We start from the raw sequence: 114,095 nt of genomic DNA on the forward strand, positions 1-114,095 counted from the left end.
CTGAGTACTGCGCTTGCGGGCAAACTTGGCCAGCATCCGCCTGTTCTTGGTTTTGTACGCAAATGGCGCGCCCTGCAGGAGTCGAACCTGCGACCTCAAGATTAGAAGTCTCGCGCTCTATCCAGCTGAGCTAAGGGCGCGCGCTGGTTGCGCAATAACCGCTTTGCGCGGTGCTGCAAAGCGGGATATGGCAGCGGCATGACCAATCCCAAGATCGAAGCGCACAGCGCCGCGGAAATGACCGGCCGGCATTTCCGCTATTATGATTTCGTCATGGCGGCCTTTGTCGCCGTTTTGCTGCTTTCCAACGTGATCGGCGCGGCAAAACCCGCAGCTATCGAAATTGGCGGGGAGCCGTGGGTCTTCGGTGCGGGGATATTGTTCTTCCCGCTCGGTTATGTGATCGGTGACGTGCTGACCGAAGTTTACGGCTATGCGCGCGCACGCCGGGTGATCTGGGCGGGCTTTGCCGGATTGATCTTCATGGCATTCATGAGCTGGGTCGTGGTCAGCCTGCCGCCGGCCGAAGGCTGGGAAGGGCAGGCAGCCTATGAAAGCGTGTTTGGGCAGGTACCGCGCATTGTGCTTGCTTCGATCGTCGCATTCTGGGCCGGCGAGTTCGTCAACAGCTATGTCATGGCGCGGATGAAGATCTGGACGCAGGGCAAGCATTTATGGTCGCGCACCATCGGTTCCACGGTGGTGGGGCAGGGCGTCGACAGCCTGATTTTCTATCCCTTGGCTTTTTGGGGCGTGTGGGAAAATGAAGCCGTGATCACCGTGATGGTCACCAATTGGGGCCTCAAGGTCCTTTGGGAGGTTGTCCTTACCCCTGTAACCTATGCGGTCGTGGGCTGGCTAAAGCGCAAGGAAGGTGTCGACCTGTTCGACGAGGGAACCGATTTCAGCCCGTTCAAGACCCAGGTCTGAAGCCTGTGCTGTTTGGGTATTCGCCGCTGGATTTCCAGCAATTCAAAGTCGTGATGCTGGGCTTTACCGGCCTCGGCAAGGATGCCTTGCACATCTATGCAGGGATGGGGCTGTTCCTGTTTGTTCGCCTTATCTGGCGCTGGCGCGGCGGTTGGATATTGGCCTGGCTCGCCGTGCTGGCCATGGCTTGCACAGTTGAATGGATCGACATGAAGGCCGAGGCAGCGAACAGCGCCTTGCAGCCTGATGCGGCGCATTGGCACGATATCTGGAACACGATGTTCTGGCCGACGATATTGCTGTTGGTTGGCCGCTGGCTGCAGCCAAAACCGAAAGCGTCAGGCGATCTCGCGGATCAGTCCTTCGAAGAGCCGCCGTCCGTCTGATCCGCCCTGTACCGCTTCGATCATGCGTTCGGGGTGCGGCATCATGCCAAGGACATTGCCCGCATCGTTGAGGATGCCCGCGATATTGCGCGCCGATCCATTGACCGCTTCGGCATAGCGAAAGGCCACGCGGCCTTCGCCTTCGAGCCGGTCGAGCGTTGCATCGTCTGCAAAATAATTGCCGTCATGGTGCGCGACGGGGATGATGATTTCTTCGCCTGCGGCATAGCGGCTGGTGAAGATCGACTGGCTGTTCTCGACGGTCAGCTTCACTTCGCGGCATACAAAGCGGATGCCCGCATTGCGCATCAGTGCGCCGGGCAACAGGCCGGCTTCGGTCAAAATCTGGAAGCCATTGCACACGCCAAGAACGGGAACTCCGCGATTTGCCGCTGAAACAACCGCCTGCATAACCGGCGAACGCGCCGCCATCGCGCCAGAGCGCAGATAGTCGCCATAGGAAAAGCCGCCGGGGACCGCGATCAGATCGAGGTTGGCGGGCAATTCGGTTTCGCGGTGCCAGACCATCGACGTTTCGGCGCCGGTCACTTCGCGAATGGCGACTGCCATGTCGCGGTCGCAATTTGAACCGGGGAACTGGATCACGGCAGCGCGCATGACGGATCAGCCTTTCTGTTCGATCTCGAAATTCTCGATCACCATATTGGCGAGCAGTTTGCGGCACATGTCTTCCAACTGCTCGGTTGTCAGGCCCGGCTCATGGTCGATTTCGATCAACCGGCCGGCGCGGACATCATTGATGCCATCAAAGCCCAAGCCTTCAAGCGCATGGTGGATCGCCTTGCCTTGCGGATCAAGCACGCCATTTTTGAGCGTAACGAAAATGCGGGTTTTCATGGCGCAGCCTCAATTTGGGGATTTGCGCTCCCTATAGCTTTGCCTGTGGGGGAAACAAGGGGGGCAACAGGGTTAATTTGGGCTAACCGGGTCTGCGAACCATTGTTTGACCACAAACGCTATATGCCAGTTCACTGAAACAGGTGAAGGCGGACAAAGAGCCGCGGAGGTGAAAATATGGTCGGGCTTGCAGCGGCGCTTTTCCTTGGCGTCTTCGGATATGGGAACGAGATTTTTGGCTGGAGCCAATACACGCTCCACGAGGTGCAGCTTGCGCTGTTCCTGTCGTTCATCCTCGGAATACTTTGCGGTTACAAAACCAAAGGCTGAGTTTAGTCGGCAGTCGCCTTGGGTTTCGGCAGAACCCGGAACGTATAGCTTTTCGCAGGATCGAGATATCGCTTCGCCGCTTCCCAAACCTGTTGCGGCGTGATCGATCGATATTGGTCTTCGCTGATCCGGAAACGCTGCAACCTTTCGGGTGCTGACTGGGCTTCATCGACAATATCAATCCAGGTCGCGTTCCGCCGCTTCCAGTCTGTATAGCTTTCGAGCGTCGGCTTGCGCGCGCGCTCAAACAGGTCGCCATCCACGGGCCCGGCGAGCAATTCGCTCACAACCTTGTCGACAGCGGCTTCGATCTTTTCAAGGTCTTTGGGATCGCCGCTGGTTGATATCGAAAAGGTGCCGCGGCCGGGATAGACATCTGACATCTCCGAAGCAGCACCGGCGCCATAAGTTGCACCAAGGCCTTCGCGAAGCTCGTCGATCAGGCGAATACGCGCAATATCGGCGAGAAGCGACATCGTCTGCTCTTCGCGGAAGTCGCTGTCATCATTGGTGGTCCACACGCGCCGCCAGCTTAGCTGGTTTGCTTCGCCCCGGTGGTACAGCGTGTGGGTGCCATATTTGCCGCTGAACTGGCTGGCCTTTGCATCGCCCAGATTAAAGGGCTGGTTCGAACGTGCGGGCAATGCGCCAAAAGTTCGGGCTACGGTCTCGATAGCCCGGGCTTCATCGATATCGCCAACCAATCCGATCTCGATCGCGCCGCTCTGCAATTGGCCGCCGATAACCGATTTCAGCTTTTCGAAATCGGCAGACATCAGTTTTTCCAGCGGCGGCAATGTGAAGCGCGGATCATCGCCGTTCATGATGCGGGCCTGGCCAATGGATAGTGCAGATCCAGGTGTCGCATCGAGGCGGGCATAAAATTCGGGCAGCGGGCGACGGAACAGGCGGACGGCAGCTTCGCGATAGCCAGGGTCGGTCACAAATGCTGCCAGCAACTGCATCTGCCGTTCGAGATCTTTCGACACCACCGATCCGCCGCCGCCAAAAAAGGTTGGTCCGGATGCGAAACCAGCACTCGCTGTGGAGCCAGCGAGCACAGCGCGCAGATCATCGATATCATATTTGCCCAAGCCACCAGCGGCAAAGGCACCATCCATGAACATGCCGAGATGCTGATCCGCCAAAGGTATCGACAGCTTTCCGCCATCGATGCGCAAGGTCCAGCGGACCCGGTCCTTTTCGAAACCGGTCTGCTTCAGGTTTAGCCGCACACCGTTGGCGAACCGCACGGTCCGGATGCCCAGATCTTCGATCCGCTCGTCTTTTGCTACTTCGCCACGCGCTCCGAAATCGGTGTAGCTCCATTCCAGCGCGGCACGCTCGCTTGGTGCGGCAACCGGTTTGCTGCGGCTTTCTGCAAAGGCTGCCAGGATTACCTCGGGCGTGGCGGCATTGGGTTGCTTGCTTGAAAGGAAGATGCGGGGGCGATCAAGCTGGCCATACCATTTGGCGAACTCCTCGCTTACCGCGGTCGGCGTCAGGAAGGGGCGAAGCTGCCTCCAAAGTCGCTGCCGATATTCGGCGCTGGTGACAATATCCTCATCCAGATTAGTCAATTCATTGGCAAAGACGCCGCTTTGGGTGGTTGCTTCGCTTTTGACAGCATTTTCGAATGCTGCATCATAGCGCTTCACCTGTTCGGCAACCTCCTGGGCAGAAAAGCCGTAAATGACAGCCTGCCGTACCATCTGTTCAACGATGGGGAGCACGGTATTCCAGCTGCCATCTTTGCCGCTGATCGTCATTCCGATGCGCGCATGCTGATCGCAGAAGCCTGCCGCAAAAGAGAGACCGCTGTTGAGCAGGGGAATGTCTTCGTTGCGGCTTTTGCGTGAAATCCGATCGCTGACGATCGCGGCGGCCATGCCCATCTTCATGTCCATTAGCGCGCGCTCGAAAGTGTCGGGCCTTTTGCGGTCGGCCACAATCTGTTCGATGTTGATCGCCTCTCCGACTTCGGGATGGCTGAAAAAGGCAGCTTTTGCAGGCCGGCTATTGTCGAAACTGCATCGGTCGATTTCACCGAGTGCTGCGCCAGAGCCTTTCCAGTCGGAGAATTTGCGGATGATTTCGCGTTCAATCTCGACCGGATCGACCGGGCCAACAATCACCAGCCGTGCGCGGTCGGGCACATACCATTTGCGATACAATGCCTGCATCTTCTCTGCCGAAGCGTTTTGCAGAACGTCCAGCTTTCCGATCGGATAGCGGGTGGAAAAATAGCTGTCGGGATAGAGCAATTCGCTCGCGGCGCGGTTGCGCTGGAAACCGAAATTCTCCCTGTCGCGCATTTCGGCGATGACGACGCCGCGTTCGCGGTCAACCGCACCCGGATTGAAGGAGACCTCGCTTGCCGTTTCGCGCATCAGGAAGAGCGCGCGTTCGATCAGTGCGGGGTCTGCCTTTGGAAGATCCAACTTGTATTGCGTCCGCACAAAGCCGGTGGAGGCGTTGGTATCTGCCCCGAACGATAGGCCGAGCCGTTCGAGAATGCGGACCATTTCGCCCTCAGGCACATTGGTCGATCCGTTGAACGCCATATGTTCGATGAAGTGGGCGAGACCTTGTTCGTCGTCGGCTTCCGCAGCAGACCCGAATTCGAAAACCAGCCGGACTAATACCTGGTTGTCGGGGCGTTGATTGCGGCGGATGGCATAGCGCAGGCCATTGGGGAGTTGCCCATAAACGATACGGCTATCAGCTTCGAGATCGGTGGTCTCGCTGTTCCACGGCGCGGTGCGTGTCGTTCCCGGCGGTGGCGAAGGGTTCGCCGAGACCGGTGTGGCAACGATCAGTGCGCCCGAAAGCAGCACCAAAGCTATGGAAGCAAAGGATTTCCCCATGCTTCTGTTTATTCGCTGGTTTCGTACCAATGGCAACTGCCATTGGTCGAATTCATTTGCCCTTTCGCAGACGGTGGGTGACCATGTCGAGCACGGCACCTTCACCTTCTTCGGGCATCAAACCAAGGCGACGCGCAACTTCCTGATAAGCTTCAGCTTCTCCACCCAGATCGCGGCGGAAACGGTCCTTGTCGAGCTTTTCACCGGTTTCGATATCCCAAAGGCGGCAACCATCGGGGCTGATTTCGTCGGCAAGGATGATGCGGCTGAAATCGCCATCATAAAGGCGACCGAATTCGAGTTTGAAATCAATGAGGCGGATGCCGATGGCGGCGAACATGCCGCACATGAAATCGTTGATGCGGATCGCCATCGACGAGATGTCCTGCATCTCTTCCTGGCTCGCCCAGCCAAAGCAGGCGATATGCTCTTCCGCCACCAGCGGATCGCCAAGGCTGTCATCCTTGTAGCAATATTCGAGCAGCGTGTGGGGTAAGGGAGTGCCTTCTTCGATGCCAAGGCGCTTGGAAAGCGTGCCTGCCGCCACATTGCGGACGATGACCTCGATTGGCACGATCTCCACCTGGCGGATCAGCTGTTCGCGCATGTTGAGGCGGCGGATGAAGTGTGTCGGGATGCCGATATGCGCAAGGCGGCTGAACACATGTTCGGATACACGGTTGTTGATCACGCCTTTGCCGGTAATCGTGCCTTTTTTCTGCGCGTTGAAAGCCGTCGCATCGTCCTTGAAATATTGGATCAGTGTGCCGGGTTCGGGGCCTTCATAAAGAATCTTGGCCTTGCCTTCATAGATTTTGCGGCGGCGTGTCATTGGCATATCCCGTCAAAAACAATTCACCCCGGTGCCAGCTTGGTTTGCGAAAAAGCGGCTTGCCGGGGTATGTCCGCGCCCTTAGCGGAAACTGGCATTCGGCGCAATTGATGTTACTGTGAAGCCGTGCCGATTGATATCGACTTGCTTTTAAACGCATATGCCCACGGCATATTCCCGATGGCAGACTCGCGTGAGGACAAGGAGTCCTTTTGGGTAGAACCGCAACACAGGGCCATTTTGCCGCTCGACCAGTTTCATGTCTCCAAATCATTGGCGAAGACGATCCGGCAGGATCGTTTTGAAGTTACGACCGACCGCGATTTCGCCGCTGTCATCCGCTGTTGCGCCGAAAGCGTCGAGAACCGTCAGGAAACGTGGATCAACAACGATATTGAAAACGCCTTCATCGAATTGCACCGCATGGGTTTGGCGCACAGCGTTGAATGTTGGCGCGAAGGCAAGCTGGTCGGCGGGCTGTATGGACTTGCAATAGGCAAGGCATATTTCGGTGAAAGCATGTTTTCGCGCGTCACCGATGCATCGAAGGTGGCGATGGCGTGGCTGGTCGCGCGAATGCGGGTTGGCGGCTACGCACTGCTCGATTGCCAGTTCATGACCGAGCATCTGCAGTCACTGGGTGCCATAGAGATCAGCCAGAAACGCTATCTGGAACTGTTGAGCGTCGCGCTTGCCGAGGTGCGCAATCAGGTTTCGACGGTTGCTTCGCCTTCGCCACTGCCCTCAGTGTCCGCGGCTGGCGCAGCGGGTGCGGTTTCGGCCTTGTCGGCAGGTTCGGATTGGGGTGCGCTCGACCGGTTGCTCGCCGAATCGTCCTTGGGTTCCTCAAGCGGAGCTTCTTCGCCCGGGAAGCTCATCCTGCATTCCTTGACCCACACGTCGTAAATCGGATGCTCGACGATGTTGGCAGCCGGGTTGTCCTTGAATAGCCAACCAGAAAACACCTGCGCCCAGCGCTCGGCATCGTTCGTGCCTGCAGGCCTTTGCCGCACGATCAACTGAACGAAAGCGCCCTGATCCTGATAATTTTCCCACGGTGCGGTCTTTTCACACGCGCGTACGCGGATGACGACCTTGCCGAAACGGACTGCCTCTCCGGGCTTGATTTCAAAATCGCGGGTTTGGCCGTTGCGCTTGTTGAGCAGTCCAATCACTGCGACCCGTTCGGCCATTGGCGTGCCGATTTGCGTGCCATCGCCGGCAACAGGCTTGTCAGCGCTCGCCGTGGTCTTGGCTTTGGTTTTGGGCTGTGTTTCCGGTTCGCCGCTGTTGCAGCCGGCGAGAAGCAATGTTGCCGATAAGAGCAGGGCTGGAAAAAGCCGGCTCATGCGGCATCCGGGCTCCATGCTTCATAATCGCCAGTGGAGGCTTGACGGCGGCCACCCTTGTCGAGCGCGCCGCTCGGCTTGTACGCCGCATCGGTCCCGGTAAGGTTGGCGGATTGCGGCAATTCGAAATTGCGTTTCGGCGGCAAATAGCTGTCAGGTTCACCTTCAAAGGTGCCATGCAGCCAGCCATGCCATTCGGGGGAAACGCGGCTGGCATCGTTGGGGCCGTTGTAAATCACCCAGCGACGGGCGCCATCCTTGGAGCGATAGTAGCGGTTGCCCTGTTCATCTTCACCGACGAGCACGCCCTTGCGCGCGCTGTAAAGTGCTGTGCCAATGGTGGCACCGTCCCACCAGGTGAAGATTTTCGCCAAGATTCCCATGCGCGCCGATTAGGCGGAAGCGCCTTCCCTTGCAATCAAAAAGGCGCTTATTTTGCGGTCCAGCGAACCTTGTCGCCAGCCTTGATTCCCAGTTCCGCAGTCAACCCGCCGCGCAGTTCAAGTACGGCAGCCACAGGCGCGGTCGATTCGACCGGATCGGTCGAATAGGGAATGGTGTTCATGGCGATGTTTTCGATACTGCCGTCTGCACGAACAAAGATGATGTCGAGCGGGATGAAGGTGTTTTTCATCCAGAAACTTGCCATCCGCGTTTCAGTAAAAGGAAAGACCATGCCCTTGTCGTCGGCAACGGCATTGCGGAACATCAATCCGCGCGCCTGCTGCTGCGAAGTGCGTGCGATCTCGACCGTGAAGGCGTGAACCTTTTTCCCGCTGGTAATGCATAGGCGGACTTGGTCGAGACCGGCGTCGCTTTGCGATAGCGCTTCACCGGGATTGCAACCGGCCGCATTCGCTTTGCCACCGCCTGCGCTGACACCGCTGCAACTCGCCAGCAAGGCGGCAGCAAAGGCGGCAGTTATCCAAAAGCGAGAGGTCATTGGGCAGTCTTTCCACAGACGATTTTTGCCGATCCGGGCTGACGTACAAAGCAGGTAGCAGGCCCATCAACCTGTATCGAACCCGACCCGCTGTTGGTGATCTCAATCTTTTCGTTGACCGACAAATGGGTCGAAGCATTGCCCTGTTGGAAAAGGTTTGCCTGCATCAAGGCAAGTTTTGACGCATCCATCTTGCCGCTGCCGCTTACCGAGAGCCGCGCGGCCCTTATCTTTCCGCCCTGAATATTGATGCCGCCGGTGCCGGCAAGGCCGACATCGATGCGGTCACTTTCGATCTTGCCGACATTGATCTGACCGGCCCCCGCCATTTTCAACGTAACGACAAGCCCCGGTGCGCGCATCTGGTTGATGTCCACCTGCGCATTGCCGTCAACGCTGACCTTGCGCACGCCGCGTCCGCCCAAAGTGACCACCAGTGGCGCGCCAATCTTGGCCGCCTGCGTTGTACCCTCATAATCCTGGATGCGAACGCGCACCGTCAAACCGTTCCGCTCGATTTTCAGGGCTTCAACAAGGCTGTGGTCGCCGCTCGCGCGTGCAGACGGCGCTTTCAGATTATCCAGTTTGACGATGATATCGCCTTCGATGATCAATTCGTCATAGCTGCCAACAAGGAAGGATTTGGTCGCCGCATCGGCGGGGGTTGGCGCTGTCGCAAAGGCCAACGCGGCCAGAACCGGAAGCGATGCATAAACTGTCGGTCGCGTCATGGCTGTTCCTTGGATGCATCGGCTGCCTGTTCGCAGCAGAATGGCCAACTTATGCAATCTGCACCGTGCGCGGTCAAACGCGTTTGGACCAGTCGGGAAAGCAAATACAAAAAAGGCCTCGCAAGGGAGGCCTTTTCGTGGATTTTATGATCCGGGCTTATTCAGCCTTTTCATACCATTGCGGAGCCGCAACCTTGAGCACGTCGAGGATTTTCTTCAGTGCAGCAGGTTCGTCAGTCTTTTCCATGGCTGCAAGCTCGCGGGCAAGGCGGCTTGAAGCAGCTTCGAAAATCTGGCGCTCCGAATAGCTCTGCTCAGGCTGGTCGTCAGGACGGAACAGGTCACGGGTCACTTCGGCGATCGACACGAGGTCGCCCGAATTGATCTTGGCTTCATATTCCTGCGCACGGCGCGACCACATGGTACGCTTCACCTTGGGCTTGCCCTTGAGCGTTTCCATGGCTTCCTTGAGCGTCTTGTCTGAAGACAGCTTGCGCATGCCAACGCTTTCCGCCTTGTTGACGGGAACGCGCAGCGTCATCTTTTCCTTTTCGAAACGCAGGACATACAGCTCAAGCTGCATGCCGGCGATTTCCTGGTTTTGCAGCTCGATCACACGGCCAACGCCGTGCTTGGGGTAAACTACATAATCGCCAACGTCGAAGGATACAGCGGAAGTCGCCATAAATGGACCCTTTCTGATTGTGTTTTGGGTATCTGGCCAAGCCGATCAGAAATGCTGAACGCGCTTTCGTGCCGATTCCGATTGTTTTGAAACTCTCTATTCTGATTGCCGGTCGTGCAGCAAAATCCAATGTTCGAGGGTGCCCTTAACAGATTCGCAACAAAATTTCAATGTTGCGTTGCAACAGCCGGATTCGGTGTCAACCAGAGCCGAGTTGCCGAACGTTGGCGCGGTCTTCATCGTCGATGGATTCGGATCCCGTTTTGACTTCCGAGGCGTCAATCCAGCACAGGTCCATATGTGACAATATGCGATCATCATGGCCGCGCAGCGTCACAGGCAGGATCGGGCGATGATCGCGAACGTCACACAATACCGGGTTTGACGGTACGCCTGTCGCCCACCTTTCGCCCCATTGGCGCAATGCAATCATCGTTGTCAGGAAATCGAGGCCCTTGGGAGTTAGCCGATATTCCACTCGGCGGCGGTCGTCGGGGCAGGGGCTGCGGTGCAAAATGCCCGCTTCGGTGAGACGTGTCAGGCGGTTGGCGAGGATGTTCCGAGCGATTCCGATTTCCGAGAGGAACTCTTCAAAATGGCGCACACCGTTGAATGCGGCCCGCAGGATCATGAATGACCAGCGCTCTCCAATCGCTTCCAGCGCGGCAGGCAATCCGCAGTTGGCGACTTCACTCAGCGGTTCTCTCAATTTCCCCATGGGTCTGTCCTAATGAGCCTGCAAATTTTTGCCAGATGAATATCAGTTTTCAGTTGCAACTTAAAACCTAGTGGAATAGATGGCGATTCGCAACTGGTTTTCCAGAGGCCCGGATTCAGACAATACCCAAAATGGGATGCCCGTTTCCGGATAACAAGGTCCAGATAAAAGGATTATGAAATGAACCTCTCCCAAACGTCTTCGCGCTTCGGCGCGCTCGTCGGCGCTGTCGCAACCAGCGCTGTTCTCCTTTTCGCAGCTCCGCAGGCACATGCTGCCGCTGGTGGCTATTCGGTTGAGCTCGCTCAGCCTGCCCCCACTTCGAAGGCAGTTGTTCGCGGCGTAGTCTTCCAGTGCGAAGGCACCACCTGCCGTGCAGCGCTTTCGAGCTCGGCTCCGCGCAATGTCTGCGCAAGCGTTGCCAAGGAATTTGGCGAAGTAACCAGCTTCAAGGCTGGTGACCGCGTTCTTGCTGCTGATGATATCGCAAGCTGCAACAGCAAGAAGAAGGTCGTCCTCGCCAAGGATTGATCCAAGTTAAGAGAGGGATTCGGCCGCTCTCGCACACCGCAGTCGGATGATTGGCCACCCCATCATCCGATAGCCCAGGCCGAAACAAACTGCGCCGGATTGCGCTTGCTGCCTCCTCTCCCCCTTTGTGCAGCGGGTGCGACCGGCGCTTTTTGTTGCCTAATTCCGGCACAAAGCAATTTTTGTGTTGCAACGCAGCAGGAAAGGCACATTTTGAAGGGCGATGATGCGCCAATATGAACTGGTTGAACGGGTCCGCGCTTACGACCCGGAAGTCGATGAAGATCGGCTCAACCGCGCTTATGTATTCACTGTCCAAATGCATGGCACGCAAAAGCGGGCCAGCGGCGATCCCTATTTCAGCCATCCCGTGGAAGTCGCCGGTCTGATGACCGAGCTGAAGATGGACGAAGACACTATCATCACCGCGCTTTTGCACGATACCGTGGAAGACACGCTGACCTCGATCGAGGACGTTGAAAATCGGTTCGGGCCCGAGGTCGCGCGGTTGGTCGATGGTGTCACCAAGCTTTCGAAAATCGAGGCGCAGACCGAGGATGAGCGGGCGGCCGAAAACCTGCGGAAATTCCTGCTGGCGATTTCCGACGATATCCGTGTGTTGTTGGTCAAACTCGCCGACCGGCTGCACAATATGCGCACGCTGCACTTCATCAAAAGCCCTGAGAAGCGCCGCCGCATCGCCCGCGAAACGATGGATATCTATGCCCCGCTCGCAGAGCGGATCGGGATGTACGAATATATGCACGAGATGCAGCTGCTCGCATTCGAGCAGTTGGAACCCGATGCGTACCAGACGATCACTGCGCGGCTCGCACAAATCCGCGAAAATGGGGACAAGCTGATCGAGGAGATCAGCCAATCGATCGCCAGCGCGATGGATCGATCAGGCATCAAGGCCAAGGTTTCCGGGCGCGAAAAGCACCCATATTCAATCTGGAAGAAGATGCAGGAACGCCATGTCGCGTTCGAGCAATTGTCTGACATCAACGCGTTCCGCATCATCGTACCCGACACGGAAAGTTGCTACCGCGCATTGGGCGTGTTGCATCGCCGCTGGCAGATGGTGCCGGGGCGTTTCAAGGATTTCATTTCCACTCCCAAACGCAATGGCTACCGCTCGATCCACACCACCATCATGTTTGCACAGAATATGCGGATCGAGGTGCAAATCCGCAGCCAGGAAATGCACCGCGCTGCGGAATATGGCCTCGCCGCGCACTGGGCCTATAAACAGGATGACGCACCCGACGGACAAGCGGGGTGGCTACGCGATCTTATTGAAATCCTCGAGACCAGTCAGGATCCGGAAGAGCTTCTCGAAAACACCCGAATGGCGATGTATCAGGATCGCATCTTCGCCTTCACGCCTAAAGGCGCTTTGCACCAGTTGCCAAAGGGCTCGACCCCGGTCGATTTTGCCTACGCCGTGCATACCGATCTCGGCGACCGTGCAGTCGGCGCAAAAGTGAACGGCCGCCATGTGCCGCTGCGTACTTTGCTCAACAATGGCGACATGGTCGAAATTCTGTCCAGCAAGGCACACCAGCCCGAACCGGCTTGGCTCAACTTTGTCGCGACCGGCAAGGCACGTGCTGCCATCCGCCGCCATGTGCGCCATCGGGAACGTGACGAACTCATCCAGCTCGGCCGCCAGGTGTTTGAAGACATTTGTTCGCGCCTGCCCGGAAAAATCGGTGCGAAGGCAATCAAGGCAGGACTGGGACGGCTGCAGCTCGACAGCGAAGACGAACTGATGCTGGCTATCGGTTCGGGCAAGCTCAGCGACCGCCGCGTGATGGAAGCGCTCGTCCCCGGTTTCGATCCGGGCGGTGACGAGAAAGACTGGCCGTCTCAGGAACGCGCGATCTCGATCCGCGGGTTGACACCCGGTGTTTCGTTCGAGCTGGGTGAATGCTGCCATCCGGTTCCCGGCGATCGCATCGTCGGCCTTCGCCGCGAGGGGCGGCCCGTTGAAGTGCACACCATCCATTGCGAACGCCTCAGCGGCGATACCGAGGGTGATTGGCTCGACTTGAGCTGGGGGCAGGGCAGCGATGGCGGTTCAGCACGGTTGCGTGTGATCATCCATAACCGCCCGGGCATGCTGGCCGAGATGGCCGGAATATTCGGCTTCCACAAGGCGAACATCATCAACCTGCGGATGACAGCGCGCGATGCGAGCTTTCATACCTTTGAAGTCGATCTTGAGGTGCACGACCTGCCGCATCTGATGCGCATACTCTCTGCGTTGCGTGCATCCGATGCGGTGGCGCAGGCCGATCGCGTTTTCGGCTAAACGCCACGCTGCATTTACGTTTTGAAGTAACTGACCAATCCGTCCTGCTGCGTCGCCTGCGGATCAGCGGCGGCTTCACGGGTTACAAAGAGCATTGCCGCCAGCGCAACGAATAATAGCGGGATGGCCATCGCGGCGCGTTTCTTCCAAGGGCTTGGCGGTGGACCCAAACGTAGCGGTTCCCTGCGACGCGGACGGGGCCGATTATGCCCCTCGCGAAAAACTCCTGTCATGTGCGACCTCCACGGCCCCCGGCATCGAATCCCCACCCGTTGTCGCTGTCAGTGACGCGTGCAGCTTTCTGCCAGATGAATGAACGGTGTTGCAGTGCGACAGGGGGAGGTTGTTGTTCGTCGAAACGTTTCACCGCATCGCATTGACTCACGCTGCAACGCATTCAATAGCGCTGGGCAAGGAGAAATTTACATGAAATCATATCTCGCTTCGGTGTCGCGTTTCGCGGTTGCAGGCCTAGTCGCAGGCGCCTTCGCGGCCACACCCGCATTCGCGCAAGACAAGAAGGAAGAGGCGAAGTGGGATGTGAATGCACCTCCCGGGCTGACGATTAGGGAAATCCCGATCTCGGTGGACGAGGGCACATGGATGAACGTCGATATCAGCCCCGATGGGCGTACGATCGCGTTCGACCTGCTCGGCGATATCTATACCATGCCGATTGCTGGCGGCACACCGCAACGTATCGCAGAGGGGCTTGCGTACGAGACCCAACCGCGCTTCTCACCCGATGGAAAGCGCTTGTCTTTCACATCCGATCGCGGCGGTGGCGACAATATCTGGATCATGAATCTCGACGGTTCGGACAAGCGGCAATTGACCAAGGAAGATTTCCGCTTGCTAAATCAGGCAAGCTGGAGCCCGAACGGCCAGTTCATTGCCGCGAAGAAGCATTTCACCACCCAGCGTTCGCTCGGCACGGGTGAGGTGTGGTTGTACCATGTATCGGGCGGGGCAGGCGTACCGCTGGTCAAGAAACCGAATGATGTTCACCAGAAGGAATTGGGCGAACCCATTTTTGCGCCCGATGGCAAGCATATCTATTTCACCCGCAACACCACGCCCGGCCCGATTTTCGAATATGCGCAGGATTCGAATAACCAGCTGTTCGCGATCGAACGCTATGCCATCGAAACCGGCGAGACCGAGTCCATCGTTGGCGGAGAGGGGGGTGCTGTGCGACCAACGCCATCGCCCGATGGCAAGAAACTGGCCTATGTCCGCCGCGAAAAGACCCGGTCGAAACTCTATTTGAGGGATCTTGAAACTGGTGCAGACCGTAAGGTCTATGACAGCCTCGATCAGGATGTTCAGGAAACCTGGGCAGTCACTGGCGTGTATCCCAATATGGCGTGGACGCCCGACAGCTCCGCTCTGGTCTTTTGGGCTGGCGGCAAGTTGCGCAAGTTGAATGTTGGTTCCGGTGCCAGCGAAATCATCCCATTCCGCATAGAGGATAGCCGTGGCGTCATCGATCCGCCGCGTCCGCCGGTTGAGGTCGCGCCCGATAGCTTTGAAACCAAAATCCCGCGCGGCACGGTGGTTTCACCCGATGGCAGCAAGGTGCTGTTCGAAACGCTTGGCAAAATGTGGGTGAAATCGATGGCGGGCGGGGAACCGCGTCGCTTGACCAATGATGACGAAGCGATGGAAGCTTATCCCACATGGTCCCCCGACGGCAAAAGCATCGCCTTTGTCCGCTGGACCGATGCCGGTCTGGCGTCGATCCATACCGTTTCGGCAAATGGCGGTGCCAGCAAGGCCGTGACCAAAGCCCCCGGCCATTATGCCCGCCCGCGCTTCTCGCCCGATGGCAAGACCATCGTGTTCGAGAAAGGCAATGGCGGATATCTGGTGAACCCCCGCGCTTCCGCCGAACCCGGTGTATATCGAATTTCTGCCAGCGGAGGTGCAGCGACCCGCATTACGCGCGACGGCGAAGCGCCGCACTTTGGTGCATCTAACGATCGGGTGTATTTCACCACCAGCGACGCCAAAGGCCCAAAGCTGGTCAGTACCGACCTGAATGGAGAAGCCCGGCGGACCCATGCCGAAGGCGAAATGGTCAACGCCTATAGCGTATCGCCCGATGGCACCCATTTTGCCTTCCGCCAGAATTACCAAGCCTTTGTCATGCCGTTGATGCCGGGCACACAGGCGGTAACGGCTTCGCCCAATGGCGGTCCGATGCCGGTTACCAAGGCCAGCGGAGACGGTGCAGACTGGATCCATTGGTCGAATGGCGGCGCGAAGCTGCACTGGTCGATGGGGCCAGTGGTTTACAGCGCTGATCGCAGCGCGCTTTTCGCCAGTGCCCCGCTGGCCAAGGACGCGAAGCCGGCAAAGTTTGAACCGCCCAAAACGGGCGTCTCGCTTTCGATGCGCGTAAATGCGGAAAAGCCGAGCGGAAAAGTGGCGCTGGTCGGTGCACGGATCGTGACAATGGCGGGCGCCAATGGCGGCATTATCGAGAATGGCGTGGTGCTTGTTGAAGGCAACCGTATCGCCATGGTGGGTGATCAGGCCTCGACATCGATCCCTGCCGGCATCCCGACCGTGGATGTCAGCGGAAAGACCATCATACCCGGCCTGATCGATGCCCATGCCCATGGTCCCTACGGCGTCGATGAAATGACCCCGCAGGCCAACTGGGTGGAAATGGTCAACCTCGCTCTCGGTGTCACGACGCGTCACGATCCCTCCAGCCGTTCGGCCTTGGTCTTCCCTGCGCTGGAAATGGTGCGCGCCGGCAAGATTATCGGGCCGCGCAGCTTTTCGACTGGTGAGATCGTCTATGGCGCGAAGAACCCGCACGTCTATGCGCAGATTGACAGCAAGGCCGATGCGCTGGCGCACATCCGCCGCCTGAAGGCACAGGGCGCCCATAGCATCAAGAATTATAACCAGCCGCGCCGCGACCAGCGCCAGCAGGTTGTGGCCGCCGCAATCGATGAGAATATGCGCTCGGTTGCGGAAGGCGGTTCGCTCTTCGGTCTCGACATGACCTTGATTGCCGATGGCAACACCACGGTCGAGCACAACATCCCGGTCGAAACCTTCTACCAGGATGTGCTGCAATTCTTCTCACGTTCGAAGGTTGCGTACACGCCGACACTGGTCGTCACTTATGGCGGCCCGGCGGCAGACCCTTATTGGCGCGCACAAACCGAGGTGTGGAAACAGCCTTTGCTGCAAAAGCATGTGCCGGAAACAGTGCTGGTGGCCAATAATGCCCGCCGGACGATCGCACCCGAAGACAATTATGTCGACGATGAAAGCGCGCGCGAAGCGGCCAAGCTGGCACGGCTGGGTGTTCCCGTATCGATAGGTGCGCACGGGCAGGAACCCGGTATCGCTGCGCATTGGGAGCTGTGGTCTTTCGTGCGTGGCGGCATGACGCCGATCGAGGCGCTGCGTGCAGGCACGATCGAATCCGCCCGTTCGCTGGGCTATGACAAGGATATCGGTTCACTCGAAGCCGGAAAATTGGCTGACCTTGTCGTGCTGGATGCCGATCCGACTGCCGACATCCGCAATTCGGAAAAGGTAGCCAAGGTGATGATCAACGGCCGCCTTTATGATGCTGCTTCGTTGAACGAAGAGGTGACTGGTAACCGCAAGCGCCCTGCCTATTGGTGGGAAGGCGCACAAGGCGGTTCCAGTAGCACGTCAGGCGTTGCCGAAGCAGCGGGGCACCAGGACGGCGATTGAGGTTTTGAAGGCCCGAGCCGCTGGCCTGGGCCTTCAAGCGAAGGCCAGGCCTTCGAACTTCCCGTTATTGCGCCATTCGTCGATATATTTGAAATAGGCGACCGCGCCGGCAGGGTAGCCCATGCTGAGCGCGCCGGGAGTGCCCTCCCAGCCATGGCCCTCATTATTGTAATAGCCGGGCGTGCATTCGGTGCCGCCTATGATCATGCCCATTCCGGTTGAGAGCAAGGCGAGCCAGTCATCCTCGGCCTGTTTCGTAACCTCATTGGTGGTGTGGCCCGATTGCAGCGTGTGGCTGACGATTGCCGTAATCGTCTTCGCAGAATCGACCAGATTGTGCGGCACGTTCGAAATCAGGTTCGCCCCCTGCGCCGGGTGGACGATATACATGTTCGGGAAGCCATGGACATGAATGCCGTGCAGGCTGCGCATGCCATCGGCCCAATAGTCGGACAGTTTCAATCCGTCGCGGCCGACTGCGTCAAATCCTGAGCGCCGTTGATAGCTGGTCCCGACCTCAAAGCCCGATGCATAGATGATGCAGTCGACTTCATATTCCTTGCCGGCGACGACCAGGCCTTTTTCGGTAATCCGTTCCACGCCTTTGCCATCGGTATCGATCAGATGCGTGTTGGGATTGTTGAATGACTGCAGATATTCGTCATGGAAGCACGGGCGCTTGCAGAGCTGGCGATACCAGGCCTTCAGCCTTTCCGCGGTTTCCTTGTCGTTGACGATCGCTTCGGCGCGGGCGCGGATTTCTTCCATCTTTTGATGGTCGGTTTCCTCAAATGCGGCGAGGATTCCGGCGGGATTCATCTGCTCGGGCGGCAGGTCGACCATTTTGGCGCGCATGCGGCGCGACATGTCTGTCCAGCCATCGGCAACCAGATCAACCTCGGGTATGCCAATGCCGGAAAAATGCGCGGCGAAATTTTCCAGCCATTTATACTGCCAGCCCGGTTCGGAGATCTTGTCAAACCAGTCAGGATCGATCGGTCCGTTGTTGCGTGCGTCGACTGAGGATGGCGTACGCTGGAAAACGAACAGCTCCTTCGCATCGCGCGACAAATGCGGGACAGCCTGTACCGATGTTGCACCCGTGCCGATGATGGCGACGCGCTTGTCGGCCAGCTTCGTCATTGGCGCGCCTTCGGGACTACCGCCGGTATAGGCATAATCCCACCGGCTGGTGTGGAAGCTATGTCCTTTGAAATTTTCAATGCCGGGGATGCCGGGCAGCTTTGCCACATGCAGCGGGCCGGTGCCGAGGCCGACAAACTGGGCCGTAAATGCATCGCCACGGTTGGTGCGGATTATCCAGCGCGAATTGGCATCATCCCATTCGAGCGCAGTGACTTCGGTGTGAAGCAGGGCATCGTCATACAAGCCAAACTTGTTTCCGATGCGCTGGCAGTGCGAGAGGATTTCCGGGGCATGCGCATATTTTTCCGATGGCATGTGCCCGGTTTCTTCGAGCAGCGGCATGTAGATGAGTGAGGCGGTATCGCATTGCGCACCGGGGTAGCGGTTCCAATACCATGTGCCGCCGAAATCGCCGCCTTTTTCGACGATGCGGACATCGTCGACACCTGCTTCTTTCAGCTTGGCAGCCGAAATCAGTCCTGCAAAGCCGCCGCCGATAAAGGCAAAAGTGACATGGTCATTTACCGGCTCGCGCGGCTTGACCGGGATGTAGGGGTCTTCCTTGTAGCGGGAAAACTTGCCCGCAATCTCGACATATTGATCGTTACCATCCGCGCGAACCCGTTTGTCGCGCTCTTCCGCATATTTCGCTCGGATCGTATCTATGTCGAGTGTCATGCTACCCCGCTTTTGCTGCTACACTTTCCGGCAAATCCTTGCCGAAAACCCGCTGGTAATATTCGGCCACCAGCGCCCGCTCCGCATCGTCGCACTTGTTGAGGAACGACAGGCGGAAGGCAAAGCCGACATCCTTGAAGATGGCGGCATTCTGCGCCCAGGTGATAACGGTACGCGGGCTCATCACGGTCGAGATATCGCCGTTGATGAAACCCTGGCGGGTCAGTTCGGCCACCTTGATCATCTTGGCAATGTCGTCGGGATTGCCGCCGGTCTTCGCGACGACAATCTCGCCCTCGACCTGCGCCGGCAGGTAATTGAGGCCGACGACAATGTTCCAGCGGTCCATCTGGCCCTGGTTGATCTGCTGCGTGCCGTGATACAGGCCGCTGGTGTCACCCAGACCCACCGTATTGGCGGTCGCAAACAGGCGGAACCAGGGATTGGGACGGATCACGCGATTCTGGTCAAGCAGTGTCAGCTTGCCCTCGGTTTCGAGCACGCGCTGGATGACGAACATCACGTCGGGGCGTCCCGCGTCATATTCGTCAAAGACCAACGCCGTAGGGGTTTGAAGCGCCCAAGGCAGCAGGCCTTCACGGAATTCGGTTACTTGCACCCCGTCGCGCAACACGATGGCATCGCGACCGATCAGGTCGATACGGCTGATATGCGCGTCAAGGTTGATGCGGATGCACGGCCATTTGAGGCGCGCGGCCACTTGCTCGATATGCGTTGACTTGCCGGTGCCATGATAGCCCTGCACCATGACGCGGCGGTTATAGGCAAAGCCAGCCAGGATCGCGAGCGTGGTATCGGGATCGAAAACATAGGCCGGATCAAGATCGGGCACGCGTTCATCGGCCTCGCTGAATGCGGGGCATTCCATGTCGACATCGATGCCGAACATCTCGCGGACATTCACTTTGATGTCAGGCGCTTCAAGGATGGTGGTGGCCCGGCTGTCGGGCTGGATGTTCGGTATATCGGTCATTTGCCTTGATCTTACGAATATGCAGTTTTGAGGTGCGTATAAGCGGCAATCACGTCTTGCAACGCCTTTTCGTGGCTTCGATCGCCACCATTCCGGTCGGGATGATATTTGCGTACCAGTTGCGAATAGGCGCTGCGCACAGCCTTGCGGTCCGCATCATGGCCAAGCCCTAGCGTCTTTAGCGCGGACCGGTCTTCGCTCGACAGGATCTTGCCACCCGGCGTCATTGCCGGTTTCATCTCTTCCATTCGCCCTTTGAAGCGTGCCGAGATCGCCTCCAGCGGGTCGTTGAAGTCTGCCCAGCGCGGCGGCGAATCGGCACCTCCATTGGCACGAAAGGCGCGTGTCTCGCTTGGCCACACATTAAGCGGGCTTTGCGCCTTGGAAATTTCCTCGGCGGTCATGCCGGCAAACCAATCATAACCCGCATTGAATTCGCGGACATGATCGAGGCAGAAATAAAGATAGTCGCCAGGTCCATTCGGCCCCGGCAGGCGTCCATAGGGATTGGGCGCGCGGAATTCGCCGGGATGCTGGCACCGCGGATGCTGGCACACCTTCTGCGACCCGCGCATGCGGCCATGGAATCTGTCTGGATTGCGCGGAGCGGACATGCTTTCCCCTTGGCCAAAGACGCGCGATATGGGAAGAGGGAAGCCATGACAAAAGGCCCCATCCAAGCAGAAATGGAAGCGCTGCTGACTGCCGCCTTCTCTCCTACACATCTTGCCGTCATCAACGACAGCGCAAAGCATCGGGGGCATTCGGGCGACGATGGTTCGGGCGAGAGCCATTTTACGGTCGAAATCGAAAGTGCTACATTCGCCGGGGTTAACCGCGTGATGCGCCAGCGGATGGTGAACAAGGCGCTTGGAGACCTGCCGGGGGAACGTGTGCACGCGCTGGCGATAAGGGCCCGTGCTCCAGGAGAATGAACATGCTGGTAGTTACGCCGACGTCTCATGATCTGGGTATGTTCGAAGTGCGCCGCACCTTGCCCAGCAAGGCACGTATCATGGTGGGGCCCTTCATCTTCGTCGATCAGTTTGGCCCGGCGCACTTTGATGTGGGGCAGGGTATGGATGTCCGCCCGCATCCGCATATCAACCTTGCAACGGTCACTTACCTTTTTGAAGGGGCCATCGACCATCGCGACAGCCTTGGCACCTATGCGACAATCAGGCCTGGCGCATTGAACCTGATGACGGCGGGCAAGGGCATTGTTCATTCCGAACGGACGCCTGCCGCAGAACGCTCGGCCGGTTCACCCATCAGCGGTATGCAGACCTGGCTTGCGCTTCCCGATGGAAAGGAAGAAATCGACCCGGCATTTGAACATGTCGCGGCTGAGGAATTGCCGCAAATTGACGGTGACGGTGTGGTGGCACGCGTGATTATGGGCAGCCTGTGGGGTGTCACCGCGCCGACAACACAGCATGCCGAAACGATTTATGCCGACATCGCAATGGAAGCGGGCGCATCTCTGTTGATTGACGCTCAGGCCGATGAACGCGGGATTTTGGTTGCAATGGGCAGTGCGAGCCTCGACGGGCAGGCTCTCGAAACCCACAGCCTCTATATCTTGCAGCCCGGCGTCCCGATGACACTGCGCGCGTCAACCGATGCGCGTGTCATGTTGTTGGGTGGTGAGGCGTTCAAGACCCCGCGCCACGTCTGGTGGAATTTCGTCAGTTCTTCCCGCGATCGGATCAACCAGGCCAAGGATTATTGGCGCGCCGGACGTTTTCCTCTTGTGCCGGGCGATGATAAAGAATCGATACCAATTCCAGAAATTCCACTGACGCGCAGCTGAGTTTATTGAAATATACAATAATATTCTGAAATTCCCTGCTAATAACACTTCGGGAAACGAAGTTGTGGGGAATATTGTGCTCGATACTACTCTAAAACGTGTATTACTTTCGACAGGGGTAGAGCTTGATGCATGTGTGATGGGTGATCCATCCAATCCACCCATCATTTTCCTGCACGGTTTTCCTGAATCGCACCGCAGTTGGCGGCATCAATTGCTTGCCTTGTCTGACGAATATTATTGCATAGCCCCCGACCAACGCGGTTATCGTGGTTCGTCAAAACCAGCAGAAGTCGGTGATTATACCATCGACAAATTGACCGCCGATGTTTTCGCTCTCGCCGATGCATTCGGGATCGAGCATTTCACCATTGCCGGCCATGACTGGGGTGGTGCGGTGGCCTGGAGTGTCGCGCTGAATGGCCAACCCGGCGGACTTCGTCCCAATTTTGCCGGGCGAGTTCTGCGGGCGATGCTGGCCAATGCGCCGCATCCTTGCCTCTATCAACGCGCACTGGTGAACGATCCCGCCCAACGTGCCGCCGCACAATATGTACGGCTATTCCGCGACCCGACGAGTGATGCACTGATTGAGGAGGGCGGGCTGCTCGCGTTGCTGCAAAAGGCATGGGGGTGGCAAAAGCCTGCTGCGCTGGAGCAGGTAGAAGCCGATGACCTGTTAGTGGGATGGGAGGATCGCACTGCCGCGCGCGCGATGATCAATTGGTATCGGGCATCCGAAATGCTGGTTCCTGCGGTGGGTGAAGCTGCGCAGCTGCCCGATTGGGCGGCTGGCGCGTTTCCCGAACTTAACATTCCGACCTTGCTGGTCTGGGCGATGGAGGACCGTGCGCTGCCGCCATCGAATATAGAGGGCATACAGGATTTGGTGCCGGATCTGGAACTGGTGAAGCTGGAAGGTTGCGGCCATTTCGTGACTTGGGAAAGGCCGGAGCCGGTGATCGCGGCTATGCAGGGTTTTCTGCGCCGAACCAGTTGATGCTGCTGCCGTGCGGATGACAGGTTGCAAGGTGCAGTTTTTCGCCTGTCGGCCAAAGGTCGAGCCGTAGCTGCATTGGCGAGACGGCCGGCGGGTCTGGTTCAAATCTGAGCCAGGCCAGTGGTCGTTTCGAGGATGCCGTTGCCGCGGCTTGGTTGATGGCCTTTTCGATCCTCTGCTGCACTTCGCGAGGGGGATATTGCCAGAAGACGCTGTGCATCACGATGCGCGCGATGCCTTCATGCTGATGCTCCCGCAGCTGGAATTCGATCCATTCGGCAGCATCGCCTGCATCGACAACGGGCGGATATAGCCGCGCCGTCTCTATCGCTGCCTGAAGCCGGGCCAGCCTCTCACGTTGGTCCGCCCAGCAATAAGCGAGCAAGCGCGCAGCGATGTCATCCTTTCCCACATCAAGAGGGTTTTGGTCGACGCCTCTTCTGGAGACAATTTGAGGCCAGATGCCATCAGGTGCCGCACCGTGCCAATCCGGCTTGAGGTGGACGAGACCATCGGCTGGCCCGCCGTAATAGTTGCCAAGAACGTAGTGGAACCGATCAAGGTTGAGATTAAGGCCCGCGCTGGAGCCGAGTTCGATCAGTTCAATCGGCATGGCGAGTCGCTTTGCGGCGACCATCAATCCGGCCATCAAGGCGGCGCTGCGCCCTACTTCGTTGGTCTGGGGTGGGTTGTCGAGCCAAGGGTAAAGCCAATCATCCCATTCGATCAGAACACGACCCAGGGTCGCCGCAAAATTGCCAGTGCCGGCATGGTACAGCTCGGATAATTCCCCATCCTGTTGAGAACGCGCCAAAGCGTGCAAACCGCCAGCGATGCGCAGTTTCAGGGCGTCCGACATTGGTTCGCCCTGCCAATCGAGGATGCGAGCACCGGTGCGGCTGTTATGGTCGAGCGTCTCGGCCAATGTTTCAAGTATATTGGCCGTCAGCGGCGAATGCATCGCACGGCAAGTGGATGCTTGCTGGCGAAAGGCATTTCGGATGGCTTCGGACATGCACAACTCCTTGCCCTTGCTGCATCGCACAAGTAAAGCGCGCCCACAATGACTGCGCCAATCATCTTTGCCGTCCCGAAGGGACGGATTCTCGACGAAGCCCTGCCGCTGATGCAGGCTGCCGGAATCGAGCCCGAAGCTGCCTTTTTCGACAAAGAAAGCCGCGCGCTGATGTTTGCCACCAACGATCCCGGTGTGCAGATAATCCGTGTGCGCGCATTCGACGTGGCAACCTTTGTCGCCCATGGCGCAGCGCAGGTCGGTATCGTCGGTTCAGACGTGATTGACGAGTTTGATTATTCGGAACTCTACGCCCCGGTGGACCTTGATATTGGCCATTGCCGCATCTCAGTTGCCGAGCCTACCGAACTTGCAGCGACCGACGATCCACGCAGTTGGAGCCATGTCCGCGTCGCAACCAAATATCCTAACCTGACCCGCAAGCATTTCGCTGCCCGCGGGGTGCAGGCGGAGTGCGTGAAGCTCAACGGTGCGATGGAAATCGCGCCTCTGCTTGGGTTATCCAGCCGTATTGTCGATCTCGTCTCGTCGGGTAAGACGCTCAAGGAAAATGGACTGGTAGAGGTCGAAAAGATTGCAGAAGTCTCGGCGCGGCTTGTTGCCAACCGGGCTGCTTTCAAGACCGATGCCCGTGTTTCCGAACTTGTCGAGAAATTCCGTGGGGCCGTCAGTGCTTAGACTTTCGATCAACCAACCCGATTTCGACCGGCAGTTTGACAAGCTGGTCAACGGCCGGCGCGAAGCCGAAGCCGATGTATCGGCGATTGTCGAGCAGACCATACGCGATGTGCGTGCGCGTGGCGATGTTGCCCTTCTTGAACTGACCGAGCGTTTCGACGGTTTCAGCCTGAGCGAACAGGGCTGGCAGATCAGTGCTGATGAATGCAAGGCGGCCTACAAGTCGCTGGCGCCTGAATTGCAAGACGCGCTCAAGCTCGCGGCGCAGCGGATCAAGGCCTATCACAAGGCGCAATTGCCCAAGGATCGCGACTATCAGGATAAGCAAGGTGTTCGCCTAGGTGCGCGCTGGGGTGCGGTCGATGCGGCCGGCGTCTACGTGCCCGGTGGTCGTGCGGCCTATCCCTCGTCGGTGTTGATGAACGCCATCCCGGCCAAGGTCGCCGGGGTGGGTCGTCTGGTGATGGTTACGCCCACGCCGCAGGGCGAGGTGAACCCCACCGTGATGGCAGCAGCCTATCTGGCCGGTGTTGACGAAATCTGGCGCCTTGGCGGCGCGCAGGCGATTGCTGCCTTGGCTTATGGAACTGACAGGATTGCGCCCGTCGATGTCATAACCGGCCCCGGAAACGCATGGGTGGCAGAAGCCAAGCGCCAGCTCTATGGTGTGGTTGGCATCGACATGGTCGCTGGGCCTTCAGAAATTGTCGTCGTCGCCGATGGCAAGAACAAACCCGAATGGATCGCCGCAGATTTGCTGAGCCAAGCCGAGCATGATCCGACCAGCCAGTCGATCCTGTTCACCGACGATGCCGAATTTGCCGACAAGGTTTCAGCAGAAGTGGACAAGCAACTCGCGATTTTGGCGACGACCAAGGTGGCGACCGAAAGCTGGCAGTCCAACGGTGCGATTGTTGTCGTCGACAAACTTGAAACTGCGATGCCGCTCGTCAACCGACTGGCTGCAGAGCATCTCGAGCTTGCGGTGGATGACAAGCGTGCCGAACGTTTGTTTGAACTTGTCCGCCATGCCGGCTCGGTCTTCCTCGGGCGGATGACGCCCGAAGCGATTGGCGACTATGTGGCTGGACCCAACCATGTGCTGCCCACCGGCCGTCGCGCGCGTTTTTCGTCGGGCTTGTCGGTGCTCGATTTCATGAAGCGCACCAGCTTCATCGCGCTCGATAAAAAGGCATTGAAGGCAATCGGCCCGGCCGCTTTGGCGCTCGCCGAAGCCGAAGGCTTGCCCGCACACGCAGAAAGCGTGAGAAAGAGACTATGAACAAAGCCCGTTCCGCCGCCCGCCTCGCCGCCGTGCAGGCACTTTACCAGATGGATATGGAATCGATCGGGCTGGCACGCTTGCTGTCTGAATTCCACGCCCATCGCCTGGGTGCAGAGATTGAAGATGCGCAATATGCCGATGCGGACATCGACTTTTTTGATGACCTCGTCGCAGGCGTCGATGCGCGCCGGACCGAAATTGACGAACTGATCGAGGCCAAACTTGGTGACCAGTGGAAAATTGGCCGGCTCGACAAGACGATGCTGCAGCTTTTGAGGGCCGGAACTTATGAGCTTCTCGCGCGTGCCGATGTCCCCACCGCAGCAGTGATCGACGAGTATGTCGATGTCGCACACGCCTTTTTCGACAAGAAGGATGCCAAATTCGTCAACGGCCTGCTCGATGCCGTGGCGAAGGAGAAGCGGGGCTGACCGCTGAATCCACTTTCATTGAGATGATGCGCGCGCTGGCGCGCGATCCGGCGGCGCGGGGATTGCTCGACGATACGGCCGTGATCGAACTGGGGCAGGAAACACTTATCCTCACCCACGACATGATGGCCGAAGATGTACATTGGTTGCCTAAGGCAGATCCGGCTGATGTTGCCTGGAAACTGGTGTCGGTGAACCTGTCTGACCTTGCTGCAAAGGGTGCGCGGCCTTTGGGCGTGCTTTTGGGTTTCATGCTGGGCGATGGCGACTGGGATCGGCGTTTTGCACACGGACTCGGCCAAGCGCTTGCACATTATGGTGTCGCGCTGCTTGGTGGCGATACGGTTTCGAACAAGGGTGACAAACGATCGGTAGGGCTGACAGCGATCGGCGCAGCGACGCACCGCCCCGTTCCCGCCCGCAGCGGCGCACGAGCCGGCGATTTGCTTTATGTCACAGGCCATTTGGGTGATGCCCTTGCAGGATTTGAATTGATCGAGGCTGGGCTCGAGGCTCCGGATGAATTGGCCACAGCCTACAACCGTCCAGAGGCGAGGTTGAGCGAGGGGCAGGCGCTCTCCGCTTTAGTTACCGCGATGATGGATGTGTCGGACGGGCTGTTGCTAGATGCGGAACGAATGGCGCTAGCCAGCAAGGTCGAAATCCGTATCGATATCGACACCATCCCGCTCAGCATGGCCTATCGCAGGATGCGCGGGGATGGTGTTGACAGTCGGCTGCAAGCTGCCTCTTGGGGTGATGATTACCAGCTGCTCTTCACCCTGCCGGAAGATGTCCATCCTTCCGTAACGGCAACATGTGTTGGCGTGGTCAGCGAAGGTTCGGGGCTTGTCCTGTCGCACAAGGGCGAACGCCTGCCGCTTCCCGCATCGCTCGGTTATCAACATCATTGAATCAATTGGCCGAATCCTGCGGCTTTTAAGGGTTGCCTAAGGCCCCAAAGCACAGCATAGCAACGCGGCTTGCGCCTCATTCTATGGCGCGTTTGCAAAAAACAAAGTGGGATAAAGGGGGAAGGAATCTCCATGTCTTTGACATTAATCGCAATTATTTGCGGTGCCTTGGCTGTAGTTTACGGCTTCGTCACCAGCCGCCAGGTGCTCGGCGCCTCGGCCGGCAATGAGAAAATGCAGGAAATCGCTGGCGCAATCCAGGAAGGCGCGCAGGCCTATCTGGGCCGTCAGTATCGCACCATCGCCATGGTTGGCGTTGTCGTCGCGGTGCTGGTTGCGCTGTTTCTCAACGTCACATCGGCTGTCGGCTTCGTGATCGGCGCCGTGCTGTCGGGCGTTGCGGGTTATATCGGGATGAACATCTCGGTTCGCGCCAACGTTCGCACTGCGGCTGCGGCACAAACCGGCTTGCAGGCTGGCCTCACCATGGCGTTCCGCGCTGGTGCGATCACCGGCCTTCTGGTCGCTGGTCTCGCGCTGCTCGCAATTGCCGTGTTCTTCTATGTGTTGACCGAAGTGCAGGGCCAAGCGCCCAATGATCGCCTTGTGGTCGATGCGTTGGTTGCGCTGGCATTTGGTGCGTCGCTGATTTCGATCTTCGCGCGTCTCGGCGGTGGTATCTTCACCAAGGCTGCAGACGTCGGCGCCGACCTTGTCGGCAAGGTAGAAGCGGGCATCCCCGAAGACGATCCACGCAACCCGGCGGTTATCGCGGATAACGTTGGTGACAATGTCGGCGACTGCGCTGGCATGGCTGCCGACCTTTTCGAAACCTATGTCGTCACCGTTGGTGCCACCATGGTCCTCATCGCGCTCCTCGTGAAGGGCGCTGGCGATCTGCTGATGCCGTTGATGAGCCTGCCGCTGTTGATCGGCGGTGCGTGCATCCTGACCTCGATCCTTGGCACTTACTTCGTCCGTCTTGGCGGTTCGAACAATGTCATGGGCGCGATGTACAAGGGCTTCATCGTCACTGCGGTAGCCTCGATCCCGCTGATCTGGTTCGCAACCAGCTATGCATTGGGTGACATGAACGCGGTTATCGGCGCTGCCGAAGACGGCACGGGCGGCTTCACCGGTCGCATGCTGTTCTATTGCTCGCTGCTTGGCCTTGCCATCACCGGCATCATCATCTGGATCACCGAATATTACACGGGCACCAACTATCGCCCGGTACGTTCGATCGCCAAGGCCTCGGAAACCGGCCATGGCACCAACGTGATCCAGGGCCTGGCTATCAGCCTTGAAGCAACCGCACTGCCGACGCTGGTCATCTGCGCTGGCATCATCATCGCATTCCAGCTCGCTGGCCTGATCGGTATCGCGTTCGCCGCTACCGCAATGCTCGCACTTGCTGGCATGGTGGTTGCGCTCGACGCTTATGGTCCGGTGACCGACAATGCTGGCGGTATTGCCGAAATGGCTGGTCTTGATGACTCGGTTCGTGAAAAGACCGACCTTCTGGACGCTGTTGGCAACACCACCAAGGCTGTTACCAAGGGTTATGCCATCGGTTCGGCTGGTCTTGCTGCGCTCGTGCTGTTCGCAGCTTACACCACCGACCTTCGTGAGTTCTTCCCGAACCTCGAAGTCGATTTCGGCCTTGAAAACCCCTATGTCATCGTTGGTCTGCTGCTCGGCGCGCTCCTCCCGTACCTTTTCGGTGCGATGGGCATGACCGCGGTGGGCCGTGCGGCTGGCGACGTCGTCAAGGACGTGCGTGACCAGTTTGCGAACGACAAGGGCATCATGGCCGGCACCAGCCGTCCGAACTATGCCCGTACGGTCGACCTCGTCACCAAGGCGGCAATCAAGGAAATGATCATCCCGTCGCTGCTGCCGGTGCTTGCACCGATCGCGGTGTACTTTGTGATCACTGCCGTTGCCGGCCAAGCCAACGGCTTTGCCGCGCTTGGCGCTCTGCTGCTTGGTGTGATCGTCGGCGGTCTCTTCGTCGCTCTCTCGATGACCTCGGGCGGCGGTGCTTGGGACAATGCCAAGAAGTATATCGAAGACGGCAATCATGGCGGCAAGGGCAGCGAAGCCCACAAGGCTGCCGTGACCGGCGATACTGTTGGCGATCCCTATAAGGATACAGCCGGCCCCGCCGTGAATCCGATGATCAAGATCACCAATATCGTCGCGCTGCTGCTGCTCGCAGCCCTTGCGCACGGCACTGTCTGATCTGACATCCAACCGAAAAAGAAAGACCCCGCCGGAGCGATCCGGCGGGGTTTTCTTTTGGGCGAAACCCGGAGCAGCGAAAAACTGCGATGCAATTCAAAGGCTACTTGCAGCTTGGGCTTTCGCTGATATTCCTAGCGGCCTCTTGCAAAAACACGGGGGAGCTTGCTTTCGATGAATTCTGGGACTTCGTTTTTGATTGGTGCCGCATTGCTCTTGGGAACAGCATTGCCTGCGACTGCAGCGTCAGCCCAATCGGATAAAGCGGTCGCGACCGGGGAGAAGTCTGATCGGATTGCAACGGAAAAGTTTGGCCGCCGTCCTTTCATGCAGCAACCTCGCTTGTCACCAGACGGCACCAAGATCGCGGTCCGAATGGGTAACAAAGGGATCGATTATCTCGGTATCATCGATTTGACCAAGCCCGGTTCAAAGCCGGAGTTTTTTGCCCGCGTTGAAGAATTCAAGGACGTCGGAGATCGCACCTTGGCCCAATGGCGTTGGATAGGTGATCGTACGGTCGTGATGACCTATGCATCACGCGAAAACATTTACGGCACCCGCGCTGACCTGACGCGCTTGGTGGCATATGATCTGGAATCGAAAAAGCTGATCCCACTGGCATGGGAAGATACATCGGTCAGCGGTGCCAATATCCTGCATGTGAACCATGATAGTGAGACGTTGCTGTTGCAACGGACGTCGTTCGAGAATGACCAGCGTGCATTCATGCCGGAAGTGGTATCGGTGAATGTCAGGGATGGCGCGGTTAAGGTGATAATGCGACCCAATCCCGTGGTCGGGAACTGGATCGTGGACGGCAAAGGCGTTGTCCGGGCCTCGGTTGGCTATGATCGGGATAATGGCAAGACCCGCATCATGTATCGCTCTGGCGACAAAGGTTATCTGGAAACGGTCTATAATGAAGCAGACAGGACTTTCTCCCTGTCTGAAGCCTATCCGCAAATCTTCCTCGACGAACCTGATATGGCTTTGGGAACCAACAACAAAGACGGCTTCAACAAGGTCTACAAGTTCAACATGAAAACCATGGAGCCTGTTGGCGGCCCCATTTTCGAAGTATCCGGCTATGATGTAGGTGACCTGATTGAAAATCAGGACGGGAACAGGTTGATGGGGATCAACTATGTTTCGGACAGGCCGCGTACCAAGTGGCTCGACAAGCGCATGGCCACGATCCAGAAATTCCTCGATGAAGAATTTGGCGAGGCTAATGCTCAGATATTCTCGTCGAACCGTGATTACACCAAATTGCTGATAAATCTGGGCGGTCCTGACCAGGCTGGCTCGATTTACCTCTATGATGTTCAAAGCGGCGATTTCCAGCTGTTGGGGCATCGCTATGCAGCATTGCGGGATATGAAACTCAATCCGATGAAAACCATCCGCTACAAAGCTAGCGACGGCGAAACAATCGAGGCATTTTTGACGATGCCACGCCACCGTCCCAATGCCAAAAAATTGCCGATGGTCATGATTACCCATGGCGGACCTTTCGGCCCGCGCGACATGCTGAGTTTTGATGTGTGGGCACAAGCCATCGCCGAAATGGGCTATGTTGTGGTTCAGCCGAATTACCGCGGTTCGGGTGGTTATGGTCGTGAATGGATCAAGAAGGGCCGCGACAACGGCTTTGGTCTACGCATGCAGGACGATCTGAACGATGCAGTCGATCATCTCGCCAATGAAGGGATCGTCGATCCTAAGCGCGTATGCATGATGGGCTGGTCGTATGGGGGATATGCGTCAGCACGTGCAGCACAGCGCGATCCCGATAGGTGGCGCTGTACCATTGCCGGGGCGGGTGTTTACGATCTGCCGGAAATGCGCAAATATGATGTCAGCTATCTTGGTTCGTTCGGTTCCAATTATCTCGCCAAAGGTGCGGCTGAATTGACCGATGTATCGCCAGCTCGGAATGCGAAGGGCAAATGGTCTCCAATTCTGATCGTGCATGGTGCGCGAGACCAACGCGTGCCCGTTGCCCAAGCCAAACTGCTAGTAAATGCTTTGAAGGCAGCCGGGAAAAAGCAGGGCGTCGATTTCGAATATGTCGAGCAAAAGGAAAACACGCACAATTTCCCGTTCGAAGCCGACCAGATAGAATGGCTTGAATCGGCCGAAAAATGGCTCGCTAAGCACAATCCCGCATATGTTGAAAGCGATGCGGACAAACCAGTACCGGTTGCAATTTCGAGTAAATAACGACCCGGTTCATTACTGACTTTGTGTTAGCACAATTTTTGCGACTATTTGTTATACATGACGAGTGGAACCAGCTCTGTCAGACCAGCGACAGGCACGATCGACCGTCGATGTCCCGATAAATCCTGTCCTTGAAGGGGCAGGGGGAGGTGGCGTTCGTCGTGGTTCCACCACCTTCATGACGATACAGCAGGCGATCGCCGATCCGGTGATTTCGCAAAGCTGGTCTAAACTTGCCAACCTTGCAATTGAGCCAAACCCCTTTGCCGAGCCATGGTACCAGGCGGCTGCTGTGCAGTCGCTTGCGCCCAATTCCACACGGCAAATTGCAGCCTGTTGGGAAGGGGAATCGCTTCTGGGCCTTATTCCGTTAATGCGTTCTAATACCTATGCTGGTCTGCCCTTGGCGCATTTGCAAAATTGGGTGAACCACAATGCCTTCCTAGGCTCGCCTCTGGTTGCAAAAGGCCGTGAACGGGATTTCTGGCACGGCCTGCTTTCGGCGCTGGATAATGGCCGAGACCGTGCATTCTTTCTACACCTCACCGCCATGCGCCTCGATGGTCCAGTGGCTGTCGCGCTGGAGCAGATATGCAACACACAGGGACGGCGCTTCGCAATTTTCCAGCGCGAAGAACGCGCATTGTTGGAACATGGCCTGTCGCCCGAAGCTTATCTCGAAGCCAATGTACGGGGAAAGAAGCGCAAGGAATTGCGTCGTCAGCAGAGCCGCCTTACCGAATTGGGTGAAATTAGCTTTGAACGCAGTTTTGGGGATGCCGGGCTTGCCGATTGGATTGAGGAATTCCTCGCGCTTGAACGGCGTGGCTGGAAGGGTTTCAATGGCTCTGCGCTCGACTGCGCCAAGGAAACACGCGAGCTGTTCCGAAACGCCCTCTTTGGAGCGGCCAAGGAACGTAAACTCGAATTGCTTGCGCTGCGCATTGATGGACGCGCTATTGCAATGCTGGTCAATTTCATCACACCGCCTGGCGCCTTCTCCTTCAAGACGGCATTTGACGAAGACTATGCGCGTTTTTCGCCCGGCGTGTTGTTGCAGATCCACAATCTTGCGCTTTTGGAGCGTGAAGACATTGCCTGGTGTGACAGTTGTGCGGCGCAGAACCATCCGATGATTGACAGCATCTGGTCGGGCCGCCGCAGTATAGGGCGCTATTCGATCGCAATTGGTGGACCTATCAAGCGTGCCGCCTTCACCGCCCTGCTGGCGGCCGAACAGGCCAAAGGGCGCCTGCGCCGAGTGACCAAGAGAAATACAAACCAAAACAATGGGAAATCAGGATGACCCAGATTTTCGATGCAGAGAACCGCGCTATTTTTGCGCAAAATTATCCCGAAACCCCGCATCGGTTGCGGCACAATCTGCGCGACCATCCCTTGCTGGCGCTCGACGCATTGGCGCAGCTTGGCGAAAGCCTCCCCGCAGCGTCGGTTGAGTATAACAGGGGCGATTTGCCGACTGGTGTTGATCCAAATTCGGATATCGCCAACGGCCTGTCGATCGGGGATACGATCCGCACGGTGGATATTTGCCGCAGCTGGGCCGTTCTTAAAAATATCGAACAAGTGCCCGAATACCGTACGCTGCTGCTGGATTTGCTGGGTGAGCTCAAGCCCATCATCGAACGCAGGACAGGCGCGATGCTGATGCCGCAGGGCTTTATTTTCGTTTCATCGCCCGATGCAGTCACGCCCTATCATTTCGATCCGGAGCACAACATCCTGCTGCAACTGAAGGGCAGCAAGACGATGACGCAATTTCCTGCGGGCGATCCCGCTTATGCGCCCGACGAAACGCACGAAGCCTATCACACCGGCGGGCATCGCAACCTAGTTTGGCGTGAGGAGCTTGCTTGCGGCGCCACTGATTGGACGTTGGAGCCCGGGCAAGCCGTGTTCGTCCCGGTCATGGCACCGCACCATGTGAAGGTCGGGCCCGATCCTTCGATTTCGCTGTCGATCACCTGGCGCAGCGATTGGAGCTATGCAGAGGCGGACGCGCGTGCATTCAACAGCGTGTTACGCAAGTCAGGCCTGCGCCCGCGCGCTCCCGGACGTTACCCGGCTCGGAACAAGGCCAAAGCCTTTGCCTGGCGGGTCATCCGAAAGCTGCGCCGCGCTGGCTAGAACCGCTTGCGGAAGCTCAATTCGAATACCCGGCCCTGCGGATCAAGGAAACCGCGCTGATAGCTCAGAGGTGTATCGCCATTGCGGTCGCGCACCTTGATATAATCGTTGAGCACATTCTGGACGCGGAACGCAACACGGCTGCCTTTGAGGAAGGGAACCTTCTTGGTCAAATCGCCGCGCTGGTCGAGGCTGACGAACAGGAAGCTGTTGAGGCTGAACTGGTCACTGAAGAAAAGGTCGCTGCTGCCGGGAAGGCCAGTGCCGTCGGCGCGCGTCGCCCCGCGATAGCTACCCTCAAAGCGCAGGCCCATGCCCTTGTGGAACACGCCGCCATTGAGTGACAGTTCGTGACGCGGCGATCCACCAAGACTGCTGGTCGCGGAGCCATCGAGCAAGTCGAGTACGGGCACGCCCGGAGCGATCAGTATCTCATCCTGCAAGCGATAGGTGTGGTACAGCGCAATTTGCCACCGGCTCGGCGGCCCACCGCCAGGCATCATGCCCATGGGGCCACGTCCGCCGCCCGGGCCACCTGCGCCGGGTCCGCGCCCGCCGCCGGGGCGCCCGGCGCTTGGTCCACGCTGCGGCTGGCTACCGATGGGGCCCGACATGTTGAAACCCCAGCGGATGCGCTGCGAACGCTCCTCGGCGAAGTTTACCGGGCGTTGATCAAGGCGGACCAGCTGGCCATTGCTATCGCGCGTTACGCGGCCGGGAAATGCTGCTTCGATTTCGGGCGTCAACAAGGGGAAGGAGGCCGTCGTATCCTCGCTCTTGTTCTTGAAATACTCGACCTGAAGACTGAAGCCTTCGAGGAATTTGGGTGCCCAATCGAGACCGATTTTCAAATCTTTCCGGCTTTCCGCCACCAAGGCGGGATTGCCGCCCGTGACCAGATCGATGAAGCGGCTCTCACCGCGCACAAAATCATAATAGGCCACATTGGGGGTGACGATCGTTGGGTTTCCTAACTGGCCAAGACCGGGGGCATTTTCGTCTCCGATAATCGACGCGGAGAGCGAAAGACCTTCGATGGGTGACCAGCGTAGGCCCGCGCCATATTCGATCAGCGTGCCGAAATCGGAGAGGTCGGAGAAACCCATATTTCCGTTGACCGAGAAGTCGCCAATCCCGCCCAGTGCGCCAACGCCGCGTTCCACGATCGGCACTTCGATATTGACCGCGCTGTTGATGTTATCGCGATCAAGCGCGACTGCAGAAACAATGCCGCGGCGATAGGTGCTGCTGTCAATTGTCTGGCGATCGAAACCATTACGTATGGTGACCTGCACTTCGCCCGATGGAAGTTCAAACAGGGTGCCGGAAAGGGTGCTGCGAAGCGACATTGTGCCAGTTTGGCTGTCCGCTGTGTCGGGTGCGACAAATAGCAGGTTGCTGCCCAGATCGGGTGCGAAGGGGTTGATCGTTCCCGCTGATATTCCGGCACGCAATTCGGTGTAATCGCCGTTGGTCTGGGTGACGGTTTCGGTATCGACCAGCGTATAGTCGCCGGTCAGCGCCAGTCGCCAGTCGCCCAGCAAGGTGTTGAACGAAAGGCCGCCCTGCGCCGTCTTGGTCGATACGTCGCGCGTCAACGGACGTGGATTGCCAAAATAGCGGTTGAGCACGACGTCGGTTGCAAAGGGTGAAAAGGGATTCGAATCCGGAACCAGGATGCTGGCGAAAGGCAGCCCGAGCAGGCTTTTACGGTCTTCCACCTCGAACCTGCCATTGATGGAGAGGTTGGTTTGCGGACCCAGTACCTTGCTCCATGTCGCGTTGGTCGAAAAACGCTGTGAGCTTGGCTGCAACGTGCGGAACGCGCCGATATCGCCTGGGGCCGCATTGTTGGCGTTGGAGGCAAAGCCAGCCAGCGTCGGATTGGCTGGTACGGCGGCAATCGTGACAGTGCGGCCGGCAAGCGCGCTCAGCGCCGGGTCGATCTCTCCGCTTGCACCAACTCCGGTGACATTACCGGCCAAGGCAAATGGTGCAGCTGCATTGCTCGGCAGGATTGCGCGTTCGTCTTCAGTGATCCGGCTGCTGCTTTCAAACTCGGTATCGATATTGAGCCGGTTGTTGGTTCCGATGCGGGTGAAGGTAGCTTCAAATTCCTTGGTGGTGAAACCGCCCTTTTCCGGCATTTCGAAATCATGCTCGACGTTGAACGAGGCGAAATCGGGCTTTAGGATGAAGTTGACGACGCGTTGATCTGGGCGGAAGCCGTATTTCAGCGCCACTTCCTCAGGGAAAATCTGCACCTGGCGGATCGCTTCGGGGGGGAGGTCGCGCAGCTCGCGGAAACTGGATACACGCTGGCCGTTCAATAGGATGACCGGCGGTCCACCGCCACCCCGTCCTCGGCCTGATCCGGCCTGCGGCGCGACCGCAGCCAATAGATCGTTGATCGACGATGCGCCGATCGCCGCAATGTCATTTTCGGACAGTTCATCGATCGGCGGTGCATCGGTGTCGATAGATCCGGGAAGGCGCGTGGCCGTGACGATGATATCGGGTGTGGCCGCGACGTCATCGACAACTTCAGCTTCTGGTGCAACTGCTTGCCCCTGGCCTTCGCCAGCACCGGCTTCATTGGCGGCGATTGCCGAAATCGGGGCGGTGATGCTCAAGGCAACAAGGCTGGCAGAGAAAAATGAAATGCGGGGAGAGGGCATTTGACTGGTTCCGTTATGTTTTTGTTACGGCGCCTTTATCGCAATCGCCTGTCGCAGGCACAGCCTTAACATGTCATAATTTGTCGCAGCTATCGGGCAAAAAGCCCGTAATCTTCAACAAACGACGTCTCACTGCATGCTCTTCCCTTTTTGTGACAAAAGGCCTAAGGGCGCTCGCAACCCAACCAACTGCATGACACAGGGGCCGAATGGCAAAAGAAGAACTTATCGAAATGCGCGGAACCGTGCGCGAGTTGCTGCCCAACGCAATGTTCCGCGTTGAACTCGAAAACGGCCATGAAATACTCGGCCACACAGCCGGCAAGATGCGCAAGAACCGCATCCGCGTCCTCGTCGGTGACGAGGTGTTGTGTGAGATGACCCCTTATGATCTGACCAAAGGCCGGATCACATATCGCTTCAAATAAGGCGGCCGCCCTTGCGGCTTGTTCTTGCTTCTTCTTCACCCCGCCGTCGCGATCTTCTTGCGCGTATCGGGGTGGTGCCCGATCGCATTGCATCCCCTGATATTGATGAAAGCCCGCGCAAGGGGGAAATCGCGCGGGTGTACGCGCTGCGTATGGCGGTGGAAAAGGCGCAGGCCGTTGCGCGTGAGGCAGACGAAATCATCGTTGCAGGCGACACCACCGTCGCAGTGGGCAGGCGGATTTTGCCGCAAGCGGCCGACGCAGACATGCAACGCGGCTTCCTTGAGCTGCTGAGCGGACGCCGCCATCATGTCTGGAGCGCGGTGTGCGTGATAGACGCAAATGGGCGTGCGCGAAGCCGCATCAGCGATAGCATTGTGCGCTTCAAGCGGTTAAGCCCTGCCGAAATCGAAGCATATATCACCAGCGGCGAAGGCCTCGGCAAGGCAGGCGGATATGCCATTCAGGGCAGGGCAGAGGCTTTGATCGACTGGATGGCGGGCAGCCATTCGGGCGTGGTTGGCCTGCCATTATATGAAACGCGCGCTTTGCTGCGGGCTTCGGGTTATCCAGTCGAATGAAACAAACCCTTTTATGGGATGAATGCCCCGGCGAAGTGCGGGCAGGCTTGCTGAAAGATGGAAAACTGGTCGAGCTGCGGATCTTCAGGCCGCAAGCCTCTTCATTGGTGCCGACGACAATCTACACTGCCCGGATCAAGCAGCGGCTGGGCGGTGGCAAGGCGATTGTCGATCTGGGCAGTTTGATCGAAGCCCAACTGGAAAATGCACCCGATATGCCAGAAGGGCATTTGCTGGCGGTCGAGCTGGTCCGCTCGGCAATTCCGGAGCCGGGGCGTTGGAAGTTGCCCTTGGTGCGAACGGCACCCGACGTTTCGGCGCAATCGACGGTCGGCCTGCATCCAGGGCAGGAACCCCGAAAATGGTTCGTGGCGCGGATGCTGGTATCGGTTGACGAAGTAGTGTGTGCTAACGCCAATGTGGCCCGCGACCTGCGTTCCGATATTGCGGATGAAGGCCTGCGCATTTCAATCGACCCCGAACGTATCGAACAGGCCGATCTCGACAGCCTTGTCGAAAGCGCTGTGAGCGGTGAATTTGCGATCGACGGCGGTGTCGTTTCAATCGAGCGGACACGTGCGATGACCATGATCGATATCGATGGCAGCGGCGATCCGGTTGCGCTCAATCTCGCGGCGGCTCGCGAAATTCCTCGGCTGCTGCGCTTGCTGGACATTGGCGGGCAGGTGGGCATCGATTTCCTGGCTATGCCTGATCGCGCGGCGCGCCAGAATCTCGATTCTGCTCTTGCAACTGCTTGCGTGCATCTGGGGCCGCACGAACGCACTGCTGCCAATGGCTTCGGCTTTGTGCAAATCATTCGTCCACGACACGGTCCGTCGGCCCCCGAAATCCTGTGCGGCATCACACCCGGGCGCCTCTCGGTCGAGAGCAAGGCGGTGGCGCTGCTACGTGCTGCAACGCGATCGCATGGCCATGGAAAACGACGCCTGGTTGCCACCCCTGCGGTAATCGACAAACTGCAAGGATGGCTGAGCGAAATCCAAAAACTGCGCAAAATCCTTGGGACGGAAATAGAGCTGGTTCCCGACTCATCGGCCACAGGCTATGGCCATGTCCATGTCAGCCACATCTAAGACCGCCAAATGCCCGCTGTGCGGCAAGCCTGAAAGCCCCGAGCATAAGCCCTTTTGCAGCAAGGGATGCAAAGATCGCGACCTGTTGCAGTGGCTCGGTGAAGGTTATCGGTTCAAAGGACCGCCTGCCGACCCTGATTTCCCCGAAGAGGTATGAATTTGGGGCTGGACAAGGCCCCTTTGCCCTGCCTATAGGCGGCGCTCCAAAACGCGGTGAACCGATGGATTCACTGCATATGCCTCGGTAGCTCAGTTGGTAGAGCAGCGGATTGAAAATCCGCGTGTCGGTGGTTCGAATCCGCCCCGAGGCACCACTATCCCTTAAACCAGAAATCCAGATTATCCGCGCTGATGCGGGACTGTTTTTGCATCCGCCGAACGCCGGGAAGCGACTGCGTGCGGTTTTGCGCTCGGATGAATCATCGGTTCGGTCGGCTAGGCTTGCGGATTTACCGTTTGCCGCTCATGACTGTAGTTCATGAGCACCTTCATCCGATTGGACAGTGCGGGCTGCACCGCAATTTGGGAAACGAGTGACAGTGAAGCGCCCTTGTGGCGCTATTGGGGGCCGCGTTTGTCGGATGGGGTGCTGCCTCCAGAACAGTTGCGTGAAACGCGTACCGAACCGACTTTCTCGCTCCATTTTGACCAGCCGCTATCGATCTTCCCGGTATTGGGGATGGGCTGGTTCGGGCAGACGGCCTTGCTCGCCCATCGAGATGGCGCGGATTGGGCGCATGCGATCACGCGATGCGAAGTTGAATCCGTCGATCATGGTGTCATCTTCCATCTTCACGATGATGTCGCGCGGCTGTTTATAGCCATCCACGCGACCCTCGATCCAGAAACAGACGTGCTTCGCTTGTCGACGAAGCTGCGTAACGATGGCGAAACGACGCTGGATATCCAGTCTCTCGCCGCCGGAAATCTGCCCCTGCCGGACAATGCACAGTCGGTCCGGTCGTTCGGGGGGCGGCATAATGGTGAATTTGTTCCGATCGACGATGTTTTGTCGCGATCCTTGTGGCGACGGGAAAATCGGCGTGGGCTGACATCACATGATTGCTTCCCCGGCGCCGTTGTCACGTGCAGCGACGGCGTTGCTTTTGGCGCGCAGCTCGCTTGGTCAGGAAACCATTTCCAGCAAATCGAGTGGATCGATGATGGCCGTTGGCACTGGCAATTCGGGGAATGGCTTGCGCCTGGTGAGGTGCGGCTGGATGCGGGTGAAAGCATAGATACACCCGATATGCTTGCCACCTGCAGTGCTGAAGGTGCCGACGGCGTGGCTTGGGCGTTCCATCGCGAGATACGCAAAGGCGTCCAGTGGCCGGGTGGCGCGATGAAGCCACGCCCCGTGCACCTGAACACCTGGGAAGGCTTCTATTTTGATCATGATCTGGACGCGCTCAGGCAGCTGGCAGATGCTGCTGCCGAGATCGGTGTGGAGCGTTTCGTGCTCGACGATGGCTGGTTCCATGGTCGCAATGACGACACCAGTTCATTGGGCGATTGGTGGCCCGACCAGCAGAAATATCCGGATGGCGTGGCACCGCTTGCAACGCATGTGACGGGCTTGGGTATGGAATTTGGTTTGTGGATCGAACCTGAGATGGTCAATCCCGACAGCGACCTGTTTCGTGCGCATCCTGACTGGGTTCTGCAAATATCCGGCCGGCCTTTGCTGACGGCGCGCAACCAGTTGGTGCTCGATATGCGGAAGGAAGAAGTCCGCGATTATTTGTATGGCCAGATTGCGCAGCTGCTTGAAACGCTGCCAATTTCCTACCTCAAATGGGATCATAACCGCGATTTGACCCATGCGGGCAATCATGCCGGCTATCGTGAACAGACATTGGGGGCCTATGCCCTGTTCCGGCGCTTCAGAGAGGCCTTTCCGGATGTGGAGATTGAGGCCTGCGCGGGCGGTGGCGGGCGGATTGATGCCGGCATCTCGCGCTTCACGCACCGTTTCTGGACCAGTGACAATATCGATGCCGTCTCGCGTGGTTCGATCCAGCGCGGCTTTCTGCAGTTCATGCCACCCGAACTTATGGGTTCGCACGTTGGGGCATCCCCGGCGCATGGCACAGGCCGCAGGCAATCAATGGCGTTTCGCAGCTCCGTGGCGCGGGCAGGGCATTTGGGAATCGAATTCGACCTGCGCAAGATTTCAGACAAGGACAAGGCGCGGCTCGCACAGAGCATTGCGGACTATAAGCACAGCCGCGACCTTATCCACCAAGGCCGATGCTGGACAGGTGATGCAGCAGATGGCGTTTCGTGGACTGCATTCGGCGATCCTTCCGACCTGATGGTGCAAGTGCTGCGCGTATCCGCGCCGACTTTCCGTTTCCCGCCGCCGTTGCGCTTGCCGATGGTGCATCGCGACCGGAATTACCGGATAGACATCAATGGTCAGTCTGGAACGACCATGCAAGGGGAATGGATCACCAGATCGGGTTTGCCCTTGCCCCGGATGAACGCAGAAACCGCCTTGTGGATCAGCCTGAAGGCAGAGTGAGCCGCGCGACTGGCAGCATCAGAGCGTGGGCAGTCCGCTATTGTCCAGATCGTCTATAATTATCCTCTTCGGCTCGCTCGATGGCTGCAGCAGCCAGAAGGCGATAGCTCCAACCGCTATGGCCACGCCATAAGGAATGCGCCTGTCAGTGCGCTTCCTGCCACCGTGCGTCCGCGTGAAGCGGCGCGTCAGTATGAACAAGATCGCAAGCACTGCCCCTGCAATGCCGACATAGAATAACAGCAAATGTCCGAGCTGTAATGGAAACCACAAGGCTGCGGCGGCGTAGAGTTTCGCGTCTCCGCCCCCGAACCATTTGGCTGCAAACAAACCCATACCCACGAGGAGAGCGACGCCAAAATGGGCGATATGCCACCATGAAAAATGCTGCGCCCCATCTACCAAGGCATAGGTCGCATATAATACAATCAGCAACGCCGGCATCATATTAGGTATGCGAAGCTGCTTCAGGTCCGAATATGCGGCACCGAGCAGCACAAATGCTGCGGCGGCCAAAATGCCGTTTTCAATCATGGCTTGCATCTATTGGTCCCTGTTCAACTGCTGATTGCGCGCTGGTCGCGCTGGCCCACAAATTCTGGTCAAATCGTTCGCTGCGCAGCAATGCCTCGGTAAAATAAGATCGCGCCGCCTCCACACGATCTGCCGCCAATGCACCTTGCCCCGCCTTTTCCAATATCATGGCCTGGACTTGCGGGCTTTGCGCGCCATCAACGTCCGGCGTCATGCCGACGTTCGCCTTGAGCACCGCCAGGTTGGCGATTATTCCGCCATTGGCAGGCTCCAGCTGTGCGGCGCGCTCCAGCCCTGCAATGGCAGCTTCGGTTTGGCCGCTATAGGCATGAACCAGCGCACGATTGTTGAGCAATGCGGCATGCGCAGGCGCAAGAATGAGGGCATGGTCAAATGCTTCCAGCGCCGCAGGCAGTTCGTTCTTGCGCATCAACGCAAGACCAAGGAGGTTCCAGCGGCCTGGATCTGCGGCGCAAGTTTCAACCGATTTGGCCAGCATTGCAATTGTCCGGTTCCAATCGCCCGATTGATAGGCAAGCCACCCCGCGACCGCGCCATAGCGACACGGCTCTGCTGTATCAGCAGATAATGGTGCGAGAGCCTTGGCCGCTGCCACAGGATCTCCCACGGCCATGTTGAGCTCTGCCGATAGGAGGGCGTGGCGTTCGATCTGCTTGTCTGACAAACCGGTCTGGATGCCATTCAACATCGAGCCAGCCTGAACGAGGCGGCCGGCCGCGATCGCAAGCTCTATCTGTTCAAAAGCAATTTCTGTATCGGTTTCAGACGCAGTTGAACCGTCTGCAAAAGCAGGTGGTGGCGTAATCGCCAGCAACAAAAGGCTCAACTTGCGCAACAAGGTGAAACTCACAGGAACGTCAGCGAGACCTTTTCGAGATCGTCGCCAGCAAAGAAGGCGTAAGTGAACGCTTCTTTCTCGTTCGCTATTTCTGCCTCCTTATTTACCTCTTCAACCGCTGCTTCGATCTGCGCCCTGGCCACTGCATCCTTCAATGTGGCACTTGAGGCGATGCGGACGGGTTGACCAGCCTGTTCGATAGCAATGGCAGCTGGAAGCCAATTCGCGAGGCGCACGCCGAAGCTGTCAAATTCGCGCTTCTGCACCACCGCGACTGGTGTTGAAGGCCGAGTGACCAAACGGACCTCGCCCAGTGAAACGCGTTCCAGCCGAATCCCTTCCCGCTGCACGGGTGCAGTGACCTGCCGCGGTACATCAAATGGTTGCCGGTCGCTTGGGCGATCTGGAAATGCCGGGGCTGATGGTTTCGGCAATTGGCGCGGCTGGATGGCCGCTGGCCGGATCGCCATCGTCGCCTGCGGCCTGTAGACAGCCTGAAGGACGGGACTGGACAGTCTCGATTCGGGTGACGGCAAGTTACCAAGAGTTGGTTGCACCGCAACCGCCGTTGCAGTGGGGCTGTCTGCCGCCAGAGCAGCCAAGGCAGGCGCCTCTATTGCGATTGCTGGAGCGGTCTCCTGCGGCGGTTGGTCGCCAAGTGCCGTTACAAATTCGATATCTGCCTTGGGGGCAGGCAGTTCGGCATCCTGGACCGGATCGACCAATGCAGCGGCGAGTTTCGGTTGTCCGTTGCGGTTGAACAACCGCGCCAAGTTTGCACGAAACTTTGGGTTTTCCGGATCAAAAGAGAGCGCCAGTTCAAAATAGCGTTGCGCAAGGTCTTTCCTGCCAATCCGGTCATAGGCGACTGCAAGACCGTTATAAGCATCACCATTATCCGGTTGCTCGCGCACCGCTTCGCGAAATACCGAAATGGCATTAGCATTCTGCCCAAGGTTGAGGAGGGCGCGCCCTTCAGCCAGCGCATCCTGTTTTGCCAAACGTTCGACCGATTCAACCGCGCGTATCTCAAGCTTGGCCTGTGGCTGGAACGCCGAACACCCTCCGAGAAAAGTGATCGTCGCCGCGGTGCAAACGATCCGGACCTGGTATCGATTCATGTTCATCCCCCCGCCAATGCCGGCGCAACCTGCCGGATTACACGTATTACTGCAGGCAACATCAACACCCCAATCATCACTGGAAGCATGCACGCGACCAGCGGAACCGAGAGCAACACGGGCAGGCGGTGCGCCTTTTCTTCGGCCCGCAACCTGCGTTTTTCCCGCATTTCATTGGAATAAACACGCAACGTGTCGCCCACGCTCGAACCGAGCTTGTCCGATTGGATCAACAACGTAGCAAATGAACGGATTTCGTCGACCTGCGACCTGTCGGCCATTTTACGCAATGCTTGTTCGCGGGTGGCACCGGCTCGCAATTCCAAAGTTACCATTGATAGTAGTTCTGAAAGCAAAGGATGCGAATTCAGCATCTCGCGTCCGACACGGTCGAATGCTGCTTCCATGCCGAGACCCGCTTCGACGCAGACGAGCATCAGGTCGAGGGCATCGGGAAAGCCATTGATGATTTCTTCGCGGCGCCGATCTGCCTTAGCAGAAATGAACAGGTTTGGCAGGTAAAGGCCTAGAATCGCTAACAAAACCCCGAATATGTACAGCTTCATCGGGGAAATTTCCGAACCACCGAAAACGGCGGCGAGCAGTAGCGTTCCCGGCAAGAGGAATAGGGTTATCATCCGAATGAGCGTGAACAATTTGGGGGCCGCGGGCGAAGTGTAGCCAGCTGCAATCAGCCTCGCGCGAAGTTTGTCACCTTGGGTGTCAACGAGCGAAATTCCTGCGCGTTCGATGCGATCAGTCAGCTTGGCCCAGCCTTCCGAAATCCTGTCGCGTCGCAAGCTGGCTCCTTGGATGCCGTTCACCGGTGTGCCCAATTCTTCCAACCGCCCGCGAACCGCGGAGCGATTGGCAACGAAGTTTGAAATCAGCAACACGCTGACCACCACCAGCAGGAAAATCAGCACCAGCAAGGTGATGCGCATAGTCATGGAAAGGGCGAAATTTTCGAGCATTTCAGACCTTCAAATCAATCATGCGTCGGATCGTTATGAAACCGACCGCATAAAGCACTATCAGCCCGATAAAGCCGATCGGGAAAATAGGATCCTGCGCCACGTCGAGATAAAATGCAGGGTTGGACAGGAAGAGGGCGCTGAATGCCAAAATGGGCAATGCTGTCAAAATCAGCGCGGTCATTCGACCTTCCGAACTCAATGCCCTTACTTTCATATACATGCTGTGCCGTTCACGAATCACCGTCGAGAGGTTGGCTAGGATTTCCGCCAGGTTACCACCCGTTTCATTCTGCACGGAAAGCGAGACGACAAACATCTGGATATCGTCGATGCCCCAGCGATCTGCCATGTTTTGCAAGGCATCGCGAAGGTCTGCGCCATAAGATACTTCGTCGACCACAAGGCCGAATTCGGTTCCCAACGGGTCTTCCATTTCCTTGGTCAGCAAATCTAGAGCCGAGGCAATCGGGTGGCCGGATCGCAAACCGCGGACGAATATGTCGAGCGCGACAGGGAACTGTTCCTGCATACGCTTTTTACGTTTCGATGCCATGTTCGAGAGTACGATCATCGGAATTCCGGTACCAAAGCAGAGGCCCAGGGCTATGGCGAGTTGGATGACCCCGATACCGATCGAAAAGCCCGACAAGCCAGCACCGAGCAAGATAAGGCCGACTACCGCTGTGGAGGCGATGGCCATTCCAAGCATGATCTGGTTCGGCGGAAGCGGAACGCTTGACGCAATCACCGTGCGTTCTACCGACCGACCCAATTGGCCGATCAAACCGGACATGTTGGCGAAGGTGCCAGGGGCTGATTTGCGCAGGCGTGACGTCACAATTTCGCGGTCCAGCCCACCCTCGATCATTTTCAGGCGTTTGTTGACCGCGCGACTGCCTCTTTGCCGCTGCTGGATTGTCGCGATCAGCCTTTCCGAAACCAGAAAGACTGAAGCAAAGATGACGATCAGCGCCAAAACCCTGAGGATGACGGGATCCATCAATCGATCCTCTTATCAGGGCGGAATAGATCCGCGTTTAGCGACACGCCATGTGCGGACAGGTCTTCGAGCAGCTTGGGCCGGATGCCAGTCGCTTCGAAATGACCGATGACCATATTGTTCTCGTCGCGTCCCATCATGCGGAAACGGAAAATTTCCTGCATGGTGATGGTTTCGCCTTCCATGCCGACAATTTCGGAGAGGCTCAAAAGGCGGCGGCGACCGTCGGACAGGCGCCCGATCTGGATCACCACGTTCAATGCCGAGGCAATTTGCGCACGCGCAGAGCGCGGGGAAATGTCGATCCCGCTCATCCCGATCATCTGTTCGATACGCGACAAGGCATCACGCGGGGTGTTGGCGTGTACGGTGGTCATCGATCCGTCATGGCCGGTGTTCATGGCTTGCAACATGTCGAACGCTTCACCCGAACGGACTTCGCCCAGAATGATGCGATCAGGGCGCATGCGCAGCGCGTTTTTCACAAGATCGCGCTGGTTGACCTCGCCTTTGCCTTCGATGTTGGGTGGGCGCGTTTCGAGGCGCGCCACATGGCTTTGTTGGAGCTGAAGTTCAGCCGAGTCCTCAATGGTCACGATGCGTTCGCGTTCATCGATGAAAGCCGACATGGCATTAAGCAAAGTCGTCTTACCCGAACCGGTACCACCCGAAATCAGGACATTTCGCCTTGCCCGGACGACACCCTTCAACACCTCTGCAATCTGCGTTGGCACACTGCCCAGTTCGCTCAGTTTCTCCATGTTGATGGGAATTTTCGCGAATTTGCGGATCGAAAGAAGTGAACCGTCGACAGCCAGCGGGGGCACGATCGCATTGACGCGCGAACCATCGGGCAGTCGAGCATCCACAAAGGGGGAGGATTCATCGACGCGGCGTCCAACCGCGCTGACGATTTTCTGGATGATGCGCAGCAAGTGGCGTTCATCTTTGAAACGTGTCTCGACACGCTCAAGAACGCCCTTGCGTTCGACGAATACCACTTCGGGCCCGTTGACGAGGATGTCGGTTATGGTGTTGTCTTCGAGCAGCGGTTCTAGCGGCCCAAGGCCGAGCAGTTCATCCAAAATATCCGAAACGAGCTGCTTGCGCTCTTCGTGGTTTAGCGCATGCTTTTGTTGCGCCAACTGCTCATGCACCAACTCGCCAATTTCGGTTTCAATCTGCTGCCGCGACATTTTTTCAAGCGCGGAGAGGTTGATGAGATCAAGCAAACGTCGATGAAGTTCAACCTTTAGGTCGATATAGTCCGTGTCTGCAGCATAAACCTCAGCCGCCTTTTTAACCACATCGGTGGAACCGCTGCTATCGAGGACGTCGGCTTTCTTGATTTGCCACATATCAGTCGTTCGCCTCTGCGGTCAAAAGCGGCAGCATCGACGCGATATCGGCGCTAATCTTGCTGCGCGCGCGGATGGCGTTGATCAGCACACCCTGATCATGCGCGGCGCGTACCAGCGGATAATCATTGTGGATGCTGAATTCGATCGAATGGCCAAGCGCCTGCGCGGCATCATCCAGGTTGATGGTGCGGAACATCTTTTTCTCAACGCGATTGGCGATCACGTGGATATTCGCTCCAACGATATCCTGGTTCGCCAGCAATTGCAGTTGCCGCTTGGCTTGGCGAAGGCTTGCGACCGAAAGCTCTGCAACGAGGAACACAACATCAGAAAGCGCAACCAGCGAGAGCGACCAGTTGGTCCAGTTGGTCGGCAGGTCGAGGATGACATGGTCATATTCTTCACGCGCCAACTCGATAATGCGCAGCATCTGCTCCGCATTTGCGGATTCGAGCGGCATGATATCCATGGGTGCTGCAATGACGTTCAATCCGCTATCGGCCTTCGATACCACAGAACGTAGAAGTTCGCGGTCGATACGTGAGCCAGCCGCGATAAGATCGGCGATCGAAAGTTGGGACGAAAGGCCCAGATACGCTCCGGCATTTCCAAATTGCAGGTCCAAATCGATGAGGCACACCCCTTTGCCGCGATTGTTTGCTGCCAACTCGCCGGCAAGGTGTGTCGCAACCGTCGTTGCGCCAACGCCGCCTATGCTTTTGAGGACTGAGATCAGTTGGCCCTGTTCGACTTCGGCGGCTTTAGCTGCATCGAGTTCGGAACACACTTCCGCAATGATCGCAGCCAGATCCGACTGCGCGAGCGGTAGTGCCACGACATCGCGGACGCCTTGTTTCAGTAGCGCTCGCACCAAAGTCAAATTGGCATCGCGGATCGCGGCAATGATCGGCAGGTCAGGGTGCGAAGCCCGGATTTGCTTCAGCCGGTCGAGCGATTTTGGCAGGTCGGGTCGAATTTCGAGGATGAGCAGGCAGGCCGCATCCAACTGCACCGCATCCACCCGCGCATCGGGTGCCAGCGTGGAAATCAGCACCTGAGCCTGACCGATAGCGACATCGTCAAACTGGGTGCTCGTCATCTCGGCTTCGGAAAGGACCAGCAATACGGAACGTGACTTCAGGTCCAAAACCCATTCCTCCGAGGTAAAAGTTATATATTCAGAAACGCCCATTTTTTGGTTTTTCCTAGTTTGACCAGTCGCCAGCGCCATCTTCCATTGTTAGGGAGTAGCTAAGGTCAGGGAGATTGAAGGATATGTCGAACATCGCCCCGATTAATGGGGTAAATTCGAGATTGGAGACCGACACGGTAACCTGTGGTGCAACATCCATTCCGTTGGGATCGCCTGCGAAACCCAAGCCGGAATACGCATAGTTGACTGTGACTTTATCGCCGTCGATATCGGGCTTGATATCGTCCATGCGATCGACCAGCGCATCGAAAGCATCGGCATTTCGTGTTAAGCCGAAGTCGCACGTGCCACCATCAGCGCATTGGCAATCACCCGAGTCAGAGCAGATAACGCCTGGGAATGCGGTTTCAGGAACCGGTTCACCCTGTAAAATACCGCCGTCGACAGCGAAACTATAATCAACAAGGTCTTGCGCGATGACGTCGGTCGCAACTGCCCAACGGGCTCCGGTTTGGGTCGCTTTCTCGGTGCGGTTTACTTCCCACATGTAACGGCCGACATCGATGATACCGAAAAGGAAAAGCAGCACGATTGGCAAAACCAGCGCGAATTCGGCGGCGGGGCCAGCGACGGTGTCTTTCCAAAAGTTGCGCATAATATTCATATGCCCATCACCGCTGATTGGGAGGAGGCAGAGACAGTTAGGTCTGTGGCATCAAAACCAAGTGTTTGAAATAACGAGGTATATGTTACGGTGGTGGAGACTGTGACGATGGGGGCGTTGTCCATGCCGGTGTAAATTCCGGTCTGCACTGCGGTGTCGCCGGAAGCGTCTAGCGCGGCGTCCGGGCAGTCGACCGCGACGGTGACGTCGTCATTTACCCAATCGGGAACAGCGGCAACGCCGCCCGATACCTGCCCTGTGCGGGTGATTTCCTGCACCTGAGTCTTTAGCGTGGCGTTGGTCAGATCGCTGCATGTGTAGTTGGTAAAGCCAAGCCGGGAAGCGTAGCGCGCACCATCGCGCACACCTTTGACCACCTTATGCTCTGTCCAGAAATAATGCGCGAGTTCAAACGGCCCGAACATCAGCACCAGTAGCAAAGGAAGTACCAGCGCCATTTCTGCAGCGGAAGCGCCCTTTGTATCGTGAAGGAATTGCCGTACCCGCATCGCGCTTACCGGATGATATAAGGGACGTCACGACGGACGACCTGGCCTGCCGTTCCGCCGCCACCTGCTGCTTCAGTTTCCCCAATTATTTCGACGTAAATATCGCTATTTTCGGTGCGTGGACGGGGAATAGTCGGCTCAACGAGAAAAACATCAATCCATTTACGGACTGTCACTTCGGAGCTGTTTGCGGCGACTTCCTCGGCTTCGCAATTGATGACTGCAACTGAGAGGCGACGCCGATCTACGGTCGTTTCGCTTGGTGTTATACCAGTACGATTTACTGGTCTGGGCCTTGAAGATCGGGCATTGTTACCATTCAGCCCCGGGATGGATTGGTTTACCAATCGCGTGGCCGCATTTTCGATTTCCCAACGATACACGTCATAGCGGGATGGATCAGACCGCCCGAACCAGCTTTCCAAATCACTCGTTGATGGAACTGTCGGGTAAGCCGCGCTGTTGGATCGGAAATATGCGTTGCGATCCCAATCACCGTCGCCAATACGTCCTGCCGAGCAAACCCCGGTAATGCTGACTGCGTGGCAGATATCGCGCGGGTAACCCATTGGCCAAAGCTGCGCAATTTCACCATTTGTGAGCACTCGGTCAGTGGTCAGCACCGCAGGCGGATACATTTGAGTGTCGGTATTGTTCGGCAACCGCCAAGTATTGGCGCCGTTGCCGTTTCCGCTTTGGAAAGGCGCTTGGCCGGCTGGGTTATTGCCAGCAATGAACAAGTCTTTGCGCGTATTTGCTGAAGGCGGGCAAAGACTGCCATCATTGTTGCACGCTTGGTTCAAGCCGCTGCCATTGGCGTATACATCAAAACGCACATTGAACGCATCTCGGACGCTTACCATGTTGCCTGGAGAGATATCGACGCCGGATGAGGCGACACAATCGCCTTCTGGCGTCTCGCGGCCTATGGCTACGCGCAACTCGGGTAAGTTGCTACCAACACCCACTTCAAGGAAACCGAATACGCCCGGCCCGTAACCGCCTCCGCCATCATTGGCGACCAGACGCACGCCAACGCCCTCATATGCATCGGCATCGAAATCGTAATCGAGGATTTCATTGCCTTCCGGCTCAGCGGGATTGCACATCATGACCGGTGGTACGCGACAAATCGAGGAACCCAAGCCTGCCATGGCCGCTGCATCAATCGCACCTGAGCTGAAGGCTGCGACGACTGGGGTCAATGCGTAAAAGGCCTCGCGGGCGCCCACGGTTACTTCGACGAAACGCGCTCGGCTATCGGCGTCTGCATCAGTCGGATCGACAACTTCGGTGCCCTCGCGGTCCTCGTAAAACACCACAGATGCGATCGAGACACCAGTGCCATTGCCATCGTTGGAAAATACAGTGTTGTTGGCGACCAACTGGCTTGCCGCGTTAGTTGCGCGGTTTACTGCGCCAGCCCTGCCATCAAGCTGTGTTACTGCTGCCAGTGCTGCCTGATCTGCCGCATTCTGCAACTCGGTGTCCATGGCAGCAAGTCGGGTATAATCAAAGGCGATGCCGCCGATGGCAATCAATGCGGGCAGAGCGAGGGCGTATATTGAGGCGACAGCCCCGCTTTCTTCACGCCACAGCTTTTTCCCGAACGACCGCGCCACCGAACATCTCCTTTGCTAATCGATCAATTGCCGCCCGAGGAAGAACCCGAGCCGCTACCGCTGCCTGAGCCGCCGCTGGTCGTTTTCACACCCACCGGTTTCTTGACGTTACCCTTGCGATAACGATCCTGCGCACCGGCCACCTGGCTGCCATCGGCGGTCATCGCCTCGGCATGTTGCGGTTCGGGATCGACGATTTGCGCGGCATAGTTGGCGCGGGCGGCATCGCCGATGCCGGTATCATTGGGGGTGCAGCCGGCAAGCGCCAATAGCGCGGCGCCAGCGAATACGACCTTGCGATCAATAGTCATAATCGGCGCCTTCCTTTTTTGCGGCCTCGGGCGGCGGCGCATTGGGATCGAGCGGGTTCACGCCAACCGCCTTGTCGGTGCGCCCCATCAGGAACAGGTCAAGCTCGTGCGGGTTTTGCACACGGTCAGTCGGCAACGCGACCGGCGCACCCGCCTTGATTGGCTGGACGAGGCGCGGGGTGACAACGATCACCAACTCCGTCTCACCCTTTTGGAAGCCCGACGAACGGAAAAGCGAGCCAATGATCGGGATCGACCCAAGCAACGGCACCTGCCGAACTGTCGTCTGGAAATCCTTGCGGATCAGGCCGGCAAGGGCAAAGCTTTCGCCATCGCGCAGTTCAAGCACGGTGTTGGCGCGCCGCGTTTGCAAGCCAGGGATCACAAGGCCGTTAACGGTGATCGAGGCGGTCGGATCAATCGAGCTGACTTCAGGTTCGACTGCCAGGTTGATCACGCCATCGGCAAGCACGGTGGGTGTGAAGGCAAGGCTGACGCCGAAGGGCTTGAACTCTACGGTGATACCGCCGTTGTTGCCATTGCCACCGCCGCCGCCACCGCCGCCATTGCTTTGTGCAACAGGTACGGGGAATTCCCCACCAGCAAGGAAAGATGCGGTTTCACCTGAAAGCGCCACCAGCGTCGGATTGGCCAGCGTCTTGACCAATCCCTTGCGCTCAAGTGCATCCAGCACCGCATCGATATTCAGCCCGGCAATATCAAATGCCTTGCGGAAAACGCCGAAGCTGCCGGTGATGGAATCGAGGCGCAGCACACCGCCGCCATTGGTTGCATCGGGAACCAGCCCCGCACCATTACCAATCGCCGCGCCAAAGGTGCCGCCATCGCTAAAGCCAAAGCCCGAAAGGCCAATCTGCTTTCCTGTCTGACGCGAGATTTCGGAGAAGCGCACCTCCAGCATCACCTGCTGGCTGGCACCGACCGACATCATGTTGACGACTTTGTCGCCAGCATATGTCTTGGCGAGTTCAACCGCGCGGTTGATTGCAGGGCCGTTCGAAACAACACCAGTCAAAACAACGGAATCGTTCGATATCTTGGCGCCAATCTGCTCACCGGGGATCAGCTCTGAAAGCTGACGACGCAGCGAAACAATATCGGGGCCAACCGCGACATCGACGACAGAGATGACATTGTTGGCATTGTCATAAACCGTCAGGCTGGTGGTGCCCATTTTCTTGCCGAGCACATAGAGCGAGCGGTTGGTGATCGGCATAATGTCGGCGATTTCCTCGCTGCCGATCATCGCCTTGGCAAAGGGGCGATCGACGGTGAGGACCTGGCTCTTGTTCAACGGCACATCAAGTTGCCCGGCATGCAGGCCCGCATCAGATGTGCTGTAATAATTCTGGGCGAGCGCCGCGGGGGCCACCGTCAGCGATAGCGCAAGCGCGACGCCGATCTTGAAAGCTTTGTTCTTCATGCGCTCAATACCCCCTGTAGCGCGAAACGTCATAGGACGATGCGGTTGTGCCGCGGACAATTTCCACCGACACGCTGTTCTTTGGCTTGGGCCGTGCGACTGCGCCGCGCGCTGCACCACTTGCTGCTGCCTGCGCCGCCGGTATCGGATATGGACTGGCAGCCATGGCCGGGCCGCTGCTGCGCGGTGCGTTGTAGAAACTGGGCGAAACGCTGCCCTGGCCCAAATCCCGTGTGCCGACAGTCTGCGCCATGAACACATCCTGGTTTTCTGCGTTGCGCAGCGCAAGCGACAAGGTGCCGACCTGTCCAGCAAGCGCCAGTTTCTGTGCGCCCTGCTGATCGACCAGCAAGGTTGCGGTCTTGCCCAACTTTGGCTGATTGTCCTTCTCATTCGCGCCCTGGTCGATGGCGAGAACGCGCACATTCTGCATCAGCACGTCGGTAATCGGATCGACCTGGCCTTCGGATTCGGTCTTGGGTGTGCGCGTCAGCAGCACGTCGACGGTATCGTTGGGAAGCACGAAGCCGGCCACACCGGCAACGTCGCTGATGCGCACCGCAACGGCACGCATATCGGGGTCGATCAGCGCCGAAATGCTGGCGCGGCCGCCCGGGCCAGTGATCTTTCCCGGAAGAATGGGTTCACCCGCCTCGATCGGGCGAAGCGCAACGCGCACATCAGCCCCGAGAAGCGCTTTGGTGGATTGGAACGCCCCAGCGGGCACCGAAGTTGCCGGCCAACTGACCATGCGGATATTCTCGGCGGTAATCGCGGTGCCATATTCCATTGGAGTACGGGCGACGGCGATTTGGACAAGGCGGTTTTGCTCGGCGGCTGTGACTTGGCGCTCTTCAACGCCTGACAGATAGCTGTTGGCGATTATTACTGCAATAACGCCAAGGATCGCAGCGACTACGATAATTATCCAATTTCTATTCACTCCCATCGCTGCCCCGCTTTAATGTTTGATTAATAAGGAATTAGGCTGGACGGTCATTGTAACCGTCCAGCCAAGATCGCTCTTACGAAGTTTTGCAAGTGGTCGAGTTGGGAGCTGTAATGCAATCGCCTGCTTCATCGATTGCACCGCTTATTGCAGTGCCGAGTGCGATTGCAGCAAGAGCAATACCCGAGCCAATGATGGCCAGAATCAGAGCATATTCGGCGGCCGAAGCGCCGCTGTCATCACGAAGGAACGAAGTTACAAAATTACGCATAATACTACCCCTATTCAAAGTTTGAGAGTCTCCCTGTCCGGCTTAGTGCCGACCTAAGGAATACCAAGGGGGGTAGTGTCTGAACCGTCGCGACCCTGTTTTATTATCTGCCAGCATCGCGCCGGCTCATTCGCTAGGTCCACCCTTGATGCGGTTACATTCCGACCAAAGGGCAAGCAGGGTCAACCGCTAAAATTTACATCAATTTAACAGTAACTTATTTTAGTTTTTTGTTAACCATGAGGTAAATTTACAACAATATCGGATGTAAAAAACACCGAATCACAACTATTTACCAAAGATATATATCTAAAATTATATCCATTCTCAATCCTGCTTAAACTTGCGTTTTTGTAAAGGGTATTACTTAGAATACGCGAACTATGCAGGTTGCACATTACCAACGGAAACACCGGATTTGAATTTCAGAGCAACGCCGACGGCCACCCAAATAATATAAGTCGCCGCCGCTGCAACTATTCCGTCAACCGCATAATGATAGCCGGTTACGATGGATCCGACGCAAATAATCAGAAAAAACAATCCGAATACCAAGCCAGCCTTGGTTGATATTTGTCTCACTGCAAGGAAGAAAAGCAACGCAAGGCTGACATGCATTGACGGCATAGCAGTAATGCCACGTCCAAGGCCGTTTTCACCGTGTAACTGCCAGCGAACCAATTCTGCTTGAACATCGAGCACCATGATCGGGATGTGATTGTTTGCCGATCGCAACTTTTCCATCAATGGTTCAAAATCAGGAATTCCAAGAAGCGGATAAGCGAAACATGGCCCAACTGAAGAAAAGTATATAGCCATCAGTCCGCCGATTATGGTCCATATCGAAAAATAGCTGATGAAATATCGTTCCCGCACTTCAGGCTGATCCAGCTTGAATGCGAAATATAACCCTCCTGCATAAATCAGGAAAATCCACAGATGATAGAGGAAGGCAATTGCGGCTAGGGTAATGGGATAAAACAGGATCGGATACAAAAGCTGCCACGCATCCATTCCGAATAGGGCGCGATCCCATTCGATGAAAGTCTGGTCCCATTGGAATTCGTTAAATAGTGGTATGGCGCTCTTCATTGCGGAAAAGACTGGCATGAAGGTGAAGAGAAGGACGACGGTGGGGATCGCGCGTACCACGCGCTCCTTGCCTTCTTGGGTCATTTCACGCTGCCAGATGGTGAGGAAAAGCTGATCTGGGCGCTCTATCACGATGAGCCTGATGTTCCTCCAAACAATGAAAAACATCAGCATCACGAGATACATCAGCCCGTTCAAAGCAATGCTGGAGGGTTTCAAACCATTTATACCTTGGCTCGCCAACAGAGCGACCAATAATAGGGTACAAATACTGCCAACCATGAGCATACGCTTGTCGGCGGCAAATGCTTCCAAAAGTTTGTTCTTACCCATACTTCGATAGGCATATGGTAGAAATATGAAAAAACAATGGAAAGCTTTTAAGTCCAATGTAAGACGAGCGCTTTAGGGGTTAAATGACAAATGGGATCTTGCAGGGGGAAGAGTGCAGCAAAATCGGCTTTCAGCGTCACAGATCGGCCTGATCTGCGCCATCGCCGCCTGTCCGGTGTTGATGGCTATCGTCCCATGGGATTTCGGGCCAGACATGACCCGTTCCAGATATATCGTCCGTAGTTTCTCGCTAACGCCCACGCTAATCCAATTGATCGTCATATGCATAGGGATGCAGAATGGCCTGTCGATTGCCAGCGCGTGGCGCGGGTTGCCGCAGATAACGCAGTTCGCGTTGCCGCTGCTCGCTGCGCTGTGCATGATTCCCTGGTTCATGGGCGCCGAAGATCCGGGCCGGATACCGATGGCGATTATCGTATTCCTTGTGCACATTATTTTCACGCTGTTCCTATTTGAGCTGTTGTCACGGTTCTCCGAGGCCCAGCGTGCATTTTTGGCGAAATGCATAGCAAGCGGGGTTGCGGCCTATTGCGCCGTGTGGGCGGTTTCGTTGTTCTTCTACCTGCCCAAGGATGAAGGGTGGGTGGTGCTCGTGCCCGGCGTTACCAATGTTCGCGGGCTCGGCTTTTTCGTCGTTGCAGGCTTTTTCATGGCGCTTGCTGCGCTTCCCGAAAACAAGGCCACAAGCTTTTTCAGCAAGAACTATGTGCTTCCTTTCCTGCTCGCCTTCATCGCCTGCCTGCTGGGTTTTTGGACTGGTTCGCGCGGTTCGATTTTCGCCATCGTGGTTGCGCTGGGATTGTTGATCTTGTTTGCACCCCGACATTGGAAGCCGATTTTGCTGTGTGGCGGATTGGTATTGGCGCTGACCGCGCTCGTCAGCTTGGCTCTGCCCATTCCCAATCCGGCTTACGGGATAATCCGTTTTGCACCACCCACCGGGGATGGTGCCGACGTATCCAGCGGTCGGGTGGCCATGTGGCTTGAAGCCATCCCCAAAATATTGGAGCGCCCCATATTTGGCTGGGGGTTGGACCAGTTCCAGCTGATCCAGTTCGCGAGTTTTCGTGGGTACAGGCAACCACATAATGTCGTACTGCAATCCTTGATATCGACAGGCTTCATCGGAAGTGCGTTATTGGCCGTTGCGGTACTCCCGGTAGTCAGGCGCGCGAGATTGCAGACTGGCTCGCTGGTTCGCATTTCCGCACTAGGGATGATTGCGACGATCTGTATCTTCGCGATGTATGATGCAGCGCTTTACTACAACTATCCGCTGATGATGCTGGCCGTCGCCACGGCGCTGGCGTTTGCCCCGGTCAGGCCGCAACCCGCGCGCGATAGGTCAGGTTAACCCGCTTCGAAAGAAGCAGGTAGGGCAGCCAGATCGCCACGCTGATGGAGACCTTCTTCACATTGCCCGCAAGCAATCCGCCCATCGCCTCGCCAACCTGGGTCGGGAGGCCGGGTGCACTGATCACTACATGCGCGATGCCGACTTGGGAGACGATGTCCACCCCCCACACTACGAGCAGCAGGCGCGGGAACCAGGGGACGTTGCGCAGCGCCATCATGAAGGCGATCATGTAGAGGAAGTTCATCACCACCACGTCCATCGTCATCGCTGCGAATAGCAATTGTCCCCATAAAGGCGCATGGCCGTTCATCGCGGGGACGGCGGCGAGGAATTCTAGGCTGCGCACGGGGATGTTGAGCATCATGCCGATTACCAACGATGCCATCAATCCGGTGGGGCCAAAAAGCTTGTGCTGGCGCGCGGTGAGGCAATCGACCTGGCGCCACTTGCCATAACGGGCAAGGCGGATCTGCGGTTGTTCGTAAAGCGCGCCGCGCGGGAAAAGCGAATTGCCGATCAGATAAGCCGCAACCGGGGCGCCGATCACCAATATATAGGGCAGGGCCGTTTGCGCGAAAGCGGTGCCGGTATCGACCGGGGTGGCGGCAAAAGCGATGCGCAGCGCGCTCAATGCGCCCGCTACACCGATCCAGAGCAGCAACAGCCGCCCCAAACCATGCTCCAGCGTGGCAATGGCCCAAACGCTCTTGCGGTAGAGATGTTCGCTTAACTGCTTCATCCAACCCTGCATATTGCCTTGTCCCCGCTATATTGCCCTCGGGCGGTGCAGGGACAAGGCTAAACGAACAGAGTTAACAAAAACTTGCCAGCGCTTACTTCACCGGTTCCAGCCGCGCGGCAAAGCCGCCGCCCGGGGCGAGCCAGACCTGCAACTTGTCACCCGCTTTCACCGTCTTGGCCTCATAGGCGATATTGTGCCGCGCCTCGGTCAGGTAAGTTGCATCAAGCGCATCCTTGTAAATGGTCGCGCGATAGCTTTTACCCGGTTCGAGGAAGTCGAGATCGAGATCGACCGTCCGCGCGGTCGCATCGTTGACGCCGCCGGTGTACCAATTGGCGCTGTTGCGATCCTTGCGTGCGAAAATCGCATATTCGCCCACCGCGCCTGCAATCAGCTTCGATTCCGCCCAGTCTGCTGGCACCTTGGAGATGAAGTCCAGTTCCTTGGGATATTTGGCGAGGTTTTCGATAAAGTCGGCCGCCATCTGGATCGGCGAATAGATGGCAAGGTAAAGGCCAAGCTGCTTCGCGCGGGTTGAGGCCAACGCATTGCCCGTCGGGCTGGTTAGCGAGAGCACACCCGGGGTGAAATCCATAGGCCCCGAAAGCATGCGGGTGTAGACCAAGGTCGGCTCATGCTCCGGCCCGTTCGCGAACTGGCCCCATGCATTATATTCCATGCCGCGTGCGCCTTCGCGCGCAACCCAGTTGGGATAGGTGCGGCGCAGGCCGGTATCCTTCACTGGCTCGTGCGGGTTGACCGCGACCTTATACTTGGCTGCCGTCTCGACGACCTTCAGATGGTGCTGCACCTGGCGCTGGCCGTCATGCCATTCCTTGCGCACCTCGCCGGGATTGTCGCCCGGCGCGATGATGCCGCCGGCATCGGCGACATAGCCCGTTTTGACGATGTCAACGCCAAGTTCGCCGTAAAGCTTCATCGCGTCTTCAAGCTGCGCCTCATAGACCGCGATATTGCCACCGGTTTCATGATGTCCGATCAGCTTTACGCCTTTCTTGCGCGCATAATCGGTGACTTCTTCCAGGTCGAAATCGGGCACCGCCTCGGTGAAGCTGAATTCGTCGCCATGGCCGAACCATTCGCCGTTCCAGCCCTTGTTCCAACCTTCGACGAGCACGCCGCCAAAGCCGTGCTTCGCAGCAAAATCGATATGCTCCTTGGTGCGTGCGGTGGTTGCGCCATGGTTTGGCCCTTCGGCCCAGCTCCACTTGCCGGAGATCATGCCCCACCAGATGCCAACATATTTTTGCGGTTTGAACCAGCTGACATCGCCCAGCTTGTTGGGCTCGTTGAGGTTGAGCTCAAGGTCATTCTCAACAAGGCTCGCCGCGCTATCGCCAATACGGATCGCGCGCCAGGGTGTCGCAAAGGGGGTTTCGCGGGTTACGCGCGGTCCCTTTGAGGAGGGCGATAGCGTGGTGCGAAAGGTCTGCTTCTCACCGCGCTTGAACCAGAATGCCGAATAGTCGACCAGCGCCGCTTCGTGGAAAGACAGGTGCGTGCCATCATCGAGCCGCATCGTGATCGGTGTGTGTGCAGTCGACACAGCATCGATCGGTGTCTTTTGGTAGATTTGTTCGTAGCGGTTCCACTCACCGCCCGTGATCCACCAGGCGGTGCCGGGGCTGGCGATCGAAAATTCGGTCATCTCATCGGCGATGTTCATCGTCTTGAGATTCTCCTGCTCGGGAATTTCATAACGGAAGCCGACACCGTTATCGAAAATGCGGAAACGCACATTCATCGCCCGCTTCAAATAGGTCGGCTGGCGGAAACGGACGATCAGGTCGTTATAATGGTTGCGCACGAAACGACGCTCGCCCCAGGGCTGCTCCCATTTTTCATCGACGGTCGGCTTGTTTTCCGCGCTTTCGAATTTGAAGCCGCGCACCATGTCGTAGCTGTCGGTCAGGATGAAACCCAGCTTGGAAGGCGCGATCAGCAGCTTGCCCTTGCGGCTGATGCTGTAATTGGCCCGGCCATCACCATCGAGCTCGACATTGACGGTGATTGAACCATCGGGTGAGCTGGCGGTAGCCAATGGGGCAGCTTGTACTGCGCCATGCGCAAGCAAAGCAATCACGGCTGCCTGAGCTGCTGTTTTCTGCATTCTGGGTTTCCTCTCTCCTGGCCAATTCGGTTGGCCTGTTCATTGATTGGTGCCTTTAATCGCCGGAAAGCCACTGCCGCACAACCAGGTCAGCGATGGTATACGTATGTGAAACCCCGCGCTTGGATTGCGGAATTCGTATGTCGAAAGTCGCTGCTCAATCTTCCTCTGAAAATGCCGATTTTGGAGGCTGGATTTAAGTGCAAAATTGGACCTTCAAGCCTTGATCTTTCAACAGAATCTAGCTGTAGTCGCGTAGCCCAAAATGGGCCTGTGGACAGGTAGGATTTAAATGGACAGGGGTGTACGGATTGTAATTGTCGGTGGTGGCACGGCAGGGTGGCTGTCGGCTGCATTCCTGCAAAATCAGCTCCCGCATACTTTGAACCGATCTGTCGACATTACAGTGGTGGAAGCTGAAGACATTCCCACCGTTGGCGTGGGGGAGGCCACCATTCCCTCCATTCGCCAAACGCTCGCAGCCTGCGGGATTGAGGAACATGTTTTCCTGAAGACGTGCGGTGCAACCTTCAAGCAAGGGATCGAATTCATCAACTGGCGCGACGATCCCAGAGAGAAGGGCATCAACAGCTATTTCCACCCCTTTGGTGACCAGATCACCGTGGCAGGGCAGGACGCAACCTGGCAGTGGCTGCAATTGGCGCCCGATGAACGTGTGCCTTATGCTGAACAATTTTCAGTGCAGGCAGAGATTGCCCGCAGCGGCCATTCGCCCAAAAACTTCCGCGACAAGCCCTATGATGGTGCGCTCGCTTATGCCTATCATCTCGACGCGGGGAAGCTGGCGCAGTTTTTGAAGACATTGAGCAAGGGCAGGGGTGCCCAGCACAAAGTGCAAAAGGTGGTGCAGATTGATCGCGAGGGTGAGGATATTGGCGCGATCCATCTCGACAATGGTGAACGGATAGAGGCCGATTTGTTCATCGACTGCACTGGTTTTGCCGCCAGGCTGATCAATTCGGACGAGCAGAATGATTTCAAAAGCCTGTCAGATACTTTGTTTGTCGATCGGGCGGTTGTCACCCGCGTTGAAAATGAAAGCCTCGCCGATGTGATCGGCTATACCAAATCGACCGCACAAAGTGCCGGATGGATATGGGATATTGCGCTACAGGATCGTCGCGGCGTCGGCCATGTCTACAGCTCGCGCTATATCGATGACGATGCTGCCAAAGCGGAACTGGCTGCTTATGTGAACCAGCCTGTCGATGCGCTGGAATCGCGCATGCTGAAGATGCGTATCGGCTATCATGACCAGCAATGGCGCGGCAATTGTGTCGCCATCGGGCTATCCAGCGGTTTTCTCGAGCCACTGGAATCCACTGGCATTTACCTCATCGAAATGGCCAATTGGGCGATGCTGGAATTCGTGCCGCGCTTTCTTGCCGGCGCACAGCCACAAGGCAGTTACAACCGGATATTGCACAATCATTACAACAATATCGCCGATTTCCTGAAGATGCATTATTGCCTGTCAAACCGTCGCGATACGGCATTCTGGCGTGACAATTGCGATCCCAAGACAATCCCGCAATCTTTGCAGGACAATCTCAAATCCTGGAACGCGGCTGTGCCCAGCGTCTATGATTTCAACAGCACGACGCAGTGCTTTTCGGCCACGAACTACAAGTTCGTTCTTTATGGTATGGGCTGGAAAGGGGACGGTTCTGCCGGTTCCGCACCGAACGGCCATGTCGGCCGGATGATGGAGGAACTGGCACAGCGGCGATCCAAGCTGCGCGAATTTGTGCTGCGCGATACCGTGCCTAACTTGGCCTATTTCGAGGCCCTGCAAAAACTTTGACCGGCCCGGCGTGGCGCAAGCCCCCGATAGAGCTAAGTCTTAAGCAGACAAAAAAATGGCGCCCGCAGCACGCGGACGCCATTTTGTGTTTTTGCGATCCGATCAGAATTTGAAGCGGATATTCGCTGCCATTGTACGACCCTGGATCGATCGACCGATGGTTATGGTGTTGGGCGCGCCGGCAAACAGGGACTCGCGTCCGTCATTCGCCGATTCGGTGATCCCTGCCTTGTCGAACAGGTTGTTCACGTTGAGCGAGAACTCCAGATTGTCGGTCAGGTTGACCGCGCCTGTCAGATGCACCACCGAATAACCCTTCTGGGTCAGGGTGTTGGCATCATTGGCAAAGCTGCTGCCGGTGCCGATCCAGCTTGCCGAGACGCGGAACTGGTCAAAGTCGAGGCTGGGCGTTACGGCCCAGATCAGCTTTGCCTGACGCTGCGGCCGGTTTCCAACCAATGCGGCGTTGACGACACCTGCCGAATTGCGGGCATCGGTGATTTCCGCATCGGTATAGGTGGCTGTTGCGTAGAGATTGAAGACACCGCTCTTGTAATAGGCTTCAAGCTCAAGGCCCTTGGCGTCATATTTCCGGATCTGGCCGGTCGGCGGAGTGATGGTGATGTTCGATTCCTCGGTCTTCGACAGGAACAAGGTTCCGTAGAGATCGAGATTTCCTGCACCAAGCGCCAGATCCTGCGCCTTGAAGCCGATTTCATACTGCTTCACCGTGTCGACATAAGCACCTTCGGCACCAGCCAACAATGCGCCGCTCGCGTTGCGCACGCCGAAATCGAGCGCACGGTCGAAGTTGAACGATGCGCCGCTCGATGCACGACCAAAGACCGAGAAATTGTCGTTGATCAGATAGTTTGCACCCAGTGACCAGGCGAAGTTATCAGCCTTCAAATCGGCGCGTGCATCCACAGTGCCGCGGTTCAGCGAGACGGTTGCTTCGGTACCGGTGATCACGCCGTCGCCATTCACATCGAACGGACCACCCGATGCAGAGGTACGGATACCGTTCTGGCTCATGCTGTCGTAACGGACGCTGGCATCGACGCTGAGGTCACCCGTTTTCAATGCAAGTGCGGCGAATGGCGAGCTGACCTGCGCTTCCAGATCATAGTTGCGGTTTGAACCGTCCCAACCAAAGGCCTGGTTGACGCCTGCAATGCCGTTGATCGAGCCCGGCGTAGCAATCAATGCTGCGTCATTTTCCGTGGTCGTGACGAGGCGGGTCCAATGCCAGTCTTGCTTGAAATTCTGGTTCATGAAGAAGTGGCCAACAGCCACATCCAATGTCGATTCACCACCGATTTCAAACGATTTGGACAAGCGGATGTCATTCGCGAAATTGCTCAAATCATCCAGATTGACGTCGAAGACAGCAACTTCGGACGCAAGGCCGTTGGGCAGGTTTCCAGCGGTAACTGCCTGACCGGCAAGCGGGCCATTATAGTAGGTCGAACCCGCAAGCGATGCGGCATTCAATGCGCCATAAGTGAAGAAGCCCAGAAACTCGCCAGAGATATCCTGATAGCGGGTTTTCGACGAAAGATTGAGACCACCGCCTAGATCGAAATTGGTTTCGACGCCGATGGACTTCACCTTGTGGTTCAGGCCGTCTGCAACGTCATAAGGCTCCAGCTGGTTGCGACCATTCACCGCAAGGCCATTGCGGGTCAGGTTGCTGTAGAGGCTATGATTGGCGGCATCGAAATTGCCCAAACGGGTGCCAACCACGCCGCTGGTTGCATTGCCGCTGCGCGACACCAGTTGCGGGAAATAGGCCTGTTCCTTTTTGTCGATCACCTTTCCGGTGAAGCGCACATAACCCGATTCAAATTCCTTGGTCAGGCTCAAACGGATCTGGCCACCCGAAACCGGGTTGTAACCGGAATCGCGATAATCGCCACCTTGCTGGAAATGGCCGCCGAGGTGGAAATAGAGATCATCGGCCAGGTTGGCGCCATATTCGGCATCAACGCGATAGTCCTTGTGATCGACGCCCAAGCCGAGCGCGATCGAACCGCCGCCGTCTTTGCCGGTCTTGCCAATCAGGTTGATGATGCCGCCGGGGCCGTTGGTGGTCAGCGTCGAAGCCGTGCCACCGCGAACCGATTCCACACGAGCGAGCGTCGCATCGGATTTGTAGAAACCGTCAGCAGGGGCGAAAAGGTGGTCACCGAACAACAGGATCGGAAGGCCGTCTTCCTGCATCGACAGGAACTTTGCGCCACCGGTCGAGATCGGAATACCGCGAACGTTGATGTTGGAGTTGCCGCCGCCCGAAGAGCTTTCCGAACGAATGCCGGGCAATTGGCGGAATACTTCTGCGAGGTTTGTCGGATTGCTGTCGGCAATTGCGTCTGCGCCCAATGACGAAACCGAGATTGAGGTATCGATCTTGTTCTGGCCGGCGGAGGAAATGACACCGGTCACGATGATTTCATCTACCGCCGCTTCTTCTTCCGAGGTCGCAGCCCCGTCCTGCGCCATGGCAGGGGTGGCCAAAGCCAAACCCAGCGTCGCTGCAGATGCAAATGTTCTTAGATATGCTTTGCGCATAACACCTCCCAGTAACAATCCTATCCATTCGCCGCAGACTTTTCACCTACGATCGCAGCCCGTCGATACATCAATAACAATCGATTGCAATAGAAAAATGCAATCGATTGTATTAAGCGTTTCCCGTGCAAAAATTCTTACGATTCATCTTGCAATCTTATGGATTTATCCGCCAATGAAGCAAACCAACAGGAAAATGCGAACGCGATGGTCAAGGTCCGCACTATCAAAGACATTGCCGAGCTTGCTGGTGTATCCACCGGCACAGTGTCGCGTGCGCTTGCCGGTTCGGAACTGATCAGCAAAAAAACCCGCGCCAAAATCCAGGCGCTGGCCGACGAGCATGGCTTCCGCCCCAATGTCCTTGCGCGCAATTTGCGTATCCAAAAGACCGGGGCAATCGGCGTTCTCATCCCTCTGGGCCACGAAAAGGGCCAGCATATTTCGGATCCCTTTTTCATCACCATGCTCGGCCTGCTCGCCGACCGGTTGACCGAAAAAGGCTACGACCTGCTGTTGTCGCGCGTAATCCCGACCGACGGAAGCTGGCTCGAACGTTTTGTCGACTCCGGACGTGTCGATGGTCTGATTGTCATCGGTCAGTCAGACCAAGTTGAAACACTCGACAAGGTTGCGGCGCGCTATCGCCCACTGGTCGTCTGGGGTGGTTATACCGAGGGGCAGGTGCATTGCTCGGTCGGCTCTGATAACCGCAAGGGCGGCTACATTGCGGCGAAGCACCTGATTGAACGGGGCTGCAACCGGTTGGCATTTTTTGGTGATCCCAAGGCGCTCGAAATCGGGCAGCGTCTTGAAGGGTGCCGGCAGGCAATGGTCGAGGCGGGATTATCCGAAAAACTCTCGGTCTTACCCGCCCATCTGGTGGCAGAGGCAGCACATCCGGACATCGCTAATTATCTGGGTTCGGTCGGCGAACGTCCGCAAGGCATTGTCGCTGCATCGGACGTCATCGCGATGAGCGCGCTGCGTGCGCTGGCCGAATTTGGCCTTGCTGTTCCGGGTGATGTCCATGTCATCGGATATGATGGCCTCGCAATTGGCGAACAGACTGTGCCGCGCCTCTCAACCGTCAGCCAGGATCTGACGCAGGGCGCACATCACCTTGTCGATATGCTACTGCGCCGGATTGCCGGGGAAGATACGCAGTCGGTGGTGATGGAGCCCGAACTGATCGTCAGGATGTCGAGCTGAGCGCGACGGCCAGTGCGCCGAGCAGCCCTGATTTGTCACCAAGGCCCGGGGCGCAGATTACATCTTCAGCTTTTCCCGCGAAATAATTGGCCGCCGCATCACTCGCTATTTTTCGCACCTTATCGAGCAATCCGGGCGTACCCGTTACGCCGCCACCAAGGACGATACGTTCGGGCTCCATGACCGCCTGGAAAGTCACCATAGCTTGCGCCAGATACCAGGCGATAATCCCTATGCCGGGATGATCGGGCCCAAGTTCGGAAAGCGACTGCCCCCAGCGTGCAATGATGGCCGGGCCGCTGGCCAGCCCTTCAAGGCAATCGCCATGGAAGGGGCAGGCGCCCGCAAAATCAAGATCATCGGGGTGGCGCGGCATCCGGATATGCCCCATTTCGGGGTGCGACAATCCGTGAAGCAGGTGGCCATTACTGACGAAACCTCCACCAATGCCGGTGCCGATGGTGAGGTAGAGCAGCGATTTGTGCCCGGCACCAGCGCCCCATTGCGCCTCTGCCAAGGCAGCGGCATTGACATCGGTCTCGATTGCAACAGGGCAGCCGAAGGCCCGCTGGAATGGGCCAACCAGATCGGTGTTCGACCAATGCGGCTTTGGTGTTCGGGTAACATGGCCCCAGTCGGAGGCAGACCTGTCGAGTTGCAGTGGGCCGAAGGAGCCGATGCCAATCGCGGACATTTCGACATTTTGGGACCGGAACCAGTCAATCGACGCGCCGATTGTTTCTTCAGGTGTTGTTGTCGCTATCCGATGGCTGGCGGTAATGATGCGGTCTTCATTGGCGATACCCAGAACGAACTTGGTTCCGCCTGCCTCGATCAATCCATAGCTTGGCATGGTCAGACTTGGTCTACCCAAGCGCGAGTGCCGTCAAGCGCAATCCGGAATCGCGGAGCGGGAACTCCACCGAAATGTGCACGGCGCCAGGCCGGATCATCTACAACCGGCTGGTTGCCTACGCCGACCAAATCGACAAATCCGGCGACCTGCAGATCGTCCATCACCCACCAGCTATAATGCTGGAACTGTTCGGCATCGGGGTTTGCCGCGACAAGGCCTGTGCCGTTTACCGGTTCATATGGCCCGAACAGGCTGGGTGCGACCATCGCATAGAGCCCATTGGGTCCATTGGGTGCCGATGGCTCGAAAACCTTGCGCTGCGTCGACCAGAAAAGATAATAGAGGCCATCGCGGACGACGATATGCGGTCGTTCCTGTTCGTTGTTCAGGCCATCGGCCGAAACCAGCGGTGGCAGAAGCTGCCATCCGTTCAACTCTTCGCCCTGCGCTTCGGCAATACCGATGCACCCATTCCAAGCGCTTTGCGATCCAGCTAGCGATCCTGTGAACAATAGATAATCGCGACCGCTCGCCGGGTCGCGGAAGAAGGCCGGATCGCGAAATCCCTTGATAAAGCCTGGAATGCCCTCTTTCTGGTCGACAATCATATAGTCCCGACCGTCCGCCGCGACCGATTCCTCGGGCGCCGACCAGTTGGTGATGCGTGCCTTGCCATCTGCAAATGCGAGTTTGCCACTGGTCTGGAAAAGCCGTTGCGCATAGGTGGTTTCGGTTTCGCCGGGGTAACCCGCAACGGTGTAGAATAGCGTGACCATTTCGCCGTCTGCGTCGACGATGGCTGACCCCGCCCATTCGCGGCTGCCCGGGTTCAATCCATCAGGAAGCGCGTTGCCGCAATCGACCCATTGCCCATCTTTTTCGGCAACAAGGCGGATGCGCGCCATGCCGTGTCGCAGGTCAGGATCGGGAATGGCGGGTGAGGAGAGGATGAACCAGATCGTCCAGCCCTGATAACTGGCGGTGTGGCCATCGGCCTGTTGCAGCGGCCACATGTCCCACAGATAAAGCCCCTCAAATAGCTTTGGCGGAGTGGTGCTGGATGCCTGCGGAATGGTTTGCGCGCGGAAATCACCGATCGCCGCCACATGCTCCGGGCGCCAATGCGATGTTGAAACGCTGGTTAAAGAAACTTGCAACTATCCACTCCCGGTAACTCCACCGGCCCATAACCGGCGATATCGCAAATTACAACAATCGATTGCATAAATTCAAAAGTCAGGGCTTTCCAAGGAATAAACCCTTTGTCGGATCTATTGGCTGAAATGCCGCCTTTAACCCACGGCGGGTTGCGCCCGGCCTTCCTTGATCCGGTAAACCGCAATCGCGGCCAGCAGCATGCAGATGCCCGATACCATCAGGACGTTGCGCGCATCGCCGCCGAGTAGCGGTTCATAGGCAAAGGTCATCGTTCCGGCAAAGATCAGCATGGGAACGCAGATGAACATGTTGAAAATGCCCATATAGACGCCGGTGCGCTCAGGCGGGATAGTATCGGCAAGGATGATATAGGGGTTGCCCATGATGCTGCCCCATCCAAGCCCGATGCCAATTGCTGCGACAAACAGCAGCGACTTGTCCCCGATTTGCGGCATGGCGAGCATGGCTATCCCCGCCAGCATCAGGCACATCGCGTGCAGCCGGCCGGCGCCAACCTTGCGCGCGATTGGCGCCATGGCGAGTGCCGAGACAAAGGCGATGAGGTTGAAGAATGCGCCGACCTGTCCGATGGTCAGCACGGCTTCGCGATAGGCTGCAGTGCTGGCGTCAGCGGTGCCATAGACCGACCGTGAGATCGAATTGGTGACATAGCCCCAATAGCCCGACATCGCATACCATTGGAACAGGCTCATCACCGCCATGGCACGCATCGCATTTGGCATGTCACGCATCGCATCCCAGATTTCACGCAGCGTCGCGCCAATCGTTTTGGGCATCGCGCCGATACGTTCTTTTTCCACTTCGGACAGCGGCAGTTCGGGCACGCGCAGGATCGACCAGAGGATGGTGCCAATCGAAAGCGCCGCGCCGATCCAGAAGGAAACCAGAGTGAAGGTCGGGATATTGCCAGCGGATGTAGCGTCGCGGCTCAACCCGAACAGGAACACGAGGATGGTTGGGCTTAAATAAGCCAGGCATTGGGCGAGGCCGGTAAAAGCGCTTTGGCTCAGGAAACCGAAACTGCGCTGATTGGCGTTGAGCCGGTCATTCACATAGGCGCGATATGGTTCCATCGTAACATTGTTGCCGACATCAAGCAGGAAGAGCAGCGAGAAGGCCATCAGGATGCTTGCCGAAAGCGGCATGAAGAACAGCCCGATGCAGCACATGATCGCGCCGATCAGAAAATAGGGGGTGCGCCGACCCCAACGCGAACTGGTGCGGTCGCTCATCGATCCGATGATTGGCTGGACGATCAGGCCCGTCAGCGGCCCGGCGATTCCCAGCCATGCAAAATTGGCTTCTTCTGCACCGAGATAACCCCAGATGGGGGACATGTTGGCCTGTTGCAGGCCAAAGCTGAATTGCAGCCCGAGGAACCCGAGGTTCATCTGCAGGATTTGCGAAACCGACAGGTGCGGTTTGGGCATGGTCGTCACGGCTTGTTCTCCCTCATGCCCAAGCTACGCATTCATGCAAACGATTGCAATACTCAAATTCGCCTCAAATAATGGCTGCAACTTGATCGCCGTCGCGCACATGGATTGCGATCCTTGCTTCGCGCGCCTTGCGGATGGCAAAGGCGGTGGGGGCGGACAGGCAGGCAATCGCGGTTACCCCCATGCGCGCCGCCTTTTGTACGATTTCGTAGGAACAGCGGCTCGACATTATCACAAAGCCGTCGCCGAAATCCGCGCCGGAAATCGCCATCGCGCCGAGCAATTTGTCGAGCGCATTGTGCCGGCCGACATCTTCGCGCGCCTGCACGATCTCGCCCCCCGGACTTGCCCAGGCTGCGGCATGAACCGATCGGGTGGTGCTGTTGATCGGCTGGTGTCCAGGCAATTCTGCAAATGCCCGTTGCACCGAAATTTCGGGGAGTATCCGCATTTCCGCAGCGACCGGGCGTAGCGGCGCATGAAGTTCATCGGCATTGTCGATCCCGCAAATGCCGCAGCCAGCATTGCCGGGCAAGGTCCGACGATTTTGGCGCAGGTCAAAACGCTGCTGGCAGCGTTCGGCAAGGCGTAGCCGCAGGTCGATGCCTTGCGGCAGGTGATGGATGTCGAGTGCTTCGATATCGCCGGGCGTGTCGATAATGCCCTCGGTCAGCGAAAAGCCGACCGCGTAATCGGCAAGGTCTGCGGGCGTTGCCAGCATCACCGCATGGTTGCGCCCGCCATAGACAAAGGCTGTCGGGGTTTCTTCAGGCACGGCCCAAAGCGCGCCTGATGACAGCGCAATGTCTTGCTGCGCTGCACTCGCCTTGCCGGTGACGGTAATTGGAAACACTATTCCGCCGGGACCTTGGCAATGCGTCGCATTTCCGCAGCGTGCGCGGCGTGTTCCAATTGCCATTCGGATTTGTGGTTTGCCGGTGCCACCTCAACCGCGGTAACCTTATATTCGGGGCAACTGGTGGCCCAGTCGGACAGTTCGGTGGTAATTACATTCGCGCCCGTTTCGGGATGGTGGAAGGTCGTGTAGACCACGCCCGGTTGCATCCGATCGGACAGTTTTGCCCGAACCACCGTCTCACCCTTGCGCGACCTTACTGACACCCATTGTCCTTCGCGAACGCCGCGCATTTCGGCGTCGGATGGATGGATTTCGAGAACATCCTCTTCCCACCAATCGACATTGTGGGTGCGTCGCGTTTGTGCACCGACATTATATTGGCTGAGGATACGGCCGGTGGTCAGGATCAGCGGGAATTTGCGGTTTGTCTTCTCTTCGGTCGGCACATATTCGGTAGTCACGAACTGGCCCTTGCCACGCACGAAGCCGTCGACATGCATGATCGGCGTGCCTTCGGGCGCGGCGTCGTTGCATGGCCATTGCACCGATCCGACACGGTCGAGCATCTCGAAAGACACATTGGCGAAGGAGGGGGCGAGTTGCGCAATCTCGTCCATGATCTGCGCGGCATTTTCATAATGCATCGGATAGCCGAGCGCCTGCGCCAGTTCCTGTGTCACTTGCCATTCGGCCTTGCCGGTCTTTTCCTTCATTGCCGGGCGCACGCGGTTCACCCGGCGTTCAGCGTTGATGAAGGTACCATCCTTTTCAAGGAAAGAGGTGCCGGGAAGAAAGACGTGCGCAAAGCGCGCGGTTTCGTTGAGGAACAGATCCTGCACGATCAATATGTCGAGCGCGGAGAGCGCTGCTTCGACATGCTTGGTGTTGGGGTCTGACTGGGCGACATCCTCGCCCTGGATATACATGCCCTTATATGTACCCGCACATGCTTCGTCGAACATGTTTGGGATGCGATAACCGGGCTCGGCATCCATCGACACACCCCAGGCATCTTCAAACACCTTACGCACGGCATCGTCGCTGACCGGTCGATAATCGGGCAGTTCGTGCGGGAAGCTGCCCATATCGCACGAGCCCTGCACATTGTTCTGCCCGCGCAGCGGGTTTACGCCTACGCCGCGTCGGCCGATATTGCCGGTCGCCATTGCCAAGTTGGCCATGCCCATCACCATGGTCGAACCCTGGCTATGCTCGGTGACGCCGAGGCCGTAATAGATCGCAGCATTGCCGCCTGTCGCATACAGGCGGGCAGCAACGCGGATATCCTCAGCCGGAACGCCGGTAACCGCCGCTACATTTTCGGGCGCATTCTCTTCGCCGCGAATGAAATCGAGCCATTCGGCGTAGGAGGGCAGGTCGCACCGTTCCTTGATGAAGGTTTCGTCGAGCAAGCCTTCGGTTGCAATCACATGCGCCATTGCATTGATCAGCGCGACATTGGTGCCGGGCAACAGCGGCAGGTGATAGGCTGCTTCGATATGCGGGGATCGCACTAGGTCGATCATACGGGGGTCGGCGACGATCAGCTTTGCCCCCTGGCGGAGGCGTCGTTTCATCTGTGAGGCAAAGACCGGATGGGCATCGGTCGGGTTAGCACCGATCACCAGGATGACATCCGCCTCCATCACGCTGTCGAAATCCTGCGTGCCGGCCGACGTGCCATAAGTCTGTTTCAAGCCATAGCCGGTGGGCGAGTGACAAACGCGCGCGCAGGTGTCGACATTGTTGTTGGCAAAGGCGGTGCGTACCAGTTTCTGCACGACCCAGATTTCCTCCGCGGTGCAGCGTGAGGATGTAATCGCACCAATCGATTTACGGCCATATTGGGCCTGTGCTGCCTTCAACCGATCGGCCGCAAAACCGATGGCTTCCTCCCAACTGACTTCGCGCCAGGGATCGGTGATGGCATCGCGGATCATCGGCTTGGTGATGCGGTCGGGGTGGGTGGCATAGCCAAAGGCGAAGCGGCCCTTGACGCAGCTATGCCCGTGATTGGCCTTGCCATCCTTGTAGGGCACCATGCGCACGACCTGGTCGCCTTTAAGCTCCGCCTTGAACGAGCAGCCGACCCCGCAATAGGCGCAGGTGGTCAGCACCGTGCGGTCGGGCACGCCAAAATCGATAACGCTTTTTTCCTGCAGCGTCGCGGTGGGGCAGGCCTGCACACAGGCACCGCATGAAACGCATTCGCTGTCGAAGAAATTCTCGCCGAGCGACACTGCCACCCGCGAGTCAAACCCACGTCCTTCGATGGTCAGCGCCAGCGTGCCCTGCACCTCGTCGCATGCACGCACGCAGCGTGAGCAGACGATGCATTTGGACATGTCATAGGTGAAATAGGGATTGCTCTCATCCTTGGCGGACTGGGTGTGGTTTTCACCGTCATGTCCATAGCGGACTTCACGCAAACCAACCGCGCCCGCCATATCCTGCAATTCGCAATCACCATTGTCGCTGCAGGTCAGGCAATCGAGCGGATGGTCGGAGATATAGAGCTCCATCACACCTTTGCGCAGCCGCGCCAACCGGTCGCTTTGGGTGCGCACTTTCATGCCCTCTTCGGCAAGGGTGGTGCACGATGCAGGTGTGCCTTTGCGCCCTTCGATTTCGACGAGGCACAGGCGGCACGAACCAAAGGCTTTCAGGCTGTCGGTCGCGCACAGTTTCGGGATCGGCAGGTCAAGGCTGTTCGCCGCGCGCATGATCGACGTGCCTTCGGGAACGCTCACGGAAAAGCCATCAATCTCGATCTGCACCATCCGGTCAGAGCTGGCGGCCGGAGTGCCGAAATCCTTTTCCTTGAGGATCGCCAACGCCTGTCTCCTCTATTCCCGCCCGAAATCTTCGGGGAAATGCCGCAACGCGCTCAGCACCGGCATCGGGGTAAGCCCGCCCATCGCACAAAGCGAACCATCGGTCATAATCTCGCACAAATCCTCGACCAGCGCCAGATTGCTTTCGCGATCTTCGCCGGCAATAACCTTGTCCATCACTTCCTTGCCGCGCACTGCACCGATCCGGCAGGGGGTGCATTTCCCACAGGATTCGATAGCGCAAAATTCGAACGCAAATCGCGCCTGCTTCGCCATGTCGACGCTGTCGTTGAACAGCACGATCCCGCCATGGCCCAGCATCGCACCCGCGGCAGCCAGCGCTTCATAGTCCATCTCGATGTCTAGCCGCGAAGCTGGAATATAGGCCCCCAGCGGACCGCCTGCCTGCACTGCACGCAAGGGCCGCCCCGAACGGGTACCGCCGCCAAAATCCTCCACCAGTTCGCGCAAGGTCACGCCAAAGGCCTTTTCCACCAATCCGCCGCGCGCCACATCACCTGCCAGTTGGAACGCCTGCGTCCCGCGCGATCGCCCCATGCCGAAATCGCGGTAATGCGCCGCACCCTTGGCGAGGATGTCACCCACCGCCGCGAGCGTGAGCACATTGTTCACCACCGTCGGTTTGCCAAACAGGCCGGATATGGCAGGGATCGGAGGTTTGGCGCGCACCTGTCCGCGCTTGCCCTCGATGCTGTCGAGCATCGAGGATTCCTCACCGCAGATATAAGCCCCGCCGCCCATGCGGATTTCGACGCGGAAATCGGAGAGTGCTGCTGCATGCCAAATTTCGACCGCGCAGCGCATGGTCGCGACGGCATGCGGATATTCGGAACGGATGTAGATATAGCCCTTGTCCGCGCCGATGGCGTGTCCGGCAATCGCCATGCCTTCGATCAAGGCAAAGGGATCGCCCTCCATCAACATCCGGTCGGCAAAGGTGCCGCTGTCGCCTTCATCGGCATTGGCACAGACATATTTTTGCTTTGCCTGCTGTTCGAGCGCTGTCTTCCACTTGATACCGGTTGGGAAGCCAGCGCCGCCGCGACCGCGAAGGCCGGAATCGGTTATCTCGGCGACAACCTCTTGCGGTTGCATTGCCAATGCACGGCGTAACCCCGCAAGCCCGCCATGCGTTTCATAATCGGCAAGGCTGAGCGGATCGATCACGCCGCAACGTGCAAAGCTGAGCCGTTCCTGCATTGCCAGATAGGGGATGGCTTCGGTCAGTCCGAGGCTGAGCGGGTGCACGCCGCCCAGATGGAAACCGGCATCAAATAAAGATGACACATCATCTGCCTCAACCGGGCCATAAGCTATGCGCCCCGCAGCGGTCTCCACCTCGACCAGTGGTTCCAGCCACAGCATCCCGCGCGAACCATTGCGCACCAGGTTGATCGCAATGCCTCGCGCTGCTGCTTCGCGCGCAATCGCCGCCGCAACCTCGTTTGCACCTGCCGATTGCGCTGCCGCATCGACGGGGACGAAGATCCGAACCGCGCTCATGCTTTTGCCTCGAGCGCTTCGACCAATGTATCGAATGCTGCGGGCGTCAGCCGCGCTTTCAATTCCCCATCGACCAACGCTGCCGGGCCAAGCGCGCAGTTGCCGAGGCAATAGACCGCCTCCAACCCGATTGATGGATGGCCCAACAATCGCGCTTCAGCGTGCTGCGCCAGATCTTCCGATCCGACGGCCTGACATGCCTCCGCCCGGCACAATTTGACGACATGCGCTGGGGGCGGTTCACGGCGGAAATCGTGATAGAAAGTCACCACCCCATATATCTCGGCGCGCGAGATATTGAGCGCATGAGCGATGCCCTTCAAAGCGTCATCGTTCAGATATCCGTATTCGGCCTGAACTGCGTGCAATATCTCGATCAATGCATCCGGACGATCGCCATGCTGCGCACAAATTTTGCGGCATCTTTCGAGTAGGTCGGGCAGGGCGGCAATGTCTGACATGGTTTGTTAGGTCGATAAATCTGTCGCGCCACATAGGCCAGCGCAAATCGCGAATTGAACAAACTTGCCAGAAAAGCAGGATGCATACGAAAACACGGTGACGCCGCCTGTTAAGCGCAATATGAACGTTCACTAGAACAAATATATAGTGGAGAGGGACTTATGGCTTTAGCGCCGCAAACAGCGAGCAGCAGCGACAGCAATCCGGTTGAAAGCGAAGGTCAGCACATCGATGCGCCCGAGTTGCGCCTGTTTGTGATGGCGCTGTTTTTCATCTTTGGCGGCATTACCTCGCTCAACGATGTGATAATCCCGAAGCTGAAGGAACTCTTCACACTGAACTACACGCAGGCGATGCTGGTGCAGTTCTGCTTCTTCACCGCCTATCTGGTGATTGGGCTTCCCGGCGCGGCGTTGGTCAAGCGTATTGGCTACATGCGCGGTGCGGTGGCTGGGCTGCTGACGATGATGGCGGGGTGTCTGCTCTTCATCCCGGCAAGCCAGACTGCGACTTACGGTGTCTTCCTGTTCGCGCTGTTCGTGCTCGCGAGCGGTGTCGTGATCGTGCAGGTCGTCTCCAACCCGCTGATCAGCCTTTTGGGCAAAGCCGAAACAGCGCATAGCCGCCTGACCTTTGCACAGGCGTTCAACTCGCTCGGTACGACGGTATTCCCCTATTTCGGCGCCATCCTGATCCTTGGCAGTCTCGCCACGGTCAGCGCAGACCAGCTATCGGGTGCCGAGCTCGATGCCTATCGGACCGCGGAAACGCAGGCGATCGTGAACGGCTATCTTGGCCTTGCTGTGGCGCTGGCAATCGTTGCAGCTGTCGTCTGGATGTTCCGTAACAAGCTCCAGGGTGAGAAACATGAGCAGAGCAGCCTCCTAGGCGGCTTTCAGCTCATGAAACGCCCGCGCTTCGGCTATGGGGCTGCGTGCATTTTCCTCTATGTCGGCGCCGAAGTTGCGATCGGCTCGCTGATCGTGAACTATCTGATGCAGTCGCATGTCCTTGGTCTTGAAGAACAGGCCGCAGGAAAGCTGATAGGTCTTTATTGGGGCGGCGCGATGATTGGCCGCTTCATAGGCTCGGCCATCCTGCGCGTGGTCAGCCCGGGCCTGGTATTAGCCGCAGTGTCAGCAGGCGCTATCACGCTTATCCTTGTCTCGATAAGCACCACTGGCGTCGTCTCGGGCTATTCGCTGCTCGCCATCGGCCTGATGAATTCGATCATGTTCCCGACGATCTTCACGCTCGCTTGCGAAAAGCTGGGCGCGCGTGCCGCCGATGGTTCGGGCATCATCAACATCGCGATCTTTGGCGGCGCGGTAATCCCGCTCGTCACCGGCGTTATCGCCGATGCCACTGGCAGCCTCGCGACCGCGTTGATACTACCCGCCGCTTGCTACGTCATCATCGCAGGCTTCGGCATCTTCGCACGTAAGCCAGCGTAAAATCACACAAGATCAAAGGCAGCAGCGCTGCCTTTGACCATCCGGCGTAACCATGCCTGCGTAAATTACTCTCAAACTGGGGGTAAATCACGCAGGTGTTACCGACCCGGTTGTTAGCTTCAAAATTGAAAAAAATCTTCGAGATTTGCAGTATCGGGAATTAACCTGCATCTCTTTCAGGCGGAATGCGCAATTCCGCTCTACAATTCGGCGCTTGGCTAAGCTGTCATATTGAAACCGACTTAACTCGTTTTGTAGCGTAAAATCACCGACAGGCCCGCGCTTAATAATAATCAGCGGGGATTTATGCGCATACGCAATGCATTGTTTTACACTACGGCGGTTATTGCATCGTCCGTTTATGGGGCAGAAGCCCATGCCGGAGTTTCGTCTACTTTCACAAAAGGTGCCGTTGCACGCTATTCGGGCTCTGCAGTCGGCGTTAACGCCAACGGTACCGATAGCGCGCAGCTGTTTTCCGAACTCAACATCACAAGCGTAACAATATCGCAGACCGGAGCTTTCACGACTTGGTCGCAAGGCAATGACACTGCCGTGTCCGTCACGGTCAAGCGTTCAGGCGGTCTGCCTGATTTGACATTCTCAGCCACAATGAACTGGGTAAGCACCGGCTGTAACGGCAATGGATGCGACTATATCGGTCTCGTATTCTCTGATACGGTTGACGATGGCTTTGCGGCATCATTGCCGGCTGGTTCTTACAAAACCTACATCCTGCAATTTGACCAAAGCACCGTGAATCTCGCTACCTTGGCGCCTAACAATATCGATGGCGCGGCCAACTTTGGAGCGGGTGCCTTCGCTGCACTTGATGCTTTCGGTGGTGACGGCGTTGCTCCAACGGTAACCGCTTCGCAATCGTTCAATTACGCAGAAAACCAGGTTGCTGGCGCCGTTGTTGGCACCGTTGCAGCAACTGATAACACTGCGGTTACAGCATTTCGTTTCTCCGCGACTGGTACCAGCACCAGCGCAGATGGATATTACACCATCGATAATACCGGCAAGATTTCGATCACCGCTGCCGGTGTTGCGGCTGGTGTTGCGAACAACGATTTCGAGATCAATCCCAACCAGTTCACTTATGGCATCCAAGCGGGCGATGCTGCCGGTAACTGGTCGACTGCGACCAACATCACGCTGAACGTGACCGATGTCGACGATACGCCACCAGTTCTCACCGGCCCGAGCAACGGCGCGGGTGCGGCTGCTTCGTCGATCACAGTCAACGAAAACCAGACCGGCGTCACCCAGATGACCGCTAGCGAGAACGTCACCTGGGCGATTGTTGGTGGTAATGACCAAGGCAAGTTCCAGATTGCGCCCGATGGCACGATCACCTTTGTCGCGGCCCCTGACTTTGAAGCGCCGACCGATAGCGACACCAACAACAGCTATGTGTTGACCGTCGAAGCGACCGACGCACAGGGCAACAAGGTAACCCAGCAGGTCACCGTCAACGTCGCCAATGTCGACGATACGGCGCCCGTCCTGACCGGACCGAGCGGCGGCGCAGGCGCGGCTACCTCAACCATCACGGTCAATGAAAACCAGACCGGCGTCACCCAGATGGTGGCCAGCGAGAGCGTCACCTGGGCGATTGTTGGTGGTAATGACCAGGGCAAGTTCCAGATTGCTCCCGACGGTACGATCACTTTCGTTGCGGCACCAGATTTTGAAGCGCCGACCGACAGCGACACGAACAACAGCTATGTGTTGACCGTCGAAGCGACCGACGCTCAGGGCAACAAAGTTACCCAACAGGTGACAGTCAACGTCGCCAATCTTGATGATACCGCGCCGCTCATAACTGGACCGACCAACGGTGCAGGCGCAGCGGCCTCGGCCATCACGGTCGACGAAAACCAGACAGCAGTAACCAAGCTGGTCGCTGACGAAAATGTGACCTGGGCGATTGTTTCGGGCAACGATCAGGGCAAGTTCCAGATTGCACCCGATGGTACCATCACCTTTGTTGCCGCGCCGGACTTTGAAGCACCGACCGATAGCGACACCAACAACACTTATGTGCTGGTTGTCGAAGCGACCGATGCGGCAGGCAACAAGATCCAGCAAACAGTCACAGTTACCGTCGCCAACGTCGACGATGCAGCTCCGATCATCACCGGCCCAAGCGGTGGTGCCGGTGCGGCAGCTTCGACCATTACGGTCAACGAGAACCAGACCGGCGTGACCCGCGTAACCGCAAACGAAGCCGTTACCTGGTCGATCACCGGCGGAAACGATCAGGGCAAGTTCCAGATCGCGGCTGACGGTACGATAACTTTTGTCGCTGCGCCGGACTTTGAGGCTCCGACCGATAGCGACACGAACAACAGCTATATCCTCACGATCACGGCAACCGATGCTGCTGGCAATCGTTCGGTTCAGACCATCACCGTCAATGTTGCGAACATCGACGATACGGCTCCGCTGATCACTGGCCCCAGCGGCGGTGCGGGTGCGGCTGCATCGGCATTGACGATCAACGAAGGCCTGACAGCGGTCACGACCTTTACCGCCAATGAAACGGTAACCTGGTCGATCGACGGCGGCAGCGATGCAGCGAAGTTCCAGATCAACGCGCAGACGGGTGCAATCACCTTCCTGTCGGCTCCGGACTTTGAAGCTCCGACCGATAGCGATCGCAACAATACCTATGTTGTTCGCGTCAAGGCGGTCGATGCGGCTGGAAACATCAGCTACCAGACGTTGACTGTTACCATCGTCAATGTCGACGAAATCGCCCGCAAATTGAGCGAGATCGGCGGAAAACTGCGGAGTGGCCTGCGCCAATATGCTGCGAAGGGCCTCAGCGACATGCTGTCCTTCAACGAAGGCCTGATGCAGAATGGCGATGATGATGTTTGCGCTGCACCTGGCAACCAAAAGGCGTTGTCGGGCGCTCTCAACGCAAGCGAGGCTGGCGGCACTGCAAAGCTGGATTATTCGAAGCAGCTCACCGATTGCAGCCGCAACTATCGCATCTTCTTTGACGTCGGTCTGACCTATTCGAAGTTCGGCGATGGCTGGAATGCACGCCAATATGCTTCGACCCGTTTTGAGGCCAAGCTCGACGAGGATTTCGTCCTCGGCGTTGGCCTGCTGGCTTCGAAGTCGAACGACCAGATCGCAGGATTTGACGACAGTTCGATTTCGGACGGCAGCGTGCAGATGAACCTCTACGGTCGCTACAAGTTCACGCCTGAACTGCGGACCGGTGCGTTCTTCGGCCTTGGTCGTGCATGGTATGACTTCGGCCTTACCGAAGCTGACGGTTTCGTGCTCGACGGCAAGATGACTGGCAAGCGGTCGATCTATGGCTGGATGCTCAGCGGCGACATCAATGTCGGCGACATGGTGGTTACCACCGACGCCGTTGTCTCGCACGCCACTGAAAAGCTCGGCAATGCCAAGCTGGCTGCGCAGTATCGGGGCGAATCGCGTAGCGGTATCGACTTTGAAGTCGGCACCGTAAATGTGACGCGCATCAGCATCCCGGCATCGGCGCCGATCAAGCTTTCGGGTGATGAAAACGGTATCGGTGGCTGGTCCAAACTGGTCATCAGCCCGGGCCTGCTTTGCGAAGACAATGGTGTCACGAGCAACTCGCTGACTTGCGGTTATCAGATTGGTGCCAAATTTGTGTCGCAACAAAGCGTACGCGATCGCTTCTATGGCGACTTCCAGTGGGAAAGCGTTTCGGGAATGCGCCGCTCGATGTTTGCCGTCGGTTATGCCTACCGCTTCGGCAAGGATAACAAGATGGAACTGGGTCTCGAACTGCAGAACGGAAATTCCGGTCTGGCAGCGCGTGACAGCAAGGCTCTCCTCAGCGTGAGGTTGGCCCGATAAGTTTGAAGACGGGCCGCGATTTTGCGGCCCGGTTCTAAAAGTCCACCATGTCAGGTTGGGGGGCAGAGCGTCCGTTCCAGAAATGGAGCGGGCGCTCTTTCTTTTTGCATTGTCTCAAATCGTGACGCGCTGCTGTTTCCCTGTGATTTTTGGCGATATTTTCCACCAAATTGGCGTTTCAGGCGGTTTTTAGCTGGATTAGACAAGTGATTGCGCTATCGTCGTCTAACATAATGTAAAATCACGCGGGTTGCACAATGTCGAATATTGGGGGGCTGACGCCACAGGTGACAGCTGCGTCCATCATGCTGGTGGATGATGAAACCGATATATTACCTGAATATCAGGAACTTATGGAGGCATTCGGTTATTCGGCGTTGACCGAATCCGATCCCGAAGCTGCGCTTTCGACGATCGTTCGGACGCCTGAAATCAAGGTTTTGGTTACCGATCTCAAAATGGCCAAAATGGATGGAATTGGGTTGATCGATGCGGTTCGTGCCAATGTCGCTCCGGACCGCAATATCCAGTTTATCGTCGTATCGGGAGACGCCGCGCGGCGCAGCTTGCTCGATGATCCCGACATACCGGTTTTGCTGAAACCGCTGGATCTTGATGCGTTCCTATCGGCCATCCGCAAGGCCATGGCCGACGCCCAATGACGCACGTTCTTGCATCCCTGTTGTCGCGCCCCGCTTTGCGGGAAATACTGATCGCAATCGCGCTCGGCAGCATCGGGTTCGGGCTCAACATGCTTGAGCTGCAACTTGGTTGGGGGATGCATTTCGTTTTCGGCAATGCACTGATCTACGCCTTCCTCCGCCTGCTGCGTCCGGCAACGATGGTCGCAGCGGTTTCGATCGCCAGCCTGTGGACGATAGTCTTGTGGAACCATCCATGGGCATGGGGGGTGTGGACCTTGGAGGCATTCGCTTTGGCGGCTTTCCTGAAACGAACCTCCCCCATCCGCATCGATGTCATTTTCTGGATAATTATTGGCACGCCGCTGCTTTTGGCCACTTATGGCGGTGCAATGGATATGGACCAGATGTCGCTCTGGCTGGTGATTGCGAAGCAAGCAACCAACGGCGTCCTCAATGTTGCTCTTGGCGAATTGCTCTACGCTACATTCATTTCTTTCCTTGCCTTCCGTGGGCCAATACGCGTGCCGCGGGTATCTGCCGAAGCATTTGTGATGCTTTTGCTCACCTCGATCATCCTTATCCCAACCACTGTCTATCTGGCTCTCGATGCGCCTGACCGAGAGGCAGGCGCACGCAATGCGGTAGGCAGGGAATTGGAAGATGGCCTGCAAATTGCTGGTGAGCGGCTCGCTATGTGGCAGGAATCGCGCGGATTGATGCTCGAGGCGCTCGCCGTCGAAAGTCCGGCATTGATACCGAAAGAACTTGGAAAAGAGTTTGCTGGGATTGCCGCTTATAATCGCTCCGGCGACAAGATTTGGTCAGTTGGCCAGAACCGCAACCAATCCGCGGCCGCAATAGGCAACCTTGCCATGCAATATCCGTTGGCGAACGGGCGCGCTGCGATTGCTGAGCTGCCGGCAAAACCGCCTGCCGACACTGGCGGCCTCGCTTTGCTGGTGCCGGTCAGCGAAACTGGCGCCGTATATCGTATCGTTGCAACCTTGCGCGAACACACTTTGCGACAGGTAATTATCGAACCAAAACACCATAACCTCGAAGGGTTGCTTCTCGTCGGGCCATCGCAGCGGCCGCGGACCATCCATGCAATTTCGGGCGAGATTGGTGAACGAATGCGCCCCATCAAACTGGATGTCCAGGCTCTGCCGCAGGATAGAGCGACACTCGTCAGCATGACAAGCTATGGCAATGCGTTGATGAGCGATCTGCGCGATGCGTTGATGGTCCGGGCTACGGATATTCCCGGATTGCCGGGGTGGAAGGCGATCGGCGCTGCGCGCTTGAGCGGCGAAGTGCTCAAGGCACGGCAAGGGCAATCGCAAATGTTTATCGCGCTGGCTGCATTTGTCATATTGATCACCATCGCCGGATCGTTGTTGGCAAGGCGCATCGAATCGTCGCTGCGCGGGCTTGCCCGGTCTGCTGCGGACTTGGCTTTGCTGGGAACGCATGCCGACAAGATCGATAGTCTGGTTATCAGCGAACTCAGCGATATTTCGCTCAACATCGCCTCGGTAGGAACCCAGGTCGCGCGTGAACGCGGTGCCCTGATAAGCTATCAGCGCAGGTTGCGGAGCATTGCCGAGCATGCACCCGTGATTGTCTACGCATTGGAAGTCGTCGATGGCCGCAAGGGCACGCTGCTTTATGTCAGCGAAACGATTGGCAAGATGCTGGGCTATACTGCCGACGAAATTGCCCAAGCGGGCTGGTGGAGCCATGCTGTTCACCCCGACGATATCGAGCAATGCCAGGCTGTCTTTTCCGACTTGCGGCCGGGCAAGACCGCAAGCCTCGAATATCGCGTCCGCCACAAAAATGGCGAATATATCTGGATCTATGACAGCCTAGCTGTCGAATTCGACCCGACGCTTGGAGGTTGCGAAGCGATTGGCGTCCTGATTGACATATCCGAACGCAAATATGCCGCAGACCAGTTGATCCATGCCGATCGGATGACCAGCCTTGGCCGCATGGTGGCCGGCGTTGCGCATGAACTGAACCAGCCGCTCAACTTCATCAAAATGGCGGCGACCAACCTGCGCGAACGCAGCGCGCGCGGGCAATTTGACCCCGAACGGTTCAGCGCAAAACTGGATAGCATGATCGCGCATGTGAACCGCAGCGCGGCGATCATTCTGCAAATGCGGGTGTTTGGCCGCAAGCCTACCGAGGCACCGCATCCCATTGCTGTGCACGATGCAATCGAAGATGTACTGACGATGGTTCGCACACAATTCGATGCTGACGGGATCGCGGTTGATTATGACAGCAGCGAAACCGGACTGAAGGTTCGTGCATTGCCTGTGCTTCTGGAACAGGTGCTGCTCAACCTGATGCTCAATGCGGGTGATGCCATCCGTTCGCGCATGAATATGGGCGATGACACGCCGGGGCGCATCTGGATCCGTGCGTCAAAGAATAAAGCGCAGGTGGTTCTGACCGTGGAGGATAACGGGACGGGCATCGCCGAGGCGACTTTGCCCATCTTGTTCGAACCCTTCTTCACCACCAAGCCGCCCAAGGAAGGAACCGGCCTTGGCCTTTCGATCAGCTATGGCATCATCCACGATCTTGGCGGAAGCATCCGTGCCGAAAACACCGGCACCGGCGCACGCATCATAATCGAGCTGCCTTTGGCAAATGATGTCGCTGAGAAAATTTCCGAAAAAGAAGAAATGGTAGACGCTGAGGGGTTCGAACCCACGACCCGCTGATTAAGAGTTGGATTTCGGTGGTTCCCCATGTGTCCATAAACGTCTGAAAAATAGTAAATATCTATCTTGCGCTGTCTCCATTGTTCTTGTAATGTTCACTAGTAGGTAACGCCAAATGTTACCTAGGTAACGGACAATTCTGGGTAGTTTTATGAGCGGTCAGAGGCAAGATTTGGAGTTTCAGAAGCGCTTAAAAATTGGGCTCACGGACGCCAAGATTAAGGGCTTGGCGAAGCCGCTCCATGGTCAAGTGGAGTATGCAGACCAAACCGTCCCTGGGTTAAGGTTGCGAGTAGGTGCATCGGGCGCAAAAACATTCATTTTGCGGAAACGAGTTGGCGGTCAGTCACGAAACATCACGATTGGTCGCTTTGGACCTCGATGCGGGTTGGTCGATGCCCGCCGCAAAGCTCGGCAAATGATCAACGATATCGAGGCAGGCAGCGACCCCAGCAAAGAGACAAAGAAGAGCAGGCAGGTTGCTGCCTTAACTGTTCGGAACATGTTGCCTGACTATCTTGCCTTCAAAGCTGGTCGCCGACGTATTGATGAAACCGAGAGAATATTTAACCGAAACATTTTGCCTGAAATTGGTGATCGCTTGGCAGACAGTGTGACGCGAGGGGACGTGACGCGGCTGGTGGATAAAGTTGCACGTAAGGCGCCGGTCCAAGCCCGAAATGTTTGCGCCCAGCTCAGCGCGTTTTACACATGGGCGCTGCCGCGTCTTGATCGCTTAGATTCAAACCCTTGTCGCGATGCTGGTCGGCCGCCTGCGCCAAAGGCTCGCGACCGTGTGCTTTCGGATCGTGAATTGGCAGTATTGTGGGATGCCCTGGGCAATGAGCACGAGCCTTGGACCTCGGCAATCAGACTTTTGATTTTGACCGGTCAGCGAAGGAACGAGGTGTACAGCGCGGAATGGGTCGAATTCGACACAAAGCAGCGCATTTGGACAATCCCTGCCGCGAGAGCAAAAAATGGCAAAACCCACATTGTGCCGCTTTCCGATTTTGCGCTGAATATCATCGAAAAGCTGGAGCGAACAGGCACGAGTTCAAAACTCTTTCCTGCCAAATCTAGTCCTCATAACGGCGCCAGCGGGTTCAGCAAAGTTCAGGCGCGGCTTCGGTCGGCTGTTGAGAAAAAGCTTGGGAATGTAGATGAATGGCGACTTCACGATCTGAGACGCACTGTAGCAACCGGCTTGCAAAGAATTGGTGTAAGGTTGGAGGTGACGGAAGCCGTATTAAACCGTGTGTCCGGAAGCCAAGCAGGCATTGTTGGCGTCTACCAGCGCTACAATTTTTCGTCTGAAAAGCGATCTGCTTTGGATGCTTGGGCGGATGTGCGCGCTTCCGCCTGTCGCCACCGCGCTTGATGCCATCATCGAACGCTTCGGTGTCGATGCAGTGGCCGAGGTCACAGGACGCTCGCGGCGTTTGGTGGTCGGAACCGACGGTAGTCAAAAGCTTCAGTCGCGTTCGCCCCGCGCCAATGTCCTCGAAACCCAGGCATTCATGGACGGCGACAAGCGTATCCTCGTCTTCTCCGATGCCGGAGGCACAGGACGCAGCTATCATGCCGACCTGAATGCGAAGAACCAGGAGCGCCGGATCCATTTCCTGCTCGAGCCGGGCTGGCGCGCCGATGCTGCCATTCAGGGCCTTGGCCGCACCAACCGGACCAATCAGGCATCGGCACCTTTATTCCGTCCGGTCACGACCAATGTTCGGGGCGAGCGGCGCTTCATTTCGACCATTGCGCGCCGTCTCGACAGCCTTGGCGCGCTCACACGCGGCCAGCGTCAAACGGGCGGACAAAATCTGTTCAACCCGGCCGACAATCTCGAGAGCATTTACGCAAAAGATGCGCTCATCCGCTGGTTCCACTTGCTCTACCAGGGCAAGCTTGAAGCGGTCAGCCTCGAACGCTTTCAAAAATTGTCGGGCCTCAAAATTGAAGCAGAGGATGGCGGATTGCTCGATGATCTGCCGACGATCCAACGCTGGCTCAATCGCATCCTCGCCTTTCCGATCCATTTGCAGAATGGCATATTCGATGAATATCTGGGCCTGGTTGAAGCGCGTGTCGATGCGGCGCGTGCCGCAGGGACGCTTGATCTTGGCGTCGAAACAATCCCCGTCGATGATTATCACATAGTCTCGGATCAAGTTCTGCGTACCGATGCCGCATCGGGTGCCACCACGCATTTGCTTGAGATCGAGATTGCGCGCCGCCAGCGACCGCTCGGCTTTGAAGACCTCGCCAAAATCCACGACCTAGGCCATGTTCATACCCGTCCGATGCAAAACGAGCGGTCCGGGCGCGTCGCGCTTGCCGTGCTTGCGCGCGGACTTCTCACCGACGAAGGCGAGCGTATCGAACGATTTGAACTCGTCCGGCCCTTGCGCGCGGAATATCTGACATCCGACCAGCTTGGGACAAGCAACTGGCAACCGGTCGGGCGCGAACAGTTTGAGAATGGCTGGCGGTCTGAGACCGCCGAAGCGCTGGCGTCGCCCAAACGCGAACGGCTGCATCTTGCGACCGGCTTGCTGCTGCCAATCTGGGATAAGCTTCCGGGCGATTATGTGCGTGTCAGCCGCATTGCAGCGAAGGATGGTCGCTCGCTTCTGGGACGCGAAATCGGCATCGGCGACATTCCAGAGTTGGCGCAAGCGCTAGGCAAAGATCTCGATCAATCCCTGGATCCAGCCGATATTGCATCGGCCGTTATGAAAACGGGCAAACCATTACCGTTCCGCAGCGTGGAAGCGCTGACGGTTAAGCGCTCGCTCGTCAATGGCAGCCAGCGGCTTGAGTTGACGGGTTGGTCTGCTGACCGCTTGGATTGGTACAAAGCGAAAGGCTGCTTCACCGAGATCATTCGCTATCAGACGCGGCTGTTCGTTCCATCCAGCGATGCGGCCGCTATTGTCGGTCGCATTGCCAGCCGGCAGCCGTGATTGGGATTTTGCGAATATGCGGCGCGATGCTTCAGCCGCATGCGGAAGAGGTCAGCTTTTCTACCTTTGCCAGGAAGAACCGCTCGCTCCAAAGATCCACCGAGCGAAGCTCCGCTGGCCGGAGGAACCGTGCTACATCGTCACCCGCCGCCTTCCAATCGATCTTGGTGATTGCGTCGGAAAGCGCCGCTTTCAGCCACGCGATATCGACGGGAATGGTCTCATCGCCTTTCCACGGGCCTGCCTGAACAAGTGCGTTCCGCAAGAGGAGGAGATTGGGCGCGATATCGCGCGAGACATACCAGGAAAAATCGAACCAGTCGCGACCCTTCAAAAAGCCGCGACATAACAGCGCATGGATCTTGAGCGCGAAATTGGACGGCAGATCCTGATGGCGAACTTCATAATCGAGCGGAAAATCGAGAAAGCTGGTGGCCTCATCCGTTCCCAAAGGCGGGTTGACGTCGATCTCGAGCTTGATCCGGATTGCCTTCCGCCGGTCTTGGCCAGCAAAGGACAAGTCCAGCTGATTGGCAATAGAATCGTTCTTGATAAGTGCTGCATGGATGGCTTTGTCCATTTTTGCAGGCGGCTGCGCATCAAGCTTGACGCCAAATTCGGCAGCGACTTGGATGAGTCCGCTCAGATAAGGCGACCAGTCGAATTCCGGATTAGGTGCGCGCAGCAGAAAATCCAGATCTTCTGAAAATCGCGGCAGGCCGTGCAGGATGCGCAGGCTGGTGCCTCCCTGGAACAGGGCGACATCGAAAAAATCACTGCGCCAGAGTGCGTAGAGCGCGATTTCCTGGAGGATTTCCTTGACCGCATTTTCCTCTTCGAGCGGATTTGTCGCAGCATAGCGGCGCAGCCGTTCCTTGATCAGATCAATCATTTCGCGAACTCCGTCGGCCAGTTGCCTTCCCGCTCAACAGCGCGTCGTCGAGTTGGTCGAGAAACGCATTCACCGCCTTATGCTTGTAGACGGGCTTCATTGCCGCAAAATCCTGCCGCTTGAGCGCCAACAGCTGCGCTTGGTCGATCCGCATACCGCTCGTCAGCCACTCCAGACCCTGCCAAGGCTGTTTGCGCAACGCGACAAGATCGAGAATGGCCCGCAAGGGCTGCGCGACGAGCGCAGCCTGTTTGCCGAGGACCACGCGGTCGACGCTGGTCAGCAGGCGATATTGATGGATAGCGAGCGGGTGAAAGGCAAAGCTGCCAAAGGCTGCGGTTGTATATTCGAGCGTCTTACGGCCCGGCGACACACTGGCAGTCGTAAACACGCTCTCCGGAATCCAGCCATGATAGGAAAGTGCCGTCTCAAAAGAGATGTAACTGCCGGGAAGCAGGCTTTGCGCGACGGCAAAGGGATGGACCGGCTCGGCCCGATATTCAGCTGCGAGCACATATGCCCCGCGCTTGATGCGGACGAGCGCGCCTTCCTTGATCGCACGGTTGACCAGCCCGTACCGGCGCGCGGCACTCCCGCCAACAAGCTCTGCAAGCTGTCGTTCTTCGAGGATGCGATCCGCCAATCCCGCCTTTGAAATCTCTTTGACCAAAGCTGTCATAAAATTCCTAATACTTCCAAAAAATGAAAGTTTCAAGAATTTTATATTCATGGACTGATTCCGTCGAGCAACGCAGGATGAGTGCCGTTCGCCCATCGGAGGAAAGAGGGGAGGGGACCCTGAGTAGCTGAGCTTTGGCGGCCGAATGGCGGTGCGTCGGCTCGCACTTCAGGAGAAATCCCATGATCAAGTCAATTCCGTTGAACAAGCTTGTCGCGTCCCCCCGGAACGTGGCTGCCTGCCGCCATGCGCTTTGCGGGTACATCTGGCGTTGAACCTGCAACCGAGACCGATGCGGAGATCGCAACAGATGCAACAGACGGTGTTGAACCGGATGCTCATGGGGTGATCGCTGAGGATATCGCGAGCAACCAGGAAAGAACCGACAATGCGGGCGTTGAACTCGCCGCCTGACCTCCTCCTGACAGGACGGGTTTGAGCCTGCGTTGGAAGCGGCTCCCTTGGCAAGCAAGGGGGCCGCTTCTTCTCATCGCCAACTGGAAGGAGAGGAGAGGGGAGCCTGTGGCCCATGTCGATTGCCGGACTGGTCCGGCCGACATTCAGGAGTTTCCCACATGGCCTATCATTCAAAACGCACTGGGCTGTCGCCTGCGACCCGCATCACTGATCAGATCATCGAGAGGCTTGAGGCTGGAACCAAACCCTGGGTCAAACCGTGGCGTGGTCTGCCGGTCTCGCGCCCTTTGCGCAGTTGCGGCACGCCCTATCGGGGTATGAATGTCTTCTGGCTCTGGATGGTTGCAGATATGTGCGGCTACGCCTCGCCCTATTGGATGACCTATGCGCAGGCGAACAAGATGGACGCGCAGGTCCGCAAAGGCGAGAAGTCGACCATCGCGATCTTCTACAAAAGCTATTCCAAGGAGGTCGAGGCTTCCGACACCGGAGAAACACAGGAAGAAAGTCGCCGCGTGCTTCGTGCCTATGCCGTGTTCAATGCCGATCAGATCGACGGATTACCCGAACGCTATCATCCATCGCAAGAACTTGCGCTGGTCGAACCCGAGGGACGCAAAGCTGACCTCGACTCATTTTTCAGCCACATCCCGGCATCACTTCGCCATATGGGTTCTGAAGCCTATTATGAACCGGCCGCCGACCGGATCACCATGCCGCCGCCCGAGCTGTTTTCAGGCTTTGATCATTATTATGCAACGCTTGGTCACGAATTGTCGCATTGGACCGGGCATGGATCGCGGCTAGACCGAAACCTCAAAAACCGCTTCGGGAGTGCGGCCTATGCCGCCGAAGAATTGGTTGCCGAACTGTCGAGCGCGATATTGGGCGCTGAACTCGGACTTCCCGTTACCCATCTCGACAATCATGCAAGCTATATCGACCATTGGCTCAAGCTGTTGCGCGACGATGACCGCGCGATCCTGACTGCAGCCGCGCGCGCCGAGGAAGCAAGCGCCTTGCTGTTGAAACTCGGTGGCCGCGAATGTGGCGTCGGCGAGGCAGAGCCCATGGCAGAAGCGGCCTGAATGCGGAGCATTCATCGACACGAAGATTTCACTATTCATTTGAATGAAGATATGGTATTATATTCAAATGAAAGGAATGGCTATGGCGACCCGTTTCAAGGCTGAAGCACAGGAGGACGCCCGCGTTCTCACCTCTGCTATTGCAAAAATAGCAGATTATTGGTGTCTGAGCACCGCCAAATTGGGGACCATTCTCGGTCTCTCGCAGGCGACCGCCTCGCGGTTGACCACCGGGCGCACTATGCTCGATCCGGCGTCCAAGTCCTTTGAGGCCGGACAATTTCTGCTGCGCTTGTTTAGAAGTCTGGATTCGCTTCTGGGAAGCGACGACGCGGCGGCGCGCCGCTGGCTTCAGACGCATAATATAGACCTTGATGCCCGGCCGCTCGATCTCATCGACAGCTTCAAGGGGCTACTGACCGTTTGCGACTATGTGGACGCCCACCGCGCTCGCGTCTAAGGCTCGCGCCTATAAAGGCCATGTCTGGCGGGTCGTCGAGGCACAGCACCGCATCTCGACCAACAGGCTTGCCGTCTCGCTTGCCGATCAGGCACGGCTTGAGGCGCTTGCGGAAGCCGCCAAACCGGATTTGCCCAAGGCCGCACAAGGTCTCCATTATCTGCTGGCTTCGCCATTCCGCTATGGCCATCGCACTCCTAGCCGATTTCGCCGTGCCGATGAACGCCCTGGGATTTTCTATGCAAGTGAAGCCGAGGCTACCGCCATTGCCGAGACGGCATATTGGCGTTTGCGCTTTTTCCTGCGCTCGCCGGGGTTCGAGCCTTCCTCAGCCACGAGCGAGCATTCAAGCTTCACGGTCGACGTCCGCACAGAGCAGGCGATCGATCTGACCTGTCCCCCCTTTGATGCCGAGCAAGCGCGCTGGACCGATCCCAACGACTATAACGCCTGCCAGGAACTTGCTGCTGCCGCCCGTAAGGCTTCGCTTGCGCTTATCCGGACGATATCGGCGCGCGATCCCGATGCGCGGTGCAACATCGCCATCCTTGAGCCTAGCGTCTTTGGCGGGCGCGATCCCGTGCCGCAGCGCACCTGGCATTTGCGCTACGAAGAGAACCGACTGACCGCATTTGCTGCCTTTCCAGCCGACGACCAGTTGGAGTTCACAGCTGCCGGGTTCGGATTGGACGCTCCCGGCTGAAGGTCGCAGACGCCCTTACATGAATTCCTGACGCCTGTCCGCCAGTAGCGCCTTTGGTGCCCGCTCCGGCAGGGCGATCAACGTGTCATAGGCCTTGCAATCGGCTGCTTCGCCGACCGTCAGGTGGAAGGCGACCGGTCGTCCTCTGGCATCTGCCAGACAGTGAAGCTTACTGGTGAACCCGCCCCGCGAGCGGCCAAGAGCGCGTCGATGAGCCCCCCTTTTCCGCCCGCTGCCGAGACGTGGGTGCGAACGGTGGTGCTGTCGATGCTGTAGTGGCCGCTGTCCGCCATGATCTCGGCCAGGGTGACCGACACGGCCTCCCAGACCCCGGCCTCGCTCCAACGCCGAAAGCGCCGGTAGATCGTGTTCCAGTTGCCATATTTGGGCGGCACATCGCGCCACGGCGTGCCGCAGCGAAGCCGCCAGAGAATGCCGTTGATGATGGACCGGTTCTCTTCGGGCGGCCGCCCAGCCCCTCGATTTGCACCGTCAATCGGCAGCAAGTCCCTCAAAACGCGCCATTCCGCTTCGCTCAGATCGCCCCGGCTCAACCCTGCCTCCAAAAGGAAGCCTTGAATCAACCACCGAGTCTCGCGTCAACCAATTTGTCCACGCCGCCTAGTTGATGGCGCCGTTCTCTCGATACTTGGCGGCTGAATGCCGCGCTCAAGGTCTGGACGCTCAATACCTATAGCGCACCCCATCCCAATTGGCGCCAAGGATGAGGCGGTGCCGGTGGAACGGCATTTTTTGCAGCTCAACCCAAGCCTCAGTTGTATGGTCCTGGCATGTGTTGGTGTAAATATATCGCTGTTGCAGAGGAGAGACCTACGGGACAAATTCGACACGGCAGCGCCACGACCACGCACGCCATTCGAGACGAGCTACAACGAACGCAAGCTTCGGCCTCGTTGCATGAGTGTTTAACTCAAAAGTGACCGGCGCAAAACCGTTACAAGTCCAGTTCTTGATCCGCCCATTCCAGAGACCAGCTTTCATAGGTCGCACCATCGTTCGATTAGCTACCGGATCAGTGTTGACCGATCTGCCATTCGTATCAGTTCGCAGGCGCCTTCGGCTTGCGCGATGAACTGTGCGTAGAGACGATCTGCCAAGCCTGCCCGTTCCACTTCAGAACGCTGGAAGCTACGCCGAGCCGGTCAATGGCCTCGCCCGACTTCAGGACAATCCGGTACGTGTAAGTCTCGGTTGCGATTGCGACGGGGCCTTCCAACTCGATGTCAGCCTTGTAGTCGCCAAACGTGAAGGACTTGAATTCCTTAAGCTCTGGCCCGAGATGATGATCGCGATAGGTTACAAAATTCCCCTCCACCTTTCCCGACTCGATTACCACGGCGTCGGGAGCGAAGAGCATTTCGACACCAGTAATGTCGAGGCGCTCAATCGCGGACTTGTAGGAAAAGAGAACCGATGCTGCTCCTTCGCGGTCTGGAGATTGGGCAGTAGCGGCTGTGCTCGCTGAAAGGCATAGCGCAGCCAAAACCGTCTTTGCCGCAGTCAAACTCAAATGCATTGTTAAGTCTCCCCTGAAACTATTTCTTGTTGTCATGGTCAAGGCTTGCCGCCCGAATGATCCCGCCCGTGCGATCCGTGGAACAGATGCATCAGCGGACATAGTAGCAGGATGGCGTAGGGTAGGATGCCGAGCGCGTGGACCCAATGTTCGCGCATCAGGTAGAAGAGGACAATGACGGTCAGCGAGGCGGCAGCAAGTATGTAGGGGCGTCTTGAAGCCATGGTCTAAATCTCCACACGTTTGAGCCGAAGCGCATTGCTGATGACGCTGACCGACGACAGGGCCATCGCAGCGGCCGCGATGATGGGGGAGAGAAGCAGGCCGAAAACCGGATAGAGAACTCCCGCCGCGACCGGAATTCCAGCGACATTATAGGCAAAGGCGAAGAAGAGATTCTGGCGGATATTGAGCATCGTTGCTTTGCTCAGGTGCTGCGCGCGCACAATGCCGGTCAAATCGCCCTTCAGCAGCGTCACACCGGCGCTCTCGATCGCTACGTCGGTGCCGGAACCCATCGCAATCCCGACATCGGCAGCGGCAAGGGCAGGGGCATCGTTCACGCCGTCGCCCGCCATGGCCACGACGCGCCCTTCGGCCCGCAATCGCTCGACGACGGCACTTTTCTGGTCGGGCATCACGTCGGCTTCGATGTCGACAATGCCAAGACGACGTCCGATCGCCTCAGCCGTGATGCGGTTGTCGCCGGTCAACATAATAACCCGGATTCCCGCGCTGGCCAGATCTTTGAGCGCTTGAGGAGTCGATGTCTTCACAGGGTCGGCAATCGCAATCACCCCGGCGGTTACGCCGTCGATGCCGAGGAAGATGGCGGTAGCGCCATCGGCGCGCAATTCGTCGGCGCGGGCGGCAAGCATTCCGGTGGGGACACCGAGCTCGTCGAAGAAGCCCGCCTTGCCGACAACCACCGCGCGGCCATCGACCGTACCGGTGATGCCCTTGCCGACAGGCTGATCGACATTTGTCGGTTCGCTGAGAACAAGCCCCTTTTGTTCAGCGGCCTTGACCACCGCCTGCGCAAGTGGATGCTCGCTCATGCGCTCCAGACTGGCCGCGATCCGCAGGACTTCGTCTTCCGACTGACCTTCAGCTGTCTCGATGCCGACGACGGCGGGCTTCCCCTCGGTTAACGTGCCAGTTTTGTCGACGACGAGCGTGTCGACCTTTTCCATGCGCTCGAGCGCTTCGGCGTTCTTGATGAGAATCCCGGCTTGCGCGCCGCGCCCGACCCCGACCATGATCGACATGGGCGTTGCCAGTCCCAATGCGCATGGACAGGCGATAATGAGGACGGCAACCGCCGCGATCAGGCCATAGCCCATGGCAGGCGAGGGGCCGATGAGCGACCAGGTTATGAAAGCAGCAATCGCAACAAGGATGACTGCCGGGACGAACCATGCGGCCACAGCATCGGCAAGCCGCTGGATCGGCGCACGGCTCCGCTGTGCGTCTGCGACCATCTGGACAATGCGTGCCAGCATGGTGTCACGACCGATTTTGTCGGCGCGCATGACAAGTGCGCCCGTCTGGTTGATCGTTCCGCCGATCAGCACCGCGCCAAGTGCCTTGGAGACCGGCATCGACTCGCCTGTGACCATCGACTCATCGACGCTCCCCTGACCTTCAAGAACAACGCCGTCGACCGGTACCTTTTCGCCGGGGCGGATTCGCAGGGTGTCCCCTAACTGTATGTCCTCGAGGGCAACCTCTTCGTCCTCGCCATCCGCGCCTACCCGACGTGCGCGCTTTGGTGACAGGTCGAGCAGCGCGCGGATGGCACCGCTGGTCGTCTCGCGCGCGCGCAATTCAAGAACCTGGCCAAGAAGGACAAGCACGGTGATGACAGCCGCCGCTTCAAAATACACTGCGACTGAGCCATCGGCAGCGCGAAAAGCAGCCGGGAAGATCTGCGGCGCGAGCACTGCAACCATGCTGTAGGCCCAGGCAACGCCGGTTCCCATTGCAATCAACGTGAACATGTTGAGGCTGCGGGTCTTGAGCGACATCCAGGCCCGCTCGAAAAACGGCCAGCCTGCCCAGAGTACGACCGGCGTTGCCAACGCCATCTGGATCCAGTTGCCCGTCTGGCGTTCAAGCCATTGATGCAAGCCCGTCAGATGACCGCCCATTTCAAGCGCGAGCACAGGCAGCGCCAGAATGAGGCCGATCCAGAAGCGGCGGAGCATGTCACGATATTCTTCGCTTGGACCTAAGTTTGCGGTCGGCATGACGGGTTCGAGCGCCATGCCGCAGATCGGACAGCTGCCGGGGCCGGAGCGCTGGATTTCGGGATGCATCGGACAGGTCCAGATCGCGCCTTCGGATGCCGTCACCGCCTTGGTCTCAGCGCCATGTGATCGGGAAACAAACTTCTGTGGGTCTGCGGTGAATTTGGCGTGGCAGCCCGCGCTGCAAAAATAATAGGCCTCGCCATCGTGAACCGCATGTGGGGTAGCGTCAGTGGGCTCAACCTCCATCCCGCAGACCGGGTCCTTGACACTGGCCTTGGTGCGGCTTGCTTGATCGGACATGCTATTGATCGCTTTCTGAAATTTTGGGAGACCGGCGGCGTGCCGGAATAAGGCCGTTCTCGCTGAGTTCGCCAAGCTCGTCGCGCCGTGCGGATCGGCGCAGCTGCTGGACGCGCCTCGTCTGGCTGCCGACACCGCCGGTCGCGGGATTGGTCGATTCCAAATATTGGAAGCGGGAGGCCATGTGTTTGCTCCATGGTTATCCTCCCGCCTCCAGCCCGCGGACGGGGCGACCCGACGGGCGTGCCAAGCAAGAAGGAAAGGCTAGCTACTACCTTCTATACGCAGGCCAGGCGATCATCCCTCAGGCTGGCATCAGTTATCTGTTCTTCCTGTGCCGCTATTCATGCTCCTTGGGCTCCTTTCACGCCACTCAAGATCGAGATCGACCCGGTAACCGTGTTAAGTTGTGTGAGTTCGCACACATCCAAAAAACCGGCTTCGGCCATGAGTGGTATGAGCACGCCGTCTGCGTTGGGCTGGGTATCTGCCTTGCCGTCGAGTTTCTGGATGGTTGCTCGGAACAGCTTGCGCATCAACCACGAGCGTTGTTCACTATAGTCGGCAATATACAGTCGTCCGTTCGGTTGCAGCACAGCATGGATTTCGCGCAATAGGCGCAATTTCTCGTCGAGAGGCACCTGATGAAGAACGAGGCAAAGTGTCGCCAGGCTAGGCGCTGGCCAATCGGCAACCGCATCTGCCGCGAAAAGCTTGTGCGCGAATTCGGCCTCTATGCCTGCACGGCGTGCCTTGATGCGGGCGATCTCGACGGCATGCCGGTCCGGATCGATGCCGAAATAGCGCGTAGCCGCGTTTCTTTGGGCTACTAAAACAGCGAGGCTGCCAGTCCCGGCCCCGATGTCGAGCAGGATATCTTCGTTCTTTGGAGATATGAGTTCAATAAGCGCGTTCCGCCAAACTCTCTCGCGTGTCGAGAGCCTCACGCCGAGATCGTAAAAGGGTGTCAGAAAATGATGTCCCGCAGGCGGCGTATAGGATCGGCTGTCGGGCATCAGCTGCGGCTCATGTTCGGCGAAGATGAGCTTGCTTCGGGAACCGCTTTTCGGAAGGGCTCGGCAAGTTGGGCCAGATATGCCTCCGGATAATCGCTGCGGCCCGCAATCCCAACCTGTCCTGCCCGGATATGATCGCTCGACTTGAACCGCGCCGTCCCCAACAGGACATCCCAGATCGTGAAGAATAGCCCGAAATTGACATCTCCCTCGGTGGCCGAGGCGAGATGGTGGTGCCGATGTACCGGAGCCACTGCCCAGAGATAGGCGAGAGGGCCGATGCGCATGTCGACATTGGAATGCTGCAATTGCAGCTGGATCGCGACCGCGAATGAGCCAATGATCGCGATCTCCTGCGGGATGCCCAGCAAGAGCCAAGGCAGGGTACCAATGGATATCTCGATGAGCTGGTGGACGGGATGTTTCAGAAGTCCGTTAAATCCATATATCCGGCGCACCGAATGGTGCACTGCATGGAAGCGCCAGAGCAGCGGGACTCTGTGACTGGCAAAATGGGCCAGACTGATGCCTGCGTCCAAAAGGATGATCGCGAGCAGTATCTGGACCCAGAACGGCAGCGACGTCGGCCAAACGGAAGGCCATGGAACGAGGCCCGCAAAGACAGGCAGCAGAAGGACGAGGATCAGAATTGACCCTTCATTCACCAGAGCATGCGCCAGATCGCGTTTGCCGTCGCCATGACTGTAATTCCATTTGGTCTCGAACGGCGCAACACGCTCGGCAATCAACGATGTAAGGATCGCGACCATCAACAAACCGATCAGCCAGAAAGGCGACACACCTGAAGCCACGAGCATCGCCGCGCCCGCGACAAAGAACAGAAAATAAACGGGGGCATAAAGAACGCGGAAAAGGGTCATGGAAGCGCTCCAGAAAACATCTTGGCCGCTTTATGACTTACGAGAAGGGGTCGGTCTTGAACGTTTCGCTGATGCTCGTCAGCGGATCACCGAAATTTCGAGCTGCGCCAGCCCAAGCGAGGGTGTCACCCCGAACCACTCGACAAGCCGACGCGTAAAATGGGCCTGATCCGAAAATCCCCCGGCAGCCGCTGCGTCCGCCAGATTGCGGGTTTGTCGAAGCGCATCAATCGCGTGTTGCAACTGGAGCCACTGGAGCAATTTGGCTGTTGGGACACCGAAATCGTGGATGGCAACTTCGCGCAGCCGGGTCGTCGAGAGTCCGAGCGCTTGTGCCAGCTCAGAGGGGCTGGTCCCGGGTATAATCTCGCTCAACGCGGCATGAAGCCTGCCATCGATCGGGCTGGACGAGGAGCTGCTGTTTACGAAAGCGCCTATCCACTGCTTCGCCATTTCACCGCTAGTGACGGCTTCGAGGGCCGCGGCTTCCTTCGGGTTCAGTTGTTTTGGCACAGGCGTTTGGATCAGGTCGCGCATGCCACGGAAAAGAGGGTCGACATAGATGGTTCGGACAGGCGCGCCCCCCGGGGTCAGGCAGTGCTGTATACCTGCCGGGATGATTGCGGCTTCGCCACGGGCGAGTCGTAACGGGTGTGGTCCCCCGATCGCGCAGTCAACCTCGAGCGCGAGGCTGACCTGATGTGCCACATGGCTGTGCAGCCGGTTCTCGCCAGTATGCGCATCAAGGATCGCCCAGCCCAAGCCGAGCGTCATACGCCCTAACCAAGGGGTTCCTTTTCGGCTCAAGGCATCGTCATGCCGGCAGGCGGTTCGAGCTGGCCCAGCCAAGCCACAAGGCCAAGGATCAGCAATGCCGCCGCGCCTTCCATGGCCATTGATTTGCGCAAAGCGGTTACCGCGTCGACAGTGTCGCCCATTTCAAGGCCAATTCCGAGCTGCGGCGTCAGGCGCCAGCGGTTCTGCGCCGCAAGCGCAAGCATGATCCCGACAAGCCCGACCTTACCGAGCAAAAGCTGGCCGTAGGTTGTCGTGAAAAGCAAGGCGAGCCGCTCGGGGCCGACCAGGATGAAGCTGTTGATTAGCCCGGTGACGATAATCAGCGCGACGGAGACGGTGCCAACCTTGGCAAAATGTTCGAGCGAGCGGTGCGCTGTTTTCAGTCTGTCACCCCACAGACCATCGGCAGGTGCACGAAGCATCACCGCGAAAGCGGCAATGCCGCCCAGCCACAGCGCTGCCGCGATCATATGAACAATATCGCTCACGCGGTGGAGCGCCCCAAGGGTTCCCTCGGTAGCACCTGCATGCCCCGTCCAAACGAGCGATGCCAGTGCGATGGAGGCAAGCAGGCCAATGCCCGCAGAGAGCGCAGTCAGTGTCAATTTGTCGGTAAGGCATAACAACAGGGCTATGATGAGCACGCCAATCCGCACGACTCCTGCGGTGCCGATCTCGGTTTCCGACATCAGCATCCAGAGCATCTCGGCGCGGACCGACACTATGCTCACGCCGTCCATCGCCGCAGCGACCATGAGCATTCCGATGACAGACGCAATCGTGCCGAGCAATGTCAGGACCCGGAATAAGATGCGTGCATCGAATGCGACATCGCGCTCGCGCTCTATCCGGTTTAGCGCGTACAGGTTGAATGCAGCGAGGCCGACGGTCGCCATCAGGATCGCAAATAGTGCGAGCCTGATGGCGACAAGAAGCGGATCAGCCACAGATTACTTGACAGTGAACGAAAATTCGCTGCCCATACGGTGCGTATCCGCCCCTGCTGCCGACCATGTGACCTTGTATGTTCCGGGAACCAGAGCCTTTTTCGGCATTAGCATCATCGATTTTCCATCCTTGCCCATCATCGAGCTGAAGGCGATCTTCATTGGCGCATGGTCTTTCATCCCGGGCATGCCTGTCATCAGCAGTTCAGTCTTCATGGTCGATGCGATGATTTTTTCGTTGAAGATCAGGTTGATCGACTTGACATTGGCCTTCGAAACTGTGGCGTTTGCAGCCGGCGTCGAGGACACAAGTTTCGCGTGAGCGAACGCCGCGCCCGGCATGGAAGCCAGCGCAAGGCCGGCAAGAGTGAGAGCAAGGACAGGTCTACGCATGATAAGTCTCCAATAAAGTGCGTTCAGTGGTACATACGCATGCGACGGCCTTGCCCCTCATGGCGAAACGGAATGAGGGATAGTGCGCGCCGGTGCGTATAGCAGGAGGAACGGACTTGGATGAGGACATGATGGACGACTTACTGAAGCAATTGGGGCGCGGACCTCCTTCGGGCTTGCTTGAGGGCTTTGATGACCGAGTGATGGCTACGCTCGCTGTGCGCCAGCGCGAGGTCAGCGGTGCGCAGCGCTTCATGGCGCTTGCGGCAATGGTTTCGCTCGGTGGAGGAGCCTTTGTGGGTATGACGATGGGCGAACCCGCCCAAGCGGCTCGCCCATTGTCGCCCTTTGCACCCATGACTGCTTTGGCCCCATCGGTCCTGCTGGATCCGCGCTGATCATGGGATCTCGGCGAATACTGCTCATCGCGCTGATCGCGTTTGCCTCGGCGATCGCTGGCGTGTTCGTTGGGCGTCTCGTTTCTGAACAGCCCAGGGCAAACGAAACCGAACTTCACGCTGTTTTGCACAAGAAGCTCAAGCTCACTCCGCAGCAACATAGCAAGATTGATGCAATCGAAGCGCGGTACGCGGTTCGGCGAAAGGCGCTCGAGTTCGAGATGCGGGCTGCAAATGCGCGATTGGCCGAAGCGATTGAGGAGGAACATGGCTACGGTCCCAAGGTCACCGCCGCGATTGACCACAGTCACATGGTCATGGGAGCGCTGCAAAAGGAGACGCTGGAACATCTTTTCGCCATGCGTGAGGTCCTGAATCCCGAACAGGCGAGAATGTTCGACAGCACCGTGGTCAAAGCCCTGACCGCCGATGCGCGGTGACGCTCGACCTCTCGCAATGTGACGATCAAGAACTGGCGAGCCTTGCCGTTGCCGGTCGGGGCCAGGCATTTCGCGAACTGATGCGCCGCTATAAGGACCCGCTTTACCGGCTGATCCGCAACAATGTCGGCGATCCCGAAGAGGCGACCGATTTGCTGCAGGAAAGTTTTGTTTCGGCGTTTGCGGCCATTCATCGTTATGACGCCCAGCGCCCTTTCCGATTCTGGCTGTCGCGCATCGCCTTGAACAAATGTCGCGACTGGGCGCGCAGGCGCGCCGTTCGTTCCTTCTTCTCCTTCGCGCGCCCGATCGAAGCCGATGAGGATTTCCAAAGCGAGGCTCCCGGGCCGGGCCGCGAGGTCGAGAGCCGTGCAGAACTTGCTCGCGTCGAGAAGGCGATTGCTGCGTTGCCGCACTCATTACGTGAAGTGCTTACGCTTCGTACGATCGAGGAACTCAGCCAGGCGGAGACCGCGGCGATTTTGGGGATTAGTGAAAAAAGCGTCGAAACAAGACTTTACCGTGCGCGGGCGCAGTTGAAGGCGCATCTGGCAGGATCTTTGGACAGCGCCGAACCTTAACGGTGGCGCATTTCCGCAACTGCGGTCCGGACCGGTCGCAGAAAGATCCTTCTTCCATGAGGGGAAGACAGGCGCGCTGCGTATACCCAAATGACAAGCCTTACTTCTCAACCGGACGGACTATGAACATCGACAGACGAAAATTCATCGGCACGGCTGCCGTTGGCGGAACTGCAGCAGCCTTTGCGAGCTGGGTTCCAGCTTGGGCGCAACCGGTTTCCGGAGGGATCACTGGCCCGCTTCCGACAGTTTCGGGGACCGACATCAGTCTGCGGATCGCCCGCCAGACCATGCGCGTCGATGGCAAGGTAAGTCGCGCCATCGGCATCAACGGCACGGTCCCGGCACCACTGATCCGGTTGCGCGAAGGGCAAAATGTTCGCTTGTCGGTCACGAATGATCTCGATGAGGATAGCTCGATTCACTGGCATGGCCTCATATTGCCCTTCCAGATGGATGGCGTTCCCGGCGTCAGCTTCCCTGGAATCAAGCCGCGCTCAACCTTCGTTTATGAATTCCCCGTCATTCAGTCGGGGACCTACTGGTATCACAGCCATTCCGGGTTGCAGGAGCAGCTTGGCCACTACGGCCCGATTGTCATCGATCCCAAAGGTATGGACCCCATTGCCTATGATCGCGAGCATGTCGTTGTGCTTTCCGACCATAGCCAGCTCTCGCCCGAAGCGATTTTTCGCAAGCTGAAGGTCAATCCCGGGCACTTCAACATGCAAAAGCAGACGCTTGGCGGTCTGCTGGCAGGCAAGGATCAACCGCTCAAAGAGCGGATCGATTGGGGCAAGATGCGAATGGATCCGACCGACATCGCCGATGTCAATGGATCGACCTATACTTTCCTTGTCAACGGCTATGGCCCCAAGGACAATTGGACAGCATTGTTTACGCCCGGCGAGCGGGTGCGGCTGCGGATCATAAACGCCGCCGCCATGTCGATATTCAACGTTCGCATCCCTGGGCTAAAGCTGACGATCGTGCAGGCGGATGGGCTGAACGTGCGTCCGGTCGAGGTCGACGAATTCCAAATCGGCGTCGCCGAAACCTATGACGTGATCGTGACGCCGACTGACGATCGCGCCTATACGCTGGTGGCCGAAGCGAATGATCGTTCGGGCATGGGCCGCGCCACATTGGCGCCGCGCGCCGGCATGGCCGCAGAAGTGCCGCCGTTACGCGAACGACCGCTGGCGACCATGAAAGACATGGGCATGGGCGACATGGACATGTCGGGTGGTGCGGCACCGGGAGCGGATCATTCGGGCATGGCGATGGGAGCAGTCGCCACCGATTGCTCGCCCGAGCATGCCAAAATGGGCCATTGTACACCGGCCGATGCGGCAGCGCCTGCAGTCGACCATAGCGCGATGGGCCACGGCGCGGGCAGCATGAGTCACAGCATGCGCGATTTCAGCGTGGCACCGCAGGTCAAAAGGGATCCGAGCGTTCAGACCATCTCGCCGATGCCTGTCGACCGCATGGGCGAACCGGGGCAAGGCCTCGAGAATGTAGATCATAAGGTAATGACCTATCATGATCTGGTGGCGCTCGACCGCAATCCTGATGTGCGCGCTCCCGAACGCTCGCTCGACATTCACCTGACCGGCAATATGGAGCGCTTCATGTGGTCGTTCGACGGGATCAAGATGTCGGACTATCACGAACCCATCCCCTTCCTCGAGGGCGAGCGTGTCCGGATCAATCTCATCAACGACTCAATGATGAGCCACCCGATCCATTTGCATGGGCATTTCTTCGAGTTGGTGACGGGGAAAGGCGATTATGCACCGAGGAAGCATACGGTGCTCGTCCAGCCCGGCGGCAAGGCGAGTTTCGACTTCACAGCCGACGCCCTGGGTGACTGGGCCTTCCACTGCCATTTGCTGTATCACATGCACGCCGGAATGATGCGCGTCGTCAGCGTCCGTCCGCGGGGAGAAGCGGAATGAGCATCGCCCGTCTTCTGCTCGCCGGTATTGCTGCGTTAAGCCTTGCTTTGCCCGCTCATGCCCAGTCGATGCAGGGCATGGACCATTCTTCGATGCCGGGCATGAAGAAGCCTCAAAAGCCTTCGGCCAAGGCGCCGTCGAAGCCGACATCACAGCCCCCGGCTGGGCCTGAGGCCATGCCGAATATGGATCATGGATCAATGCCCGCAGTGGCGGACGAATCCAACGCTCAAAGCGCCACGTCCGATTGCCCGCCCGAGCACGCAAAAATGGGGCATTGTACTCCAGCCGCCGACAAAACTGGGCGGGACAAATCGACACCGCAATCCGCGGCCCAAGCGGCAGGGCATGATGCCAATCCGGGCATGACAATGGAGGAGAGTTCGCCGAGCGCGGCAGCGGTCGACCCAAATTGTCCTCCGGAGCACGCGAAAATGGGCCATTGCACCCCGAGAGCATCGGTTGCACCCGAAACGGATGACAGGACGGCATTGGGTACCAACCTTGAGCCAGGCAACGCGCCTGCGCCCGCGCCGCCTTTGGACTGGTATGCTGACCGCATTTTCTCGAAGGAAGAAATGGCGCAGGCCCGCGAAGAGATGATGAAGGAAAGCGGTGGGACGACGTTCCGCTATCTGTCGTTCGATCTCGCAGAATATGTCGTCCACAAGGACAAGGACAGCTACCGTTGGGATGGTGAGGCCTGGTTTGGGGGCGACATAAATCGCTTCGTGTTCAAATATGAGGGCGAGGGTGAATTTGGCGGCCCGCTCGACGACCTGGAGCTCTTCGGGCTCTACTCTCGCTCCGTATCGCCCTACTGGAACTTGCAAACAGGCGTCAGATATGACGTAAAGCCCGACCCTTCGAGGACTTATGCCGTCATAGGCGTGGAGGGTTTGGCGCCCTATTGGTTCGAGATTACCGCTGCGGCGTTTCTCTCGAACAAGGGCGAAGTGCGGGGACGCATCGAAGGCTATTACGATCAGCGGATCACACAGAAATTGATATTGCAGCCCCGGTTTGAAGCGAACCTGTCGGCGCAATCGATCCCTGAACTTGGTGTCGGCGCCGGACTCACAAATCTGGAACTCGGTGCGCGCCTGCGCTATGAAATCAAGAAAGAATTCGCGCCTTATGTCGGCGTTGAATGGATACGGCAGTTTGGCGAGACCGCGCGCTTTGCGCGTGCAAGCGGGTCGCAGGTGTCTGATCCGCACTTTGTGATGGGTGTGCGTATCTGGTTCTGAGGTCTGGATAAAGAAGGAGTCTCGTAAATGCCGATGGCGCGTCGCCTCCATATTGTCGCGAGCAAGGTTCACAAATGGTTGTCGCTCATCATCGGTATTCAGTTGCTGCTGTGGTTTGCCAGCGGTGCCTTGATGAGCTTCTTGCCGATTGAAAAAGTGCGTGGCGAACATATCATTGACCGCGACAGGGTAGAAGCAATCCCCGCTGGCTTGCCATTGATTGCGCCAGACAGACTTGTTGCGAAGTCCCAAGGGCCGGTCGAATCGATGACCTGGCGAATGCTCGACGGCAAACCTGTTGCGGAAGTCACAACCTCGAAAGGCTTGACGCTATTCGATGCGGCAACAGGAACAGTGCTTGCTCCAGTCGATGCGGTCCTTGCCACAAGGATAGCCCAGAACGCCTGGAAAACGCCTGCTATGCCCGTCGAAAGGGCTTTGCGGGTCACGCGCGAGAGTCCGGAATATCGCGCCGCGCTTCCGGCATGGCGCGTCGAATTCAAGGATCCGGACCAAACCAGCGTTTTTGTGGCGGCCGAAAGCGGGCGGATTACTGCGGTTCGAACGGGCACCTGGCGGCTCTACGATTTCTTCTGGAGCCTGCACATCATGGACTGGAAGAACCATGAAGATTTCAACACACCCTGGCTGCTGGCCTTTGCGGTCAGCGGGCTTGTTCTCGGAATAGCAGGCACTATTCTTCTGTTCATGCGCTGGCCGTTTCGCAGGAGAAGGCGGGCGACATGAAGCTGGTTGCGGGCCTTCTCCTCAGTCTCGGTCTCGTTTTTCAGGCAGGGCCGTCCTGTTCATCTGCGGTCCAGCCCGCTCCAACATCAATGAGTATGGATTGCTCGGGCATGGACGAATCTGATCCGCCGATGCAAGACAGCGATGGCAAGGATATGGCCACGGCCTGTCATGCCTGCGTGTCCCGCATCGCCGAATTGCCGGCTGTACCCCGGAGCCTGGTCTGGAAAGATCTCGTGCCCGGTGTGGAACTGCAGAATGCGATCAGGGGGACTGCTTTGAAACCTCCGACGCCGCCTCCGCGCAGACAGGATCTGCTAAATCTTTCAACCTGATCACGGAGTATAATCATGAAGACCAAATATCTGCTTGGCGCGCTCGCGCTCACCATGTCCACGACGGCTTTTGCCGCCGAACCGGCACCTGCTCCCAAGAAAGAGTGCTGCTGCTGCAAGAAGGACGAACAGGGCAAAATGGCCTGTTGCAAGGACAAGGCCGAAAAGGCCGACGATGATCATGCCGGCCATGATATGGATGGCATGAAGGATAAATAGGCCAAGAATTGTCTCGCGCGGGGGGCGGCTATTTGTCCCCCGCGCCCAATCTGGAAGAAAGAAATTTCCATGCGAAAACTTATTCTTGCGCTGGCGCTGGCAGGGACACCTGCGATGGTGTCGGCTGCGGCAGTCTTGCACCGGGATCCCGGTTGTGGATGTTGCATGAAATGGGCGGCACAGGTCAAGGCAGCGTTCGGTCGGCCCTTGAAAGTGGTGGACGATTCCAACCGTGCGGCGCTGCAAAAGAAGCTGGGCATATCCCCCGCGCTTCAGTCCTGCCATACCGCCATCATCGATGGTATAGCCTTTGAGGGCCATGTGCCGATTGAAGACATGAAGCGCATTCTTGCTGCGAAGCCCAAGGGTGTGACTGGTCTTGCCGTCGGTGGGATGCCGCTTGGCTCTCCAGGAATGGAAGTACCAGGGCAAAAGCCGCAGAGCTTTGTCGTCTATTCTTTCGGCGCCGCAGGCCAGAAAGTCTACGCGCGGCACTGAACCGGTTTCGTCCCTACGTCCGGGCGGGGGGCTCCTTGTGCCCCCCAAAGCCCATGCGCATGGCCGATATAAGCTGGTTTCCAAATGCGTTGTCTCTCCTGGATTGGATGCGGGCGAACAAGGCTGACGCCAGCGCAGGGGTGGGAATGTTGCTTTCGATGGCATCATGGAGCATCCATCGCCCCTCGCCGGAATCTTCGATACGCCCCGCAAACGCCGAGAGCTTCGGATCGCTGTTGAGTGCTGCTGCCGCAAGATCGATGAGCCAGGACGATATGACGCTTGAACTGCGCCAAGCGTCGGCTATCGCATCAAGCTTCAGGTCAAATTTCTCGCTCGCTCGCGTTGCCGGAGTTGCGGTTGCAGCAAGGAGGTCGAAGCCCTCGGCGATCGCCTGCATCATGCCATATTCGATGCCGTTATGGACCATCTTCACAAAGTGACCCGAGCCGGAGGCGCCGGTCCTGACAAATCCTGGTCGCCTAGCTGGATTCGGGTTGGGGGGGGTCGGTCCGCCGCTTTCCTGGGAGCGACCGGGCGACAGACTGTCGAAGACCGGATCGAGAATATCGATCGCTTCATCGGGTCCACCCACCATCAGGCAGAAGCCGCGTTCGACGCCATGCACACCGCCCGAGGTTCCGACATCGAGAAATGCGACCCCGCGTTGCTCAAGCAACATGGCCCGCCTGTGTGCATCCCTCCAATTGGAGTTGCCGCCATCGACCAGAACGTCGCCCGGACTTAGCAAGTCGGCCAGAGCCAGAATTGCCTGATCGGTCGCCTCGCCGGCAGGGAGCATCAGCCAGATGCAACGTGGGGCTTCCAGCTGCCCGACAAGATCAGCAAGCGAAGCTGCACTCTGGGCACCCTCCTTAGCGAGCAGCGCGATTGGGTCGGGGCTGCGATTGTACACATGAACTTCGTGTCCCTGTCTTAGTAATCGCCGCGCAATGGCCTGCCCCATCCGGCCCAGCCCGTAAATCCCAAATCCGGCCATTAGCCTTCTCCTTCTGTCTTGTGCGCTTTAGTTTGTGTCCGGTTGGCCATCGCCGTTTCCTGCCATGGCCAGTGGCCATTGATCTCGACTCCAAGCGAGACGCTCAGGAAGGTCCGGACGAGTATGAGGCCCGCGAGCACCAGCAGGTCGTCGAAGCTCGGATTGATGACCAGCGATTTCAGGATGTCTCCTGCAACCAGGAACTCGAGACCAAGCAATATGCTGCGCCCCAGGACAGCGCGGACGGGCTGGTAGACAGCATCGATCCCCAACCGGCGCGCCCGCGATGCAAATAGAAAAATGGCTGCTGCCGCTCCGGCAAGTATCGTTATGGTTCCCACCAGCTCAAGCAGCAGCACGGCCAGCCGGACAAATGCGTCAAGCGCGACATTGCCGGGCTCAATGGTGATCATACCAACCTACATTGCGAATATTGTTCCAGCTGTCGGTGGTATGACAGGCAACGCATTGGTCGACCGGGGCACGTTCCTTGGCGATCCGTTGGGACATCATTTCAAAGTGCATCATGAAATGGCTCGGTGGTGCCTTGTGACACTCCGCGCACTGGCGCGAGTTTACCGATGGATGGCGGAATGCGGCAATCTTCCAGTCGGTCAGACTATGGCAGCTTTTGCAATCCTTGCCGAACAGCCCCTGATGACGGTCGCGCGCTGTATGGCAGCTCGCGCAGGAAAGGCCTTCTATGCCCAAGGACTGAGCGGGTGCCGGACGCGAACTGACGCCGAGGAGCGGCCCCCGCCATAGCTTGGGATCGAGAAGCGCCAGATGGTTCATGCGTGCAAGGCTGGCACCACCATCATGTTCGACATGACAAGTCGTGCATTGCTTCGCGTTCGCATGGAACCGCGTCGATGCCTTCGTGCCGAAATCGGTCCCTATATGGCAGGCTATGCATTTTATGGGTTCGACGCCTTTGTGCGGCGTGTGGCAGCTTTCGCAATCGGCCTGGAAGGAAGCATGTGCTGGAGACAAGGGTCCGGGATCGACCAGCGACGTCCAGCCCTTGACCGCGCTACTTCCCGCCGAATGCGTCATGAGCGGGACAATGACGACAAGCAGGGCGAGCGCCATGGCAAAAACCGCGTAAAGGAGCCGCATGCCCTTCATAGCCAGCGGAACCCGAAATAATATCCGGCCCAGATGTGAAGCAGGAGAAGCGCATAAAAGAGGGTGCTGGTCGCAATGTGGATGATCCTCCACGCCCCGAAAAGGCGCGATACGCTGCGTTCTGCGCGCACGGCATATTCGGTGTCAGCCAGCGCTTCCGCGCGCGTCCTGGCGTCGCTCAAGTCCGCAGGATCGAGAGCGTCCGTTTCGGCAAAGAGAAAATGCCAGCGGCTCTTTTTCAAGGGGTTCGGCGTATCGCCGGCATCAGCCATGGCCAAAGGCGGATCAAGGCCCAGCCGAAGCACGGCGAGTTCGGATTCGCGTGCGCGGATTGCCTTCGTTACCTGGATCAGGAAATAACGTCCGACAAAACCGCTCCAGACAACAAGGATGGCGGTTCCGGTCAGTGCAATGCCCAGCGGGCTTTCGAATTTGTGCGCGGCATGGATGAGCGCCAGGATCGGCCCGAGCACGCCAGCATAGATGTGGATCGATAACAGAGTCCGTTTGCTGATTCTTGGCTCAAGCCATCGGCCGAATGGAGCTATGCGCCGCGCCGCGACATGGACAAGCGGAACCAGCATGAACAGCGCAGCTGCTATCCCAATGATGCTGCCAACCAGACTGCCGGGGAACCGTGCCGAAACATGAACGACAAAGCCGAGCGGAAAGATGATCAGGAATGCGAACAGCAAACCCATCAACAGATCGCCGCGTTCGCGCATCAGGCTTCGACCACCAGCGGACCGCGGGTGCACCGCGCCTGGCAGGCGAGAACATAGCCTTGCGCCTTGTCGGCGGGGTCGAGCCCGGACTCTACCTCCATTGTGACTTCGCCTTCGAGGAGGCGCGTGACGCATACGCCACATTCGCCCACGCGGCAGGAATAGGGAATCTCGACGCCAGCTGTTTCGGCGGCCTCAAGGATCGTTTCGTTGGTATCGAGGGCGGCCGAGACGCCCGATACCGCGAAGGTCACCGTAGTCGCCGCCACTTGGTCGCGCGCGCCTTGCGCGATTGAAGAAATCTCGCGGGCGGTCGCGGTGACGGCTGCGGAAGCTGCTGCTTTGTCGGTCTTCACCGGGTCGTCGATCGGCAGCGAGGCAGGACCGAAGGCTTCGCTGTAGATCTGCGCTTCGGGAACCCCAATATCGGTCAGGATTTTTCGCATCGCCGCCATCATCGGTGGCGGCCCACACAGATGGATACGTCGCCTGGCGATTTCGGGAACCGCAATCTCGAGCAGCTCGCGCGATATGTGGCCTTCGGCACCGTGCCACACGGTACCGGGCGCACGTTGCATGGACGCAAAGACGTGCAGATTGGCATGGCGGCGTTCGAGCTGTTCGATCTCGCTTCGGAACACAAACTCGTCGGTCGATCGCGCTGAATAGACGAAAAAGATGTCGCCGGCCCAGGCCGTATCGGTAAGAAAGCGCAGCACCGACATCATCGGCGTGATGCCTACGCCGCCGGCAATCAGGACGATGCTGTCGGCATCGGTCCCGGTGAAGATGAAGTGACCAAATGGCCCGGCGATACGGACCAGATCACCCTGCTTGACGTCATCATGCAGGTGACGTGACACTGCACCTTGCGCTTCGCGCTTGACGGTGAGTTCGACATAGGCGCGCTGTGTCGGCGAGGAAGCAATTGTGTAGGAGCGCTTTGCTCTGACACCGTCGGCGCTGACGACTTCAACTTGCAGAAACTGACCCGGCAAGAAGTCAAAGGGCAACCGGTCGCCGCCAGGTGCAACCAACCGGAAGGTCTTTACCGTGGGCGTTTCAGTAAAGATTTGCGCGATCCGTAGATCACCCGCCCAGCGCTTGACTTTGCCAGCGGGTGCCGAATCCGAAAGCGCCGATGGACTCCGCGCCGCCTGCTGGGGCTCGGCTTGCAGGCGCGGAGAGATCGCTGCCTTGTCAGCTTCATTGGATACGGGAATGGGTGATGAACCATCGGTCGTGCCTCGGAGTAGCAACGGCTGTGGCGAACTGGCGGTAACAAGCGCGCGGATGCGGCGAAGCCGAAGCATCTGCAGGATCAGTAGGGCCGCGAGCGCAAGAATGGTAGCGGCCATGAACAGCCAATGCCCGGGTGACAGACCCCACAGCATTCCGGACATTGAAGCGTGATCGTTGACCGGTGCGAGTCCTAATTCGTCACGAAACCAGTTATTGGCGACCGCATTGCTGCTCTGACGGCCATCAAGCACCGCAGTCGTCGCCGCGCCGCTCTCGATAAGCGTAGCTGCTTCCCGAAGTTGTTTGGCGACGGAAGCGCCATCGATTGAATCCTGGTGCTGCGCCTCGTTGGTCGCCTCGGTGGCAAGATTCAAACCCTTGTGCAGGCGCGCCATCGCCTCCTGTGCGGCGCCCCGGCGGGCGGATTCATCACGGTCGGGCAGGGCAAGGAGGGCCGAGTAGGCGCTTGTTTGCTTGCGCCTTTCCATCTCGCCGCCCATCATGTCGTCCATCATCGCGGCCATCGCCGTGGCCGGCTTGGCCTTTTGTTGTGCGGGATCGGCTATCGATGGCGCAGTTTGGGTGGCAGGCACCGCATCGGCTGCAGAAGCCGTGGCTGGATGGTGCGCGGTGTGATCGCTGGCCGACTGGGCCGCAACTGCCTGCGGGAGGCAGGCAGTTGCGGCGACCAGGAGGAACATGGCCCGACGCTTTGCAGAAACGGTGATCATGTCTGACAGACGTCAGGCTTTACCGGTCACATATCGTTCATCGGCATCGGATCCGACTTGTCTTTGGGGGCCGCATCGGGTGCAGGCTTGTCGCCCATCCCTTTCATATTGCCGCCCTTCATCGCCGGATCGTTCATCCCACCTGGACCCATCTTGTCCATATGATCGTCCGCCATCGCGCCACCCTTCATTGAATCGTGCATCGCCTGGTCGTCGTTCATGCGATTGTGCATCTCGCGGGCGACTTCGGCTGCATCTTCGGACTTGCCGGTCTCGTCGGCGGGCATTGCTTGGACCGTCGTGTTGGCGTCGGTGGCATTACCATCGGTCTTGGTCGTGGGGTTACACGCACCCAGCGTTGCCGCGATGGCGATCAACGGTAAGGCTGAACTCAATCTGATATTGTTCCTAGTCATGATCTTTCCTTTCATTTTTGGCGAATTGTCTCCGGCAGGCGGCGACCGTTGGGGGGGAAGGTCCGGGGGGTGCTGCCCGCCTGCCGAAGTCTGTCAGGGCCCGGTTGCCATGGGTGCCCCATGGCTCTTGTGCCGGTGCCGATGCGGTGGGTGGGACATATACAAGATGATCGGGCAGTCGCTCACCGGGACGTCGATCGGACAATCAGCAACAAGCTGTTCGAGGGCCTGTTTGATTCCGCGCAGCTGCCTTAGCTTGCTTGTCAGGCTTTGGATCTTTTCTTCGGTAAGCTTTACAACGTCTGCCGCCGAAGCCGAGGCCGAGCTGCGGATCGATAGGAGCAATCCGATCTCCTGGAGCGTGAAGCCGAGCGACTGCGCTGTCTTGATAAAGTTGACACGTTCAACGTCGCTGCCGCTGTATATGCGGTAGCCGCTCGTCGTCCGGTCAGGGCGAGGCATCAGGCCCGAGCGCTCATAATAGCGAATGGTATCGCGTCCGACCGAGCACGCGGCTGCCAGGGCACCAATCGTATAGCCTCGCATCATCAGCCTCCTCTCTTTCGCGGGCGCACATCGCCTCTCTCAACCCGCGACATCATCATTTCAGCGGGGGCAAAGAATTTGATTGTTGTCGCGAAGCTGGTAGCTGGGCAGCCCCCTTAGGCTGCCCCGCCCTTGGGTCAGTTCTTTCGGAGCTCGACGATGTCGTGCTTAACAATCTTGCCTTCGGTCACTTGCGCGCGCGCAAAATGATCATCGACAACTTCGCTAATCTTGACCGAACCGACCTTAACGCGCTTGTAGGTTGGCGCATTCGATTTGTGATTGTGCTGATACTCAGCTCTATATACCTCCAGAACCTGTCCGGGCTGCGCGCCGTCGCTCTTGCCGATGCAGATAACTAGGTCGTTCGGTTCGACCGCAACGACATGACCGCGCATGATCCATGTGTGGTCAAGCCCTTGCGCGAGAACAGGTGTTGCCGCGAAAAGGGCGGCTCCGATCAACAGAGGTGCAAATAAGTTTTTCATGACGATTTGTTTCCCTTCGACTTGGTCTGCTGGCTGATTGCCATACAGCATGGTTGTTGTTCCTCCTGCGAAGTTCCGAACAAAGTCTGAGCTTCTGCATTTCAGTTGAAGGAATGATCCCAAGGCCATCGCTTCAAGCCATTCGGCGCTGATGCCTGGCAGGGAAATCGATCACTTCAACCCGGTCAATTTGCCTCATCCTGCCTAGCCTAAACAATACGTAGAGTGCACAGGGACGCCCGGACTTGTGTGTTTGAACCACATGGTTCGGGCAGCTGTGCTTTCGCCACTTTTCCCCAGAATTCAGGCATTTTTTGCTCCATCTTGGCGGCGCGTTCGAAGGCGTCGGCGACTCGGATGAAGATGTCTAGCCTATGGAGCATGGTCCAAGGTCAAGGGGTTGTTTTCAGGCAAGGCCAGCATGCGTTCTGATCCCTCCTGGGTTTCGGGCCAACGCGCACGACAATTGCCGATCAGGTTACGCAATCCCCGCAGTTGTGGACACCACGTATAGGAACGCGGATCAGTTGAGAGCATTTTGCGCACACTCACTGATCCGTTGGGCGTTTGCCATGCGGGTTGGACATCACAACCAAATCTGGAGAATATGATGCGCAGCTTTACCTCTTTCCTTGCGGCCCTGAGTCTGGGCGCGCTCGCCACAGCACCGGCCTATGCCGACGACAGCACCATGGCTCCACCAAAAAAGCCAGCGGCTACCGCCACGAAGGCGAAGCCGGCCAAACCGCACGATCACTGCATGAAAAGCGGGGACAAACAGATGCACGACCAGATGATGAAAGATCATTCGGGCATGAAGGGAAAAGCCGGAATGCGAGGAATGAAATGTTCCGACAAGGCCGGCAAGATGAAGGGGATGGGCAAGACCAAGCCTGCAACCAAACCTGCCGACATGCCAATGTCGGAGCACGAAGACATGTAGTCATTGAGCTGCCGGATCTCCCGAGCCGTCGGCGGAGAGTGACCCGTTCTGCCCATAGCAAGGGGAGCATCGTGCTATGGGCGCGTGCAAAATCCCTCCGTGGTTGCGTCGTGACCAGCCTCCTTCTCATTGATCGTAAAGAAGAGAATTAGCATCCAGCTGCGGCGCCAAGCTGCGCTGGTCGATACGGAAACGCGAGCCGCTGCGGAATACCTTTGCCGGGCGGTCGGTTCGACGATGATGTTACAAGGCAGACTACCGCCGCGTCATGCGGAAAGGTGCCAATTTCATTTCTTTGGCGGAGCATAGCGTGCAATTGCGTCGATGATAGCGCGTGCGACGAACGGCTTTGCAATCACCTCGTCAAAGCCCGTCTTGCGTGCGCACGCGTCGAGCGACTGGTCGCAATATGCCGATACCATGATGGCTTTCCCGCACCAGCCTTTGGCCCGCAATGTCTGCAATATGGTGAACCCGTCAACATCCACCATATGGTAATCGACAACAAGACAATTGCCGCACATGGCTTGCGGGTCCGCAAGGAGCGCGCTGCCGCTGGTGTAGCTTCGTACCGCATATCCGCACGAACACAGCATCAGCTGGATCGAACGACGAACCCGATGGTCATCATCCGACACGAGGATTGTAAATGGGGCTACGGGCGGTTTCCTGATCGGTACGGACATGATATCGGGTGCTCGAATGAAGGTGATTGTTCGAGCCGAAAGTCCCAAAAATTTGCTCTTCAGTCTGTAAGTAAACCTCCTACCGAGCCCCTTGGCGTCCCACTCCGGCGGCAAACGCGATCCGCAACACATCGGAAAGGCTATGCGCCGCCAGCTTGCTCATCAAACTTGCGCGGTGCACTTCGACCGTGCGCGAGGAGATGCCAAGATCGTACGCGATGGTCTTGTTGGGATAGCCTTTTGCAAGCCCGTCGAGCACCTCGCGCTCTCGAGGCGTCAGGAGCGCCAAACGAACTTCTGCTTCCGCTTCCTCGACGTCGCGTGCTCCGGCATTCTGCAGCCTTGCGAAACCGCGCTCGATCGCGTCGAGCACCACCGCCTTTTCGAACGGCTTTTCGAGAAAGTCGATAGCACCAGCCTTCATCGCCTGCACCGCCACTGAAACATCGCCATGACCGGTCAGGACGACGACTGGCATCGTGATCCCGCGCTCACGCATCGCTGCCTGGACCTGAAGGCCGTCCAGTTTGGGCATGCGAACATCGAGCAGCACACACCCTATTCCGGCGGCGGATGCAGCCTTAAGGAATTCGGTTCCAGACGCATAGCTATGGACGATATAGCCCGAACTGCGGAGCATGAAGCCGACAGATTTCCGGATTGCCTCCTCGTCATCGACGAGATGAATGATTTTGGTGCTACTCATCGCCGCTTTCCGTCCGCGCATGGATCAAGGTGAATCGGACAGTCGTGCCACCGGCTGAAGGCTGTTCCGCCCAGATGCGGCCACCATGGGCCTCGATGATAGTGCGACAGATCGAAAGGCCCAGACCCATGCCCTCGGTTTTGCTGCTCACGAACGCCTGAAACAGGCGCGGCAGGATGTCAGCCGAGATCCCGGGGCCGCTGTCCTGGACCGAAACCTCGACATAGCCGTCGGCGAGCAGTCTCGTCGCGATGCGAAGCTCGCGGACCCCGGCATCTGCCATCGCCTCCACAGCATTGCGCATCAGGTTCACGAGCACCTGCTGGATTTGGACGCGATCGACCAGCACCGGTGTGGCTTCAGGATCGAAAATGTAGAAACTGCGAACGCCGCGTTCACGCGCCCCAATCAGGGCAAGCTTGCTCGCCTCATCGATCAGGTCCGGCAGGGTTTCGATGGTCTTTTCAACTTCGCCTCGGGCCACGAAGTCACGCAGGCGACGAACGATGTATCCTGCACGAAGCGTTTCGTCGGCCGCTTCGCCCAGCGCATTGCGGAGCAGCGTCGCGGAGATTTGGCTTTTACCGTCGAGCACATCGCATGCGGTTTCAAGATAGTTTGCAACGGCGGTGAGAGGCTGGTTGAGTTCATGGGCTATGGTCGACGCCATGGTACCCATTGCACTTACCCGCGAT

At 57.7% G+C, this 114,095-nt stretch carries 107 protein-coding genes, 3 tRNA genes and 2 pseudogenes (1 of these 112 running past the window's edge); 47 read left to right on the forward strand and 65 right to left on the reverse strand.

Annotated features, from left to right (window positions below; genetic code table 11):
* Positions 1–63: 63 nt before the first annotated feature.
* Positions 64–140, reverse strand: a tRNA-Arg gene (locus ACFSAG_RS09805).
* A 58-nt stretch (positions 141–198) separates the two neighbouring features.
* Between ACFSAG_RS09805 and ACFSAG_RS09810 the strand changes: the two genes are divergently transcribed.
* Together ACFSAG_RS09810 and ACFSAG_RS09815 are read left to right on the forward strand one after the other, a co-directional pair.
* The gene (locus ACFSAG_RS09810) at positions 199–930 is read left to right on the forward strand and encodes a queuosine precursor transporter (protein ID WP_381514144.1); all 732 of its coding nucleotides are present in this window, start codon (positions 199–201) and stop codon (positions 928–930) included.
* A 5-nt stretch (positions 931–935) separates the two neighbouring features.
* The gene (locus ACFSAG_RS09815) at positions 936–1,316 is read left to right on the forward strand and encodes a hypothetical protein (protein WP_374613646.1); all 381 of its coding nucleotides are present in this window, start codon (positions 936–938) and stop codon (positions 1,314–1,316) included.
* Here ACFSAG_RS09815 and purQ read toward each other — a convergent pair.
* Positions 1,269–1,934: a phosphoribosylformylglycinamidine synthase subunit PurQ gene (gene purQ, locus ACFSAG_RS09820; RefSeq protein ID WP_374613648.1), complete on the reverse strand. Its 666-nt coding sequence runs from the start codon at positions 1,932–1,934 to the stop codon at positions 1,269–1,271. The two genes, ACFSAG_RS09815 and purQ, sit on opposite strands and share 48 nt — an antisense overlap.
* A gap of 6 nt (positions 1,935–1,940) precedes the next feature.
* Complete coding sequence (gene purS / locus ACFSAG_RS09825; protein ID WP_381514147.1) at positions 1,941–2,174, reverse strand: phosphoribosylformylglycinamidine synthase subunit PurS; 234 nt, start codon at positions 2,172–2,174, stop codon at positions 1,941–1,943.
* A gap of 177 nt (positions 2,175–2,351) precedes the next feature.
* On the opposite strand from purS, the gene ACFSAG_RS09830 reads away from it, so the two are divergent.
* Positions 2,352–2,504: a hypothetical protein gene (locus ACFSAG_RS09830; protein WP_374613651.1), complete on the forward strand. Its 153-nt coding sequence runs from the start codon at positions 2,352–2,354 to the stop codon at positions 2,502–2,504.
* Between the two features lie 2 nt (positions 2,505–2,506).
* Here the strand turns inward: ACFSAG_RS09830 and ACFSAG_RS09835 are convergent, their stop codons facing one another.
* Both ACFSAG_RS09835 and purC read right to left on the reverse strand, forming a co-directional pair.
* Positions 2,507–5,371: a M16 family metallopeptidase gene (locus ACFSAG_RS09835; RefSeq protein ID WP_381514150.1), complete on the reverse strand. Its 2,865-nt coding sequence runs from the start codon at positions 5,369–5,371 to the stop codon at positions 2,507–2,509.
* Positions 5,372–5,423: 52 nt separating this feature from the next.
* The gene (gene purC / locus ACFSAG_RS09840) at positions 5,424–6,203 is read right to left on the reverse strand and encodes a phosphoribosylaminoimidazolesuccinocarboxamide synthase (protein WP_374613654.1); all 780 of its coding nucleotides are present in this window, start codon (positions 6,201–6,203) and stop codon (positions 5,424–5,426) included.
* A 180-nt stretch (positions 6,204–6,383) separates the two neighbouring features.
* Here purC and aat point away from each other — a divergent pair, with 180 nt between their 5' ends.
* Positions 6,384–7,109 (forward strand): leucyl/phenylalanyl-tRNA--protein transferase, encoded by a 726-nt coding sequence (gene aat / locus ACFSAG_RS09845; RefSeq protein WP_381514154.1) that lies wholly within the window; start codon positions 6,384–6,386, stop codon positions 7,107–7,109.
* A gap of 35 nt (positions 7,110–7,144) precedes the next feature.
* Here aat and ACFSAG_RS09850 read toward each other — a convergent pair.
* The 6 genes and pseudogenes from ACFSAG_RS09850 to ACFSAG_RS09875 all read right to left on the reverse strand — a co-directional run.
* Positions 7,145–7,570 (reverse strand): annotated as a pseudogene (locus ACFSAG_RS09850) (DUF2155 domain-containing protein); the annotation flags it as partial.
* Entirely contained in the window at positions 7,549–7,935 is a 387-nt protein-coding gene (locus ACFSAG_RS09855) for an NADH:ubiquinone oxidoreductase subunit NDUFA12 (RefSeq protein ID WP_381514157.1), read from the reverse strand. The gene ACFSAG_RS09855 and the pseudogene ACFSAG_RS09850, both read right to left, overlap by 22 nt.
* Before the next feature lie 47 nt (positions 7,936–7,982).
* Positions 7,983–8,495, reverse strand: coding sequence for a DUF192 domain-containing protein (locus ACFSAG_RS09860; RefSeq protein ID WP_381514160.1), 513 nt, complete (start codon positions 8,493–8,495; stop codon positions 7,983–7,985).
* Positions 8,492–9,226, reverse strand: coding sequence for a GIN domain-containing protein (locus tag ACFSAG_RS09865; protein ID WP_381514163.1), 735 nt, complete (start codon positions 9,224–9,226; stop codon positions 8,492–8,494). Before ACFSAG_RS09865 ends, ACFSAG_RS09860 begins: the two co-directional genes overlap by 4 nt.
* Positions 9,227–9,383: 157 nt before the next feature.
* Entirely contained in the window at positions 9,384–9,911 is a 528-nt protein-coding gene (locus tag ACFSAG_RS09870; RefSeq protein ID WP_374543807.1) for a CarD family transcriptional regulator, read from the reverse strand.
* A gap of 199 nt (positions 9,912–10,110) precedes the next feature.
* Positions 10,111–10,629: a winged helix-turn-helix transcriptional regulator gene (locus ACFSAG_RS09875; protein WP_374614623.1), complete on the reverse strand. Its 519-nt coding sequence runs from the start codon at positions 10,627–10,629 to the stop codon at positions 10,111–10,113.
* Positions 10,630–10,809: 180 nt separating this feature from the next.
* Here ACFSAG_RS09875 and ACFSAG_RS09880 point away from each other — a divergent pair, with 180 nt between their 5' ends.
* From ACFSAG_RS09880 to ACFSAG_RS09890, 3 genes are all read left to right on the forward strand, one after another.
* Positions 10,810–11,160 (forward strand): DUF8200 family protein, encoded by a 351-nt coding sequence (locus tag ACFSAG_RS09880; RefSeq protein ID WP_374614622.1) that lies wholly within the window; start codon positions 10,810–10,812, stop codon positions 11,158–11,160.
* A 223-nt stretch (positions 11,161–11,383) separates the two neighbouring features.
* Positions 11,384–13,477, forward strand: coding sequence for a RelA/SpoT family protein (locus tag ACFSAG_RS09885; protein WP_381514168.1), 2,094 nt, complete (start codon positions 11,384–11,386; stop codon positions 13,475–13,477).
* Positions 13,478–13,903: 426 nt separating this feature from the next.
* Positions 13,904–17,203, forward strand: a complete 3,300-nt coding sequence (locus ACFSAG_RS09890; RefSeq protein WP_381514171.1) for an amidohydrolase family protein — start codon at positions 13,904–13,906, stop codon at positions 17,201–17,203.
* 33 nt (positions 17,204–17,236) lie between these two features.
* Here ACFSAG_RS09890 and ACFSAG_RS09895 read toward each other — a convergent pair whose 3' ends face one another.
* From ACFSAG_RS09895 to ACFSAG_RS09905, 3 genes are read right to left on the reverse strand one after another with little or no spacing between them, the layout of a single operon-like run.
* Complete coding sequence (locus ACFSAG_RS09895; protein ID WP_381514175.1) at positions 17,237–19,027, reverse strand: flavin-containing monooxygenase; 1,791 nt, start codon at positions 19,025–19,027, stop codon at positions 17,237–17,239.
* A 1-nt stretch (position 19,028) separates the two neighbouring features.
* On the reverse strand, positions 19,029–20,021 hold the full coding sequence (cobS, locus tag ACFSAG_RS09900) for a cobaltochelatase subunit CobS (RefSeq protein ID WP_374614618.1): 993 nt from the start codon (positions 20,019–20,021) through the stop codon (positions 19,029–19,031).
* A gap of 11 nt (positions 20,022–20,032) precedes the next feature.
* Positions 20,033–20,635, reverse strand: a complete 603-nt coding sequence (locus ACFSAG_RS09905; RefSeq protein WP_381514179.1) for a J domain-containing protein — start codon at positions 20,633–20,635, stop codon at positions 20,033–20,035.
* Positions 20,636–20,680: 45 nt separating this feature from the next.
* Here ACFSAG_RS09905 and ACFSAG_RS09910 point away from each other — a divergent pair, with 45 nt between their 5' ends.
* From ACFSAG_RS09910 to ACFSAG_RS09920, 3 genes are all read left to right on the forward strand, one after another.
* The gene (locus ACFSAG_RS09910) at positions 20,681–20,956 is read left to right on the forward strand and encodes a BolA family protein (protein WP_381514182.1); all 276 of its coding nucleotides are present in this window, start codon (positions 20,681–20,683) and stop codon (positions 20,954–20,956) included.
* Entirely contained in the window at positions 20,953–21,834 is an 882-nt protein-coding gene (locus ACFSAG_RS09915) for a pirin family protein (protein ID WP_381514184.1), read from the forward strand. The genes ACFSAG_RS09910 and ACFSAG_RS09915 overlap by 4 nt, the downstream gene beginning before the upstream one ends.
* Before the next feature lie 139 nt (positions 21,835–21,973).
* Positions 21,974–22,834: an alpha/beta fold hydrolase gene (locus ACFSAG_RS09920; RefSeq protein WP_381514186.1), complete on the forward strand. Its 861-nt coding sequence runs from the start codon at positions 21,974–21,976 to the stop codon at positions 22,832–22,834.
* Here ACFSAG_RS09920 and ACFSAG_RS09925 read toward each other — a convergent pair.
* The gene (locus ACFSAG_RS09925; RefSeq protein ID WP_381514188.1) at positions 22,803–23,849 is read right to left on the reverse strand and encodes a DUF2332 domain-containing protein; all 1,047 of its coding nucleotides are present in this window, start codon (positions 23,847–23,849) and stop codon (positions 22,803–22,805) included. The genes ACFSAG_RS09920 and ACFSAG_RS09925 overlap by 32 nt on opposite strands.
* Positions 23,850–23,897: 48 nt before the next feature.
* Here ACFSAG_RS09925 and hisG point away from each other — a divergent pair, with 48 nt between their 5' ends.
* From hisG to ACFSAG_RS09965, 8 genes are all read left to right on the forward strand, one after another.
* Positions 23,898–24,548, forward strand: coding sequence for an ATP phosphoribosyltransferase (gene hisG, locus ACFSAG_RS09930; protein ID WP_381514191.1), 651 nt, complete (start codon positions 23,898–23,900; stop codon positions 24,546–24,548).
* Positions 24,496–25,830 carry a histidinol dehydrogenase gene (gene hisD / locus ACFSAG_RS09935; RefSeq protein WP_374614610.1) on the forward strand — a complete coding sequence of 445 codons (1,335 nt, stop codon included), beginning with the start codon at positions 24,496–24,498 and terminating at the stop codon, positions 25,828–25,830. Before hisG ends, hisD begins: the two co-directional genes overlap by 53 nt.
* A complete protein-coding gene (nusB, locus tag ACFSAG_RS09940; protein WP_374614609.1) occupies positions 25,827–26,264 on the forward strand; it encodes a transcription antitermination factor NusB in 438 nt (145 codons plus the stop codon). Before hisD ends, nusB begins: the two co-directional genes overlap by 4 nt.
* Positions 26,261–27,178, forward strand: coding sequence for a thiamine-phosphate kinase (gene thiL, locus ACFSAG_RS09945; protein ID WP_381514517.1), 918 nt, complete (start codon positions 26,261–26,263; stop codon positions 27,176–27,178). The genes nusB and thiL overlap by 4 nt, the downstream gene beginning before the upstream one ends.
* 132 nt (positions 27,179–27,310) lie before the next feature.
* A complete protein-coding gene (locus tag ACFSAG_RS09950; protein ID WP_381514194.1) occupies positions 27,311–29,422 on the forward strand; it encodes a sodium-translocating pyrophosphatase in 2,112 nt (703 codons plus the stop codon).
* A gap of 327 nt (positions 29,423–29,749) precedes the next feature.
* Positions 29,750–31,648 (forward strand): alpha/beta hydrolase family protein, encoded by a 1,899-nt coding sequence (locus ACFSAG_RS09955; protein WP_381514197.1) that lies wholly within the window; start codon positions 29,750–29,752, stop codon positions 31,646–31,648.
* Positions 31,649–31,712: 64 nt separating this feature from the next.
* Positions 31,713–32,954: a GNAT family N-acetyltransferase gene (locus ACFSAG_RS09960; protein WP_381514200.1), complete on the forward strand. Its 1,242-nt coding sequence runs from the start codon at positions 31,713–31,715 to the stop codon at positions 32,952–32,954.
* Positions 32,951–33,796: a transcriptional regulator gene (locus ACFSAG_RS09965; RefSeq protein ID WP_381514202.1), complete on the forward strand. Its 846-nt coding sequence runs from the start codon at positions 32,951–32,953 to the stop codon at positions 33,794–33,796. Before ACFSAG_RS09960 ends, ACFSAG_RS09965 begins: the two co-directional genes overlap by 4 nt.
* Here ACFSAG_RS09965 and ACFSAG_RS09970 read toward each other — a convergent pair.
* Entirely contained in the window at positions 33,793–36,474 is a 2,682-nt protein-coding gene (locus ACFSAG_RS09970) for a TonB-dependent receptor (protein ID WP_381514205.1), read from the reverse strand. The two genes, ACFSAG_RS09965 and ACFSAG_RS09970, sit on opposite strands and share 4 nt — an antisense overlap.
* 209 nt (positions 36,475–36,683) lie before the next feature.
* On the opposite strand from ACFSAG_RS09970, the gene infA reads away from it, so the two are divergent.
* The 6 genes from infA (at position 36,684) to ACFSAG_RS10000 (ending at position 41,104) form a co-directional block, all read left to right on the forward strand.
* On the forward strand, positions 36,684–36,902 hold the full coding sequence (gene infA, locus ACFSAG_RS09975; protein WP_349023565.1) for a translation initiation factor IF-1: 219 nt from the start codon (positions 36,684–36,686) through the stop codon (positions 36,900–36,902).
* An 11-nt stretch (positions 36,903–36,913) separates the two neighbouring features.
* Complete coding sequence (locus tag ACFSAG_RS09980; protein WP_381514209.1) at positions 36,914–37,483, forward strand: Maf family protein; 570 nt, start codon at positions 36,914–36,916, stop codon at positions 37,481–37,483.
* Entirely contained in the window at positions 37,480–38,580 is a 1,101-nt protein-coding gene (locus tag ACFSAG_RS09985; protein ID WP_381514212.1) for a ribonuclease E/G, read from the forward strand. Before ACFSAG_RS09980 ends, ACFSAG_RS09985 begins: the two co-directional genes overlap by 4 nt.
* On the forward strand, positions 38,558–38,737 hold the full coding sequence (locus ACFSAG_RS09990; RefSeq protein ID WP_381514215.1) for a DNA gyrase inhibitor YacG: 180 nt from the start codon (positions 38,558–38,560) through the stop codon (positions 38,735–38,737). The genes ACFSAG_RS09985 and ACFSAG_RS09990 overlap by 23 nt, the downstream gene beginning before the upstream one ends.
* A gap of 81 nt (positions 38,738–38,818) precedes the next feature.
* A tRNA-Phe gene (locus ACFSAG_RS09995) sits at positions 38,819–38,894 on the forward strand.
* 164 nt (positions 38,895–39,058) lie between these two features.
* The gene (locus ACFSAG_RS10000) at positions 39,059–41,104 is read left to right on the forward strand and encodes an alpha-galactosidase (RefSeq protein WP_381514218.1); all 2,046 of its coding nucleotides are present in this window, start codon (positions 39,059–39,061) and stop codon (positions 41,102–41,104) included.
* 18 nt (positions 41,105–41,122) lie between these two features.
* Here the strand turns inward: ACFSAG_RS10000 and ACFSAG_RS10005 are convergent, their stop codons facing one another.
* From ACFSAG_RS10005 to ACFSAG_RS10075, 15 genes are all read right to left on the reverse strand, one after another.
* Complete coding sequence (locus ACFSAG_RS10005; protein ID WP_381514220.1) at positions 41,123–41,647, reverse strand: A24 family peptidase; 525 nt, start codon at positions 41,645–41,647, stop codon at positions 41,123–41,125.
* Positions 41,631–42,509 carry a tetratricopeptide repeat protein gene (locus ACFSAG_RS10010; protein ID WP_381514223.1) on the reverse strand — a complete coding sequence of 293 codons (879 nt, stop codon included), beginning with the start codon at positions 42,507–42,509 and terminating at the stop codon, positions 41,631–41,633. The genes ACFSAG_RS10005 and ACFSAG_RS10010 overlap by 17 nt, the downstream gene beginning before the upstream one ends.
* Complete coding sequence (locus ACFSAG_RS10015) at positions 42,506–43,624, reverse strand: tetratricopeptide repeat protein (protein ID WP_381514226.1); 1,119 nt, start codon at positions 43,622–43,624, stop codon at positions 42,506–42,508. Before ACFSAG_RS10015 ends, ACFSAG_RS10010 begins: the two co-directional genes overlap by 4 nt.
* Positions 43,621–44,568 carry a type II secretion system F family protein gene (locus ACFSAG_RS10020; protein WP_374614595.1) on the reverse strand — a complete coding sequence of 316 codons (948 nt, stop codon included), beginning with the start codon at positions 44,566–44,568 and terminating at the stop codon, positions 43,621–43,623. Before ACFSAG_RS10020 ends, ACFSAG_RS10015 begins: the two co-directional genes overlap by 4 nt.
* A 25-nt stretch (positions 44,569–44,593) precedes the next feature.
* Positions 44,594–45,595, reverse strand: a complete 1,002-nt coding sequence (locus ACFSAG_RS10025) for a type II secretion system F family protein (RefSeq protein WP_381514229.1) — start codon at positions 45,593–45,595, stop codon at positions 44,594–44,596.
* Complete coding sequence (locus ACFSAG_RS10030) at positions 45,595–46,953, reverse strand: CpaF family protein (RefSeq protein ID WP_374614593.1); 1,359 nt, start codon at positions 46,951–46,953, stop codon at positions 45,595–45,597. Before ACFSAG_RS10030 ends, ACFSAG_RS10025 begins: the two co-directional genes overlap by 1 nt.
* Before the next feature lies 1 nt (position 46,954).
* The gene (locus ACFSAG_RS10035) at positions 46,955–48,103 is read right to left on the reverse strand and encodes a CpaE/TadZ family protein (RefSeq protein ID WP_381514232.1); all 1,149 of its coding nucleotides are present in this window, start codon (positions 48,101–48,103) and stop codon (positions 46,955–46,957) included.
* Positions 48,104–48,161: 58 nt separating this feature from the next.
* Positions 48,162–48,773, reverse strand: coding sequence for a TadE/TadG family type IV pilus assembly protein (locus tag ACFSAG_RS10040; RefSeq protein WP_381514235.1), 612 nt, complete (start codon positions 48,771–48,773; stop codon positions 48,162–48,164).
* A complete protein-coding gene (locus ACFSAG_RS10045) occupies positions 48,770–49,282 on the reverse strand; it encodes a TadE/TadG family type IV pilus assembly protein (protein ID WP_381514237.1) in 513 nt (170 codons plus the stop codon). The genes ACFSAG_RS10040 and ACFSAG_RS10045 overlap by 4 nt, the downstream gene beginning before the upstream one ends.
* A 5-nt stretch (positions 49,283–49,287) precedes the next feature.
* Positions 49,288–50,904, reverse strand: coding sequence for a TadE/TadG family type IV pilus assembly protein (locus tag ACFSAG_RS10050; RefSeq protein WP_381514240.1), 1,617 nt, complete (start codon positions 50,902–50,904; stop codon positions 49,288–49,290).
* A gap of 23 nt (positions 50,905–50,927) precedes the next feature.
* On the reverse strand, positions 50,928–51,215 hold the full coding sequence (locus ACFSAG_RS10055) for a hypothetical protein (protein ID WP_374614588.1): 288 nt from the start codon (positions 51,213–51,215) through the stop codon (positions 50,928–50,930).
* On the reverse strand, positions 51,205–52,659 hold the full coding sequence (locus ACFSAG_RS10060; protein WP_381514243.1) for a type II and III secretion system protein family protein: 1,455 nt from the start codon (positions 52,657–52,659) through the stop codon (positions 51,205–51,207). The genes ACFSAG_RS10055 and ACFSAG_RS10060 overlap by 11 nt, the downstream gene beginning before the upstream one ends.
* Before the next feature lie 4 nt (positions 52,660–52,663).
* On the reverse strand, positions 52,664–53,608 hold the full coding sequence (cpaB, locus tag ACFSAG_RS10065; RefSeq protein ID WP_381514246.1) for a Flp pilus assembly protein CpaB: 945 nt from the start codon (positions 53,606–53,608) through the stop codon (positions 52,664–52,666).
* A 76-nt stretch (positions 53,609–53,684) separates the two neighbouring features.
* Positions 53,685–53,879 (reverse strand): Flp family type IVb pilin, encoded by a 195-nt coding sequence (locus tag ACFSAG_RS10070; protein WP_381514249.1) that lies wholly within the window; start codon positions 53,877–53,879, stop codon positions 53,685–53,687.
* 381 nt (positions 53,880–54,260) lie between these two features.
* On the reverse strand, positions 54,261–55,304 hold the full coding sequence (locus ACFSAG_RS10075) for a phosphatase PAP2 family protein (RefSeq protein WP_381514252.1): 1,044 nt from the start codon (positions 55,302–55,304) through the stop codon (positions 54,261–54,263).
* Positions 55,305–55,416: 112 nt separating this feature from the next.
* Here ACFSAG_RS10075 and ACFSAG_RS10080 point away from each other — a divergent pair, with 112 nt between their 5' ends.
* Positions 55,417–56,679, forward strand: coding sequence for an O-antigen ligase family protein (locus ACFSAG_RS10080; RefSeq protein WP_381514256.1), 1,263 nt, complete (start codon positions 55,417–55,419; stop codon positions 56,677–56,679).
* On the opposite strand, the gene ACFSAG_RS10085 is transcribed toward ACFSAG_RS10080, so the two are convergent.
* Positions 56,645–57,421 carry a DUF2569 domain-containing protein gene (locus tag ACFSAG_RS10085; RefSeq protein ID WP_381514259.1) on the reverse strand — a complete coding sequence of 259 codons (777 nt, stop codon included), beginning with the start codon at positions 57,419–57,421 and terminating at the stop codon, positions 56,645–56,647. The two genes, ACFSAG_RS10080 and ACFSAG_RS10085, sit on opposite strands and share 35 nt — an antisense overlap.
* Positions 57,422–57,515: 94 nt before the next feature.
* Positions 57,516–59,555: a glycoside hydrolase family 97 protein gene (locus ACFSAG_RS10090; RefSeq protein WP_381514261.1), complete on the reverse strand. Its 2,040-nt coding sequence runs from the start codon at positions 59,553–59,555 to the stop codon at positions 57,516–57,518.
* Between the two features lie 292 nt (positions 59,556–59,847).
* On the opposite strand from ACFSAG_RS10090, the gene ACFSAG_RS10095 reads away from it, so the two are divergent.
* Positions 59,848–61,380, forward strand: a complete 1,533-nt coding sequence (locus tag ACFSAG_RS10095) for a tryptophan halogenase family protein (protein WP_381514264.1) — start codon at positions 59,848–59,850, stop codon at positions 61,378–61,380.
* A gap of 102 nt (positions 61,381–61,482) precedes the next feature.
* Here the strand turns inward: ACFSAG_RS10095 and ACFSAG_RS10100 are convergent, their stop codons facing one another.
* Positions 61,483–63,951 (reverse strand): TonB-dependent siderophore receptor, encoded by a 2,469-nt coding sequence (locus ACFSAG_RS10100; RefSeq protein WP_381514267.1) that lies wholly within the window; start codon positions 63,949–63,951, stop codon positions 61,483–61,485.
* 159 nt (positions 63,952–64,110) lie between these two features.
* On the opposite strand from ACFSAG_RS10100, the gene ACFSAG_RS10105 reads away from it, so the two are divergent.
* Entirely contained in the window at positions 64,111–65,163 is a 1,053-nt protein-coding gene (locus ACFSAG_RS10105) for a LacI family DNA-binding transcriptional regulator (protein WP_381514270.1), read from the forward strand.
* On the opposite strand, the gene ACFSAG_RS10110 is transcribed toward ACFSAG_RS10105, so the two are convergent.
* From ACFSAG_RS10110 to ACFSAG_RS10140, 7 genes are all read right to left on the reverse strand, one after another.
* Entirely contained in the window at positions 65,147–66,016 is an 870-nt protein-coding gene (locus ACFSAG_RS10110) for an ROK family protein (RefSeq protein ID WP_381514273.1), read from the reverse strand. The genes ACFSAG_RS10105 and ACFSAG_RS10110 overlap by 17 nt on opposite strands.
* A 2-nt stretch (positions 66,017–66,018) precedes the next feature.
* Entirely contained in the window at positions 66,019–67,176 is a 1,158-nt protein-coding gene (locus tag ACFSAG_RS10115; RefSeq protein ID WP_381514276.1) for a glycoside hydrolase family 68 protein, read from the reverse strand.
* Between the two features lie 135 nt (positions 67,177–67,311).
* The gene (locus tag ACFSAG_RS10120; RefSeq protein WP_381514520.1) at positions 67,312–68,628 is read right to left on the reverse strand and encodes an MFS transporter; all 1,317 of its coding nucleotides are present in this window, start codon (positions 68,626–68,628) and stop codon (positions 67,312–67,314) included.
* A 73-nt stretch (positions 68,629–68,701) separates the two neighbouring features.
* Complete coding sequence (gene fdhD / locus ACFSAG_RS10125) at positions 68,702–69,490, reverse strand: formate dehydrogenase accessory sulfurtransferase FdhD (RefSeq protein WP_381514279.1); 789 nt, start codon at positions 69,488–69,490, stop codon at positions 68,702–68,704.
* Positions 69,490–72,330 (reverse strand): formate dehydrogenase subunit alpha, encoded by a 2,841-nt coding sequence (fdhF, locus tag ACFSAG_RS10130; RefSeq protein ID WP_381514281.1) that lies wholly within the window; start codon positions 72,328–72,330, stop codon positions 69,490–69,492. The genes fdhD and fdhF overlap by 1 nt, the downstream gene beginning before the upstream one ends.
* 12 nt (positions 72,331–72,342) lie before the next feature.
* Complete coding sequence (locus tag ACFSAG_RS10135; protein WP_381514283.1) at positions 72,343–73,854, reverse strand: formate dehydrogenase beta subunit; 1,512 nt, start codon at positions 73,852–73,854, stop codon at positions 72,343–72,345.
* On the reverse strand, positions 73,851–74,315 hold the full coding sequence (locus ACFSAG_RS10140; RefSeq protein WP_381514285.1) for an NADH-quinone oxidoreductase subunit NuoE family protein: 465 nt from the start codon (positions 74,313–74,315) through the stop codon (positions 73,851–73,853). Before ACFSAG_RS10140 ends, ACFSAG_RS10135 begins: the two co-directional genes overlap by 4 nt.
* A 162-nt stretch (positions 74,316–74,477) precedes the next feature.
* Between ACFSAG_RS10140 and ACFSAG_RS10145 the strand changes: the two genes are divergently transcribed.
* From ACFSAG_RS10145 to ACFSAG_RS10160, 4 genes are all read left to right on the forward strand, one after another.
* Positions 74,478–75,770: a sugar MFS transporter gene (locus ACFSAG_RS10145; protein ID WP_381514287.1), complete on the forward strand. Its 1,293-nt coding sequence runs from the start codon at positions 74,478–74,480 to the stop codon at positions 75,768–75,770.
* Between the two features lie 306 nt (positions 75,771–76,076).
* A complete protein-coding gene (locus ACFSAG_RS10150) occupies positions 76,077–79,646 on the forward strand; it encodes a cadherin repeat domain-containing protein (protein ID WP_381514290.1) in 3,570 nt (1,189 codons plus the stop codon).
* A gap of 287 nt (positions 79,647–79,933) precedes the next feature.
* The gene (locus tag ACFSAG_RS10155; RefSeq protein ID WP_381514293.1) at positions 79,934–80,308 is read left to right on the forward strand and encodes a response regulator; all 375 of its coding nucleotides are present in this window, start codon (positions 79,934–79,936) and stop codon (positions 80,306–80,308) included.
* The gene (locus ACFSAG_RS10160) at positions 80,305–83,028 is read left to right on the forward strand and encodes an ATP-binding protein (RefSeq protein WP_381514296.1); all 2,724 of its coding nucleotides are present in this window, start codon (positions 80,305–80,307) and stop codon (positions 83,026–83,028) included. The genes ACFSAG_RS10155 and ACFSAG_RS10160 overlap by 4 nt, the downstream gene beginning before the upstream one ends.
* Here the strand turns inward: ACFSAG_RS10160 and ACFSAG_RS10165 are convergent.
* Positions 82,991–83,073: transfer RNA gene (locus ACFSAG_RS10165), tRNA-OTHER, on the reverse strand. The genes ACFSAG_RS10160 and ACFSAG_RS10165 overlap by 38 nt on opposite strands.
* 106 nt (positions 83,074–83,179) lie before the next feature.
* Between ACFSAG_RS10165 and ACFSAG_RS10170 the strand changes: the two genes are divergently transcribed.
* Together ACFSAG_RS10170 and ACFSAG_RS10175 are read left to right on the forward strand one after the other, a co-directional pair.
* Positions 83,180–84,409: a tyrosine-type recombinase/integrase gene (locus ACFSAG_RS10170; RefSeq protein ID WP_381514299.1), complete on the forward strand. Its 1,230-nt coding sequence runs from the start codon at positions 83,180–83,182 to the stop codon at positions 84,407–84,409.
* Positions 84,363–85,997, forward strand: a pseudogene (locus tag ACFSAG_RS10175) (strawberry notch C-terminal domain-containing protein); the annotation flags it as partial. The gene ACFSAG_RS10170 and the pseudogene ACFSAG_RS10175, both read left to right, overlap by 47 nt.
* Positions 85,998–86,028: 31 nt before the next feature.
* Here ACFSAG_RS10175 and ACFSAG_RS10180 read toward each other — a convergent pair.
* Together ACFSAG_RS10180 and ACFSAG_RS10185 are read right to left on the reverse strand one after the other, a co-directional pair.
* Positions 86,029–86,889 carry a nucleotidyl transferase AbiEii/AbiGii toxin family protein gene (locus ACFSAG_RS10180; RefSeq protein WP_381514302.1) on the reverse strand — a complete coding sequence of 287 codons (861 nt, stop codon included), beginning with the start codon at positions 86,887–86,889 and terminating at the stop codon, positions 86,029–86,031.
* Positions 86,882–87,568 (reverse strand): type IV toxin-antitoxin system AbiEi family antitoxin domain-containing protein, encoded by a 687-nt coding sequence (locus ACFSAG_RS10185; RefSeq protein ID WP_381514305.1) that lies wholly within the window; start codon positions 87,566–87,568, stop codon positions 86,882–86,884. Before ACFSAG_RS10185 ends, ACFSAG_RS10180 begins: the two co-directional genes overlap by 8 nt.
* A gap of 210 nt (positions 87,569–87,778) precedes the next feature.
* Between ACFSAG_RS10185 and ACFSAG_RS10190 the strand changes: the two genes are divergently transcribed.
* From ACFSAG_RS10190 to ACFSAG_RS10205, 4 genes are all read left to right on the forward strand, one after another.
* Positions 87,779–87,982 (forward strand): hypothetical protein, encoded by a 204-nt coding sequence (locus tag ACFSAG_RS10190; protein ID WP_381514308.1) that lies wholly within the window; start codon positions 87,779–87,781, stop codon positions 87,980–87,982.
* A gap of 161 nt (positions 87,983–88,143) precedes the next feature.
* The gene (locus tag ACFSAG_RS10195; RefSeq protein WP_381514311.1) at positions 88,144–89,073 is read left to right on the forward strand and encodes an ArdC family protein; all 930 of its coding nucleotides are present in this window, start codon (positions 88,144–88,146) and stop codon (positions 89,071–89,073) included.
* An 82-nt stretch (positions 89,074–89,155) separates the two neighbouring features.
* The gene (locus ACFSAG_RS10200; protein WP_381514314.1) at positions 89,156–89,533 is read left to right on the forward strand and encodes an antitoxin Xre/MbcA/ParS toxin-binding domain-containing protein; all 378 of its coding nucleotides are present in this window, start codon (positions 89,156–89,158) and stop codon (positions 89,531–89,533) included.
* Entirely contained in the window at positions 89,505–90,236 is a 732-nt protein-coding gene (locus tag ACFSAG_RS10205; protein ID WP_381514317.1) for an RES domain-containing protein, read from the forward strand. The genes ACFSAG_RS10200 and ACFSAG_RS10205 overlap by 29 nt, the downstream gene beginning before the upstream one ends.
* A 119-nt stretch (positions 90,237–90,355) precedes the next feature.
* On the opposite strand, the gene ACFSAG_RS10210 is transcribed toward ACFSAG_RS10205, so the two are convergent.
* From ACFSAG_RS10210 to copC, 10 genes are all read right to left on the reverse strand, one after another.
* On the reverse strand, positions 90,356–90,820 hold the full coding sequence (locus ACFSAG_RS10210) for an IS5 family transposase (RefSeq protein ID WP_381514320.1): 465 nt from the start codon (positions 90,818–90,820) through the stop codon (positions 90,356–90,358).
* 476 nt (positions 90,821–91,296) lie between these two features.
* Entirely contained in the window at positions 91,297–91,773 is a 477-nt protein-coding gene (locus ACFSAG_RS10215) for a DUF4440 domain-containing protein (RefSeq protein WP_381514323.1), read from the reverse strand.
* Positions 91,774–91,811: 38 nt separating this feature from the next.
* Positions 91,812–91,997, reverse strand: coding sequence for a DUF2933 domain-containing protein (locus tag ACFSAG_RS10220; RefSeq protein WP_381514325.1), 186 nt, complete (start codon positions 91,995–91,997; stop codon positions 91,812–91,814).
* A gap of 3 nt (positions 91,998–92,000) precedes the next feature.
* Entirely contained in the window at positions 92,001–94,325 is a 2,325-nt protein-coding gene (locus tag ACFSAG_RS10225; protein WP_381514326.1) for a heavy metal translocating P-type ATPase, read from the reverse strand.
* A 1-nt stretch (position 94,326) separates the two neighbouring features.
* Positions 94,327–94,509 (reverse strand): hypothetical protein, encoded by a 183-nt coding sequence (locus tag ACFSAG_RS10230; protein WP_381514329.1) that lies wholly within the window; start codon positions 94,507–94,509, stop codon positions 94,327–94,329.
* A 160-nt stretch (positions 94,510–94,669) separates the two neighbouring features.
* Entirely contained in the window at positions 94,670–95,341 is a 672-nt protein-coding gene (locus ACFSAG_RS10235; RefSeq protein ID WP_381514331.1) for a class I SAM-dependent methyltransferase, read from the reverse strand.
* Positions 95,341–96,222, reverse strand: coding sequence for a sterol desaturase family protein (locus tag ACFSAG_RS10240; protein ID WP_381514334.1), 882 nt, complete (start codon positions 96,220–96,222; stop codon positions 95,341–95,343). Before ACFSAG_RS10240 ends, ACFSAG_RS10235 begins: the two co-directional genes overlap by 1 nt.
* Positions 96,223–96,300: 78 nt before the next feature.
* On the reverse strand, positions 96,301–96,996 hold the full coding sequence (locus ACFSAG_RS10245; protein ID WP_381514337.1) for a helix-turn-helix domain-containing protein: 696 nt from the start codon (positions 96,994–96,996) through the stop codon (positions 96,301–96,303).
* A 29-nt stretch (positions 96,997–97,025) separates the two neighbouring features.
* Positions 97,026–97,967, reverse strand: a complete 942-nt coding sequence (gene copD, locus ACFSAG_RS10250) for a copper homeostasis membrane protein CopD (protein WP_381514339.1) — start codon at positions 97,965–97,967, stop codon at positions 97,026–97,028.
* 3 nt (positions 97,968–97,970) lie between these two features.
* Positions 97,971–98,360 carry a copper homeostasis periplasmic binding protein CopC gene (copC, locus tag ACFSAG_RS10255; RefSeq protein WP_381514342.1) on the reverse strand — a complete coding sequence of 130 codons (390 nt, stop codon included), beginning with the start codon at positions 98,358–98,360 and terminating at the stop codon, positions 97,971–97,973.
* 128 nt (positions 98,361–98,488) lie between these two features.
* Here copC and ACFSAG_RS10260 point away from each other — a divergent pair, with 128 nt between their 5' ends.
* The 9 genes from ACFSAG_RS10260 (at position 98,489) to ACFSAG_RS10300 (ending at position 104,789) form a co-directional block, all read left to right on the forward strand.
* Entirely contained in the window at positions 98,489–98,758 is a 270-nt protein-coding gene (locus ACFSAG_RS10260; RefSeq protein WP_381514345.1) for a hypothetical protein, read from the forward strand.
* 2 nt (positions 98,759–98,760) lie between these two features.
* A complete protein-coding gene (locus tag ACFSAG_RS10265; RefSeq protein WP_381514347.1) occupies positions 98,761–99,198 on the forward strand; it encodes a Spy/CpxP family protein refolding chaperone in 438 nt (145 codons plus the stop codon).
* Positions 99,195–99,779: an RNA polymerase sigma factor gene (locus ACFSAG_RS10270; RefSeq protein WP_381514350.1), complete on the forward strand. Its 585-nt coding sequence runs from the start codon at positions 99,195–99,197 to the stop codon at positions 99,777–99,779. The genes ACFSAG_RS10265 and ACFSAG_RS10270 overlap by 4 nt, the downstream gene beginning before the upstream one ends.
* A gap of 122 nt (positions 99,780–99,901) precedes the next feature.
* Positions 99,902–101,740 (forward strand): copper resistance system multicopper oxidase, encoded by a 1,839-nt coding sequence (locus tag ACFSAG_RS10275; protein WP_381514353.1) that lies wholly within the window; start codon positions 99,902–99,904, stop codon positions 101,738–101,740.
* Positions 101,737–102,990 carry a copper resistance protein B gene (locus ACFSAG_RS10280; protein ID WP_381514356.1) on the forward strand — a complete coding sequence of 418 codons (1,254 nt, stop codon included), beginning with the start codon at positions 101,737–101,739 and terminating at the stop codon, positions 102,988–102,990. The genes ACFSAG_RS10275 and ACFSAG_RS10280 overlap by 4 nt, the downstream gene beginning before the upstream one ends.
* 27 nt (positions 102,991–103,017) lie before the next feature.
* A complete protein-coding gene (locus tag ACFSAG_RS10285) occupies positions 103,018–103,737 on the forward strand; it encodes a PepSY domain-containing protein (protein ID WP_381514358.1) in 720 nt (239 codons plus the stop codon).
* A gap of 110 nt (positions 103,738–103,847) precedes the next feature.
* A complete protein-coding gene (locus ACFSAG_RS10290) occupies positions 103,848–104,072 on the forward strand; it encodes a hypothetical protein (protein WP_381514361.1) in 225 nt (74 codons plus the stop codon).
* Between the two features lie 15 nt (positions 104,073–104,087).
* A complete protein-coding gene (locus ACFSAG_RS10295) occupies positions 104,088–104,291 on the forward strand; it encodes a hypothetical protein (protein WP_381514364.1) in 204 nt (67 codons plus the stop codon).
* Positions 104,292–104,360: 69 nt separating this feature from the next.
* Entirely contained in the window at positions 104,361–104,789 is a 429-nt protein-coding gene (locus ACFSAG_RS10300; RefSeq protein WP_381514365.1) for a DUF411 domain-containing protein, read from the forward strand.
* Between the two features lie 13 nt (positions 104,790–104,802).
* Here the strand turns inward: ACFSAG_RS10300 and gnd are convergent, their stop codons facing one another.
* The 8 genes from gnd to ACFSAG_RS10340 form a co-directional block, all read right to left on the reverse strand.
* On the reverse strand, positions 104,803–105,789 hold the full coding sequence (gene gnd / locus ACFSAG_RS10305; RefSeq protein WP_381514368.1) for a phosphogluconate dehydrogenase (NAD(+)-dependent, decarboxylating): 987 nt from the start codon (positions 105,787–105,789) through the stop codon (positions 104,803–104,805).
* The gene (locus ACFSAG_RS10310; protein WP_381514370.1) at positions 105,789–106,202 is read right to left on the reverse strand and encodes a DUF1622 domain-containing protein; all 414 of its coding nucleotides are present in this window, start codon (positions 106,200–106,202) and stop codon (positions 105,789–105,791) included. The genes gnd and ACFSAG_RS10310 overlap by 1 nt, the downstream gene beginning before the upstream one ends.
* Positions 106,189–106,908: a cytochrome c3 family protein gene (locus ACFSAG_RS10315; RefSeq protein ID WP_381514371.1), complete on the reverse strand. Its 720-nt coding sequence runs from the start codon at positions 106,906–106,908 to the stop codon at positions 106,189–106,191. Before ACFSAG_RS10315 ends, ACFSAG_RS10310 begins: the two co-directional genes overlap by 14 nt.
* A 5-nt stretch (positions 106,909–106,913) precedes the next feature.
* The gene (locus ACFSAG_RS10320; RefSeq protein ID WP_381514373.1) at positions 106,914–107,642 is read right to left on the reverse strand and encodes a hypothetical protein; all 729 of its coding nucleotides are present in this window, start codon (positions 107,640–107,642) and stop codon (positions 106,914–106,916) included.
* On the reverse strand, positions 107,642–109,585 hold the full coding sequence (locus tag ACFSAG_RS10325) for a 2Fe-2S iron-sulfur cluster-binding protein (RefSeq protein ID WP_381514375.1): 1,944 nt from the start codon (positions 109,583–109,585) through the stop codon (positions 107,642–107,644). The genes ACFSAG_RS10320 and ACFSAG_RS10325 overlap by 1 nt, the downstream gene beginning before the upstream one ends.
* 56 nt (positions 109,586–109,641) lie before the next feature.
* Complete coding sequence (locus ACFSAG_RS10330) at positions 109,642–110,031, reverse strand: hypothetical protein (protein ID WP_381514378.1); 390 nt, start codon at positions 110,029–110,031, stop codon at positions 109,642–109,644.
* A 93-nt stretch (positions 110,032–110,124) separates the two neighbouring features.
* Positions 110,125–110,580, reverse strand: coding sequence for a heavy metal-responsive transcriptional regulator (locus ACFSAG_RS10335; protein ID WP_381514381.1), 456 nt, complete (start codon positions 110,578–110,580; stop codon positions 110,125–110,127).
* Between the two features lie 134 nt (positions 110,581–110,714).
* Positions 110,715–111,116 carry a hypothetical protein gene (locus tag ACFSAG_RS10340; protein WP_381514384.1) on the reverse strand — a complete coding sequence of 134 codons (402 nt, stop codon included), beginning with the start codon at positions 111,114–111,116 and terminating at the stop codon, positions 110,715–110,717.
* Positions 111,117–111,672: 556 nt separating this feature from the next.
* Here ACFSAG_RS10340 and ACFSAG_RS10345 point away from each other — a divergent pair.
* Positions 111,673–112,008 carry a hypothetical protein gene (locus ACFSAG_RS10345; RefSeq protein WP_381514387.1) on the forward strand — a complete coding sequence of 112 codons (336 nt, stop codon included), beginning with the start codon at positions 111,673–111,675 and terminating at the stop codon, positions 112,006–112,008.
* 287 nt (positions 112,009–112,295) lie between these two features.
* Here the strand turns inward: ACFSAG_RS10345 and ACFSAG_RS10350 are convergent, their stop codons facing one another.
* From ACFSAG_RS10350 to ACFSAG_RS10360, 3 genes are all read right to left on the reverse strand, one after another.
* The gene (locus ACFSAG_RS10350) at positions 112,296–112,694 is read right to left on the reverse strand and encodes a response regulator (protein ID WP_381514389.1); all 399 of its coding nucleotides are present in this window, start codon (positions 112,692–112,694) and stop codon (positions 112,296–112,298) included.
* Between the two features lie 79 nt (positions 112,695–112,773).
* Positions 112,774–113,400, reverse strand: coding sequence for a response regulator transcription factor (locus tag ACFSAG_RS10355; protein ID WP_381514391.1), 627 nt, complete (start codon positions 113,398–113,400; stop codon positions 112,774–112,776).
* Positions 113,393–114,095: the final stretch of a PAS domain-containing sensor histidine kinase gene (locus tag ACFSAG_RS10360; protein WP_381514523.1), read on the reverse strand. It continues 833 nt past the right edge of the window; 703 of the gene's 1,536 nt are visible here — the last part of the coding sequence; its start codon lies off the right edge, out of view — the gene reads right to left on this strand; its stop codon occupies positions 113,393–113,395. The genes ACFSAG_RS10355 and ACFSAG_RS10360 overlap by 8 nt, the downstream gene beginning before the upstream one ends.

Source organism: Sphingorhabdus buctiana, assembly GCF_042680825.1.
In the GTDB taxonomy this organism is placed as follows: Bacteria; Pseudomonadota; Alphaproteobacteria; order Sphingomonadales; family Sphingomonadaceae; genus Sphingorhabdus_B; species Sphingorhabdus_B buctiana.

What these genes read in the sequence shown, in the direction of transcription:
- ACFSAG_RS09830 (WP_374613651.1), top strand. Translation starts at nt 2,352, where the DNA reads ATGGTCGGGCTTGCAGCGGCGCTTTTCCTTGGCGTCTTCGGATATGGG.
- ACFSAG_RS09810 (WP_381514144.1), top strand. Translation starts at nt 199, where the DNA reads ATGACCAATCCCAAGATCGAAGCGCACAGCGCCGCGGAAATGACCGGC.
- ACFSAG_RS10150 (WP_381514290.1), top strand. Translation starts at nt 76,077, where the DNA reads ATGCGCATACGCAATGCATTGTTTTACACTACGGCGGTTATTGCATCG.
- ACFSAG_RS10200 (WP_381514314.1), top strand. Translation starts at nt 89,156, where the DNA reads ATGGCGACCCGTTTCAAGGCTGAAGCACAGGAGGACGCCCGCGTTCTC.
- ACFSAG_RS10085 (WP_381514259.1), bottom strand. Translation starts at nt 57,421, where the DNA reads ATGAAGCAGTTAAGCGAACATCTCTACCGCAAGAGCGTTTGGGCCATT.
- ACFSAG_RS09965 (WP_381514202.1), top strand. Translation starts at nt 32,951, where the DNA reads ATGACCCAGATTTTCGATGCAGAGAACCGCGCTATTTTTGCGCAAAAT.
- ACFSAG_RS10225 (WP_381514326.1), bottom strand. Translation starts at nt 94,325, where the DNA reads ATGTCCGATCAAGCAAGCCGCACCAAGGCCAGTGTCAAGGACCCGGTC.
- ACFSAG_RS10140 (WP_381514285.1), bottom strand. Translation starts at nt 74,315, where the DNA reads ATGTCAGACATTGCCGCCCTGCCCGACCTACTCGAAAGATGCCGCAAA.
- ACFSAG_RS10325 (WP_381514375.1), bottom strand. Translation starts at nt 109,585, where the DNA reads ATGTTCCTCCTGGTCGCCGCAACTGCCTGCCTCCCGCAGGCAGTTGCG.
- ACFSAG_RS10135 (WP_381514283.1), bottom strand. Translation starts at nt 73,854, where the DNA reads ATGAGCGCGGTTCGGATCTTCGTCCCCGTCGATGCGGCAGCGCAATCG.
- copC (WP_381514342.1), bottom strand. Translation starts at nt 98,360, where the DNA reads ATGCGTAGACCTGTCCTTGCTCTCACTCTTGCCGGCCTTGCGCTGGCT.
- ACFSAG_RS10075 (WP_381514252.1), bottom strand. Translation starts at nt 55,304, where the DNA reads ATGGGTAAGAACAAACTTTTGGAAGCATTTGCCGCCGACAAGCGTATG.
- ACFSAG_RS09985 (WP_381514212.1), top strand. Translation starts at nt 37,480, where the DNA reads ATGAAACAAACCCTTTTATGGGATGAATGCCCCGGCGAAGTGCGGGCA.
- ACFSAG_RS10295 (WP_381514364.1), top strand. Translation starts at nt 104,088, where the DNA reads ATGAAGACCAAATATCTGCTTGGCGCGCTCGCGCTCACCATGTCCACG.
- infA (WP_349023565.1), top strand. Translation starts at nt 36,684, where the DNA reads ATGGCAAAAGAAGAACTTATCGAAATGCGCGGAACCGTGCGCGAGTTG.
- ACFSAG_RS10345 (WP_381514387.1), top strand. Translation starts at nt 111,673, where the DNA reads ATGATGCGCAGCTTTACCTCTTTCCTTGCGGCCCTGAGTCTGGGCGCG.
- purC (WP_374613654.1), bottom strand. Translation starts at nt 6,203, where the DNA reads ATGACACGCCGCCGCAAAATCTATGAAGGCAAGGCCAAGATTCTTTAT.
- ACFSAG_RS10205 (WP_381514317.1), top strand. Translation starts at nt 89,505, where the DNA reads ATGTGGACGCCCACCGCGCTCGCGTCTAAGGCTCGCGCCTATAAAGGC.
- ACFSAG_RS10055 (WP_374614588.1), bottom strand. Translation starts at nt 51,215, where the DNA reads ATGACTATTGATCGCAAGGTCGTATTCGCTGGCGCCGCGCTATTGGCG.
- ACFSAG_RS10030 (WP_374614593.1), bottom strand. Translation starts at nt 46,953, where the DNA reads ATGTGGCAAATCAAGAAAGCCGACGTCCTCGATAGCAGCGGTTCCACC.
- ACFSAG_RS10045 (WP_381514237.1), bottom strand. Translation starts at nt 49,282, where the DNA reads ATGCGGGTACGGCAATTCCTTCACGATACAAAGGGCGCTTCCGCTGCA.
- ACFSAG_RS10040 (WP_381514235.1), bottom strand. Translation starts at nt 48,773, where the DNA reads ATGAATATTATGCGCAACTTTTGGAAAGACACCGTCGCTGGCCCCGCC.
- ACFSAG_RS09920 (WP_381514186.1), top strand. Translation starts at nt 21,974, where the DNA reads ATGGGTGATCCATCCAATCCACCCATCATTTTCCTGCACGGTTTTCCT.
- ACFSAG_RS10240 (WP_381514334.1), bottom strand. Translation starts at nt 96,222, where the DNA reads ATGACCCTTTTCCGCGTTCTTTATGCCCCCGTTTATTTTCTGTTCTTT.
- ACFSAG_RS09875 (WP_374614623.1), bottom strand. Translation starts at nt 10,629, where the DNA reads ATGGGGAAATTGAGAGAACCGCTGAGTGAAGTCGCCAACTGCGGATTG.
- ACFSAG_RS09870 (WP_374543807.1), bottom strand. Translation starts at nt 9,911, where the DNA reads ATGGCGACTTCCGCTGTATCCTTCGACGTTGGCGATTATGTAGTTTAC.
- ACFSAG_RS10160 (WP_381514296.1), top strand. Translation starts at nt 80,305, where the DNA reads ATGACGCACGTTCTTGCATCCCTGTTGTCGCGCCCCGCTTTGCGGGAA.
- cobS (WP_374614618.1), bottom strand. Translation starts at nt 20,021, where the DNA reads ATGACCGATATACCGAACATCCAGCCCGACAGCCGGGCCACCACCATC.
- ACFSAG_RS10340 (WP_381514384.1), bottom strand. Translation starts at nt 111,116, where the DNA reads ATGCTGTATGGCAATCAGCCAGCAGACCAAGTCGAAGGGAAACAAATC.
- ACFSAG_RS10195 (WP_381514311.1), top strand. Translation starts at nt 88,144, where the DNA reads ATGGCCTATCATTCAAAACGCACTGGGCTGTCGCCTGCGACCCGCATC.
- ACFSAG_RS10095 (WP_381514264.1), top strand. Translation starts at nt 59,848, where the DNA reads ATGGACAGGGGTGTACGGATTGTAATTGTCGGTGGTGGCACGGCAGGG.
- ACFSAG_RS10070 (WP_381514249.1), bottom strand. Translation starts at nt 53,879, where the DNA reads ATGCGTAATTTTGTAACTTCGTTCCTTCGTGATGACAGCGGCGCTTCG.
- ACFSAG_RS10265 (WP_381514347.1), top strand. Translation starts at nt 98,761, where the DNA reads ATGGGATCTCGGCGAATACTGCTCATCGCGCTGATCGCGTTTGCCTCG.
- ACFSAG_RS10005 (WP_381514220.1), bottom strand. Translation starts at nt 41,647, where the DNA reads ATGCAAGCCATGATTGAAAACGGCATTTTGGCCGCCGCAGCATTTGTG.
- ACFSAG_RS10300 (WP_381514365.1), top strand. Translation starts at nt 104,361, where the DNA reads ATGCGAAAACTTATTCTTGCGCTGGCGCTGGCAGGGACACCTGCGATG.
- ACFSAG_RS10170 (WP_381514299.1), top strand. Translation starts at nt 83,180, where the DNA reads ATGAGCGGTCAGAGGCAAGATTTGGAGTTTCAGAAGCGCTTAAAAATT.
- ACFSAG_RS10285 (WP_381514358.1), top strand. Translation starts at nt 103,018, where the DNA reads ATGCCGATGGCGCGTCGCCTCCATATTGTCGCGAGCAAGGTTCACAAA.
- hisD (WP_374614610.1), top strand. Translation starts at nt 24,496, where the DNA reads ATGCCCGTGTTTCCGAACTTGTCGAGAAATTCCGTGGGGCCGTCAGTG.
- ACFSAG_RS10290 (WP_381514361.1), top strand. Translation starts at nt 103,848, where the DNA reads ATGGACGAATCTGATCCGCCGATGCAAGACAGCGATGGCAAGGATATG.
- ACFSAG_RS09895 (WP_381514175.1), bottom strand. Translation starts at nt 19,027, where the DNA reads ATGACACTCGACATAGATACGATCCGAGCGAAATATGCGGAAGAGCGC.
- gnd (WP_381514368.1), bottom strand. Translation starts at nt 105,789, where the DNA reads ATGGCCGGATTTGGGATTTACGGGCTGGGCCGGATGGGGCAGGCCATT.
- ACFSAG_RS10145 (WP_381514287.1), top strand. Translation starts at nt 74,478, where the DNA reads ATGGCTTTAGCGCCGCAAACAGCGAGCAGCAGCGACAGCAATCCGGTT.
- ACFSAG_RS09950 (WP_381514194.1), top strand. Translation starts at nt 27,311, where the DNA reads ATGTCTTTGACATTAATCGCAATTATTTGCGGTGCCTTGGCTGTAGTT.
- ACFSAG_RS10100 (WP_381514267.1), bottom strand. Translation starts at nt 63,951, where the DNA reads ATGCGCAAAGCATATCTAAGAACATTTGCATCTGCAGCGACGCTGGGT.
- ACFSAG_RS10180 (WP_381514302.1), bottom strand. Translation starts at nt 86,889, where the DNA reads ATGATTGATCTGATCAAGGAACGGCTGCGCCGCTATGCTGCGACAAAT.
- ACFSAG_RS10185 (WP_381514305.1), bottom strand. Translation starts at nt 87,568, where the DNA reads ATGACAGCTTTGGTCAAAGAGATTTCAAAGGCGGGATTGGCGGATCGC.
- ACFSAG_RS09835 (WP_381514150.1), bottom strand. Translation starts at nt 5,371, where the DNA reads ATGGGGAAATCCTTTGCTTCCATAGCTTTGGTGCTGCTTTCGGGCGCA.
- ACFSAG_RS09910 (WP_381514182.1), top strand. Translation starts at nt 20,681, where the DNA reads ATGACAAAAGGCCCCATCCAAGCAGAAATGGAAGCGCTGCTGACTGCC.
- ACFSAG_RS10315 (WP_381514371.1), bottom strand. Translation starts at nt 106,908, where the DNA reads ATGCGGCTCCTTTACGCGGTTTTTGCCATGGCGCTCGCCCTGCTTGTC.
- ACFSAG_RS09860 (WP_381514160.1), bottom strand. Translation starts at nt 8,495, where the DNA reads ATGACCTCTCGCTTTTGGATAACTGCCGCCTTTGCTGCCGCCTTGCTG.
- ACFSAG_RS10025 (WP_381514229.1), bottom strand. Translation starts at nt 45,595, where the DNA reads ATGGATCCCGTCATCCTCAGGGTTTTGGCGCTGATCGTCATCTTTGCT.
- ACFSAG_RS10245 (WP_381514337.1), bottom strand. Translation starts at nt 96,996, where the DNA reads ATGACGCTCGGCTTGGGCTGGGCGATCCTTGATGCGCATACTGGCGAG.
- cpaB (WP_381514246.1), bottom strand. Translation starts at nt 53,608, where the DNA reads ATGGGAGTGAATAGAAATTGGATAATTATCGTAGTCGCTGCGATCCTT.
- ACFSAG_RS09970 (WP_381514205.1), bottom strand. Translation starts at nt 36,474, where the DNA reads ATGCCCTCTCCCCGCATTTCATTTTTCTCTGCCAGCCTTGTTGCCTTG.
- ACFSAG_RS10235 (WP_381514331.1), bottom strand. Translation starts at nt 95,341, where the DNA reads ATGCCCGACAGCCGATCCTATACGCCGCCTGCGGGACATCATTTTCTG.
- ACFSAG_RS10000 (WP_381514218.1), top strand. Translation starts at nt 39,059, where the DNA reads ATGAGCACCTTCATCCGATTGGACAGTGCGGGCTGCACCGCAATTTGG.
- ACFSAG_RS09915 (WP_381514184.1), top strand. Translation starts at nt 20,953, where the DNA reads ATGAACATGCTGGTAGTTACGCCGACGTCTCATGATCTGGGTATGTTC.
- aat (WP_381514154.1), top strand. Translation starts at nt 6,384, where the DNA reads ATGGCAGACTCGCGTGAGGACAAGGAGTCCTTTTGGGTAGAACCGCAA.
- ACFSAG_RS09925 (WP_381514188.1), bottom strand. Translation starts at nt 23,849, where the DNA reads ATGTCCGAAGCCATCCGAAATGCCTTTCGCCAGCAAGCATCCACTTGC.
- ACFSAG_RS10260 (WP_381514345.1), top strand. Translation starts at nt 98,489, where the DNA reads ATGATGGACGACTTACTGAAGCAATTGGGGCGCGGACCTCCTTCGGGC.
- purQ (WP_374613648.1), bottom strand. Translation starts at nt 1,934, where the DNA reads ATGCGCGCTGCCGTGATCCAGTTCCCCGGTTCAAATTGCGACCGCGAC.
- ACFSAG_RS09855 (WP_381514157.1), bottom strand. Translation starts at nt 7,935, where the DNA reads ATGGGAATCTTGGCGAAAATCTTCACCTGGTGGGACGGTGCCACCATT.
- ACFSAG_RS10020 (WP_374614595.1), bottom strand. Translation starts at nt 44,568, where the DNA reads ATGACTATGCGCATCACCTTGCTGGTGCTGATTTTCCTGCTGGTGGTG.
- ACFSAG_RS10280 (WP_381514356.1), top strand. Translation starts at nt 101,737, where the DNA reads ATGAGCATCGCCCGTCTTCTGCTCGCCGGTATTGCTGCGTTAAGCCTT.
- ACFSAG_RS10350 (WP_381514389.1), bottom strand. Translation starts at nt 112,694, where the DNA reads ATGTCCGTACCGATCAGGAAACCGCCCGTAGCCCCATTTACAATCCTC.
- ACFSAG_RS10320 (WP_381514373.1), bottom strand. Translation starts at nt 107,642, where the DNA reads ATGCGCGAACGCGGCGATCTGTTGATGGGTTTGCTGTTCGCATTCCTG.
- hisG (WP_381514191.1), top strand. Translation starts at nt 23,898, where the DNA reads ATGACTGCGCCAATCATCTTTGCCGTCCCGAAGGGACGGATTCTCGAC.
- ACFSAG_RS10220 (WP_381514325.1), bottom strand. Translation starts at nt 91,997, where the DNA reads ATGGCTTCAAGACGCCCCTACATACTTGCTGCCGCCTCGCTGACCGTC.
- ACFSAG_RS10215 (WP_381514323.1), bottom strand. Translation starts at nt 91,773, where the DNA reads ATGCATTTGAGTTTGACTGCGGCAAAGACGGTTTTGGCTGCGCTATGC.
- ACFSAG_RS10330 (WP_381514378.1), bottom strand. Translation starts at nt 110,031, where the DNA reads ATGACTAGGAACAATATCAGATTGAGTTCAGCCTTACCGTTGATCGCC.
- ACFSAG_RS09905 (WP_381514179.1), bottom strand. Translation starts at nt 20,635, where the DNA reads ATGTCCGCTCCGCGCAATCCAGACAGATTCCATGGCCGCATGCGCGGG.
- nusB (WP_374614609.1), top strand. Translation starts at nt 25,827, where the DNA reads ATGAACAAAGCCCGTTCCGCCGCCCGCCTCGCCGCCGTGCAGGCACTT.
- ACFSAG_RS10090 (WP_381514261.1), bottom strand. Translation starts at nt 59,555, where the DNA reads ATGCAGAAAACAGCAGCTCAGGCAGCCGTGATTGCTTTGCTTGCGCAT.
- ACFSAG_RS10275 (WP_381514353.1), top strand. Translation starts at nt 99,902, where the DNA reads ATGAACATCGACAGACGAAAATTCATCGGCACGGCTGCCGTTGGCGGA.
- ACFSAG_RS10335 (WP_381514381.1), bottom strand. Translation starts at nt 110,580, where the DNA reads ATGATGCGAGGCTATACGATTGGTGCCCTGGCAGCCGCGTGCTCGGTC.
- ACFSAG_RS09955 (WP_381514197.1), top strand. Translation starts at nt 29,750, where the DNA reads ATGCAGCAACCTCGCTTGTCACCAGACGGCACCAAGATCGCGGTCCGA.
- ACFSAG_RS10110 (WP_381514273.1), bottom strand. Translation starts at nt 66,016, where the DNA reads ATGCCAAGCTATGGATTGATCGAGGCAGGCGGAACCAAGTTCGTTCTG.
- ACFSAG_RS10230 (WP_381514329.1), bottom strand. Translation starts at nt 94,509, where the DNA reads ATGGCCTCCCGCTTCCAATATTTGGAATCGACCAATCCCGCGACCGGC.
- ACFSAG_RS10310 (WP_381514370.1), bottom strand. Translation starts at nt 106,202, where the DNA reads ATGATCACCATTGAGCCCGGCAATGTCGCGCTTGACGCATTTGTCCGG.
- ACFSAG_RS09990 (WP_381514215.1), top strand. Translation starts at nt 38,558, where the DNA reads ATGTCCATGTCAGCCACATCTAAGACCGCCAAATGCCCGCTGTGCGGC.
- ACFSAG_RS10120 (WP_381514520.1), bottom strand. Translation starts at nt 68,628, where the DNA reads ATGCCCAAACCGCACCTGTCGGTTTCGCAAATCCTGCAGATGAACCTC.
- ACFSAG_RS10060 (WP_381514243.1), bottom strand. Translation starts at nt 52,659, where the DNA reads ATGAAGAACAAAGCTTTCAAGATCGGCGTCGCGCTTGCGCTATCGCTG.
- ACFSAG_RS10355 (WP_381514391.1), bottom strand. Translation starts at nt 113,400, where the DNA reads ATGAGTAGCACCAAAATCATTCATCTCGTCGATGACGAGGAGGCAATC.
- ACFSAG_RS10015 (WP_381514226.1), bottom strand. Translation starts at nt 43,624, where the DNA reads ATGAACATGAATCGATACCAGGTCCGGATCGTTTGCACCGCGGCGACG.
- ACFSAG_RS09885 (WP_381514168.1), top strand. Translation starts at nt 11,384, where the DNA reads ATGATGCGCCAATATGAACTGGTTGAACGGGTCCGCGCTTACGACCCG.
- ACFSAG_RS10105 (WP_381514270.1), top strand. Translation starts at nt 64,111, where the DNA reads ATGGATTTATCCGCCAATGAAGCAAACCAACAGGAAAATGCGAACGCG.
- ACFSAG_RS09880 (WP_374614622.1), top strand. Translation starts at nt 10,810, where the DNA reads ATGAACCTCTCCCAAACGTCTTCGCGCTTCGGCGCGCTCGTCGGCGCT.
- ACFSAG_RS09890 (WP_381514171.1), top strand. Translation starts at nt 13,904, where the DNA reads ATGAAATCATATCTCGCTTCGGTGTCGCGTTTCGCGGTTGCAGGCCTA.
- purS (WP_381514147.1), bottom strand. Translation starts at nt 2,174, where the DNA reads ATGAAAACCCGCATTTTCGTTACGCTCAAAAATGGCGTGCTTGATCCG.
- ACFSAG_RS09865 (WP_381514163.1), bottom strand. Translation starts at nt 9,226, where the DNA reads ATGACGCGACCGACAGTTTATGCATCGCTTCCGGTTCTGGCCGCGTTG.